At 65.5% G+C, this 113,421-nt stretch carries 107 protein-coding genes and 1 pseudogene; 85 read left to right on the top strand and 23 right to left on the bottom strand.

Translation table 11 applies throughout. The annotated features are described in order from the left end of the window. Positions 1–348: 348 nt before the first annotated feature. Both AUL38_RS17865 and nhaA read left to right on the top strand, forming a co-directional pair. Complete coding sequence (locus AUL38_RS17865) at positions 349–480, top strand: hypothetical protein (protein WP_255355597.1); 132 nt, start codon at positions 349–351, stop codon at positions 478–480. A gap of 106 nt (positions 481–586) precedes the next feature. Beyond that, complete coding sequence (nhaA, locus tag AUL38_RS05085; protein ID WP_059059695.1) at positions 587–1,918, top strand: Na+/H+ antiporter NhaA; 1,332 nt, start codon at positions 587–589, stop codon at positions 1,916–1,918. Positions 1,919–1,955: 37 nt separating this feature from the next. Here the strand turns inward: nhaA and AUL38_RS05080 are convergent, their stop codons facing one another. Together AUL38_RS05080 and AUL38_RS05075 are read right to left on the bottom strand one after the other, a co-directional pair. Next, positions 1,956–2,204: a helix-turn-helix transcriptional regulator gene (locus AUL38_RS05080; RefSeq protein WP_059059769.1), complete on the bottom strand. Its 249-nt coding sequence runs from the start codon at positions 2,202–2,204 to the stop codon at positions 1,956–1,958. Between the two features lie 50 nt (positions 2,205–2,254). Further along, on the bottom strand, positions 2,255–2,860 hold the full coding sequence (locus AUL38_RS05075) for an N-acetyltransferase (RefSeq protein WP_059059693.1): 606 nt from the start codon (positions 2,858–2,860) through the stop codon (positions 2,255–2,257). A 123-nt stretch (positions 2,861–2,983) separates the two neighbouring features. Here AUL38_RS05075 and AUL38_RS05070 point away from each other — a divergent pair, with 123 nt between their 5' ends. From AUL38_RS05070 to AUL38_RS05040, 7 genes are all read left to right on the top strand, one after another. Beyond that, complete coding sequence (locus AUL38_RS05070; RefSeq protein WP_059059768.1) at positions 2,984–3,886, top strand: SMP-30/gluconolactonase/LRE family protein; 903 nt, start codon at positions 2,984–2,986, stop codon at positions 3,884–3,886. A gap of 181 nt (positions 3,887–4,067) precedes the next feature. Continuing rightward, positions 4,068–5,444, top strand: coding sequence for an aldehyde dehydrogenase family protein (locus AUL38_RS05065; RefSeq protein ID WP_059059690.1), 1,377 nt, complete (start codon positions 4,068–4,070; stop codon positions 5,442–5,444). A 158-nt stretch (positions 5,445–5,602) separates the two neighbouring features. Beyond that, complete coding sequence (locus tag AUL38_RS17350) at positions 5,603–6,106, top strand: PH domain-containing protein (RefSeq protein ID WP_059059688.1); 504 nt, start codon at positions 5,603–5,605, stop codon at positions 6,104–6,106. Next, on the top strand, positions 6,103–7,611 hold the full coding sequence (locus tag AUL38_RS05055) for a PH domain-containing protein (RefSeq protein WP_059059687.1): 1,509 nt from the start codon (positions 6,103–6,105) through the stop codon (positions 7,609–7,611). The genes AUL38_RS17350 and AUL38_RS05055 overlap by 4 nt, the downstream gene beginning before the upstream one ends. 71 nt (positions 7,612–7,682) lie before the next feature. Beyond that, entirely contained in the window at positions 7,683–7,886 is a 204-nt protein-coding gene (locus AUL38_RS17530) for an MFS transporter (protein WP_059059685.1), read from the top strand. A gap of 31 nt (positions 7,887–7,917) precedes the next feature. Beyond that, complete coding sequence (locus tag AUL38_RS05045) at positions 7,918–8,526, top strand: hypothetical protein (RefSeq protein ID WP_059059683.1); 609 nt, start codon at positions 7,918–7,920, stop codon at positions 8,524–8,526. Beyond that, positions 8,490–9,314: a hypothetical protein gene (locus AUL38_RS05040; protein WP_161937407.1), complete on the top strand. Its 825-nt coding sequence runs from the start codon at positions 8,490–8,492 to the stop codon at positions 9,312–9,314. The genes AUL38_RS05045 and AUL38_RS05040 overlap by 37 nt, the downstream gene beginning before the upstream one ends. An 18-nt stretch (positions 9,315–9,332) precedes the next feature. Here AUL38_RS05040 and AUL38_RS05035 read toward each other — a convergent pair whose 3' ends face one another. Continuing rightward, on the bottom strand, positions 9,333–10,265 hold the full coding sequence (locus tag AUL38_RS05035; protein WP_059059680.1) for a hypothetical protein: 933 nt from the start codon (positions 10,263–10,265) through the stop codon (positions 9,333–9,335). A gap of 87 nt (positions 10,266–10,352) precedes the next feature. Between AUL38_RS05035 and AUL38_RS05030 the strand changes: the two genes are divergently transcribed. Continuing rightward, a complete protein-coding gene (locus AUL38_RS05030; RefSeq protein ID WP_083506608.1) occupies positions 10,353–11,759 on the top strand; it encodes an MFS transporter in 1,407 nt (468 codons plus the stop codon). A gap of 82 nt (positions 11,760–11,841) precedes the next feature. On the opposite strand, the gene AUL38_RS05025 is transcribed toward AUL38_RS05030, so the two are convergent. Next, positions 11,842–12,144, bottom strand: coding sequence for a hypothetical protein (locus AUL38_RS05025; RefSeq protein ID WP_059059678.1), 303 nt, complete (start codon positions 12,142–12,144; stop codon positions 11,842–11,844). A gap of 230 nt (positions 12,145–12,374) precedes the next feature. Between AUL38_RS05025 and AUL38_RS05020 the strand changes: the two genes are divergently transcribed. The 4 genes from AUL38_RS05020 to AUL38_RS05005 are packed head-to-tail and all read left to right on the top strand — an operon-like array spanning position 12,375 to position 16,745. Then, entirely contained in the window at positions 12,375–13,142 is a 768-nt protein-coding gene (locus tag AUL38_RS05020) for an ABC transporter ATP-binding protein (protein WP_083506607.1), read from the top strand. A 2-nt stretch (positions 13,143–13,144) separates the two neighbouring features. After that, on the top strand, positions 13,145–14,557 hold the full coding sequence (locus AUL38_RS05015) for an ABC transporter permease (RefSeq protein ID WP_059059675.1): 1,413 nt from the start codon (positions 13,145–13,147) through the stop codon (positions 14,555–14,557). 59 nt (positions 14,558–14,616) lie between these two features. Continuing rightward, complete coding sequence (locus AUL38_RS05010) at positions 14,617–15,969, top strand: sensor histidine kinase (protein WP_083506606.1); 1,353 nt, start codon at positions 14,617–14,619, stop codon at positions 15,967–15,969. Next, on the top strand, positions 15,966–16,745 hold the full coding sequence (locus AUL38_RS05005; protein ID WP_083506605.1) for a response regulator transcription factor: 780 nt from the start codon (positions 15,966–15,968) through the stop codon (positions 16,743–16,745). Before AUL38_RS05010 ends, AUL38_RS05005 begins: the two co-directional genes overlap by 4 nt. On the opposite strand, the gene AUL38_RS05000 is transcribed toward AUL38_RS05005, so the two are convergent. Continuing rightward, a complete protein-coding gene (locus AUL38_RS05000) occupies positions 16,669–17,577 on the bottom strand; it encodes a nucleotidyl transferase AbiEii/AbiGii toxin family protein (protein WP_059059670.1) in 909 nt (302 codons plus the stop codon). The two genes, AUL38_RS05005 and AUL38_RS05000, sit on opposite strands and share 77 nt — an antisense overlap. Further along, the gene (locus AUL38_RS17695) at positions 17,574–17,951 is read right to left on the bottom strand and encodes a hypothetical protein (RefSeq protein WP_235590612.1); all 378 of its coding nucleotides are present in this window, start codon (positions 17,949–17,951) and stop codon (positions 17,574–17,576) included. The genes AUL38_RS05000 and AUL38_RS17695 overlap by 4 nt, the downstream gene beginning before the upstream one ends. A gap of 435 nt (positions 17,952–18,386) precedes the next feature. Here AUL38_RS17695 and AUL38_RS04985 point away from each other — a divergent pair, with 435 nt between their 5' ends. The 8 genes from AUL38_RS04985 to AUL38_RS04945 all read left to right on the top strand — a co-directional run bounded on the left by AUL38_RS04985 (position 18,387) and on the right by AUL38_RS04945 (position 30,461). Then, positions 18,387–19,889: a DUF3375 domain-containing protein gene (locus tag AUL38_RS04985; protein ID WP_059059663.1), complete on the top strand. Its 1,503-nt coding sequence runs from the start codon at positions 18,387–18,389 to the stop codon at positions 19,887–19,889. Next, positions 19,882–20,709 (top strand): DUF4194 domain-containing protein, encoded by an 828-nt coding sequence (locus tag AUL38_RS04980; protein ID WP_083506604.1) that lies wholly within the window; start codon positions 19,882–19,884, stop codon positions 20,707–20,709. The genes AUL38_RS04985 and AUL38_RS04980 overlap by 8 nt, the downstream gene beginning before the upstream one ends. Further along, a complete protein-coding gene (locus tag AUL38_RS04975; protein WP_059059661.1) occupies positions 20,706–24,065 on the top strand; it encodes an ATP-binding protein in 3,360 nt (1,119 codons plus the stop codon). Before AUL38_RS04980 ends, AUL38_RS04975 begins: the two co-directional genes overlap by 4 nt. Positions 24,066–24,561: 496 nt before the next feature. Continuing rightward, complete coding sequence (locus AUL38_RS04970; protein WP_059059659.1) at positions 24,562–25,173, top strand: M23 family metallopeptidase; 612 nt, start codon at positions 24,562–24,564, stop codon at positions 25,171–25,173. Positions 25,174–25,276: 103 nt separating this feature from the next. Beyond that, a complete protein-coding gene (locus AUL38_RS04965) occupies positions 25,277–26,209 on the top strand; it encodes a hypothetical protein (RefSeq protein ID WP_059059657.1) in 933 nt (310 codons plus the stop codon). Further along, a complete protein-coding gene (locus tag AUL38_RS04960; protein ID WP_059059654.1) occupies positions 26,202–26,570 on the top strand; it encodes a GntR family transcriptional regulator in 369 nt (122 codons plus the stop codon). Before AUL38_RS04965 ends, AUL38_RS04960 begins: the two co-directional genes overlap by 8 nt. Before the next feature lie 286 nt (positions 26,571–26,856). Beyond that, the gene (locus AUL38_RS04950; protein WP_153006472.1) at positions 26,857–28,575 is read left to right on the top strand and encodes a hypothetical protein; all 1,719 of its coding nucleotides are present in this window, start codon (positions 26,857–26,859) and stop codon (positions 28,573–28,575) included. Positions 28,576–28,748: 173 nt separating this feature from the next. Continuing rightward, positions 28,749–30,461, top strand: coding sequence for a Fic family protein (locus AUL38_RS04945; protein WP_153006471.1), 1,713 nt, complete (start codon positions 28,749–28,751; stop codon positions 30,459–30,461). Between the two features lie 173 nt (positions 30,462–30,634). Here the strand turns inward: AUL38_RS04945 and AUL38_RS04940 are convergent, their stop codons facing one another. Continuing rightward, complete coding sequence (locus tag AUL38_RS04940; RefSeq protein ID WP_201023683.1) at positions 30,635–31,336, bottom strand: TetR/AcrR family transcriptional regulator; 702 nt, start codon at positions 31,334–31,336, stop codon at positions 30,635–30,637. 176 nt (positions 31,337–31,512) lie between these two features. Between AUL38_RS04940 and AUL38_RS04935 the strand changes: the two genes are divergently transcribed. Both AUL38_RS04935 and fabG read left to right on the top strand, forming a co-directional pair. Further along, complete coding sequence (locus tag AUL38_RS04935) at positions 31,513–33,300, top strand: acyl-CoA dehydrogenase (protein WP_059059648.1); 1,788 nt, start codon at positions 31,513–31,515, stop codon at positions 33,298–33,300. A 57-nt stretch (positions 33,301–33,357) separates the two neighbouring features. Further along, a complete protein-coding gene (gene fabG / locus AUL38_RS04930; protein ID WP_059059646.1) occupies positions 33,358–34,095 on the top strand; it encodes a 3-oxoacyl-ACP reductase FabG in 738 nt (245 codons plus the stop codon). Between the two features lie 9 nt (positions 34,096–34,104). On the opposite strand, the gene AUL38_RS04925 is transcribed toward fabG, so the two are convergent. After that, positions 34,105–35,397: an MFS transporter gene (locus tag AUL38_RS04925; protein ID WP_059059644.1), complete on the bottom strand. Its 1,293-nt coding sequence runs from the start codon at positions 35,395–35,397 to the stop codon at positions 34,105–34,107. Between the two features lie 128 nt (positions 35,398–35,525). Between AUL38_RS04925 and AUL38_RS04920 the strand changes: the two genes are divergently transcribed. From AUL38_RS04920 to AUL38_RS04905, 4 genes are all read left to right on the top strand, one after another. Beyond that, positions 35,526–36,863 (top strand): LCP family protein, encoded by a 1,338-nt coding sequence (locus tag AUL38_RS04920; RefSeq protein WP_059059643.1) that lies wholly within the window; start codon positions 35,526–35,528, stop codon positions 36,861–36,863. Positions 36,864–36,876: 13 nt separating this feature from the next. After that, complete coding sequence (locus AUL38_RS04915; RefSeq protein ID WP_059059640.1) at positions 36,877–38,085, top strand: FtsW/RodA/SpoVE family cell cycle protein; 1,209 nt, start codon at positions 36,877–36,879, stop codon at positions 38,083–38,085. An 82-nt stretch (positions 38,086–38,167) separates the two neighbouring features. Further along, complete coding sequence (locus AUL38_RS04910) at positions 38,168–39,178, top strand: sensor histidine kinase KdpD (protein WP_059059639.1); 1,011 nt, start codon at positions 38,168–38,170, stop codon at positions 39,176–39,178. Continuing rightward, entirely contained in the window at positions 39,178–39,834 is a 657-nt protein-coding gene (locus AUL38_RS04905; protein WP_059059637.1) for a response regulator transcription factor, read from the top strand. Before AUL38_RS04910 ends, AUL38_RS04905 begins: the two co-directional genes overlap by 1 nt. A 40-nt stretch (positions 39,835–39,874) precedes the next feature. On the opposite strand, the gene AUL38_RS04900 is transcribed toward AUL38_RS04905, so the two are convergent. Both AUL38_RS04900 and AUL38_RS04895 read right to left on the bottom strand, forming a co-directional pair. Further along, positions 39,875–40,840 (bottom strand): carbon-nitrogen hydrolase family protein, encoded by a 966-nt coding sequence (locus tag AUL38_RS04900; protein WP_201023682.1) that lies wholly within the window; start codon positions 40,838–40,840, stop codon positions 39,875–39,877. Between the two features lie 77 nt (positions 40,841–40,917). Beyond that, positions 40,918–42,342 carry a cytosine permease gene (locus tag AUL38_RS04895; protein WP_059059633.1) on the bottom strand — a complete coding sequence of 475 codons (1,425 nt, stop codon included), beginning with the start codon at positions 42,340–42,342 and terminating at the stop codon, positions 40,918–40,920. A gap of 93 nt (positions 42,343–42,435) precedes the next feature. Between AUL38_RS04895 and AUL38_RS04890 the strand changes: the two genes are divergently transcribed. The 22 genes and pseudogenes from AUL38_RS04890 to AUL38_RS04790 all read left to right on the top strand — a co-directional run bounded on the left by AUL38_RS04890 (position 42,436) and on the right by AUL38_RS04790 (position 59,207). Then, entirely contained in the window at positions 42,436–43,014 is a 579-nt protein-coding gene (locus tag AUL38_RS04890) for a TetR/AcrR family transcriptional regulator (RefSeq protein ID WP_059059630.1), read from the top strand. A gap of 90 nt (positions 43,015–43,104) precedes the next feature. Beyond that, on the top strand, positions 43,105–44,055 hold the full coding sequence (locus AUL38_RS04885) for an alpha/beta hydrolase (RefSeq protein ID WP_083506601.1): 951 nt from the start codon (positions 43,105–43,107) through the stop codon (positions 44,053–44,055). A 124-nt stretch (positions 44,056–44,179) separates the two neighbouring features. Then, the gene (locus AUL38_RS04880) at positions 44,180–44,698 is read left to right on the top strand and encodes a hypothetical protein (protein ID WP_059059628.1); all 519 of its coding nucleotides are present in this window, start codon (positions 44,180–44,182) and stop codon (positions 44,696–44,698) included. A gap of 45 nt (positions 44,699–44,743) precedes the next feature. Beyond that, positions 44,744–45,700: a pseudouridine synthase gene (locus AUL38_RS04875; protein WP_059059626.1), complete on the top strand. Its 957-nt coding sequence runs from the start codon at positions 44,744–44,746 to the stop codon at positions 45,698–45,700. A 226-nt stretch (positions 45,701–45,926) separates the two neighbouring features. Further along, positions 45,927–46,442: an Asp23/Gls24 family envelope stress response protein gene (locus tag AUL38_RS04870; protein ID WP_083506600.1), complete on the top strand. Its 516-nt coding sequence runs from the start codon at positions 45,927–45,929 to the stop codon at positions 46,440–46,442. Next, a complete protein-coding gene (locus AUL38_RS04865) occupies positions 46,439–46,630 on the top strand; it encodes a DUF2273 domain-containing protein (RefSeq protein WP_059059625.1) in 192 nt (63 codons plus the stop codon). The genes AUL38_RS04870 and AUL38_RS04865 overlap by 4 nt, the downstream gene beginning before the upstream one ends. Beyond that, positions 46,627–46,776: a hypothetical protein gene (locus AUL38_RS17690; RefSeq protein ID WP_235590611.1), complete on the top strand. Its 150-nt coding sequence runs from the start codon at positions 46,627–46,629 to the stop codon at positions 46,774–46,776. Before AUL38_RS04865 ends, AUL38_RS17690 begins: the two co-directional genes overlap by 4 nt. After that, positions 46,773–47,012: a hypothetical protein gene (locus tag AUL38_RS17685; protein ID WP_059059623.1), complete on the top strand. Its 240-nt coding sequence runs from the start codon at positions 46,773–46,775 to the stop codon at positions 47,010–47,012. Before AUL38_RS17690 ends, AUL38_RS17685 begins: the two co-directional genes overlap by 4 nt. Further along, complete coding sequence (locus AUL38_RS04855; RefSeq protein ID WP_059059620.1) at positions 47,013–47,597, top strand: DUF6286 domain-containing protein; 585 nt, start codon at positions 47,013–47,015, stop codon at positions 47,595–47,597. Continuing rightward, positions 47,594–48,211: a hypothetical protein gene (locus AUL38_RS04850; RefSeq protein ID WP_059059618.1), complete on the top strand. Its 618-nt coding sequence runs from the start codon at positions 47,594–47,596 to the stop codon at positions 48,209–48,211. Before AUL38_RS04855 ends, AUL38_RS04850 begins: the two co-directional genes overlap by 4 nt. Before the next feature lie 38 nt (positions 48,212–48,249). Then, complete coding sequence (locus AUL38_RS04845) at positions 48,250–48,465, top strand: hypothetical protein (protein ID WP_059059615.1); 216 nt, start codon at positions 48,250–48,252, stop codon at positions 48,463–48,465. A gap of 64 nt (positions 48,466–48,529) precedes the next feature. Then, positions 48,530–48,703 carry a CsbD family protein gene (locus tag AUL38_RS04840; protein WP_059059613.1) on the top strand — a complete coding sequence of 58 codons (174 nt, stop codon included), beginning with the start codon at positions 48,530–48,532 and terminating at the stop codon, positions 48,701–48,703. Positions 48,704–48,774: 71 nt separating this feature from the next. Then, entirely contained in the window at positions 48,775–49,041 is a 267-nt protein-coding gene (locus AUL38_RS04835) for a GlsB/YeaQ/YmgE family stress response membrane protein (RefSeq protein ID WP_059059611.1), read from the top strand. A 119-nt stretch (positions 49,042–49,160) separates the two neighbouring features. After that, positions 49,161–49,727, top strand: coding sequence for an RNA polymerase sigma factor (locus AUL38_RS04830; RefSeq protein WP_059059608.1), 567 nt, complete (start codon positions 49,161–49,163; stop codon positions 49,725–49,727). Further along, complete coding sequence (locus AUL38_RS04825; protein ID WP_059059759.1) at positions 49,724–50,338, top strand: Asp23/Gls24 family envelope stress response protein; 615 nt, start codon at positions 49,724–49,726, stop codon at positions 50,336–50,338. Before AUL38_RS04830 ends, AUL38_RS04825 begins: the two co-directional genes overlap by 4 nt. Next, positions 50,335–50,676, top strand: a complete 342-nt coding sequence (locus AUL38_RS04820) for a hypothetical protein (protein WP_059059606.1) — start codon at positions 50,335–50,337, stop codon at positions 50,674–50,676. The genes AUL38_RS04825 and AUL38_RS04820 overlap by 4 nt, the downstream gene beginning before the upstream one ends. 160 nt (positions 50,677–50,836) lie before the next feature. Continuing rightward, positions 50,837–51,859 (top strand): LLM class flavin-dependent oxidoreductase, encoded by a 1,023-nt coding sequence (locus AUL38_RS04815; protein WP_059059603.1) that lies wholly within the window; start codon positions 50,837–50,839, stop codon positions 51,857–51,859. Between the two features lie 36 nt (positions 51,860–51,895). Continuing rightward, a pseudogene (locus tag AUL38_RS04810) lies at positions 51,896–53,438 on the top strand (SDR family NAD(P)-dependent oxidoreductase). Between the two features lie 141 nt (positions 53,439–53,579). Next, entirely contained in the window at positions 53,580–54,377 is a 798-nt protein-coding gene (locus tag AUL38_RS04805) for a class I adenylate-forming enzyme family protein (RefSeq protein ID WP_059059601.1), read from the top strand. A gap of 131 nt (positions 54,378–54,508) precedes the next feature. Next, on the top strand, positions 54,509–56,500 hold the full coding sequence (locus tag AUL38_RS04800) for a DUF3556 domain-containing protein (RefSeq protein WP_083506598.1): 1,992 nt from the start codon (positions 54,509–54,511) through the stop codon (positions 56,498–56,500). Continuing rightward, positions 56,497–57,945, top strand: coding sequence for an NAD(P)/FAD-dependent oxidoreductase (locus AUL38_RS04795; RefSeq protein ID WP_059059600.1), 1,449 nt, complete (start codon positions 56,497–56,499; stop codon positions 57,943–57,945). Before AUL38_RS04800 ends, AUL38_RS04795 begins: the two co-directional genes overlap by 4 nt. Then, positions 57,942–59,207, top strand: a complete 1,266-nt coding sequence (locus AUL38_RS04790) for a CdaR family transcriptional regulator (protein ID WP_059059598.1) — start codon at positions 57,942–57,944, stop codon at positions 59,205–59,207. The genes AUL38_RS04795 and AUL38_RS04790 overlap by 4 nt, the downstream gene beginning before the upstream one ends. Positions 59,208–59,261: 54 nt before the next feature. On the opposite strand, the gene AUL38_RS04785 is transcribed toward AUL38_RS04790, so the two are convergent. From AUL38_RS04785 to AUL38_RS04765, 5 genes are all read right to left on the bottom strand, one after another. After that, positions 59,262–60,194, bottom strand: a complete 933-nt coding sequence (locus AUL38_RS04785; RefSeq protein ID WP_059059597.1) for a 3-keto-5-aminohexanoate cleavage protein — start codon at positions 60,192–60,194, stop codon at positions 59,262–59,264. Positions 60,195–60,247: 53 nt separating this feature from the next. After that, a complete protein-coding gene (locus AUL38_RS04780) occupies positions 60,248–61,027 on the bottom strand; it encodes an SDR family oxidoreductase (protein WP_059059595.1) in 780 nt (259 codons plus the stop codon). Positions 61,028–61,074: 47 nt separating this feature from the next. After that, positions 61,075–62,397, bottom strand: a complete 1,323-nt coding sequence (locus AUL38_RS04775) for an MFS transporter (protein ID WP_235590609.1) — start codon at positions 62,395–62,397, stop codon at positions 61,075–61,077. 65 nt (positions 62,398–62,462) lie between these two features. Next, positions 62,463–63,521, bottom strand: coding sequence for a LacI family DNA-binding transcriptional regulator (locus AUL38_RS04770; RefSeq protein ID WP_235590608.1), 1,059 nt, complete (start codon positions 63,519–63,521; stop codon positions 62,463–62,465). Between the two features lie 288 nt (positions 63,522–63,809). Continuing rightward, positions 63,810–64,286, bottom strand: a complete 477-nt coding sequence (locus tag AUL38_RS04765) for a hypothetical protein (protein WP_059059593.1) — start codon at positions 64,284–64,286, stop codon at positions 63,810–63,812. 215 nt (positions 64,287–64,501) lie between these two features. Here AUL38_RS04765 and AUL38_RS04760 point away from each other — a divergent pair, with 215 nt between their 5' ends. From AUL38_RS04760 to AUL38_RS04750, 3 genes are all read left to right on the top strand, one after another. Next, positions 64,502–65,737, top strand: a complete 1,236-nt coding sequence (locus AUL38_RS04760; RefSeq protein WP_161937406.1) for a sensor histidine kinase — start codon at positions 64,502–64,504, stop codon at positions 65,735–65,737. Between the two features lie 23 nt (positions 65,738–65,760). Beyond that, a complete protein-coding gene (locus tag AUL38_RS04755) occupies positions 65,761–66,381 on the top strand; it encodes a DNA-binding response regulator (protein WP_059059753.1) in 621 nt (206 codons plus the stop codon). Positions 66,382–66,484: 103 nt separating this feature from the next. Continuing rightward, positions 66,485–66,931, top strand: coding sequence for an Lrp/AsnC family transcriptional regulator (locus AUL38_RS04750; RefSeq protein WP_235590615.1), 447 nt, complete (start codon positions 66,485–66,487; stop codon positions 66,929–66,931). Between the two features lie 6 nt (positions 66,932–66,937). On the opposite strand, the gene AUL38_RS04745 is transcribed toward AUL38_RS04750, so the two are convergent. After that, positions 66,938–67,417 (bottom strand): Lrp/AsnC family transcriptional regulator, encoded by a 480-nt coding sequence (locus AUL38_RS04745; RefSeq protein ID WP_059059588.1) that lies wholly within the window; start codon positions 67,415–67,417, stop codon positions 66,938–66,940. 88 nt (positions 67,418–67,505) lie between these two features. Next, complete coding sequence (locus tag AUL38_RS17680) at positions 67,506–69,044, bottom strand: nitrilase-related carbon-nitrogen hydrolase (RefSeq protein ID WP_235590607.1); 1,539 nt, start codon at positions 69,042–69,044, stop codon at positions 67,506–67,508. A 375-nt stretch (positions 69,045–69,419) separates the two neighbouring features. On the opposite strand from AUL38_RS17680, the gene AUL38_RS04730 reads away from it, so the two are divergent. Genes AUL38_RS04730 through AUL38_RS04690 form a run of 9 tightly spaced genes read left to right on the top strand, consistent with a single transcriptional unit; the run spans position 69,420 to position 78,296 of the window. Then, complete coding sequence (locus tag AUL38_RS04730; RefSeq protein ID WP_059059587.1) at positions 69,420–71,078, top strand: peptide ABC transporter substrate-binding protein; 1,659 nt, start codon at positions 69,420–69,422, stop codon at positions 71,076–71,078. Between the two features lie 5 nt (positions 71,079–71,083). Further along, on the top strand, positions 71,084–72,052 hold the full coding sequence (locus AUL38_RS04725; protein WP_083506595.1) for an ABC transporter permease: 969 nt from the start codon (positions 71,084–71,086) through the stop codon (positions 72,050–72,052). Next, a complete protein-coding gene (locus tag AUL38_RS04720; protein ID WP_059059583.1) occupies positions 72,045–72,941 on the top strand; it encodes an ABC transporter permease in 897 nt (298 codons plus the stop codon). The genes AUL38_RS04725 and AUL38_RS04720 overlap by 8 nt, the downstream gene beginning before the upstream one ends. Further along, positions 72,938–73,756: an ABC transporter ATP-binding protein gene (locus tag AUL38_RS04715; protein WP_059059581.1), complete on the top strand. Its 819-nt coding sequence runs from the start codon at positions 72,938–72,940 to the stop codon at positions 73,754–73,756. Before AUL38_RS04720 ends, AUL38_RS04715 begins: the two co-directional genes overlap by 4 nt. After that, positions 73,753–74,601 (top strand): ABC transporter ATP-binding protein, encoded by an 849-nt coding sequence (locus AUL38_RS04710; RefSeq protein ID WP_059059579.1) that lies wholly within the window; start codon positions 73,753–73,755, stop codon positions 74,599–74,601. Before AUL38_RS04715 ends, AUL38_RS04710 begins: the two co-directional genes overlap by 4 nt. A 41-nt stretch (positions 74,602–74,642) precedes the next feature. Beyond that, the gene (locus AUL38_RS04705) at positions 74,643–75,776 is read left to right on the top strand and encodes a C45 family peptidase (RefSeq protein WP_059059577.1); all 1,134 of its coding nucleotides are present in this window, start codon (positions 74,643–74,645) and stop codon (positions 75,774–75,776) included. Further along, positions 75,773–76,645, top strand: a complete 873-nt coding sequence (locus AUL38_RS04700; RefSeq protein ID WP_201023681.1) for a hypothetical protein — start codon at positions 75,773–75,775, stop codon at positions 76,643–76,645. Before AUL38_RS04705 ends, AUL38_RS04700 begins: the two co-directional genes overlap by 4 nt. Then, positions 76,642–77,619 (top strand): MurR/RpiR family transcriptional regulator, encoded by a 978-nt coding sequence (locus AUL38_RS04695; protein ID WP_059059575.1) that lies wholly within the window; start codon positions 76,642–76,644, stop codon positions 77,617–77,619. Before AUL38_RS04700 ends, AUL38_RS04695 begins: the two co-directional genes overlap by 4 nt. After that, positions 77,616–78,296 (top strand): RraA family protein, encoded by a 681-nt coding sequence (locus tag AUL38_RS04690; RefSeq protein ID WP_059059573.1) that lies wholly within the window; start codon positions 77,616–77,618, stop codon positions 78,294–78,296. The genes AUL38_RS04695 and AUL38_RS04690 overlap by 4 nt, the downstream gene beginning before the upstream one ends. A gap of 54 nt (positions 78,297–78,350) precedes the next feature. Here the strand turns inward: AUL38_RS04690 and AUL38_RS04685 are convergent, their stop codons facing one another. Beyond that, on the bottom strand, positions 78,351–79,460 hold the full coding sequence (locus AUL38_RS04685; RefSeq protein ID WP_059059571.1) for a diaminopropionate ammonia-lyase: 1,110 nt from the start codon (positions 79,458–79,460) through the stop codon (positions 78,351–78,353). Positions 79,461–79,540: 80 nt separating this feature from the next. Here AUL38_RS04685 and AUL38_RS04680 point away from each other — a divergent pair, with 80 nt between their 5' ends. Continuing rightward, entirely contained in the window at positions 79,541–80,422 is an 882-nt protein-coding gene (locus AUL38_RS04680) for a LysR family transcriptional regulator (protein ID WP_059059570.1), read from the top strand. 69 nt (positions 80,423–80,491) lie between these two features. Here AUL38_RS04680 and AUL38_RS04675 read toward each other — a convergent pair whose 3' ends face one another. Then, complete coding sequence (locus AUL38_RS04675) at positions 80,492–80,839, bottom strand: hypothetical protein (RefSeq protein ID WP_059059569.1); 348 nt, start codon at positions 80,837–80,839, stop codon at positions 80,492–80,494. Between the two features lie 210 nt (positions 80,840–81,049). Between AUL38_RS04675 and AUL38_RS04670 the strand changes: the two genes are divergently transcribed. Continuing rightward, positions 81,050–81,529, top strand: a complete 480-nt coding sequence (locus AUL38_RS04670; protein WP_059059568.1) for a peroxiredoxin — start codon at positions 81,050–81,052, stop codon at positions 81,527–81,529. Here the strand turns inward: AUL38_RS04670 and AUL38_RS04665 are convergent. Next, on the bottom strand, positions 81,526–82,299 hold the full coding sequence (locus AUL38_RS04665; RefSeq protein WP_059059565.1) for an SDR family oxidoreductase: 774 nt from the start codon (positions 82,297–82,299) through the stop codon (positions 81,526–81,528). The genes AUL38_RS04670 and AUL38_RS04665 overlap by 4 nt on opposite strands. 125 nt (positions 82,300–82,424) lie before the next feature. On the opposite strand from AUL38_RS04665, the gene uraD reads away from it, so the two are divergent. The 5 genes from uraD to aceE all read left to right on the top strand — a co-directional run bounded on the left by uraD (position 82,425) and on the right by aceE (position 88,650). Further along, positions 82,425–82,919 carry a 2-oxo-4-hydroxy-4-carboxy-5-ureidoimidazoline decarboxylase gene (gene uraD, locus AUL38_RS04660; protein ID WP_059059563.1) on the top strand — a complete coding sequence of 165 codons (495 nt, stop codon included), beginning with the start codon at positions 82,425–82,427 and terminating at the stop codon, positions 82,917–82,919. Beyond that, entirely contained in the window at positions 82,916–83,242 is a 327-nt protein-coding gene (gene uraH / locus AUL38_RS04655; protein ID WP_059059561.1) for a hydroxyisourate hydrolase, read from the top strand. Before uraD ends, uraH begins: the two co-directional genes overlap by 4 nt. Before the next feature lie 6 nt (positions 83,243–83,248). Next, positions 83,249–84,154 (top strand): factor-independent urate hydroxylase, encoded by a 906-nt coding sequence (gene pucL / locus AUL38_RS04650; protein WP_059059559.1) that lies wholly within the window; start codon positions 83,249–83,251, stop codon positions 84,152–84,154. A gap of 88 nt (positions 84,155–84,242) precedes the next feature. Beyond that, a complete protein-coding gene (locus AUL38_RS04645) occupies positions 84,243–85,811 on the top strand; it encodes a nucleobase:cation symporter-2 family protein (protein ID WP_083506593.1) in 1,569 nt (522 codons plus the stop codon). Positions 85,812–85,926: 115 nt separating this feature from the next. Then, positions 85,927–88,650: a pyruvate dehydrogenase (acetyl-transferring), homodimeric type gene (gene aceE / locus AUL38_RS04640; RefSeq protein WP_059059748.1), complete on the top strand. Its 2,724-nt coding sequence runs from the start codon at positions 85,927–85,929 to the stop codon at positions 88,648–88,650. A gap of 48 nt (positions 88,651–88,698) precedes the next feature. Here the strand turns inward: aceE and AUL38_RS04635 are convergent, their stop codons facing one another. After that, complete coding sequence (locus AUL38_RS04635) at positions 88,699–89,451, bottom strand: IclR family transcriptional regulator (protein ID WP_059059557.1); 753 nt, start codon at positions 89,449–89,451, stop codon at positions 88,699–88,701. Between the two features lie 240 nt (positions 89,452–89,691). On the opposite strand from AUL38_RS04635, the gene AUL38_RS04630 reads away from it, so the two are divergent. The 7 genes from AUL38_RS04630 (at position 89,692) to allB (ending at position 98,664) form a co-directional block, all read left to right on the top strand. After that, positions 89,692–91,098 (top strand): NAD-dependent malic enzyme, encoded by a 1,407-nt coding sequence (locus AUL38_RS04630; protein ID WP_059059556.1) that lies wholly within the window; start codon positions 89,692–89,694, stop codon positions 91,096–91,098. A gap of 115 nt (positions 91,099–91,213) precedes the next feature. Next, entirely contained in the window at positions 91,214–92,533 is a 1,320-nt protein-coding gene (locus AUL38_RS04625; protein ID WP_369795294.1) for an aldolase/citrate lyase family protein, read from the top strand. Further along, on the top strand, positions 92,530–93,345 hold the full coding sequence (locus AUL38_RS04620) for a bifunctional allantoicase/(S)-ureidoglycine aminohydrolase (protein ID WP_059059554.1): 816 nt from the start codon (positions 92,530–92,532) through the stop codon (positions 93,343–93,345). Before AUL38_RS04625 ends, AUL38_RS04620 begins: the two co-directional genes overlap by 4 nt. A gap of 235 nt (positions 93,346–93,580) precedes the next feature. After that, positions 93,581–94,360, top strand: coding sequence for a hydroxypyruvate isomerase family protein (locus AUL38_RS04615; protein WP_059059552.1), 780 nt, complete (start codon positions 93,581–93,583; stop codon positions 94,358–94,360). Positions 94,361–94,395: 35 nt separating this feature from the next. Continuing rightward, the gene (locus AUL38_RS04610) at positions 94,396–95,283 is read left to right on the top strand and encodes a 2-hydroxy-3-oxopropionate reductase (RefSeq protein ID WP_059059550.1); all 888 of its coding nucleotides are present in this window, start codon (positions 94,396–94,398) and stop codon (positions 95,281–95,283) included. A 140-nt stretch (positions 95,284–95,423) separates the two neighbouring features. Then, complete coding sequence (gene gcl, locus AUL38_RS04605) at positions 95,424–97,229, top strand: glyoxylate carboligase (protein ID WP_059059548.1); 1,806 nt, start codon at positions 95,424–95,426, stop codon at positions 97,227–97,229. Positions 97,230–97,290: 61 nt separating this feature from the next. Further along, positions 97,291–98,664: an allantoinase AllB gene (allB, locus tag AUL38_RS04600; RefSeq protein ID WP_059059743.1), complete on the top strand. Its 1,374-nt coding sequence runs from the start codon at positions 97,291–97,293 to the stop codon at positions 98,662–98,664. Between the two features lie 9 nt (positions 98,665–98,673). On the opposite strand, the gene AUL38_RS04595 is transcribed toward allB, so the two are convergent. Further along, complete coding sequence (locus tag AUL38_RS04595; protein WP_235590606.1) at positions 98,674–99,447, bottom strand: ankyrin repeat domain-containing protein; 774 nt, start codon at positions 99,445–99,447, stop codon at positions 98,674–98,676. Between the two features lie 211 nt (positions 99,448–99,658). Between AUL38_RS04595 and AUL38_RS04590 the strand changes: the two genes are divergently transcribed. The 5 genes from AUL38_RS04590 to AUL38_RS04565 all read left to right on the top strand — a co-directional run bounded on the left by AUL38_RS04590 (position 99,659) and on the right by AUL38_RS04565 (position 106,817). Then, positions 99,659–101,155, top strand: a complete 1,497-nt coding sequence (locus AUL38_RS04590) for a class I adenylate-forming enzyme family protein (protein WP_059059546.1) — start codon at positions 99,659–99,661, stop codon at positions 101,153–101,155. A 125-nt stretch (positions 101,156–101,280) separates the two neighbouring features. Further along, positions 101,281–103,248, top strand: a complete 1,968-nt coding sequence (locus AUL38_RS04585) for a DUF3556 domain-containing protein (RefSeq protein ID WP_083506590.1) — start codon at positions 101,281–101,283, stop codon at positions 103,246–103,248. Then, positions 103,245–104,693, top strand: coding sequence for an NAD(P)/FAD-dependent oxidoreductase (locus tag AUL38_RS04580; RefSeq protein WP_059059544.1), 1,449 nt, complete (start codon positions 103,245–103,247; stop codon positions 104,691–104,693). Before AUL38_RS04585 ends, AUL38_RS04580 begins: the two co-directional genes overlap by 4 nt. After that, positions 104,690–105,967 carry a CdaR family transcriptional regulator gene (locus AUL38_RS04575; RefSeq protein ID WP_059059542.1) on the top strand — a complete coding sequence of 426 codons (1,278 nt, stop codon included), beginning with the start codon at positions 104,690–104,692 and terminating at the stop codon, positions 105,965–105,967. The genes AUL38_RS04580 and AUL38_RS04575 overlap by 4 nt, the downstream gene beginning before the upstream one ends. 409 nt (positions 105,968–106,376) lie before the next feature. Continuing rightward, a complete protein-coding gene (locus AUL38_RS04565) occupies positions 106,377–106,817 on the top strand; it encodes a type II toxin-antitoxin system VapC family toxin (RefSeq protein WP_059059538.1) in 441 nt (146 codons plus the stop codon). On the opposite strand, the gene AUL38_RS04560 is transcribed toward AUL38_RS04565, so the two are convergent. After that, a complete protein-coding gene (locus AUL38_RS04560) occupies positions 106,798–108,510 on the bottom strand; it encodes a CdaR family transcriptional regulator (protein ID WP_059059535.1) in 1,713 nt (570 codons plus the stop codon). The genes AUL38_RS04565 and AUL38_RS04560 overlap by 20 nt on opposite strands. A 187-nt stretch (positions 108,511–108,697) precedes the next feature. Here AUL38_RS04560 and brnQ point away from each other — a divergent pair, with 187 nt between their 5' ends. From brnQ to AUL38_RS04540, 4 genes are all read left to right on the top strand, one after another. Beyond that, positions 108,698–110,107: a branched-chain amino acid transport system II carrier protein gene (gene brnQ / locus AUL38_RS04555; RefSeq protein ID WP_059059532.1), complete on the top strand. Its 1,410-nt coding sequence runs from the start codon at positions 108,698–108,700 to the stop codon at positions 110,105–110,107. Next, positions 110,104–111,345 (top strand): FAD-binding oxidoreductase, encoded by a 1,242-nt coding sequence (locus AUL38_RS04550; protein WP_059059530.1) that lies wholly within the window; start codon positions 110,104–110,106, stop codon positions 111,343–111,345. Before brnQ ends, AUL38_RS04550 begins: the two co-directional genes overlap by 4 nt. A gap of 16 nt (positions 111,346–111,361) precedes the next feature. Further along, positions 111,362–112,291, top strand: coding sequence for an ornithine cyclodeaminase family protein (locus tag AUL38_RS04545; RefSeq protein WP_059059528.1), 930 nt, complete (start codon positions 111,362–111,364; stop codon positions 112,289–112,291). 16 nt (positions 112,292–112,307) lie between these two features. After that, positions 112,308–113,421, top strand: a 1,114-nt coding sequence (locus AUL38_RS04540) for a glycosyltransferase (RefSeq protein ID WP_059059526.1), incomplete at its 3' end; no start/stop codon positions are given.

The following is a 113,421-nucleotide window of genomic DNA, read 5'->3' as shown; positions in this document are numbered from 1 at the left end:
GTTGCCGGGCTGGCCGGTGTGTGCTCTCGACTGGGAGAGATGAGGGTCGGGGCTCAGTATTGCGGGCCAAGGGTCGCGTCGCTCATCCTCGGGGATGTCAGGCACACGCCTGAGTTCGCGAACGTCAATAACGACTTTCCCGGAGGCGAAGCGGGCGTTGCCGCTTCAGGCAAGAGAGTGACCTCGCTGACCCCGTTCACCTGAAGACCGCGTTCGGCGTTAGTGAAGATCTGCTTAGAGTGAACAGGGAGATGGTCGCGCGACTGCGGGGAACTGTTACCCGCCGAGCCGCCTCGCCAGCAGCACCCTGGCCACCGGCCGTTCACCAAGAAATGATAGGTTGGCGGAATGATGAATCGGGCCAGTGGGGCGGTGTTCGCCCCGAAAACGTGGGGAACGCTCCACACCGGCACGAACGGCTACGTCTCGACGTGGGGCGCAATGCTCTCCGGCACCATGCCTTCTCCGGCTGCCGCCTAGCCCCGGCCACCTGCTGAGATCCACCGCGCGACGCTGAACGCGCGCCATAATACCTCCTGCCCTGGCCGGGTGATGCCCCTCGCACGCATGCCATCTGGAGACCCCTGTGACCTCATCGACCCCTCGCCCCACCTTTCCCCGCTACGGGGGCTTCCCCGAAGCCCGCCGCATCACCGCCCTGCTGCGGAAGGAAACCGTCGGCGGCATCCTGCTCGTGATCGCCGCGCTCGCCGCAGTGGTCTGGGCGAACTCGCCCGCTGCTGCCAGCTACTTCGCGCTTCGCGACTTCACCGTCGGCTACGAGCCCTGGCACCTCAAACTCTCGCTGGGAGCATGGGCGGCTGACGGGCTGCTCGCGATCTTCTTCTTCCTCGTCGGTCTCGAACTCAAACGCGAGTTCATCGCCGGCGACCTGAAGCGCTTCCGTACCGCGATCGTGCCGATCGCAGCCGCGCTCGGCGGCGTCGCGGTCCCGGCGCTCGTCTACTTCTTCATTGCGGCCCAGGACGACGCGTTGCGTGACGGCTGGGCGATCCCGACTGCCACCGACATCGCCTTCGCCGTCGCCGTGCTCGCGATCATCGGCTCCCATCTGCCGCCGGCCCTCCGCATCTTCCTGCTGACACTTGCCGTCGTTGACGACCTGCTCGCGATCAGCATCATCGCCGTGTTCTACACCGACCGCATCGAGGTGCTGCCGCTCGTCCTGTCGCTCGCGGTCATCGCCCTCTACGGACTCATCGCGCAGCGCTACCGGGTATTCTTCGGCAGTCGCGCGTTCGCGGCCTGGCTGGTGCTGCTTCCCATCGGCGTCGTCGCGTGGGCGCTCATGCACGCGTCGGGCGTGCACGCGACGATTGCGGGAGTGCTGCTCGGCTTCACGATTCCGGTGCTGCATCGCCGCGCGGATCGCGACGCCCGGTCCGACCGGCCGGGCCTCGCCGAGGAATTCGAGCACCGCTTCCGTCCGCTCTCGGCGGGCTTCGCCGTGCCCGTGTTCGCGTTCTTCGCAGCTGGGGTGTCCGTCGGCGGCGTGGAGGGGATCCGCACCGCGATAACCCACCCGCTCACCCTCGCGATCGTCGCCGCACTCGTGCTCGGCAAGCCGATCGGTATCCTCGCGACGACGTGGCTCACCACGAAGCTCCTGCGCACCAAGCTCGACCCCGAGCTGCGGTGGATCGACATGATTGGCGTCGGCCTCCTCGCCGGCATCGGGTTCACCGTCTCCCTGCTCATCGCGGAGCTGAGCTTCGCGCCAGGGTCAGCCGAGGCGGACACCGCCAAGGTTGCGATCCTCACCGGCTCAGTGATCGCCGCACTCCTCGCCGCAGCCCTCCTCGCGATGCGCAACCGGCAGTACCGACGGATCGCGCTCCGCGATGCCGTCGATGAGAATGCGGATGGCATTCCCGATGTCTACCAGCGAGGGGAGTAGCGCGGAGCGGGCGCGGTCGGCCGTGAGCAGGATCCGTTCATGACGGGCCAAACAGTGAATCGATGAGCTTCGAGGCCTCTGCGTGCTCCAGATGGAATTCGTAGCCGAAGGCAGCGGACACACGGAATGCAGCCTCAAGGGAGGGAACCAGTTTTCCGGCCTCAAAGTCCTGCACCCACCGGCGGCTCATGCCAATGCGGGAAGCGAGCTCCTGTTGCGTGAGTCCGCCCCGTACCCGTTCAGACCGAGCAAAATCAGCAAAGGCCTCCGGTGATGGGACGAACATCGCGACCTCCCTGGCGAGCGCAGTAAAGTGTGCACCCGATGATGCGCGCACTATCGTGTGCATGCAAGGGCTAGCGCAGGATAGTGTGCGGGTGCTTGGTCGGATCGCCGTGAGTGTTCCCTCTCACGAAGCTGCTTCTCAGCTGAAAGCGCCCGCTCCCAGACCATGGTTGAACTCGTCACGCTGCCAGAACGGTACTCGGCAGTGGCCCCGGTGGGGCGGTAGCCGAGCGCCCGCCAGAACGGGGCAGCAGCGGTGGCATTCGACTCGACAATGTTCAGGCGAAGCCGCTCGACCCCGCCCCATTCACTGGAGCGGTGCACGACCGCATCGTGCACCGCTCGCCCGATCCCGAGCCCGCGCGAGTCACTGTGCACCAGGAGCAGGCCGATGTGCGCGGTCTGAGCCTCGGGCCAGCCGAGCAGCACATCCGCGAAGCCGAGGAGCTGGCGGCCGTCGTCGCTCCACACACCGATGCCGAGCTTGTGCTCGCGTGGAAGGCCCTCGGGCCGTGCGGTCAAGGCATCGCGCCCGGCGGACCCGGTCGGTGCGACACCTGATACCCGCAGCGAGTAGTCGGGTGCTGACTCGAGCAGTTGCTGTAGCGCTGCAACGTCGCCGCTGCGTTCGGGGTTGAGGTCTCGGACGGTGGTCATGGTGCCTGATTCTATGCTGGCGATTCGGGCTCCCAAGAACGTGTCCCGACTATCGGCGCTCCAGAAGCAGCACGTCTTGTAGCCCCTTGACGCGCACTGGGGATGCGGGGCTATGGTCGTCTCATGAGCATCAATGGCGAGTTCACTACGGTAGTTTCTGACATGTCGTTCACGGAGGGGCCGCGCTGGCGCGATGGTCGGCTCTGGTTCGCTGACTTCTATACGCACGCGATTTACTCGGTGGCTGAAGACGGTTCCGGCCTGCGCACGGAGGTCGAGGTACCGACCCAACCGTCTGGTCTGGGCTGGCTGCCCGACGGGAGGCTGCTGTACGTCTCGGCGCTCGACAACCTCGTGATGCGGCAGGAGTCAGACGGGACCACCGTCGTGCACGCGGATCTCACCGAACACTCACCCGCGCAGCTCAACGACATGATCGTCGATGCGCGAGGACGGTGCTGGATCGGGCAGTTTGGCTTCGATCTGATGAATGGCGGGGACGTCGAGTTAGCGACGTTGCTGCGTGTCGATCCTGATGGCACGGTCGTTGTTGTCGCCGAGGACCTGTGGTTCCCGAACGGCATGGTTGTGACCGGTGACGGTTCTACGCTGCTCGTCAATGAGACGTTTGGTAACCGGGTGAGCGCGTTCGACATCAACGCAGATGGCGAGCTGGGGCCTCGCCGCGACTGGGCAGTGTTCGGGCCGCTCCCGACAAGTCGAAGTGTTGGCGAGATCATGGCGCAGGGGCCAGTCGCACCGGACGGGTGCGGGCTCGATGCCGATGGCAACCTGTGGATTGCTGACGCTCTTGGCGGTCGCGCGATCCGGGTGGCCGAGGGCGGAGAGATCCTCGACACGGTCCTGCCGGGCACAGGTGTGTTCGCGTGCATGCTCGGCGGGGCGGATGGTCGCACGCTCTTTCTCAACTGTGCCCCCGACTTCGACAAGCATGCGCGGAGCGTCGTTCGCGAGGCGCAGATCCTCTCGGTCCGGGTCGATACGCCGCACGGCGGCCAGCCCTAAGCGCTCCTGCCGAGCGGAACCCAGACAGGCCTGCTCTCGGGTTGCCAGCGATAGAGTAGAACCGCTTGACCGCCGGAGTAGCCGGGCAACGGCGCCGGTTGGTGAGCAATCACACATGAGAACGGCATTTCCATTGGGTGCCGCGCAATTGCACACAGGTGCAGACAGGAAACTGATATCCATGGCGAAGTATCGAGTACAAAACCCCGCAACGGGTGAGATCATCGAGAGCTTCGAATCCGCGACCGACGCTCAGGTTGAGGAACACCTCGCCAGCTCGGACGCCGTCTTCCGCGAATGGCGAGAGCGCAGCGTGCAGGAGCGCGCGGCTGTCGTGAAGCGGGTCGCCGAGATCTTTGCGGAGCGCCGTGAGGAACTCGCAGAGATCATCGCCGTCGAGATGGGCAAGTCCATTGCCGAGAGCCTCGACGAGGTCGATTTCGCGACTGACATCATCGAGTACTACGCGGTGTACGGCCCCGGCCTCATCACGGACTATGAGATCCCGAGCACGATCCCGGGTAAGGCCATCATCGAGCAGCTGCCCGTCGGCGTGCTGCTCGGCGTCATGCCGTGGAACTTCCCGTACTACCAGGTCGCACGCTTCGCGGCGCCGAACCTGGTGCTCGGCAACACGATCCTGCTCAAGCACGCCGACATCTGTGCGAAGTCGAACCTCGTGATCCAGGAGATCATGGAGCAGGCTGGCGTGCCGGTCGGCGGCTACCAGGCTGTCTTCACCTCGCACGACCAGATCGCCACCATGATCGCGGACCCCCGCGTGCAGGGTGTCTCGCTCACCGGGTCCGAGCGCGCAGGCGCGATCATCGGCGCCCAGGCAGGCACGCACCTCAAGAAGGCCGTGCTCGAGCTCGGCGGCATCGACCCGATGGTCGTGCTCGACAGTGACAACGTCGCCGAGATCGCGAAGACCGCGTGGGAGTTCCGCACGTACAACGGCGGCCAGGTCTGCAACTCGAACAAGCGGATGATCGTCATGGCCGACATCTACGACGAGTTCGTCGCCGAGCTGAAGAAGCTCGCCACAGGCCTCACCCCGGGCGACCAGCTCAACCTCGGCGAGGGCGAGTTCGCTCCGCTCTCGACGCGTGCAGCTGCCGAGACCGTCAACGCGCAGGTGCAGCGCGCGGTCGAAGAGGGCGCGACCCTCGAGATCGGTGGAGTGCTCTCCGACGGCCCCGGCGCGCACTACTCACCAGCAGTGCTCACGGGCGTGCCCCGCGACTCGGCGTCGTACCAGGAGGAGATCTTCGGCCCCGTCGCAACCGTGTACAAGGTGCACAGCGACGAGGAGGCGCTCGAGCTCGCGAACGACTGCGCACTCGGCCTCGGCGGATCGGTGTTCTCAACCGACGAAGCACGCGCGGCGCGCGTCGCCTCCAAGCTCGAGGTCGGCATGGCGCACGTGAACATCATCGCGGCTGAGGCCGCGGAGATCCCGTTCGGCGGCGTGAAGCGCTCGGGCTTCGGCCGCGAAATGGGCCCGGTTGGCATCGGAGAGTTCGCGAATAAGCGACTCTACTTCGTGTCTGCTTAACCTCTCGGCGAGATGCTCCAGTGGGGGCGCGGGCTTCGGCCCGCGCCCCCACTGTGGCTTCTCAGCGCCAGCACCGCATACAATTCAACACAGGGCAACTGGTGTTGTGCTGCGTTGGGGTGCTGTGTACCCCAGAATGAAAAGACCGGGGTGGAACCATGGAGTCAGAACAATCGCCCCGGGACACCGCCATCGCGATTTCGGGGGAGCGCCTCCCTCGCAGAGCCCTGACGTACGCCAATGTTCAGTCGGTCGCGGCCTGTGTTGTGGTGGGCGGGGCGATTGCCCTCGTGGGGGCTCTCGTGCCCGTGGACTGGGTCGCGTTCGTAGCGTTTGCGATCCTCATCCCGCTGATCCTGGTGATGACCGCCGTCGATCTGGGCTTTCTCAACCGACTCCAGCACCGTTCCTATCGCTACACAGTGACCGCCGCCGCGGTCGAGACGAGCCGCGGAGTGCTCCTCCGGGCGCGATCGACGGTCTCGCCGATCCAAATCCTCAGCATCGACACACTCCAGGGGCCGATCCTGCGATCCTGCGGCCTCGCCGTGCTGGTGTTGCAGACCGTCGGCGGTCCGGTGAAACTCGGGCCACTGCTGCCGGAGGCGGCCGCAACGGTTCGGAACCAGGTGCTCGCGATCGCGGAAGAGACCGCGGCGTGAACGCCGACGGGTCGTGGCTGCGGGGATCCCCACGAATCCTCGTGGTCGACGCGATTCGCTTTCTCACCTCTTTCGCGGTGCTGCTCGCCGCGCTCGCGTTCTGGAATGCGCGAGGCGGGCAGTTCGCCGCGACGCTGCTCGGCCTCGCAGTGTTCGTGTATCTCCCGCTCAGGCTCGCTTGGATCGTCAGCCGCTGGCTGACGGAACGGTACCTGCTCGGGGCGGAACACATTCACGTCAGAACCGGGGTCGTGCGCAGAAACACCAGGCAGCTCGGCTGGGGATCGATCGTCACGGTCGACGAAAGCGCCGGACTGCTGCTGCGCCTCTTCCGGCTGCGGCAGCTGAGCCTGCTCCAATCAGACACCCTCGGGGGCAGCGTGCGATTCCGGGCGCTCACGCGAAGCGCGGCCGAGGCCGTTCGTGCGCGCATGCCGGGCGACGAGGGTGCCGCTGCGAAACCCGACGAAGCGCCCGCCAGCGCGCCCGTGTACCGCGCCACCTGGCGCGAGCTCTGGCTCATGAGCGTCGTAAACGGCCGGTTCGCGCTGCTGGCCGCTCCGGTGCTGCTCGGGGTGTGGAACCTCGTCGAGCGGTTCGGGATCGACACCTGGCTTGTGGCGTTCGTCGGCCAGTTTCCGCTGTGGATCGTGTCAGTCGTCGCGGTCTTGGGATTTCTGCTTGCGGGCGCACTCGCGACAGTCTCGAAGTACCAGGATTTCAGTGTCGCGTACGCGGGGCCGCGGCAGCTGGTGCTGAGCTACGGCCTGCTCGAGAAGAAGGAGCGCAAGATTGCGGTGGCGTCGATCGCGGGCGTCACGATCCGCCGCTCGCTCATCGAGCAGGTGCTGGGGCGTGCGCGGCTCGGGATCCTCACGCTGAAAGGCACGGACGAGCTCAGCGCCGGCGTAGTGCTCCCATCGCTCCCCGACCGCGTTGTTGAGGAGATCACGCGCAGCCACTTTGGTGAGTTCGCGGTGGAGCGCCCGAGAACCGCTCCCCGGATCCTTCGGGTATCGGGGCGACTCCTCGCGGCGGCCGCCGTCTTCGCGGGGCCAACCGTGCTCGCCGTCTGGCTGCTCGCGCGGGGCTTCGGGCCGCTGCTGACGGCCGCGCTCGCGCTCCTGCTGCTGTTCCTCGTGACCGCGCTGGGGCGGCTGCTCGTGTCCAGGATCGACCTCGGCCTGACGGGCGTCGTGGCCCTCCGCCACACGCTCGTGAGCGAGTTCGACACTCGCGTTCGGGCCGCCGCGATCCACTGGATCGAGAGCTCGCACCTTCGCGCATCGCCGCGGCCGTTCCACCTGACCTGTGCCTATTACGCCGGAGGACCCGGCACCTTCACCACGCTGCGCTGCGGTGCGAGTACGCTCGGCGGGATTCGCGAACGGATGGCGTTGGTGACGGAGTCGGTGGCGATGCGGCAGCGGGGCGGGATAGGGGTTGGGCGAGGCCTGGCAGGGCCTGGTGAAGAAAGGAACGGTGATCACCTTCGCACAAATTGATTAGCCCCGCTAATTGCTCGATGCTCAGGTCGTCATTGTTCCCGGCGACCAGGCACGGTGTCATAGAGGGTATGACTGCTCCTGTTGATATTCGTGCTGTCGGCGGCCGTTCGGTGCTGCCTGCGGCAGCCGTGGCGCTCGCCACCTTCCTAGTCGTGACCTCTGAGATGATGCCGGTCGGAGTGCTCACTCCGTTGGCCCGCGATCTGTCGGTGTCGACCGGGCTTGCGGGCACATCGCTCACCATCACCGGGTGTGAAGCAACGACACGTTGACAGATCTCTTCGCCACGACGATGATATTTGTATGCTCACGAGTACTTTAGAAGCCGCAACGATTCTTGGCACCAGCCGCCGCCAAGTGCAGTACGCGGTCCAGAATGGGTTGCTGGGTGCGCAGCGCATCGGGAACACACTCGCCGTGTATGAACGGGAAGTCTTCGCGCTCCGACGAATGAAGCTGACCGGGCGACGATGGAATGACGCGACGCTCGTTGCCGTGCTCGACCTGCTCTCCGGCATCCCTGTTGCAGCGGTTCAGGGCTCGCAGCTGAGCCGCCTCAAAGCTCGAGTCCGTGTGATTTCCGACGCTGAACTCGCTGGAGCAGCGCTCGCCGGTAATGTCACCCTTTATCGCGCGAGCTCAGAGCAACTGCGAACCATGCAGTCCACTCTCAGCGGTCAGACCGCCCTCGCAGGAGACGGTACTGCCGTGCTCGTCGGGAGAGACTTGGCGGCAACCGCACGCAGGCTGAGGTTGGTGGGGGACCCAGAGGGCAACGTAATCGCAGTCAACGGCAACGCAAGACATACTGCGGTACTTGAAGCCTTGTCATACACCGTCTATGGCTCCGCGCGGGAGCGATCTGCTGGTCGCGCGTGGCTCGAAGCGCAACGGACGGCATTGCTGGGCTGACGATGAGCGAGCGCACCGCACAGGACCTTCCCGAGCCGTATTCGGGGGCGTGGCTGCGGGCGCCGTGGCCGCTCCTCAGAGAAGTATCGGCAACGCTCCCACCCGCCTCGTGGACACTCGTTGGCGGATTGATGGTGCAAACTCACGCACACCTCAGCGGTCTCGCAGCAACACGTATCACCCACGACGTCGATACTGTGCTGCACCTTGAAACGGGGGCGACGAGTTTCTCTGAAGTGCACCGTTTGCTGGTTGCGCGCGGCTTCATGCTCGAGACCGAGCATCGCCACGCCTATCGTTTTGCCCGTGGCCGCGATGTCGTCGACGTGATGGCCGCGGACCGGTTCGTGGCGAGCCGTGCGCCGGTGTATCGCAGACGGCCTTTGCTGGGGATTCCGGGCAGCACCAGGGCCCTCTCGCGCACTCTGAACATCACGCTTCGAGATGCGAATGATGCCGGAGTTGGCACCTTCTCGCTGCCCTCACTTCAGGGTGCGTTCGTGCTCAAGGGGGCGGCATGCTTGGTAGATCATCGCGACTCAGCGCGCCACGTTGAAGACGGCATCACACTTCTGGCTTGCGTCACTGACGCGCGAGAGATTCGCGCCGGGCTCACGAGGCGCAGTCGTCGCCGAGTACGGGCGCTCCTGCGGGCGGTAGCGCTGGATCGGGAGCCCTGGCTCACCCAAAGCCGCGACACTCAGGATCGGGCCCGCATCAACCTCGGCGTAATGGAGGCCGCTTTCGATGTGAACGGAAATGACAATTCTTGGGTGCGGGGCAGCTAGGGTGTGGGACCGCCCGACTCACCCGACGGTGTCGACGACGAGCGGCGCGGTGAACACCTCGCCCGCGACCTGGAAATCAAGGAATAGCAGGTAGCGCCCCGGTGTAGGGGCGGTGATTTCGAAGGTGATGTGCGGTCCCGAGGTTGCGCCGGGCTGCGGGGCGTCGCCGTGCGGGTGTACGTGCAGGTAGGCGAGGTCGCCGTCGCGCAGCGCGACGAGGTGCCCGAACGCCCCCAGGTACGGTTCGAGCGCCGTGACCGGTTCGCCGTCGCGGCTCACCGTGAACTGGAGTTCGCTGCCATGGTTCGGGGTGATGGAGCCGCTCACAGTGACGTCGTAGCCGCCGACGCTGGTTTCGGTGCGCGGGGTTGCCGGGTGGAGCGCGAGTTCGCCGGGGGTCTCCGCGGCGACCTCGACCGTGGACGAGAGGGTGAGGCCTGCGCCGGTGGCGGTCGGGATGAAGTCCGCGAACGCCCGGTAGCTGCCTGGTGCGTCCCACTGCCACGGCACGGACCACGTACCTCCCGCGTCCATCGTGGGGTGCACGTGATGGAAGTGGGCACCGTCGCTGCGCGCGACGATGAGGTGCAGCTTCTTCTCGTGCTCCTCGGTGAAGTCAGTGACGGCGTCGCCGTCGGGGCCGCTGATTGTGAAGGAGAGGGTGCCGGGTTCGTTCGCGCTGCCTGGGGCGCTGACCTCGCCGATCCGGTAGCCGTCCTCTGTCTGCGCGAGGCCGAAGGTTGCCGACATGTCGTGGCCAGCGTGTGGATCGTGGCCGGCATGCGGATCGTGGCCGGCGTGCCGATCCTGAGCCGTGTGGTCCGTGTGGTCCGTGTGGTCCGTGTGGCCCGTGTGGCCCGTGTGCTCAGCGTGCGGATCGTGTGCTGCGGTTCCCGTGGTGTGCTCCTTAGATTGCGAATTGCGGTGCGGGAAGCTGGGGAGTCGCCGCACGTAACATTCATTGCAGCATACCCCGTGGGGGTATATGTTTGTTGTGAGCGACACAAGAAGAGTCGCAGCAATCGAAAGGTGATGTCAATGGGGCTGCTGGCAATCCGCGACTTCCGGCGGCTGTTCGCGGCCCAGATCGTTGCGCTCTTCGGCACCGGCCTCGCCACCGTCGCGCTCGGCCTCCTCGCCTACGAGCTCGCGGGCCCGAGCGCCGGCGCCGTCCTCGGCACCGCACTCACCATCAAGATGGTGATGTACGTCGTGATCGCGCCGCTTGCCGCGGCCTACGTCGACCGGCTGCCGCGCCGCATGTTCCTCGTGCTGCTCGACGTCGTGCGCGCCGGCGTCGTGCTCATGCTGCCGTCCGTCACCGAGATCTGGCAGATCTACGTGCTCATTGCGCTACTGCAGTCCGCCTCGGCGGCATTCACTCCGACGTTCCAGGCGGTGATCCCCGACATCGTCACCGATGAGGAGAACTACACGAAGGCGCTCGCCGCCTCGCAGGTCGCCACCACAATGGAGAGCCTGCTGAGCCCCGTGCTCGCCGCGGTCGCGCTGACCTTCATGACGTTCAACGTGCTGTTCGTCGGCACTGCGGTCGGTTTCGCGCTCTCGGCGGTCTTGGTGCTCTCGACGCGGATCCCGAACGCGCGACCCAGTGCGCACTCCGGGGCGTGGGATCGAGTGGCCTCCGGCGTGCGCACCTTCTTCCGTACGCCCAGACTGCGCGGCGTCATGGCGCTCAACCTCGTGGTCGCCGCGGCGGGATCCATCGTTGTTGTGAACACCGTGAACTTCGTGCGTGACGCGCTCGGCGGCGGACAGTCTGACGTCGCCTGGATGCAGGCCGCTTCGGGCGGCGGCACCCTCATCGTCGCGCTCATCGTGCCGCGGCTGCTCGGCAAAGTGGCCGACCGCAGGGTGATGCTCACCGGCGCGTCGGTGTTGCTCGTCGCGGTTGTCGGGGCCGTCGCGCTCGCCCTCGCGGAGCTCGTGAGCTGGCCGCTCACCGCGGTCGTGTGGGCTGTCATTGGTGGCGGCATGGCGATGATCATTACCCCTACGGGCAGGGTGCTGCGTGGGTCGGTCGAACCGAACGCGATCCCGGAGGTGTTCGCGGCGCAGTTCTCGCTCTCGCACCTTGCCTGGCTCGTCACCTACCCGATCGCGGGCTGGGTGGCGACGAGCGCCGGCTTCCTCACCGCGTGGTGGATCCTCGCCGGCCTCGCCATCATCGGCGCAGTCGCGGCGGTCGCGCTTTGGCGGCCGGAGCCGGGGCTTGAGGTTGTCGCGCCGGTGGACGATGCGGCGGCGGGGCAGGGTGCGGTCGACGCGGCTCCCGAGCGCGCCGACGCTGCGCCGCACCGGCATGCTGGCCCGCGCGCTCACGCCCGTGCCTTCGACGAGGATCCGCAGCACGAACACCACGAAGTTGCGACCGCCGAGGGCACGCTCGTTGCTCTGCAGTGTTCCTGCGTGCGCCCGGTCTAGCTGGGGGCGGGTGTAGCAGGGCCCCGATTTAGTGCGGCATGCGGCGCGCCGACGGTAGGGGTCGGCGCGCCGCGGCCCGGCGCTAGGCCGCCGCGGGGACCCCGTAGGTGAGCTTCATCGTCTCTGGCGAGGCCACGAGGGCCATCAGTGAACCGAACGCCGCGCTCTCGCTGACTGCCCCCATGGAGCGTTGCGCGGTCTCGAGGGAGGCCCAGCGGTAGTCGAGTAGCCAGGCGTTCTCGGCACCGTCTACGCGGAACAGCTCGCGAGACTCGAGCCCGCCGAGGCTCGCGAGCTCGTCGTCGAGTGCTAGGAGCGCGGTTTCGAGGCTCTCGGTCGTGGTGCCTGGGTGGGTGGTGAACTCAACCATTTCGATGACAGACATCGGATTCCTTTCTGGGGTGCGGGTCGACCCGCAATGCATTTACTTAAGGACCATACTATAAACCACCTTACTAAAGTCGTGGGTTTGGGAATGTGGCCCAACTGCGCCGCGCGCGTGGAAAACTGTCCGCCTCAGATGACAATTTCGCTCTCACCTCAGCGGCGCGAGGGCCTCTCAGTGTCTCCTGGTCTGAGTGCAGCGACCCCTGCACCGAGACCAAGAAGGTGCACATGAACGCAACGCAAGATTCCGCCGGATGGGTGCAAGCGGCTGGCGTGAGCCGGTATACGGGCACCGCCGCGGCACCCGGAACGCGCGTGCTCGAAGACTGTTCGGTCAGCCTTCCGCCCGGCCAGCTCACCGCGATCGTCGGTCCGAGTGGGGCCGGCAAATCCTCGCTCATGTACTGTCTGAGCGGGCTCGATAAGCCAAATGCGGGGAACGTGTGGGTGAGCGGTATTGACGTATACGCGCTCTCGAGGCAGCAGCGAGCGGTGGCGCTGCGCGAGCGCGTGGGATTCGTGTTTCAGCAGTACAACCTCGTCTCCTACCTGACGGTCGAAGAGAACGTTGCACTGCCGGTCTCACTCGCTGGCAGCAAGACTGACCGGCCGCACATGGAATCCTTGCTTGCTACGTTTAGTCTGCGACAGCAGCGCCGTGTCCTGGCGGCCACGTTATCGGGCGGTGAGCAGCAACGGGTCGCGCTGTGCCGGGCAATGCTGTTGCGGCCTGAGGTGATCTATGCTGACGAACCGACCGGGGCGCTGGACACGGGCAACACGCTCCTGGTGCTTGACGTCCTCCGTGATCTCGCGACTGGTGGCACCAACGTAGTCATGGTCACGCACGACGTCGACGCAGCGGCACGCGCAGACCGGGTCGTCTTTATGCGAGACGGGCGGGTGGCTGAGGTCAGCGGAAGACTCTCAGCGACCGATGTTCTCGCCGGGATGCGAGGCCCTGTGGCCGCCGCGGGTGAAATCGGGGAGGCCTAACGATGTTCGGGCATGTGGCGCGGATCTTTCGCAGCGACTTTTCGAGTTGGCTCCCGATCATCGTGGTCGTTGGCGTGCTCTCGACGCTGATTGGGGCCTGTGCGAACCAGTTTGTCTGGACAACGAGCGGCGGGTTCGCTGCGGCGGCGGCCCGCGCAGGCCTGGACCCGGCGGAGTTCGGGGCGGTGTCGCTCACCATCTACGTGTTCGTCGCTCTGCTTACCCTGTTTTCGCTCACGATTGTGGGGGCAGCGACCGTGGAGCGCACGCGCGGCACCTTCGCGCAGTGGCGCCTACTTGGCGCGAGCCCGCGCCAAGTCAGGGGCAGCCTCTGGGCGCTGGTTGGCATCGCGAGCCTGCTCGGCGCGCTCCCCGGTTCGCTCCTCTCGATCGGACTGAGCTACGTAGCGGTGCCCCTGTTCAACCAGATGGCCGCGCTCAGCTTCCCCGCTGGCACGGCTCCGTTCGAACCGCCACCGTTTACGCCGTCGCCGCTTGCTTGGGTTGCGGCATTGGTCATCGCCGTGGGAACCTGCCTGCTCGGCGCTGCCGGGCCGTCGCGGCGGGCCGCCCGAGTGGAACCGCTTGAGGCTGTGCGGGAATCGACGCTTTCGCGTCGCGGTCCTGGGTGGCCGCGTTGGCTTGCCGGGGTCGGCCTCTTCGCAGTAGCCGGGATCCTCGTGGTTGGCGTGGTCACCGGACCCGAAACGACAGGCTTTGGCAGCGCAGCCGGGGCAGCAGTAAACACGGCAATGCTCGTGGGCCTCTTAGCAGCACTCGCGAGCTATGCAATCGGGCCTGCGGCGACCGCGATCCTCATCGACGGCGGTCGCTTGGCGCTCGGCGCGAGCCCGATCGGGCGGTTCGCTGCGAGATCTGCACGCGCCAGGAACACCGGCAACGCACACATCATTGCACCGCTCGCCGCCGCGATCGGAACGGCGGGGATGCTGTTGACGGTATTACGCACCTACGAAGTTCTCGTCGCAGCGGCGGGCTTCGAACTGGGCACACCCAACTACGTTGATACCGCGGTAATGATCGGCCTCTTTGCCGTCGTCGCCCTGCTCACGAGTGTCGCGGTGATCACGCTCTCTGGGCGCAACGCGGGCCGTGACCAAGGAGTGCTCCGCGCCGCGGGTGCGGCCCCGTCGCAGGTGACCGCGATGATCCACTGGCAGAGTGTGCTGCTCGCCATCTGCACCGGAGCCCTGGCGTGCATCCCCGTCGCGGGAGCCGGCCTGGTCATGGCACTCGGCTCGGCTCGGCTGCTTGGCTCGCCGGTGCTGGTGGTTCCCTGGGCAGAAATCGGGGCAGCGGTGCTGGTGTGCTGGGCGGTACTGTTCGTGGTGCAGCGGTGGCGGATCGGGCCGTGGCTGGCCCGCGACGTAGCCTTCGCACTGCGAGCGGCGTAGGGTTGCCGTACGAATTCGTGACGGATAGACCGGCAGTACCGACCCCAGGAACCCCGCGCATGCCCCCGCCCGCAACTCAGCAATGTGCAGCGCCGGTGCTCGGCGCTCGCTTCGCTGTGCGGGAGTGGCTCTCATATACGAGCCGCGCTCCCGAGCGCCCCAGCACGGGAGCGATGGTCGCCGTGCTCGTGTGCAGTGTCTACCAGTCGCTGCTGGTCGCGATGCTGCTCTTCAGGCCCGGCGGGAACACCGCCGAGATCACTCAGACAATCACAGGATCGGTGATCGTCGGGGCGGGCGGGATCGCTGCAGCGGTTGTGCTGGCCTGGGCACCGCGGTTCCCCATGAGCGTGCTGATCCTCGAGTGTGCGGCACTCGTCGCAGCAGCACTGGTCTCACTGCAGGACGCGGTGCTTTTCCCCGTGCTGTTTGCGGTGTTCGCGGCGACCTCCCGGCTTCGAGCTGCAAAACTCGCGCTGGCGGGAGCCGCGGTGCTGCTCGCGACAACGGTGAGCGCCGCCCTGTTCAGCTCGCCGGGCACGTTCCTCGCGGAGTACCTCGGGCTGTTGAGCGTCGTGCTCGCTGCCGCGGCCGTCGGGATCGCGGCACGGTCGCATCGGGGGTGGCAGCGCTCGCAGCGGCAAGCCCTCATCGGCACGCAGCACGCCGAGAGCCTGACCCGGCAGCGCGACCTCGCAGAAACTCGGTCGCAGATCGCTGCGGAACTCCACGACAGTGTCGGGCACAAACTCACGAGCATCATCGCCCTGAGCGAGGGGCTGATCGGGATAACGGCAGACGCCGAAACGGAGGAGGCGCTTCAGGGGATCAATGCCGTTGCGCGGGAGAGCCTTGCTGAGACGCGGCAAGCGGTGCGGGCTCTGGCGGAGAGCGCTGACCGTGCCGGGACGCCGTGGCAGGGGGACCCGTTGCCTGGTAGTGGGGATCTCGATGCTTGGGAGCAGGCAGCAGCGCTCGTTGAGCAGTCGCGTTCGCTCGGGCTCTTGGTGCTGTTTGTGGAAGCTGGGGAGCGGGCGGCCGATCCTGGGCTGGCCCACCTGTGCTTCACGATCACTCGAGAGGCACTCACGAATGCCATGCGGCATAGCGATGCTCCCCGCGAAGTAGCGGTGACCTGGAAGCACCTCCCCGAGGAGCTCGTTGTCGTGGTGCGAAACACGAGCACGGGTTCGTCGAACGCTGACCAACCCGGTGCCGCCCCCGGAACCGGGCTGCTGCTGCTGCGCTCCCGAGTGGAAGCCAGCGGGGGAACACTCACATATGGGTGGGCCGAGTCTGCAACCTGGGAGGTGCGCGCGAGCGTGCCCGCCATGCACCGGACAGCATCGCGGACTGACGAAGTGGCTGCTCGCAGGGCGGCGGTTCGGCCAGGTAGTCGGGCCCGGCCATGACCGGGGCGCACACAGACTTGCGTGTGATGCTCGTCGACGACCAGCCGTATGCGCGCCGCGGCTTTCAGCTCATGCTGCGGCGCGATCCCGCAATTCAGGTCGTCGCGGAGGCCCGTGACGGCGTCGAAGCACTCGCGATCCTCACCGACCGAATCCAGCAGAGACTGCCGCAGCCAGACATCGTGCTGATGGACGTGCGCATGCCCAACCTTGACGGCATCGAGACGACCAGGCAGCTGATCCATGCCCACCCGGCCACGAAAGTCATCGTGCTCACGACCTACGACGAAGACGCCTACGCCTTTGGGGCGCTCGCCGCAGGTGCCTCGGGATTCCTCCTCAAGGATGTTCGCAGTCAAGAACTCGTTCGTGCCGTTCGTGCCGTTGCAGCCGGTGACGCGATCCTCACCCCACGAATCACGCGGCAGGTCATTGAGCGGGGAACCCCGTTGACGCCATCGCCAGCGAGTCAGCAGCGAGCGGTTGCCCTCTTCACCGGTCTCACGCCGCGCGAGCGCGAGCTCGTGAGACTGATCGCGGATGGCCTCTCGAACGCGGAGATCGCGGAACGCATGGTGGTCGAACCGACATCGGTGCGGCGCTACGTGAGCCGCGTGCTCGTGAAGCTAGGGCTCCGTGACCGGCTCCAGATCGCGGTTGAGTGGTACCGGGCGGGTGGAGGGCGAGGGCGCGAGTCGTTCACTCGAGCTCCCACTGTCGCACCGGGGGATTCCATTCTGCCGCTCCATCGAGCCCGTCCATCGCGGGATCAATGAACGCCGCAATGTCGGAAATCGTCTCGACGAACTGCGAGGGGAGAGTTTGAGCTGCCGTACCCAGGCCGTTGCGATACGCGGCATATGTCTTTGCTCGGAGCGCTCCGAGCCCCACGGTTGCTTGCGAGAAGGGCGTCAGCGCGACGCCCCGAAAGGCGGCGGTCGCCTCGATGGCCGCACGAACTGAGCCGCAGCGCACGCGCTGCGTACCAGTGAGAATATGAATGTCGACGAAGTCTCGCACGCGTGTATTGGCACGCCTCAGGTCTATCGCGGTGACTAACTTCTCCGCCAATACGGTTTCGATTGGGTAGCCAAGTATGTGGATAGGTTTGGTATCGGGCCGGAGCGCCGGCAGCTGGACCAAGCGAGGTGCCGGTGTCACTGGATCCCCAAAGTTGATGTCCAGCTGCAGCTTCAGCCTGGCGGTTGCTAGCTGCGCCCACATGGTCACCCGGACACCGGAATAGAGTGCGTCGTCACGAATCACTGTGGTCGCGACGGTGTCCGGCAAAAACTCGATGCCGTCGTCTGCGCTTTCGAGCGCAGCGATCTCTGCGACACGGCCTGCAACGGTGGTCTCGTCAGCGGCCATGTTTCTCGCCAGCGCGTCCGCATCGACGGTCGGACGACGGGCACCGAATGACGCCAACAGCATGCCGCCCTTGAGTACGAAATCGTCCACGTAAGGAGAATGGGCCAGTCGGGCCAGCCACCGTTCAACAACGTACATCGTCAGGAGCTCTTGCGTGCCGCGGTTCTCTCGCCGGGCGCGATTCTGGAGGTCCAGGTACGCGCGGCCCGCAGCGCTGTCTCGGGTTGGCCGAGTCATCGGGCGCTCGCGACGTCTAGGGCAGCACGTACCGGCCCGAATACGCTGAGCGCTTCCGCAAAGTCCAGGAGTAGCGCGGGCTGCGCTCCGGCAGAATCCAGGTATCGATTCAGGGCCGTGTGCGCGAGTGGTTCACCGAATCGGTGACGGAAGCGCATCAGGTCGACGACGGTGCGTGTTGCGTCGTAGATCCGCACCGCCTCGCCCGGGCCTGCTTCAAACGACGAGAGGCCAAGCTCAAATGTTGCCTCGTCGAATCGGAACACTGTGACCGGGGGGTAGGTGATCACGGGGGTGTGGGAACGCTTGGGCACTGCGATCTGCACCGAAGCTGGCATCTCGTCAGTGAGTCCATGGAGAGCGGCAGCCGACACGCAGCACATAATTGCGCGCGGTGCGCGGTACGCGACTGCCAGCTCATCTGGGTGTGACGCAGGCGGTGCATCGGAGCGACGGAATACACCGCGAGAGAGCTCCACCACTTCGCCCTCATCTCGCCAGCAATACAGCACGCGCGGATGCACGCCGTGTTGTCGCGCCGTCTCGGTAGTGAATGTGGATGGCAAGCTTTCGGTGATCGCCCTCATGGATAGAATGCTTGCACACTAAGGGGTAATGAGTAAGGGTTTTATCCAGATTGGGAGCTGTTTCATAGTTTTGCGCCAAACCATGCTGAACGATCTGCTCTCGGAGGGTTTAGTCCGAGGCTCCTTCCTCGTTCAACGGCGCGTGGGCTGCTCCGCGATGTTCGGCGGACAGGCCCGTCCGCCGCGCCCGACGAGCACCCCGCAGCCCGCTATCCTTGATCGGTGACAAGTTCGAGAGCAGAGACCGCGTATCAGCGTGCGGTGGCAGCGTTCAAGAACCCGACGCTTGACCTGCTGCACGGTAGGTATGCACCCTTCGTGGTGTCGGTGCTCTCGGTGATGTTCTCCGCCGAGCGGCCGAGCGTACCGATCGCCGACGCGCACGTCGAGGTGGGCACCTTCGTCGAGGAGCTGCGGGCCGCGGGCTACGACCTCGGCGACAGGACACTGCCGAACGGTTCGGGCCGCGACATCTGCCGCTACTGGGCGCGCGTCGGCTGGCTCGTGCCGCAGATCCACGACGGCGTTGAGCTGTACAAGCTGTCGGCGCAGGCTGTCGGGGCGCTCGAGGTCGCCGGCCGTGCTGGCGGCGGCCGCGCGAAGGTGTCGCGGTCGCGCGTGCGGACGCTCCTCGAATCGGTCGAGCAGCTCACGCAGAGCGCCGAGACCGACCCGCAGATCAGGCTCGCGAGGCTCCGCGAGGAACGGGCGGCGCTCGACGCCGAGATCGCGATGATCGAGCGGATCGAGGCCGAAGACGGCGAGCTCGACCCCATTGACGACGATCAGCTGCTTGAAGACACCGAGAACGTGCTGCACCTGTCGCGCGAGCTGCCGGCCGACTTCGTGCGCGTCGCCGAGTCGATCAACGCGATGCAGCGCGACGTCCTGGCCCAGCTGCGCCGCGACGAGCGCCCCGCGGGCGAGGTGCTCCGCGAGTACCTGCACCGCGGCGAGCACGTCATGGAGGCGACGCCGGAGGGGCGCGCCTTCGCGGGCGCGCTCGAACTCATCGGCGATCCCGAACACATCGACAACCTCACCGAGCAGCTGCAGAACCTCCTCGGGAAGCCCTTCACACGCCACATGAGCGCGGAGCAGCGGAACGACCTGCGCGCGATCGCGAAGCGCGTCGAACAGGGTGTCGAGGAGGTGCTCGGTGCGCAGCGCCGCGCCTCACACGTCATCACGACGCAGGTGCGCACGCACGATCCGATCCGCGACCGCGAGGTCGATCACCTGCTGCGCAGCGTCATGGCTGGCCTGCAGGCGTGGGTGCCGGAGTCGAAGGCGGGGGATCGCATCGATCCACTGCGGAGCCTCCCGACCGCAGGCATCGGCCACCTCAGGCAGACCGTGAGCGATCCGCGCCCGCCGAACACTCCCGTGCCGCTGAGTGCCGCCCGCGAGGCTGCCGAGCGCGCAGAGTTCGTCGATGCCGATACGCGCGCGTGGGGCGGCCCGAACTACTCCGAGCTTGAGGACTACGTCGCGGGCATCGCTGGCGACCACTTTGATCTCGCCGAGGCCTTCTCTGGGATCGACAGCGACGAGAACCGCCGCCCGGCCGACCTGCTCGGCCTCCTCGAAATTGCACACCGCAACGGCCTCACCGAAAGCGGCGAGGTCTCCGTCGTCGAGGCCCTGCGTCCCGACGGGACCACCCGCCAGTTCGCCTTCGGCGCGGTGACCGCGCGCACACTGAAAGATGACACGCATGACTGACCAGACCGCAGCTGAAGTGCGCGACACCGAAGCGCCCGATACCGAGGCACCCGACGCCGACGCACCCGGCACCGCCGGGGCTCCCTTCGTCGCGCCCGTCGCGATGGAGAACGACCCCGAGGAATACTTCGCGGGGGATCGCGGCGTGCTCGAACCGGCCGTGCGCCGCGTGCTCGTGCGGCTGCTGCAGCGCCGCGTTATCTTCGCAGAAAAGCACAGCGACGAGTGGGCGGTGCTGCTCGAGAATCAGCAGGTCATCGAATCGCGGCTGCACGACCTGTTCGTGCGGCTCATCGTCGACCCCGAGCGCGGTGTCGCCTACAAGCAGCAGGTGCGCTCGGAGGAGCTCGAGGTGCCCGTGCTGCTGCGCGACGAGTCCTACAACCGGGCAGAGACGCTCGTGCTCGTTTACCTCCGCACCGTGTACCAGCGCGAGTCAACGGCGGGGGAGCTCGCCGTGCGGATCGACGTCGAAGAGATCGAGCAGACCGTGCTCAGCTACTTCAACGAGCAGGAGGGCAGCCCTGCGGCCAGGCAGAAGACCGTGCGCAGCGCGCTCGGCCGGCTCCGCCAGGAGGGCATCGTTGAGGAAGAGACCGAGGGACGCTTCACGATTACCCCGCTCGTCGAGGTCGTGCTGAGCGCGGACCGGCTGCGCGAACTGCAGGGCTGGCTGCGCGAGCAGACCGCTCCGGCTGCTTCGGCGCAGGCGGCGGCTCCGGCGCAGACGGTAGCGGATCCAGATCCCACCGACACCGCCGAGCAAGACACCGCCGAGCAAGACACCACTGAACAGGATCACGAGGGCGCATCAGCATGACCATGCTCGACACACTGTTTGGACTGATCCCTGCCGCCTCCCGCGGGCAGCAGTGGGTCGCCGACGAGCTGCAGCTCGTGAACTGGGGCGGCTACGACGGCGCGCACCGCGTGAAGTTCTCGCCGAACGCGACGCTGTTCTGTGGCGGATCGGGCTCCGGCAAGTCAACCCTGATGGACGCGTACATCGCGCTCATGATGCCGCACACGACCCCCTTCAACGGTGCCTCGAACGGCGGCGTCTCGGGGCGCTCGCGCGGCGAGGAGCAGCGCAACATTCTCTCGTACGGCCGCGGCAAGCTCGACGAGTCCCGCACTGACGAGGGCACGCACGTGCGCGTGCTGCGCGGTGACGGGGAGGACACCTGGACCGCGATCGCGATGACCTGGACCGACCACGACGGTTCGCAGTTCACGGCCGTGCGGGCCTGGTACATTCCGGCGACCGCGCGCATCATCGAGGACACGGTGCGCGTGCGCGCGACCTGCGACGGGCCGCTCGATCTCGCGGCGCTCGAAGCCGCTGCCGGTCAGCGCCTGAGCGACTCCGCAGTGAAGGCCGCGGGGCTCGAAACCTTCTCCACCGACCGGGAGTTCTCGGCGAAGATGCACGCCGTGCTCGGCATCGGGGCATCCGGTGCCGGATCGAAGGCGATGAGCCTGCTCGCGCGCATTCAGGCGGGCCAGCAGATCACCACGGTCGACGAACTCTACAAGCGGATGGTGCTTGAGGAGCCAGACACCCTCGGCACCGCCGACGCCGTCGTCGCGCACTTCGACGAGCTCGAAGAGACGCGCCTGCGCATGGTCACCGCGCAGCGGCAGGTGCGCGCGCTGAGCCCGATCCGCGACATGCGTGGCAGGATCACCGCCGCAGCCGATCAGCTCCGACTCATCGACGAGATCGGCCGTTTTGCAGACCCCACGTCGCTCTCGGCGCTCTGGCGGAACACCCGCAGGCTCTCGCTGCTGCGTGACGTCGAGGCGGAACTCCAGCAGGAGAAGGCGAACGCCGACCAGGAGGTGCGTACGCAGCAGGCGCTCGCGTCGGCCGTGGAGGCTGAGCGCGACGGGCTCATCGAGGTGCTCCGCAACTCGGGTGGTGACCGCATCGAGCGCGCCGAGCGCGACCTGTCGATCGTCGAGAAGCGGCTGGCGATCGTCCGCGAGGCCAGGCGTCGATTCGACGAAGCCGCTGCGGAGCTCGGCGAGGAAGTGACGACCGAGAAGGCGTTCCGCGCCCTCGTGGCCCGCGCGCAAAAAGCCCTCGCGGATCCGAAATCGAAGGCGAGCGTGCGCGACGGCTACGCCGATGCCCGCGGCGCGACCAATGCGCTCCGAGCTCAGGTCGCTGAGCTCACCGCAGAGCGCGGCCGAGCTGCCGGCCTGCGCGGCAACATTCCGAGCCACCTGCACGAGGCGCGCGAGGTGCTCGCGCGCGCAGCCGGGCTTACCCCCGAGGAGCTGCCGTTCGTCGGCGAGCTCGTCGAGGTGCGCACCGAGTTCGAGCCCTGGCGGGAGGCGTTCAACCTCGCCCTCGGCGGCTTCGCGACGACGCTGCTCATCGACGACGGGCTGCTGCCCGTGTTCCGGGCCGCGATCAACGAACTCCGCATGCCGACCCGCCTACGCTACGAGGGCGTGCCGACCGGGCTGCGCAGGACGGCCCGCCTCGATCCCGCTGGCCTTCCCGGCCGGCTCGACGTGCGCGACACCCCGTTCACAGGGTGGCTCGAAGGGCGCCTCGCTGACCGCTTCGGCTTCGCCTGCATCGACGACGCGGCCACGCTGTCGAAGCACGCGATGGCGATCACGATCTCCGGGCAGATGTCGCAGGGCGCGCGCGGTGCGCACGGCGGTCACGGCAAGCAGAACGTGCTCGGATTCTCCAACCAGCTCAGGCTCGCGGATCTCACCGAGCAGCTCACGAACCTTGAGGCGCAGATCCTCGCCGCCGAGCGGGCCGAACGCGAGGCCGCATCGGGCCTCGACGCGCTCGACGCGAAGCACGCCGCCTACCTGAAGGTGAGCGAGCTCAGCTGGGAGCAGATTGACGTTGCGAGCCTCGAAGCGGAGCTGGCCAACTGGGAGCGGATCGTCAGTGAGCTCGTCACCGGCAGCCCCGAAATCGAGTCGCTGAACGAACAGATTGCGGGCCTCAAGCTCAAGCACGAGGGGCTGCAGAAGCTCGTCGGCCGCGCAGAGGAGCAGCAGGAGCGGATCGCCGCACGCTGGGCCGACGTCACCGATGAGGTCGACACCGCCCAGCAGGCCATCGACGACGCGGAAGACGCCGAGCGCGAGCTCACCGAGGCGCAAGCCGCCTACCTCGATGAGCGCTTCAGCGCGCCAGAGACCGCCCGCGAGCGGAGCAAGAGCGAGACCCTCGCGAGCTTCGACGCGGCGTTCCTCAGCGCCTCCAAGCTGCTCGCCGACGACCAGGCGACCGCGCAGGACACCCTCGAAGAGCAGCGCGATCACCTGAAGCGCGCGCTCGAAAGCTTCCTCGAGAGCTGGCCGAACCCGAACCTCCGCGCCGACCCGGACTCGTCGCTGAAGGACTTCGAGCGGATCCTCGAAGAGCTCGAGACGAGCGGACTGCACGAGCTCGAAACCGAGTGGAAGCACAGCCTGCTCAAGCTCTCGGGCAACGACCTCACCAACCTCGACTCGACGCTCAGCCGGTCGCTGCGCGAAATCAAGGAGCGCATCGAGCCGATCAACGCGATCATGCGTGATCTGCCGTTCTACGACGACGAACACCGGCTGCAGATCACCCCGCGCGAGAACCAGTCCGAAGCCCGTCGGCGATTCCGGGCCGAGCTGCGCGAGGTGCGCTCACTCATCGCCTCGGCAGAGAACGATGCGGATCGCGAGCAGGCATACGAACGGATGAAGAAGTTCATCGGGCGGATCCGCCGCTCAGCGCCCGACTTCGCCGAGCTCGTCGACGTGCGCAACCACGTGCGCGTGAGCGCCGAGAAGGTGCATGCCGAGACAGGGCAGCACGCGGCGCTCTTCGACCACATCGGCGAGAAGTCCGGTGGCGAATCCCAGGAGCTCATCGCGTTTATCGTCGGTGCGGCGCTGCGCTACCAGCTCGGTGATGCAGGCTCTGAGCGGCCGCGCTACGCCCCCGTCTTCCTCGATGAGGCCCTCATCAAGGCCGACGCGCACTTCACGAAGCGCGCGATCGGTGCGTGGCGGGGCCTCGGGTTCCAGCTCATCATCGGCGCACCGAACGACAAGTACAGCGCGATCGAGCCGCACGTCGACGTCGAGTACGACATCTTGAAGGACACCAGCGGCAGGTCGTGGGCGAAGCCGAAGGTGGGGCTGGGCGGCACGGCTCGCTAGGCGGCTGTGAGGCTCGGGGGAGCCGGCCCTCGAATCCTCTCCGACCCTATTTATTCAGACCGACTATTGCGAGGGTGGAACACGGGTCGGAAAGGATAAAACGGGGGTTGCAGGATGCAAGCGCGGCGGCATTCCGGGCGACTGGGCTCGTCACTGGCTCTTATTGGGCGCTCATGTCTTCACCTCAATTGTGAAGAGCCGTAGATCGGCCAAGCAGAGTGGCGCTTCAGGCACGTTTTCACTATTCGTAGTGGCGTGGGGTGTGTGTGCGTCGTCAAGGCGAATTTGTCAGGAATCTTTACGGGTTGGGCCTCCGCCATGGCGTACTCGTTGCAGGTGTTGCGCAAGGCGAGCGGCTGTAGAGCTTTCGCCCGAACCGTGACACGGTGGAACTCGGGACTCAGTGAACCGCTTGCTCGGTGGGCAGGCGGTCAGGTCTCTCGGGCGCACGGGGAGGCATCATGAGCGACCAGACTGCGATGCAGGAGGTGTTGTCGTGCGCAATGTCTTAAGCCTCGCGTACCCGTTCTCCGGGACCTGGCTCGTGCAGAACAGCCCGGCCAACCGGGTGCCGAGTCACGGTACGAGCTCGTTCGCGACCTCGCACGCCATTGACTTCGTGCCCCTCTCAGAGACGGGCCGCTCGGCGCCGATCACCCTACGTTCGCTCGTGCGGCCTGAGCCGCCGGAGAGCTTCCCCGGTTTTGGGCGGGAGATCCTTTCCCCGCGAGAGGGGACTATCGTTGCCATGCGCGATGACGAACCCGACCACTCCGCCTACCGAGGTCTCCCCTCCGTCGGCTATGCGCTTGCCCAGGGTCGCCGCGCAGCTGGCGGTTGGCCGGCGCTCGCTGGGAATTACATTCTCATGGATGTGGGTGGCGTCATCGTAGCCCTGTGCCATCTTCGGCAGCACAGTGTCCGTGCCCGCCCGGGACAGGCCGTCCGATCCGGAGAGGTGCTCGCTGCCTGCGGAAACTCGGGCAATAGCACCGAGCCGCACCTGCATCTGCAAGCGATGGATGGCCCTGACGCATTGCGTGCCGCCGCGGTGCCCATCGTATTTGACGGGGCACTGCCCGCAAATGGTGAGATCGTGTCGGCCTGAGGTGAGCGACAGCTTGACAGTTCTGTTTGTATCAATGCAGAATGAACAAACGAGTTCTTGACGACCAAGGGCTGCAAACGAAGCTACCGAGGGAGTTCTGCCAATGGAGATGCTCTACCTGCCCGTGCTGGTGCTGACCCTCCTGGCTTCCCGGCCGTTTCTCTGGGGGAGCGGCTCCGCGAGGACTCAGACTGCGTTGACGAGGCTTACCGCAGACGGGCCGTCGGCAACCGGCGAAGAACGCTCCGAGTTGTTGCGGTCTTTGGTCGTTCGCGATCGCCTGGTGGTTGTAGCGGTGGTCATCGCCGTTGCCGTCATCGAGATCTGGATCGCCTCCCGCGGCGGCATCCCTCCCGAGATGGTGGTCATGAACGTCTCGGCAACGCACCTCCTGCTGGCACTGGTGGTCGCTCAAATTGTGATGGCTGTCGTGGTCTCGCTCCACGCGGGCGTTCGCTCGGCGGCGCTCACTGCCCGGCCCGCGCAGGTGGCGGTGGTGAGGATGAGGCGTCCCGGCGTCGCCGAGTATGCATCTCGCTCTGCTCTCGTCGCCCCGGCCGTGTTCTTGACACTCACGCTCGTCGCGAACGTGGTCGTAGTGATTGCCCTACTGCGCGGCGCAGTGCCCAGAACCCTTGCTGTGTTGAGCTTCACTGCGGTGGCCGTCGGCGTGCTCATCTATCTCGTCGCGATTGCGCTGTCCGTGACTCTCGCGCGGCGCAGCGTTCGCGCCGTGAGTGGCTTCGGAATTTTCTCTGCTGACCTCTCCAGGGCCGAAGCGGTTCGAGCGCTCTTGGGGCTGGCGGGAACGAGCGCTGCGGCCGCGCTGTATATCTCGCTGTATCCCCTCTCGGCGTTCTTCTTCGCGGGCGGCGGAGGCTACGACGACACCGGGGCCAGCCTGTTCGCGTTTCTCGCAGTGGTCGTGTTCGTCATCGTCTGCATCACCATGTTCGGCAACGCCTTTCGGGTAGGCGGCACCCGCGAGGTGACGCAGCGACTGTGGGCGGGGCGCCGGGAGCACCAAGATGCTTGAGGTGAACTCGGCAAGTCCGATGCCGGTGTACGAACAACTGATTGTGGGGATCCTCCGCGAGATCGAAACCGGGGAGCTGGCTCCTGGCGACCGCCTGCCCACCGTGCGCCTGCTCGCCGCCGATCTCGGCGCGGCGCCCGGAACGGTCGCTCGCGCGTACAGCCACCTCGAGATGAAAGGTGTGCTCGCGACCCGGGGCAGACGAGGGACCTTTGTCGTGGGGCCGCCACCCCCGCGTGACGTGCTGGCCGACGAGGCCGCGGAGGCGTACCTCGCCGTACTTGTGGATGAACTCGGGTACTCCCTGAGTGAGTCGATCAAGCTCCTCACACAGACCGCGGAGCTGCGGAAATCTCGGTAGCTGCCTGAACGCAGATAGCCGAGTCGCGGGGCGTTGGTTCCCGCTCGGCAGCGGCCCCTTCCCGAGGCTCCGGGACATGCGAATACACGAGAGAGTGATCCCCTGGCGCTCTCGCGGCGACAGATTGCACGCGCGAGCGGGCGGTGCGCCGCGTCGAGCGTTCCCCACAGAGCGCGGGGTTCCTCGGTCACCCGGTGTGGAGCGGTGCGCCGCATCGACGCGTATCACACACTTGTCGCAAATGTGATGGTCGGGTATTCAGGAAGGCCGCAAATACTTCCAGATTATGAATGCTCTAGATGCCGCTTTCGAAGGCCCAGATGTCCGCCGCCTCGCCCGCTTCACCCCTGTCGGGAGGGACCGCGAGCGGGTATTCGCGGCGCTCCTGGAGTTCACCGAACAGCTTGCGATTCCCGATCGCGAGTACGGCCTCCAGGCGCAACGTGTCCTCGACTCGATTGTCGGCGAGCCGATCGCTGATCGCCCATCCGATGCTCATGTGATCGGCGAGTGCCTGGGGCTCGTCGACGCCTGGCTCGAAGCTGGCCACTACGCCCGAGCGCTATCTGGGTTGCCGCTCGTGCCCTTCGCGAGCGAGGCGCGTGAGGTCGCGGCTGAGCTCCAGCCAATGGCGGCTTCTGGGCGGGCGTTCGCGTTGCTGCGCCCGATGCTCGACAGATACGGGATCGAGCTGCTGCGTGACGGTGTCATGCTGCTCGCTGCGAGTTTGATTCTCACGCTCGCAAGGCTCGAACATGTTGACCACGCCTTGGCGTTTGCCCGTTTGTCGGGGACAGCGCCTCCTGGCCCTGCAGCGGACGGGCTGGTTCCACCGACGGGCACTGGCAGCGACGAGCTCCTGGACTTTGAGCTGTCGCTCGTGCGGCTCGGGGATCCACACGCGGCCGAACTCGCGGAGCGACTGGCAGCCCTCGCCGCCTCGCCCGAGGCCGAGGGGCTGCGGCTGCAGGTGCCGACGGACTACGCGGCGCTCCTCGCCGTTATTGCCGCAATGCCTAACGAGATTGACTCGGCGAGTTGCCACTACGCGCTGCACAGCTACGTGCACTATCGACTTCGTGAGGTGGATCCACATTCCGCCGATTGGGCGGCTGCACACGCGTTGTTCCCCGACGGCTTGGGGGTCGATTCTTCCGAACTGTCCCAGGTGTTCGACGCAATCGACGAAGCGCAGGCGATCCCCGTCGAGGACCTGCGGAACGCCCTCGTGGGGCTGCGGCCGGTGGTCGCTGTGCGCGCACTGTTGCGGTGGATCGGCCCCTCCAGACACACGACAGCCGCGCGTGCTGTCCGGCAGGGCGATATCGCGGAGGTGGCAGCCATGCTTGGGATCGAGGCGAAGGGAGTGGTGCGAGTGTCGTCAGGACCCCGCGGCGGGGAGGCCGCAGGGCTCGCAGCTCACGATCCAGTTCCCGGCGCCCAGCCGCCGCCGCGCATCTATGCCCGCAGTATGTGGGGCGTGCCCGCCCTCGGACACTGGTGGATCGCGCTGCAAGTTGCCGGGGTCATCGAGGTGACGGCGACTCGGGTGCGGCCGGGCCCGGCGATGTCCCAGGAACGTGGCGAGTGGCTAGGCGATGAGACCGTCACGCGCCTGTGCGCCGCTCTCGTTGCCGAGATGCTCACCGATGGGCTGCATGCCGAGGACGGCTGGGCCTCCGACGGCACGATGCACGTGCTGGAGGAGGTGCTGCAGCGGGCGCCAGAACTGCTGCAGCCCAGCGGGTACCGGGAACGCCCGAACGCCCCGGTCGAAGCCGGGGCGTTCGGAGCCCACATCGCCTTCAACGGCGGCAGGCCGCAGCCTGCCCAGGTACGCCAAGGTGCCACTCGCCGTATACGACTCCTCCTGGAATACGGCTTCGCGGAGGAGCGTGACGGCGGGATCGTTGTGCCACCGCTGCTGCGCGGAATCGTGGCGCAGGGGATCCTTCGGGCCCTCGATCTCTTCGCGCGCGAAATCGACGACGAACCAGCCGGGTGAGATCGCACCGCAAGGTTGGGTTGCGTTGGAGCGCTGCTGATGCAGGACGGACTGCCGCTCCTCGGGCGGAGCCGAGCCCGTAGCGTCCGTAAGCCGGAATAACGGTGCCGCTATTCCGACTTATCCGCTTAAGCTGGAATAGGACGAGAGGTATTCCAGTTAGGAGCGGCCCGATGAACGTCGATGAGTCTCGCGTGGCAGCGGGCGATGAGAGCGCCCCGTATCGGGTTGACGTTGATCCGCACGGAGAACGAGTCGTTCCGTGGCAGCAATCGCAGAAGGGTGGCTCACGCGAGGATCGCATGAAGCGAGAAGTGACCGTCAGTCTCCCGCCGAAAATCAGCGACTATGAACCGCGGGTGCCGTCCGTGCTCTCCGCGCAGGCGGACGACGCAATTGCGGCTATTGCGCGGCTCGACTCGTCGCACGGGGAGAGCCTCACCGCGCTGTCGCTGCTGCTGTTGCGAGCGGAGTCTGTCGCTTCCTCGAAAATCGAGAACGTTGAAGCATCGTTAGAAGACTATGCGCGTGCTGCTCACGGGTATCGAGCCAACGAATCGGCGAACTCGATGGTTGCCTCTGCAAAGGCCCTCGAATCGCTCATCTCATCGGCCGGGGCAGGGGGCTTGCTCACACTCGAGAACGTACTGATTGCCCACCGAACCCTCATGGCTGATGATCCTGCGGAGGCAATATACGCGGGACGATTGCGCGATATGCAGAACTGGATCGAGGGCTCCGACTACTCGCCGCGCGACGCGACGTATGTGCCGCCTCCCCCTAAGACAGTTGAGGGTTACCTGGCAGATCTGTTTGAGTTTGCGAACCGAGACGATGTCCCCGTTCTCGTCCAAGCGGCGGTGGCTCACGCGCAATTCGAATCAATCCATCCATTTACGGATGGGAACGGGCGCATTAGCAGAGCGCTAGTAAACACGATTCTGAGAAGACGGGGGATTACCTCTCGCGTGGTGGTGCCACTCGCGTCTGTCCTTGTTGCGAAACGAGAGACGTACTTCAACGTGCTCTCGGCGTACAGGGAGGGCGACGCTGGCCCCATTATTCGTGCCTTCGTCGTTGCCGCCCGAACTGCCGCACGGGAGTCTGAAAGGTCTGCGCGGAGATTAGCCGAGCTGCCCGACGAATGGACCGCTGAATACTTGGCACATACGGGACGAACGCCACGAACAGGGAGCGCTGCTCGGAGGATTATCGAAGAGCTTCCCAACCAGCCGTTTTTCACGGCCGAGCACATTGAAGAGGCTGTCGGGGGGTCAACTTCAGCCGTCTACAGTGCCATAGAGAGCCTTGTTGCAGCAGCAATCTTGCGCCCGCTCACGAACCGGAAACGGGACCAAATCTGGTGCGCGAGCGCGATTATTGATGAGCTTGAGGATCTTGGGCGGAGGGTCGCTCGACGCGCAACGGGAAACCACGTGTGGGAAGACATATCTAGCCAAGCCATATCGAGCATGCTCCTCCAGAACCGGGCCACGATGGAACGTCTGAGCGAAGCATTTGCTCATGCAGGAGCCGCCACGGAAATGTTGCGCGTTCTGACTGCGTCTCAGGGCTCTGAGGAGTCTCGGAGAAGGCTTCTCTCAGCGGCTAGAGTTCCGGAGATCGTCATGGCGAACCTAGGGGATCTTGGCGTATCTCCGGCAATGAGGTCCGCGATCGAGATGGCTCGTCAGGTGCCTCGGAACTGGAAGCCCGTGGGAACTGACGTGGCCCTTTCTCCCCAGCTTCAGCGATCCCTCAAAGAGTGGGAGGCATTCACCCGAAGTCTCGCACGAACAACACGACTGCCAGAAGCTGTGCTGCAATCAATGGATGCCATCGGAGACGAGCAGGACGTTGGCGATGAGCCGACCCCGGCTACCTGAGATGGCTGTGGCTGCATCGCGACGTCGGTGCCGTGCCGCTCGTCGAAGCGGTGCTCTTGCGGCCACCGATCGCTGAGCAATCCACCGTATCTCAGCAAGTTTTGTCGGATCGGACCGGCTTCGAAATTCGTTGGCCACGACCCTAGAACCGAAGCATTTACACCCGCCTGCTGCTACCGAGGAACAACAACTGCTGACATCGACCCACCGGCCGAGATTCCCGACAGCCAGATGGTTGCGAGCGTTCGACTCGCCTCTTCGAGTGGCTGCGAGGCGATCGCGGTGTCGCGGAGTACGAAGCGCTGAAACGCGTAGAACTCGGTCATGCTGCCGAGCATCTCGGCGGCGAGGCTGAGGTTGACGTCCGCGCGGATGTGTTCTGCGATCGTTGCGCGTGAGAGCGACCCGGTGATGCGGGAGTAGAAGGCCCGCCGCGAGGTTGTCCAAATCTCGGCAACCTCGGTGTCGGACTGTGAGAGTTCGACGAGCACCCCGAAGAGTGCTCGGTGGCGCTCGTAGAACTCGAAGTATTTCTGCGTGGATTCTGTCACCGAGTCGACGAGGTTGTCGGCGTCGAGCGGTACCCGGATGAACTCGAAGATCTCGACAGTGAGGTCGCGGAGTAGTTCGAGAGTGAGTTCGTGCTTGTCAGTGAAGTAGCGGTAGAAGGCCCCGGTGGTGAGGCCCGCTGCCGCAGTGATGTCGGCGACGCGTACGTTCGCGTACCCGCGTTCTGCGAACAGGGATTCGGCGGAGGCCATGATCCGGGCCCGAGTGTCGCGCCCCTTGGCGGTTGCTGGCAGTGGCGAAGGCGGCGAGGGCGTCGATGATCCCGGTTCGGTACCCGGTCGGCCCTCACGGAGTGGCTGCGTCACTGCTGACTCATTTCGTCGATAGATCCCCGCGCCCGTCCCCGCGGGCACACGAGCCAGCGTAGCCAAGCGTCCTCGAAGCGTGGCCGCGGCGCAGCGGGAAACATAAAAGTGACGTCATGTTTACTTTTGTGTAGGGTGAGTGTGGTGACACAGGGGTTACACGACAGGAGCTGAGTGTGGAGCACAAGAGATCTCTCATTTTGGACGCGGCCGAGCAAGATTTTTGCCTGTATGACTGGCTCGACGTCGAATCGCTGAGCCGCTACGAGCGCTTCGCGGATCACAACCGCGACACGTTCGAGGGCCTCACGGATCTCGCACGCGAGCTCGCCGAAGAGTACTTCGAGCCGCATAGCCGAAAGGGTGACCTCAACGAACCCAAGCTCGTCGACGGCAAGGTCGAGCTCATCCCCGAGGTCTCTGTCGCGCTCGACGCGTTTGCGGAGGCCGGGTTTCTTGGCGCGACGATGGATGCGGATCACGGTGGTTTCCAGGTGCCGAGCGTCGTTTACCGCGCCGCATTCATGTGGTTCCAGGCTGCAAACGTCGGCACGGTCTCCTACCCGCTGCTCACGACCGCGGCGGCGAATCTCATCCGGCAGCACGCCTCTGCGGAGCTCGCGGCGAAGTTCCTTCCGCCCATGCTCGACGGGAGCTGGTTTGGCACGATGAACCTCTCCGAGCCCGGCGTCGGATCCTCGCTCGGTGATCTCACGACGAGCGCGACCGAGTCGGCGGACGGCACCTACCGGATCCGCGGTGACAAGATGTGGATCTCGGGAGGTGACCATGAACTCTCCGAGAACATCGTGCACCTCGTACTCGCTCGGACTGGCGGGCCGGGCGTGAAGGGCCTGTCGCTCTTTATCGTGCCGAAGTGGCTCGGCGATCCTGGAGCGGTCACCGAGCGCAACGACGTTGCTCTGGTCGGCATCAACCACAAGATGGGCTACCGCGGAACGGTGAACACCGCGCTCTCGTACGGTTCAGGGCACTTCCCGGTCGGCGAGGAAGCTGGCGCGGTCGGGTATCTCATTGGCGAGGCCGGGCGCGGGCTGCACTACATGTTCCTCATGATGAACGAGGCGCGGATCGGTGTTGGCGCGTCTGCGGTTGCTCTGGGCATGACCGGCTTCCTCCACGCACGCGACTACGCGCGCGGCAGAGTGCAGGGCCGGGAGCTCGGGTCGAAGGATCCCTCCAACCCGCCGGTGCCGATCATCCGGCACCCCGACGTGCGACGCATGCTCATGCTTGCGAAGGCATATGCGCAGGGTGGCACAGCGCTCATCCTCTACGCGGGCAAGCTCCTCGACGAGAGCGAGGCCGAGACGGACCAGGCGAAGAGCGCCGCACTGAAGCTCCTGCTTGAGGTGCTCACGCCGATTGCGAAGAGCTGGTCGTCGCAGTGGGGCCTCGCCGCGAACGATCTCGCGATCCAGGTGCTGGGTGGCAGCGGCTACGTGCGCGACTTCCCGCTTGAGCAGTTCTACCGCGACAACAGGCTCAACCCGATCCACGAGGGCACCCATGGCATTCAGGCGCTTGACCTGCTCGGCAGAAAGGTGCTGCTCGAGGACGGCGCGGGCTTCGCGGATCTCCTCGGCCGGATGCGTGCAACCTGCGCAGAGACGGCCCCGATCGAGCCGGAACTCACGGGGCTGGTGGCCGATCGGATCGACAGGCTCGAGCGCGTCACCCAGCAGCTCTGGGCCGACGGGGACGCCCCGACCGCGCTCGCGAACGCCGCACACTACCTCGAAGCCGCCGGCGACATCGTCGTCGCGTGGCTGTTCCTCGACCAGCTTACGGCTCTCGGGATCACTTCGGCAGCGTTCGCTGCCGAGAAGCGGGCGACCGTGCGATTCTTCATTACGCACGTGCTGCCGCGCGTCGACGCCGACTTCGAGCTACTCGCATCGCAGGATCGCCAGCTCGTCGACCTCGACGACACCCTCATCTAACCCGACCGCAGCCACCTTGCCGAACCACCCGTTCGGCGCAGCACCAGGAGTCACCACATGTCAACACTCACGTTTAACTACACCGGCCGCACCGTCGTCATCACGGGCGCCGCCCGCGGCATCGGCCTCGAGGTCGCGCGCGCCTTCACCGGTTGGGGAGCCGACACGTTCATCGTCGACTTCGACCCTGAAGCGCTGGCCGCGGCAGCCGCCGATACCGGCGCGCGCACAATCCAGGCCGACGTGACGAACAGTGAGCAGGTGAACGCTGCCATTGCGGAGGTCGTTGAGGCGACGGGTCGCGTCGATGTGCTCGTGAACAACGCCGGGATCCTCCGTGACCGGATGCTGTGGAAGGCGGAGGACGAGGATTGGGAGGCCGTGCTCGCGACCCACACCGGCGGCACGTTCCGGTTCTCGCGCGCGGTCGTCCCACACATGCGCGCGCAGGGCAGCGGGCGGATCATCAACGTCACCTCCTACGCCGGGTTGCACGGTAACCCCGGACAGACGAACTATTCGACCGCGAAGGCGGGCATCATCGGGTTCACGAAGACCGCGGCGCGCGAGCTCGCGCGTTTTGGGATCACCGTGAATGCGATCTCGCCGAACGCGGCGACCCGCATGGTCGCGTCGATTCCCGCTGAACGCTACGCCGAGCTCGAAGCCCAGATCCCGCTCGGACGTTTCGCGGAGCCGGCGGAGATTGCGCCCGCGATTGGGTTCCTCGCGTCTGACGAGGCTGGCTACATCACGGGCGACGTGCTCACCGTCGACGGCGGGCTGTCGATCTAGGGGCGCGGCCTACGCTTCGCCTGCCGCCTTCGATCTCCGCTCGCCGCGCAGAATGAAGAAGCCGAGCACGACGGCGCCGACGGTGAGCACGATGCCCCCGAACAGCACGGAACCACGGAGGCCGAAGAGCGAGCCGAGTACGGCAACGGTGAGCCCGCTGAACGTCATCATGCCCGGTCCGAACATCGTGTAGGCGCCGATCACCCTGCCGCGCTGGTCGTCGGGAGCCCGGAGTTGCACGATGCTCATCTCGGTCGCGTCGGCGGTGATGCGGGCGACGCCGCCGATGAGTAGTGCAACCACGGCGATCGGGTAGACGGAACTCGTCGCGAACACGATCGTCGTGATGCCGAGGATCGTTGCCGCGATGACCGCGGTGCGGGCGGTGGTCGGCACCCTGCCGGTCGCTTCGAGCAAGAACCCGCCGATCACGCCGCCCGCGCCGTTTGCAAACAGCAGCACGCCGTATGCGAGCCCGGCTGAGCCTGCGCCGAGGCCCTCGGCGAACTCCGGCATCGCATTCTGGATCACCGCGCCGATGGTTGCCGCGCTCAGCGCCGAGAGCAGGATCATGCCGAGGAGCTGGCGGTCGTTGCGGATCGTGCGGAGCACACCGAACGCTGAGAAGAAGGTCATCCGCTTCTCGGATGCACGCGGAGCCGCCGTTCCGTCCTGCTGCTTTTCGGTGTCATGGCGGTCGAGCTTCACGAACCACAAGAACACGGTCAGCGGGAGATAGAACAGGATGTTCACGAACATTCCCGCGGCCGGGCCGATGCTGAGCAGCAGCGCGGAGCCGACAACGGGGCCGGCGAGGAACGCGAGGGAGCGGAAGGTGGCGTTCATGCGGATCGCACCCGGCAGCTCCTTGGGGCCGGCGAACTTGTAGAGGAGCAGCTGCTCTGCGGGCATCCACAGGCACCCCGCGATGCCGTGCAGCACGAGGAGCACGCAGGCGTGCCAGAGTTCGAGGGAGCCGGTGAGGAACAGGATGCCCCAGGTTGCGGACACCGCCATGAAGAGTGCCTGCCCGACCTGAATGACGCGCCGCGGGTCGAAGCGTTCGGCAAGCGCGCCGGCAGCCACCGAGAACAGCAGGTACGGCAGCCAGTGGCTCACAATCTGAAACCCCACCAGCCACGGGGAGTGGAAGGTCTGCCAGAGCACCCAGTAGGCGAGGACGTGCTCGACGTTGTCCGCCATCATCGACAGCGCGCCGCCCGCGATGTACGGTCCGGTGCGGCGGTCGCGGAGCGCTCCGAACTTTCTCGGCTGATCCTCGGGCATCTCAACGCTATTCATCAGACCTCACTGTACATCGCGTCGTGAGGCGCGACGCGCGCCCGCCGATTCCTTGGAGCTTCCTTGGTGCGACCGCGAGAACCTAGAACGATCGTGTCCGTCACCGCAGCAACGAATGGAAGACCGCTATGCGCAACACCCCGATCCCCGAGAACCCGGCACCGACGGGCCGGCCTCGCATGAGTCGGCGCCGTCGCAAACGCCTGACGCTCGTTATCGCGAGCACGGTTGTGGTGGTGCTGGGCCTGAGCGCGGCCGCTCTGGCGTTTGCGTTCCACACGGTGAACGACGGTATCGTCCGCTCGGACTTTGTGCTGCCGCAGGTCGAGCACATCGTGGCCGCGGACCCCGGGGAACAGAACATCTTGATTATGGGGATGGATAGCCGCGTCGATCAGAACGGAAACCCACTGCCAGACGGGGTGTATGAGGCGCTCCATGCCGGTGGTGCGGACGACGGAGGGTACAACGCGAATGTGCTCATGCTGCTGCACATTCCCGAGGACCGCTCGAAGACCGTCGGCATCTCGATTCCGCGCGACGACTACGTCGAGATCCCAGGGGCACCACTCGGCGTGGGGTATTCGAAGATCAAAGAGGCGTATGGCCTGGCGATGCAGGAACAGCTCAATGAACTTGTGTGGCAGAACGAGGGCGAGCTGACAGACCAGGAGATCTACCAGCAGGCTCGCGCTGCGGGCAGGCAGGCCCAGATCGAGACCGTCTCCCATTTTCTCGGCGACGTGCGCATCGACCACTTCGTGGAGATGACGATGGGTGGGTTTTATCACGTCACTCAGGCCGTCGCACCGGTCACGGTGTGCCTGAACCAGGCGACTCAGGACACCTATTCGGGTGCGGATTTTGATGCCGGCGTGCAGGAGATTGACGCTCAGCAGGCGATGAGCTTCGTGCGGCAGCGGCGCGACACCGGCTTCGACGGGCCGTTCCTCACCGACCTCGACCGGTCGAGGCGCCAGCAGGCGTTCCTGGGTTCGCTTGCCGACAAGCTTCGGCAGAAGAGCACCCTGATGAACCCGAAAACGGTGTGGTCCCTCGTCGACGTGACGCAGAAGCACGTCGCTCTCGACGCCGACTTTGACGTGCTCGGGTTCATGCGGATCGCCCACGAGGTGTCGCAGACCGGCGCGCACTTCATCACCCTGCCCATCATCGACTTCGAAACGGTTGACGGTGCGGAGGTGAACATCGTCGATGTCGAGGAGATCCAGGGCATCGTCGCGTCGGTGCTCGACGGCAGCTACTTCGATGCCCCCGAGGAGGACGGTGCCGGTGCCGAGGCAACGGGCGACGAGGCCGCGGGCGAGTGGAACGAAGCGGACGCCGATGCCGCAGCACCCGAGGCAGTCGACGAGACCGACGAGAGCGCGCAGCTGCCTGGCACCGCACGCTATGACTCCTGGGAGGAACCCATTCAGGCGGGATCCATCCCCTGCGTGAATTGAGCGTGACGACGCAGTGCGACAGCAGACGGTGTTCCTCGGAGCGGAGTCGGGGAAGCGGGCTCCGGTAGTCCCGACGCAGCCCGGGCGGCTCCGGCGGCTCACGATTGTGCTGCTCAGTGTCGTGCTGCTGCTCGTCGCGGTGGGCGTGCTCATGGTGCAGTCCGCGAGCCAGGTCGTCGCGATTTCGGCTGGGCGGCACCCGCTCGAGGGCGTGCTGCGGCAGGGAGGCTACGCGATGCTCGGGATCGGCCTGATGTTTGGGGTGAGTCGGGTGCCGACGGCGCTGCTGCGGCGCTACTCCTGGCTGCTGCTGCTCATCGGGTTTGTGCTGCAGGTACTCGTTTACTCGCCGCTCGGATACGAAGCGGGAGGCAACCGCAACTGGTTGCGTCTCGGGCCGATTTCGATGCAGCCAGCCGAGTTCATGAAGTGTGTGCTGCTCGTCTGGGTGTCGTCGGTGATCGCGACCAAGTGGCGGCTGCTCGACAACTGGATGCACGTTGTCGTGCCAATTCTTCCGGTGGTTGCGGCGTCGATGTTCATTAACATCCTCGGCGGCGATCTCGGCACGCTCGTCATCCTTGCGCTGCTCGTGTTCGGGTGCCTCTACTTCTCGCAGGTGCGGTTGCGGATCCTCGCAGGCATCGCCGGCGTTGCAGCGATCGGGATCGCCACGATGACGCTCATGAAGCCCAACCGGGTGGTGCGCATCATGCACTTCTTTGAGGTTGACTGTCTTGCCGATGCGGAGCACGCATACGCCGGATGCTGGCAGACGCTCAACGGATTCTGGGCGCTCGCGAACGGGGGCCTGTTGGGGGTGGGTGTCGGCAACTCGACGGCGAAGTGGCACTGGCTCCCCGAAGCGGAGAACGATTTCGTGTTCGCGATCCTCGGGGAAGAGCTCGGGTTCATCGGTGCGATGACCGTGATTCTCGCATTCGTCGTGCTTGCTGTCGTGCTGATGGGACTCATGGCGTACTGCCAGACCCCGTTCGCGCGCTCGGTGCTCGGCGGCATGACCGTCTGGATTACCGGCCAGATGATCGCGAACATCGCGGTCGTGCTCGGGTTTATCCCGGTGCTCGGGGTGCCGCTGCCGTTCATTTCCGCGGGCGGCACGTCCCTGCTGTCGCTGCTCATCGCGATGGGTGTTGTACTCGCGTGCGTTCGGGAGGCAGCAACGGCGGAACTCGCGGAAGGTCGTGTCGCGGTTGCGTAGCCGGGGCGGTGGAATCGTGCGACAGTGGAGACAACACTGGTACGCGGGGTCGTTGGACGGGCTCGGAACAAGGAGGCTTGAGATGGCACAATCTCGCGGACGTTCCCACCCGTTGCCCGACGAGCTGGCCTATCGCCGGTCGGCTTCGAAGATCGGGTGGCAGGTCATGGCCGTCTGCGCGGCGCTCGTGGTGATCGGCGGGGCGGTGATCCTCGCGTTCGTACTGTGGCAGACCACCCCGGGCGAAGCAAACAAGCAGCCGCAGCCACGTGAAATCGAAGTGCGGCTCGACCCCGGCGAGCTCATTCTCGCGACGGCACTGCTCGCCACGGGCGCCGTCATCTGCGCGGGCCTCGCGGCCAGGCTCATCGCCAGGCGTGCGGTGTACCCGCTCGATGAGGCGTTCCGGCTACAGCGTCGCTTTGTCGCGGACGTGAGCCACGAACTGCGCACGCCGCTCGCGGTGATTGACGCCCGCGCCCAGCAACTCGCGGCGCTCACGCCTGCGGGAGACTCGCGCCAGCGGGTGCTCGCAGAGCTGCGACAGGACGCGCGGATCATGGCCGAGGTGATCGACGCGATGCTCACGTCGGCCTCCGGGGGCGCGCCTCGCGAGGGGACCGCGGCGCTCGCGGACACGGTGGCCGGTGTCGCGCAGGATCTCGGTGGTGTTGCCCGACAGTTCGGGGTGACCGTCACCCACGAGAGCGAGGCCGTGTCGGTCGCGGTCCCCGCGAGCGTGTTGCGGCGCTGCCTCGTTGCGCTCGTCGATAACGCAATTGACCACTCACCCGAGGGAAGCGCCGTCTCGATCGTTGGGTCCACCCGAGACGGAGCAGCGCTGGTGACCGTGCGCGACCAGGGGAGCGGGATCCAAGGGATCACCCCCGAGCGCATCTTCGACCGCTTCGCGCAGGGCACGCCACCGCAGACGCAGCGAGGCGCGTCGCGCACGAGCCGCGGGATCGGTCTCGCCCTCGTGCGCGAACTCTGCGCTGCGCACGGCGGGGAGGTGCGCGTCGTCAGCTCCGCACCCGACGGCACCGAGTTTGAACTCGTGCTGCCCGTCGCAGACGCCGGGGAGGCGCGCTGATGCTGCGACTCCTCATCGTCGAAGACGATCCGCGTCTCGGCCCGATCATGCGCGACGTGCTCTCGGCCGAGTGGGAGGTCGAACTCGTGCCCAGCGCCGAGGTAGCCGCCGAGGCGATCGCTGCGCGGCACGTGGACGTCATGATCGTCGACCGAGGGCTGCCGGGCGTGAGCGGCGAGACGTGGATCCGCGAGCTGCGGAGCCGGCGGATCGAGACACCGATCCTCGTCCTCACCGCGCTCGGCGAACTGCACGACAAAGTCGAAGGCCTCGACGCCGGCGCGAACGACTACCTGGTGAAGCCCTTCGAATTTGAGGAGCTCAATGCCAGGCTTCGCGCCCTCACCCGGCGCTACGACGGCGGTGGGCCGCGCTACGACATTGGCGGCTGGGAATTCTCGCCCGAAGACCAACGCATCCAATCGCCCTACGCGGGCAGCGTGCTCCTCACCGGCACCGAGACCGCCCTGCTCGCGGCGCTCGCCGCAGAGCCGGGGCGCACGTTCTCCCGTGAGGAACTCCTCGCGCGCGTGTTCGCCCAGGGGGAGAGCGAGACGACCGTCGAGACCTACGTGCACTACCTCCGGCGGAAGACCGACAAGGATCTCATCGAGACCGTGCGCGGCCGCGGCTACCGGCTCGGCGCGCTCGGATAGCGTTCCGCAGTCCAGCCGATCGCGCGGGCGGGGCAGAGCGCTAGTCCTCGCGCAGAATCACGCCCTCGCGCCGGCGGGCGTCGACCCGAAGCTCGAACACGTCGTTTCGCGCAGAGTGACCGACGACATCCAAATCGTGGTGTGCGCGATCCACGGCGCTCAGGTCGATACGTGCGAGGACGATGCCCGGCGTACCCCGGACAGGCTCTACGACCCAGTTCCCGTCGGGGCCGATGACTGAGGAGCCTCCGTCGAAGAGCAGCCCGGTGGCGGGCGCGTTCGGGCCGACGCCGATACGGAACGCTTCGCGAAGCGCTTCGGGGATGTCTTCGACGGCGAGGAATAGTCCGGCTGACAGCACGAAGCATCGGCCTTCGAATGCGTAGCTCCGCGCCGCGATGAGGTGGATCTCGCTGGTCTCTGGCCATGCCGCGACGTGGATTTGCTCGCCGCTTGCGTGCAGCGTCTGCCGGGCGAGCGGCATCCAATGCTCCCAGCACACGAGCCCGCCAAGCCGACCGACGGGGGTATCGACAGCACGAAGTCCTGCCGCGTCACCTGCTCCCCAAATGATTCGCTCGGAGTGGGTGGGGACCAGCTTCCGGTGGACGTTGAGCGTTGAGCCGTCCGGGCCGATCGTCACAAGGCTGTTGTAGAGCGTGCCCCCTCGCGGGGCACGCTCGTTCAGGCCCATCACCACTGTCACCTGTCGGTTGGCTGCAACAGCACGGAGAGCACCGAGCGCATCTTCGGCGTCTGTAGGGGCGCCAAGCACGGGGCTCTCCGCAAGGAGGCGCGCGTGCCAGTGGCGAGCTGTGGCGTCATCCCACCCGGCCATGCCAAAGGCCCAGGCCGGGTAGCACGTCAACCATGTTTCGGGAAACACGATGAGCTTCGCACCGGCGTCGGCCGCCTCGGTCACGTGATCGACGGCACGCGAGAGCGAGGCCGCGAGGTCGAGGACCGCAGGCGGGTACTGAATGATTGCAACGGTGTGAAGCGTCACCGGGTCTCCTTGCATGGGGTGGTTGGTTGAAGGCCAGTTGGGCGGGTGGATCTGGGACGGTGTGGTACGTGACGGGGCTAGTGACCGCCCTCGAGTGTGCGTTCGCTGCGCACGATCGCTGCTTCCTCGCCCGAGCGGTCTTGGCTCCGTGTGAGGACGTAGTACAGGCCGCCGGAAACGATGATCGCCGGAACGAATGAGAGATCTGCCCCGCCGAGCGCCTGAGCGACAGGGCCGGTGTACACGGGCAGCGAGAAGAATGGGATAGCGACGATGAATCCTGCCGCGTACGACACGAGCCCGCGCCATGCCCAGCGGCCGTACACACCATTCGGGTTGAAGATCTCGGTGATCGCGTAGCGGCCATGCCGAACGAGATAGAAGTCGACAAGGTTCACTGCGGTCCAAGGCACGAGGAAGTACAGCATGAGGGTGACGAAGGAATTGAAGCTGTCGAGGTAGTCGTCGGGAATCGACAGCGCGACGATGAGGGTGAGGAGACCGACAATCGTGAGGCTCACGACGCGCAGGGTGACGGTCGGACGCATCCGCTTGAAGCCATCGACAGCGCTGATGCCCGTGAGCATGGCGCCGTAGGCGTTGACTCCCATGATCGTGATGAGCGCGACTGAGCCGACAAGCACAACAACGGTGCCAAAACCTGGAAACAGCAGATCGCCGGTCTGCTGGAGCGCTGGGATACCGTCGACGTTGGGAATCTTGCTGCTGAGGACTGCCCCGAGCGACATGAGCCAGATCGCTGAGCCAGCTGCGCCGGCGTAGGTCCAGCCGATGAGTTTGCCGGCGGGCGCATTCTCGGGCAGGTAGCGGGAGTAATCGGATACGTAGACGGAGTAGCTGAGGTTGAAGCCTGCCGCGAGCGAGAGCTGCACGAAGAATCCGGCGGTGTCCCACCCCGCGCTGAGACCCGGAGCTCCCGCGGCCGTCGGGAGCACGAAGATTGCGAGCACGGTGACGATTCCGAACACCACGATGAGAACATAGGTGAGCCACCGCTGCACGATGTGGAGCAGGTCATGCCCGACGATCGCGATCACGATTGAGACGATGATGAGTACCGGATACCAGAAGAATTCGCCGCCGGGAGCGACGGTCTGGATCCCTTGAGTGCCGATGATGGTGTCGAACACCATGAAACCGACGTAGACAAACACGGTTGCGATGAAGGGGATGATCGCGCCGCGTGATCCGAACTGGGCGCGTGACTGGATCATTTGCGGCAGGCCCATGCGCGGGCCCTGATTGGCGTGGAACGCCATAAAGAATGTGCCCGATCCTGCGCCGAGAACGATGGCGAGGACGGTCCAGGGGACGCTGAGGCCCATGCTCGGGCCGGTGAAGCCAACGAGCATGGTGAGGATGACGAAGTTGCCGGTGAACCAGAACGGGCCTTGATGCCAGACTTTGCCGCGGCGTTCGGCTCGCGGGACGTAGTCGATCGACCTCGTCTCGATTGTTGGTGGTGTTGCTGGTGTTGACATCGTTGTCCTCTCGGCCGGTGTGGGACACCCCACTTGAATAGTCGCACACTTGTGCGAATTGAGATAGTAGCACAGCTGTGCGAGAATAAAGCCATGGCGAGACAGCTCGATCACGAGGCCCGAGACCGAGCGGTCGTTGAGGCTTCCTGGCGGGTGATTGCCCGCGAAGGGATGACGGCGCTCACCGTGCGCAGTGTGGCGAAAGAGGCCGATCTGGCGCCCAGCTCGCTGCGTTATTCGTTCCCCACGCAGAGCAGTGTTAGGGAGCGCGCGATTTCGGCGGTGCTCGAACGTCTGCAGGAGCGCGTTGTCGCGCTCCCCGAGGATGCGCACTGGGGCGAGAACGCCCTGCTCGAACTCATGCCAGTGGACGGCGAAAAACACACGGAAGCGATCGTCTGGCTTGCCCTCGAAATGGCAGCGGTTGCGGACGTTGATCTCCAGCCCGTACGGGCGCGTGCGAACGCGTATATTCGCACAGTGTGTCACGACGTGGCGGCCTGGCTAGGTTCGTCGTCGGAGGATCTTGTGGACCAGCTGCACGCCTTTGTAGACGGGCTGACGCTCCACGTTGTGGTGCGCGATGAGTGCACGCCACAGTGGGCGGAACGGGCGCTGCGGATCTATCTCGACGAGGTGCGCGAGCGCATCGCTGCGGGTGTGCAGAACTAGGGGTGGAGCTGCGGGCCGTTGCGCTCACCGGCGCCCCAGTGAAGAATGGGAGTGCTCGAAGGTGTTGCCTGACCGTCGCTGGAGGCGCTCATGACGGAGGTCGATCTCGACCCGCAGGAGAGCGCCGCCGCGCCTCAACGGGTTTCGGCGATTCCGATCCACCCCGAGCTCGCCGCCGCAGCGCGGTGGTTGCCTCGCCACCTGACCAACCGTTGGACCCTCCGCCCGCAGCGTGTCATCACGCGGGCACTGCGTGGCTTCTCGCGGCGCGGTCCGACGCCGGTGCGCGTCTCGCCGACGGCAAGCCTCACCCTGTTTTGGCCGAGCGTACCCCGCACGGAGTTGCAGCCGGCGGTGTTCTGGATTCACGGCGGCGGCTACGTTGCCGGCGACGTGCAGCAGGACCGTGAGCGCTGCACCGAGATGGCGGAGGCGACGGGCGCGGTGGTGGCAGCGGTCTCGTACCGTAAGGCCCCTGAATATCCCTACCCCGCGGCACTCGACGACTGTCTCGCGGGGGTGCGTGCGCTGCGTGCGCTCCCCGGGATCGACCCGGGACGGGTCGCGATCGGTGGGGCGAGCGCGGGCGGCGGGCTCGCTGCGGCGCTCGCGTTGCGGATGCGTGACGAGGGCGATCCGGATCTTGCCGCGCAGCTCCTGCTGTATCCGATGCTCGACGACCGGACCGAGCGGCCCCGGAACGAGCACAACTTTCGACTGTGGGAGCACCGCAGCAATGACTTCGCGTGGGCGGCGTATCTCGGTGGCGCGGACGCGGACCTGGCAGTGCCGGCCCGCGCGACCTCCCTTGCAGGGGTGGCGCCGACATGGATCGGCGTCGGGACCAACGACCTCTTCCTCGGCGAGAGCCGGGACTACGCGAGGCGACTTCGTGCGGCTGGCGTGACCTGCGAACTCGTAGAAGTTCCGGGGGCGTGGCATGCGTTTGACGGGTTCGTGCCGCAGGCTTCCGTGTCGCGGGGGTTCTTCGCGGGGCAGTACGCCTTCCTGCGCACCCGGTTACACACGGACGGTGACTGATGACGCTCCCGGCGGCTTCGCGCATTCGGTGGCGGGGCTGGCGTGGGGAACCCTGCGCGCCCAAGTACGGGATACTGGTGGGTGGCACGTTTTGGGCCCGCACACACCTGGGAGGGCACACACTATGGATCTGTTGGCATCGAACGATTCTCCGCTGAACCGATACGGATCGCTGGATGAGGCCCTCGTGCACCGTCGCGCGCCGGTCGAGAACCGGGTGTTCCTGCGCACACTGCTCAACCGGATGCCGATTGAGCGGCTCCTGCGTGCAGACGGCGGTATCACTGTCGTGCGGTCGGACGAGGCCCCAGACATCTGTGTGCGCAAGGGATACACCGTCGGTTTCCAGACGGAGGAAGAGATCATCGCGGTCGTCGGCACCGAGGCGGAGCGCTGGGAGAGTAAGCGCAAGCCCGGCACCTGGGCAGTGGACCACCCGGTTGGCGGGCGCGGGCCGATTATCGAGGCGGAGGAACTTGCAGCCGAGCGTGGCCCCGTGAAGCCTGTCCGCGGGAAGCGTGTCGCGAAGCCGAAGGCCGAACCGAAGGTGAAGAGGCCCGTCGTGCAGGAGCGCGTGCAGCCGGTGTGCCCGAACTGCTTCATGCTCATGGCGCTGTCTGGTGTCTGCGGCAACTGCTCGTAGCTGACGCTTGGGAAGCGGGGGATACGCGGTCGGTAGAATGATCTGATGCCTCCGCGTTCTCCGTTGCCCCAGCGCCTCGGCCTCGATGCCGCATGGCTGAGTTCGGCGGCGCGAGAGGGCGAGCCGCGCATCGACTGGCCGCTCATGCGTGACTGGCTGCACCACCGCGTCGGGAAGCACGTCGACGTTGATGCATTCATTGCCGAGGGCCGCTTCGTCACGGAGTCGGGGGCGCCCGTGCTCGCGGCGGATCCGTTCCGCCCGAACGTGTTCGTCTGGTTCTACCGTGACCTCCCCGAGGAGGCGCCGGTGCCGGGTCGCGTTCGGGTGCTGTTCCGCGATGACCGCATTGTTGTCGTCGACAAGCCGGCGTTCCTGTCAACCATTCCGCGTGGCATGCACGTCCGCGAGAGTGTCGTCGTGCGGATGCGGCACGAGCTTGGCCTGCCCGAACTCACCCCGATGCACCGGCTTGACCGGGTGACCTCTGGCCTGCTGCTGCTGTCGACCGAACGCCGCTGGCGGGGTGCCTACCAGTCCCTGTTCCAGGACGGCGAGGTGACGAAGACGTATCGCGCGGTCGCGCCGATCCGCGACGGGCTTGAGCTGCCGATGACGGTGCGGAACCATATCTTCAAGCAGCGGGGCATCATGCAGGCCGAGGTCATTGCCGACGCTGCACCGAATTCGGAGTCGCTCGTCGAGTTCGAGCGCGAGCTCAGCGCTGCCGAGCAGGCACACTTTGGTGACCGCGAGCCGCGCGGGGTCTACCGACTCACGCCGAGAACAGGGAAGACGCATCAGCTGCGGATCCACCTGAGTGGTCTGGGCATCCCCATCGAGGGTGATCCGCTGTATCCCGTGAATCAGGATGTCGCGATCGATGATTTCAGTACTCCGCTTCAGCTCTTGGCCAGCGAACTTCGGTTCGTTGACCCGGTCGACTCGAGCGAGCGGTACTTCACGAGCGAGCTGCAGATACCGCTCGCTTCGGAGGCCTAGGGACTGCCCACGGATCAAGGCAATGTGCCACGTGCGCAGTTCACTCAGGTTTCACAGGGTTCTCGGACCGACTACACAAGCGTGAAACTCAGGTGTCTCCCAGGCTTTGGCAAAGAGTTTGTGACGAATCTGGAGCTGGGAACGACCCACTTATAGAGCGACGTTCTTCGCTCGTTACGACGGCACGGCCGTACTGGCCGTGCCACCACAAGTGGAGGTACTTCTGATGGCTACCGAAGAGAAGAACACAACTGCTGCAGCTGCTGAGACTGGCTCGCCAGCGCAACGCGTGGCACAGGCCACCGCGCCCTCATCGCGCGTAGATCGCGTGAGGTCTGCATCCACATCGACTGACGATTCGGCATCGGCTGGCCGCACCACGGTCGCCGAGGGCGTTGTCGCGAAGATCGCCGGCATCGCAGCCCGCGAGGTCTCCGGTGTCTACGCCCTCGGCGGCGGCGGCGCACGTGCGCTCGGCGCGCTGCGCGACGCAGTCAACGCGACCGACCTCACGCAGGGCGTGAAGGTTGAGGTCGGGGAGACCCAGGCCGCGGCCGACATCACCATCGTCGTGGACTACCCCGCACCCATTCAGGATGTCGCCGAGAACGTGCGCAGCGCGGTCGCAGGTGCCATCAGCCGCATGGTCGGGCTCGAGGTTGTCGAGGTCAACGTCGATGTGAACGACGTGCACCTGCCGAGCGACGATTCCGACGACGACGCCGAGTCGCGCGTCTCATGAGCGCCACAGTGACCGGGGCGCTGGCCGGCGCAGTGCTGGCCTTCGCCGGGCTCATCTTCGGTTTCTGGGGCTTCCTGCTCGTCGCACTCCTCATGGGGATCGGCGCGATCGTCGGGCGCATGCTGTCCGGTGAGCTCGACGTGCGTGCACTCGCGGGGGTCTTCACCGGCAGGCGAACCTCGTCATGAGTGCCGCGACCGTTGGAGCACCCAGCCACGCGACGGTCGACCCCACGCCCGCGGTACGGGGCGCCGTGCGCGTCCGCCCGAAAGCGCTCGAGAAAGCAGTCAGGGAGGCCTCCGCTGACCTGGCGGGGGCCCGCGAGGTGACGTGAACGTCGACATCGCCGAGTGGGGTGGCGGTCTCAACGTCCGCATCGCGACCAAGCTGCCGATCCCCGGGCTGGAACAGAGCGAGGCGATTCGTGCCGAGACGCCGATCCTCGAGCGCGTGCGAACGATGCAGGTCGCCCTCGCGCACGAGCTGGCCCGGCTGACCGGGCGCGACATTCGACGCGTGTCGGTCACCGTGACCGGCGCGATCATTCCGGAGCGAAAGCGGGTGAGATAGATGACCAACGCAGTACTCACACGAGTTGTGCGCAGGGAAATGCACTCGCCGCGCACCGCTCTGGCCGTCATCGTGCTCGTGCTGGCGGCGGCCGTTGCGGTGTACGCCTTTATCGAGATCGTGCTGCAGCTCTTGGGAGCACAGCCGCTACTCGTCGCCCCCGGTGACGCGTTCGCATGGCTCGTCGACCTGCCGACGAACGAGTCAGCGGCAGGGATCGGCGCGGGCGCCGCGATCGTCGCGGTGATCGGGTTGATCCTCATCGCGCTCGCGATTGCACCCGGGCTGCGCTCCAAGCACCAGCTGGGTGATGCGGATCACGCGGTCGTCGTCGATAACGGCGTGATCGCCTCTGCGGTCGCCGAGCGGGTCAGGCGAGAGCTTGACCTGTCGAAGGACGGTGCGACCGTTGGGATCGGACACCGCAGCGCGGATGTGACGGTGCGCCCTGAGCCCGGTCAAGAGATCGACAGTGCCCAGGTTCGCGCCATCGCCGAGGCGGAACTCGCGGGCTACGGGCTCCGTCCCGCGGTCCGGGTACGTGCTCGGATCCAGCGCACGGCCGAGCAGGGAGGTGCGAGGTGAATGCCACCAATCGTGGAGTGAACCGCGCGGTGCTGTTCGTCGTCGGAGCCGTGTTGCTCGCAGCCGGAGGGGCCGTGTTTGCCGCAATCGTCTGGCCGTCTGCCGCAGATCTCTGGCAGACGGGGATGACGAATGCGCAGGCCTGGCTCCGAGACACCGAAACGAGCACCCGCCTGCACGAGTCGACGACGGTGAGCTGGCTCGCCGTTGCAGCGCTCGCGGTGCTGCTCGCACTCGTGGTGATCGCGGTCGTGATCATCGCACGGCTCGGCGGTGGTCGAAGCACCACCGTCACGCGTGCCGAGGCGGAAGGCGGGACTGTGGGCGCCGTGACCATCAGCCACAGCTTTGCAGCGGATGCGCTCACCGACTCACTTGCCAGGCACGACGAGATTCTCGCCTCGCGCGTGAGCGCGGGTCGGGTGCAGGGCGAGGACGTGCTGCACGTGAGCGTGACCCCGCGGCAGAACACTTCGCCTGTCGAGGTCGCCACGCTCGTCACTACGCTCATCGACAATCTCGCGCTGTTGACCGGCCGCGAAAGCCCGGCCTTCGTCTCGATTCGCTCGGGTGTTCGGTCGAGACTTGCCGCCGACAAGTCGCGGGTGCAGTAGTTCATTCGGACACGACTGACGGAAAGGGGGGAAGCACGATGTGGAAGAACCTGTTCATCGTTGCGATCATTGCGACCGCAACCTACTGGGTAGGCGTTGAATCGGCGAAGTCTCGCGGGAAAAACTACGAGGACCTTCGCCACCAGATTGAGCGTCTGTGGACGAGCCCGGAAGCGAAGAAGGCCAGGCGGAAGCGGGCCAAGAATGCTCAACGTTCCGTTAAGAAGGCCCGGAAGCAGCTACTCAGCAACTAGCCTTCGACACACGCTACACACAACTCAGTTCCCGAACCTCGGGGACCAAACAAAGGGGAAGCACATGAGCGCAGAAGACAAGATCAAGGCCGCAGCCGACAAAGTCTCCGGACAGGTGAAGGAGACCGTCGGCAAGCTGACCGACAACGACAAGCTCGTTGCCGAGGGCAAGGCCGACAAGGTCAAGGGCGAGGCCAAGGGCGCCGTCGAAGACGTCAAGGACGCCTTTAAGAAGTAGCCGGGGCACGTGGGGCGGAGCGATCTCCGCCCCACCCTCCCGACACACATCATCGACAGAAAGACATACCAATGGGATTTTTCAGCTTTCTCCTCCTCGGACTCATCGCCGGGGCCATCGCAAAACTCATCCTCCCCGGGAAGCACGGCGGATCCTGGTTCGTCACACTGTTGCTCGGCGTCATCGGCGCGATGCTCGGCGGATGGCTCGGCGGGCTGATCTTCAACGTCAGCCTGCAGGGGTTCTTCAACCTCTCCACGTGGGCGCTCGCGATTGGCGGCTCGATCATCGTGCTGCTCATCTATGGAATGGTTACCGGCCGGAAAACAGAGAACTAACGACTGGTGAAAAGGCTCGCGGGTTGTGGCCTGCGGAACGAGGATGAAGGCTGGGGGCGGCATCGCAGCTGTCCCCAGCCCCTCCAACCGGAGGGACCCTTCGAGCAAGGGAGCGACGGATGAATGACGACCACGGTAGAAACACCCTCGAATCTGCAGATGACCGGATTCTTGTGGGTCGAGCCACAGACGGAGACACCGCGGCCTTCGCGGTGCTGGTGCGCAGGTACACGCCCATGATGCGTGCCTACGCTCGCCGAATTCTTCCTGGGACAGCGGAGCTCGATGATGTCGTCCAAGACGCCTTTATTACCGCCTGGGAGCAACTAGCAACGCTTGAAGAGCCTGACCGGGTGAAGAGCTGGCTGATGCGGATCACCAGCCGCAAAGCGATCGATCGCATCCGCGCGACGCGGCCACACGCTGACGTCGAAGAGCTCGACGTCTCAGCCCCAGACCGCACCGATCCTCCGCGCCAGGCCGAAGCCAGCGCGGGAGTTGCAGCACTGGGAGAAGCGCTCAAAGAGTTACCCGTGGGCCAGCGCCAGTGCTGGGTGCTGCGGGAGATCGGAGAGTATAGCTACGAGGAGATTGCTGAGGAACTCGGCATTTCCGTTTCCACCGTGCGCGGGCAGCTCGCACGCGCACGCAAAGACATTATTGTTCGAATGGAGGAGTGGCGGTGAACGCACATGAACATCGCAGGCTCCTCGGGTTAGGTCCCGAAGATCTTGATGGACACACCATCGAGGAGCTCTCCGAATACCTCGAGGCGGGCCGCTTGCCGGCAGACCCGTTAATTGACGAGTCGGCCGGCTGCCAGATCGCACTCGACGCGCTCGAGCGGCTCAGAGGCCTGACGCCTCAGCTCTTAGCCGCGGATACCGCCGCGGAGCCGGAGGCAGACGAGCTCTGGGTACAGCGCATTCTCACCGACATTACGCTCGACGCCCGAGCCGGTCGACGCATTCCCATCGCATCGGCGGCTCCCAACGCCGACGCCGGCATCACCGAGGGAGCCGTGCGCGGTCTCATCCGCAGTGCAGAGCGAGCGGTGCCCGGGGCGCTGCTCGGCAAATGCACCCTTGAGGGCGACGTCACGCAGGTGGGGGAGCCTGTCCGGGTACGCGCGGAAATGAGCGTCCCGTTCGGCGCTTCGATTGCTGAACTCGCAGAGCAGGTTCGAACTCAGATCCGAGCACACCTCACAGCTCACACCACACTGAACGTCACTGCGGTAGACGTCGTCATTCAGGATATTCAATACACACCCAGACAGACAGAGAATGGACAATGACCGAGGCACCTGAACACCAGCTCGCGACCGAGATCGAAGGCTCGATCCGCGCGGTTCCGGGCGTCACCGCGCTCTTTCGGACCGGGTCGACCGTGGCGAAGCTGGTCGGCGCGGGTGCGGATCTCGTGCGCGGATCCCGTGGTGCGGATCCGCTCGTGCGGCTCGAACTCACTCCTGAGGGCCCGCGCGTCACGGCGGCGCTCGGCGTGCGCGCGGCCGTGAGTAGCGTCGAGACGCTCGAGCGAGTCCACCTCGCGATTGAAACGCTCCTCGCCGCGCACGGGCTTTCCGCAGCAGAGATCCATCTCACCGTCGTGCACGTCAACGGGACCCAGTAGACGAACAATTATCAGAAGGTCTCCCCATCGCGCAATGGGGTATTCGCTCGACAGTCACACAGTTTGCAGTTTGCGGATGTAGCGTTATTCGCGTGTGCGTGATGAAAACTGGGAATCGACCTGCCCAGTGTTCTCACGCCCGACGCGACGAGGGAACACGATGAGGCTGTCAGTGGTTGACCTGGGGGTTGTCGCCCCCGATACGAGCGAGACGCAGGCGCTCGCCGACTCGGTGGCATTCGCCCAGCACGTTGAGCGCTTGGGGTATCACCGGATCTGGTTTGCCGAGCACCACGCGAGCACGATGGGCGCTTCTCACCACCCGGAGCTCCTCATCGCCGCGGTCGGCGCACAGACCACATCCATTCGTGTCGGCTCCGGGGCGGTCCTCATGAATCACTACAGTCCGTTCAAAGTCGCCGAGATGTTCAAACAGCTCGAAGCGATGTACCCGGGGCGCGTCGACCTCGGAATGGGGCGGGCAACCGCGGGCCCCGTCCTTGACCTTGCGCTGCAGCAGAATCGGCAGGCGCCGGCCCAGCCCGACCACCCGCAGCAGGTCGCAGAGACCGTCGCCTGGCTCACCGGCGGCTTCCCACCTGAGCACCCCTTCGCGAGCACCACGCTGCTCCCGTCGGTGCCGGAGGTCCCACACACCTGGCTGCTCGGATCCAGCCCGACCGGATCGAATCTCGCGGCCGGGCTCGGCATCGGCTACACCTTCGCTGGCTTCATCAACCCAGCCGGAGCAGCGCCTGCGCTTCGCCACTATCGTGAACAGTTCCAGCCGGGGGCGACAGAGCTCGCGGCGCCACGTGCGATTCTCGCGGTGAATGTCACCGTCGGGGAGACCCCAGCCGAGGCCGCACGACTCGTGAGCTCGCCGAAGGCGTACTACGCGCGCATCAGCCGCGGCGACTTTGCGACGAAGGTGCCAGCGGCCGGCATCGCGCACGCCGAGCTCACGCAGGCCGAGCGCGATCAGCCCACGAGCATCGTCGGTGGGGAGTGGCCGAGGCTTGTCGCGGGAAGCCCTGCGCAGGTGCGCGAGACCCTTGAACAGATGGTCGAGGAGAGCGGCGCAGACGAGGTGATGGTGCAGAACATGATCCCCGACCCGACAGATCGCAACCGTTCCCACGAGCTGCTCGCGGAGGCCCTCGGGGTGGCGCCGCTCACCTGATCGGCGGTCGCAGCCGACTAGCGTAAAATTGGCGCAATGACCGATGCGCCCTCCGGGACCCAGCCTGTGCCAAGCCCGATTGACCCCGCTGATCTTGCGACCGCGCTGCGCGTCATCGGCCGGGTGCACGAGCTGCCGTCGGAGCACCCCGACGTGATTGCGGTGCGGCAGGCGACCTCGGCGATGTACAAGTCGGCGAAGCGCGAGCGCCGCAGGCACAAGCGCAACGACATCGCCGATGCGAACCGCGCGGTCATTGAGGCGACCGCGACGGGAGCACCCGACCGGATCGACGACGAGACCCGCGGCCTGGATCTCGCCGCGACCTCCGAGGCGCGGTTCGTCGGCGAGCTGCGCAAGCCGCAGGCCTGCTACGTCTGCAAGGAACCGTACACGCAGGTTGAGGCGTTCTATCATCAGCTCTGCCCGAGCTGCGCCGAGTTCAACCACAGCAAGCGCGACGCCCGCACCGACCTCACCGGCAAGCGGGCCTTGCTCACTGGCCGGGCGCGCGAAGATCGGCATGCACATCGCGCTCAGGCTGCTCCGTGACGGTGCGCACACGACCATCACGACACGGTTCCCGCGCGACGCCGCACGCAGGTTCGCGTCGCTCCCGGATTCGGCTGACTGGATCGACAGGCTCCGCATCGTCGGCATCGACCTGCGCGATCCCTCGCAGGTCATCGCGCTCGCCGACTCGGTCGCGGCCCGCGGGCCGCTCGACATCCTCATCAACAATGCGGCACAGACCGTGCGCCGGTCGCCTGGCTCGTACTCCCTGCTCGCCGACGCCGAGTCGCAGCCGCTGCCCGCCGGGGTGTTCCCCGAAACGGAAACGCTCGGGCATCCGGCCGAGCTGCACCCGCGCGCGCTGCAATCCTCGGTCGGCGCCGGAGGCGCGGTGGCGCTCGACGCGGTATCTGCGGCGGCACTCGACGGAACGATCGCGGCTGGGACCGCTGCCGGCTTCGCGCAGAGTCTCACCGCGAGCGACCTGACGGCGCTTGCGATGGCGCCCGGATCCTCGTCGCTCGAGAAACACGCTGACGGCTCCGCGATCGACGCTGGTGGTCTCGTACCTGACGAGACGCACGTGAACAGCTGGGTGCAGCACGTGCAAGAGGTGGACCCGATCGAAATGCTCGAGGTGCAGCTGTGCAATTCGACCGCGCCCTTCATTCTCATCAGTCGGCTGCGGGCAGCGATGCAGGCTTCGCCAGCGCGGCGAACCTACATCGTCAACGTTTCCGCGATGGAGGGGGTGTTCTCGCGGCGATACAAGGGCCCCGGACACCCGCACACAAACATGGCGAAGGCCGCGCTCAACATGCTCACGCGCACGAGCGCCGAGGAGATGTTTGAGACCGACGGCATCCTCATGACCGCGGTCGATACCGGGTGGATCACCGACGAGCGCCCCCACTTCACGAAGGTGCGCATGGCCGAGGAAGGGTTCCATGCCCCGCTCGACCTCGTCGACGGCGCAGCGCGCGTCTACGATCCCGTCGTGCGCGGTGAGGCTGGCGAGGACCTGTACGGCTGCTTCCTGAAGGACTACGCGCCCAGCGACTGGTGAGAAACGCGAGACCGATCCAAACTTGTACATCTGAGGAAATGAGCTGGGCCAACAACGGCCATCCTTTGCTCGCAGACTGCTCGTAGCATTGCCTCTATTACGGAGGCACGGTCACCGATGACCGTCTCGGAAAGGACAGCAATGACGCTGCAGCACCTGCTTTGGGAATCTCCCGCCGCTGGCACCGCCCGTGACTGTCTCGGGGACGAGACCCGGATGCTGAGCTACGATGCCGTCGAAACGCTGTCGCAGGCATTTGCCGAACAGTTGACGGAGCGTGGCATCATCGCCGGCGATGTCGTCGGCGTGCTGCTCGATAGCGGCATTGAATTCGTGATCGGGGTTCTCGCGAGCTGGCTGGTCGGGGCCGTCGCGGCTCCACTCGATCCTGCGACGAGCGAGCACGAGCTGTACTTCCAGATCGGTGATGCCGAAGCGAAGATCCTGCTCACCGATGACGCTGCGCGGGCAGCGGTGCTCGGCTCGGGGCTGCCCGTCGTGCTGACCAGGGAGATGCGGCAGCGCGCGCTCGGGGCGCCACGCCACCCGCAGACTCCGGCCGCCCAGTTCGCCCTGCGTAGCTACGCCAGCGCGGGAGAAATGATGGACTTCACCCGCACTCGCCGCTTGCCTGAGGGCATCCTGCTCGATCACGCGCACCTGAACGCGCTGGCTGCCACGACGGCCGAGCGCGCTGGTCTGGAACAGGGATCACGCGAGGTTGTGGATCGCCCCTGGACCGGAATTCCGGAGTTGTGCGCCGCCTGGCTGGCTCCGCTCACCGTCGGCGGGAGCACCGTGTTTGCGCGGCGGTCCCCGATACACCCCGACCTCGCCGATGTACTCCGGCCGTACCCAGCCGGTGGCATGTCCCCGCCCGAGGAGCGGCTGCGACGCGCGCCGCTCGCCCGTGCGTCTCGTCAGGTGGTCGGCGTCTAGCGACGCAGCTCACCCTCCGTCTTGTGGGGCCCGCGGCCGTGTGCTGCGTGACACCCCTGACGTGTGGTGCCCGAACGCGCCACACGCCCAGTCTTCGTCTGCCAAAAATACCTGTCACCAAGGGAGTTGTCATGGGTTATAGCCAGCCACGGATGCCGAATACGGATCCGGAAGCATTCATTCGCAGTCCGCTGCAAAACCGGTTGAAATTTGTCTCGAAGGAGTGGGGCGAGTGGGGCTTCGGCGCCGCGCGCAAGGTCTCCGTGATGTATCTCGTGAAGCTGTTTGGCGGGTTCCTGCTCGGCGGAGCTGTGCTCATCACCCTCACCTCACACCTCAATCCGCTCGAGGTCACCTCATGGTGGACGAACCCGATCGTGTACCAAAAGTTTGTGGTGCTCGCGATGCTGCTCGACTCCATCGGCGTGGGTGGATCGTGGGGTCCGCTCGCCGGGAAGTTCGGTCCATACACGGGAGGAATCCTGTTCTGGTCGAGGCCCGGCACGATCAAGATGAGCCCGTACAAGTGGATCCCGTTCACCGGTGGCAACCGCCGCACGCTCGTCGACATCTTCCTGTACTGGGGCTTCCTGTTCTCGCTGGCGACCGCGCTGCTGTCGCCCGGCCAGACCGCGGCGTCCCTGCCAGCGCTCGCCAGGTTCCAGGCGTTCCTCGCCGACCCCGCGAACGGCATGCCGAGCTGGCTCGCGCAGAACGCCGACAGCTTCCTGCTCATCCAGACGACCCCGCTGATCCTCGCCCTGTCCTTCCTGCTGCTCATCGGGTTGCGCGACAAGATCATCTTCCTCGCCGCGCGTTCGGAGCAGTACGCGTTGCCGATCGTATTCTTCATCGTTGCCCCGAATTTCTTCGAGGTGAGTGACATGATCATCGCAATCAAGATCTTCCTCATCGCGGTGTGGGTGGGCGCGGGCTTCTCGAAGCTCAACCGACACTTCAGCCCCGTGATCCCGCCGATGATGGGCAACACCCCGTTCTGGCCGCCGCGCTGGCTGAAGAAGGCAACCTTCAAGGACTTTGACAACGACAACCTGCTGCCGAGCGGCTTCGCGCACCTCCTCGCGCACGGCCTCGGCACCATCGTCGAGATAGGGGCGCCGCTCGTCATGCTCTTCGTCGCCGGCAACGCCTTCGGCGGGCAGCTCACGGTGACCCTCGCCACGCTCCTCATGGTCGGGTTCTGCTTCTTCATCATCTCGACCTTCCCGGTCGCGGTTCCCCTCGAGTGGAACCTGGTGTTCGCGATCTGCGCGGTCGTGTTCTTCATCGGCTACCCGAACTCGGCCGGCTTCAGCGTGTTCGACATGTCGCAGCCGTGGATGCCGTTCGCCGTCATCGCCGTGCCGCTGTTCTTCGTGATCTTCGGATCGATCCGCCCCGACAAGGTGTCGTTCCTCGCAGCGCTCCGCCAGTACGGTGGCAACTGGGCGACAGGCGTCTGGGCGATCCACCCCGACGCCGAGAAGAAGCTGCACCGCGTCTTCCGCCCGACGAAGGATCAGATCGACCAGTTCCAGGCGATGGGCATGCCGTATATCCAGGCGGAGGCATTCTTCGAAATGTCGCTCGCGTGGCGTGCGCTGCACACCCAGGGCCGCGGGCTGTTCTCGATCCTGCTGAAGAACGTGCCAGACGTCGACCACCGCCGGGTGCGCGAGGGCGAGTTCGCCTGCAACGCGATGATCGGCTTCAACTTCGGCGAGGGTCACTTCCACAACGAGGAGCTCATCGCCGCGATCCAAGAGCAGGCGCAGTTCGAACCGGGCGAGTTTATCGTCGCCTGGGCCGAGTCGGAGGCGCTGTGGCGCGGCTTCCAGAACTACAAGATGATCGACGCGGCGCTCGGGGTCGTCGAGACCGGTCGCTGGCAGGTGAAGGACGCCGCCGAGGCGCAGCCGTGGCTGCCGGAGGGGCCGATCCCGCTCACCGTCACCTGGCGCTCACCCGAGTTCGAGAAGCTGCAGTTCACCGCGACCGACATTGTCGGCCCGGACGCGCTGCCCGAACCCGAGGACGACGCGGTCACGCTCGGCGTGAACACGCAGGCGCTGAACCAGTTCGTCGCCGAGTCGGAGACGCTCGTGGAGGTCGTCAAGCGATGACGACCGCGGTCATCGTCGGCAGCGGGCCGAACGGGCTCGCTGCCGCGACCGTGCTCGCCCGCGCCGGCGTTGACGTCACCGTCGTCGAAGCCGCGAACCAGCTCGGAGGGGGAGCTCGCTCGGTCGAGTCCCCCCTCGCGGGGCTCGTACAGGATCACTGCGCGGCCGTGCACCCGATGGCTCCGGCGTCCCCCTTCTTCCAGACGCTCGACCTCAAAGCGATGGGGGTGAGGTGGGCGTACGCCCCGATCGACGCCGCGCACCCGCTGGAGCGCGGTGAGCCCGGGCTGCTGCGTACGTCGGTGCGGGACACCGCGGCCGGGCTCGGGCGCGACGGCGCGCGTTGGGAAGCAGCCTTCGGACCGCTCGCTCGCGAGTTCGGCCGACTGTCTCCGGTGATCATGTCGCCGATGCTCCGGGTCCCGAGGCACCCGCTGTTGCTCGCCAGGATGGGGCTCGTTGCCGGGCCCCCGCCGGCACTCGTCGGCAAGTTCTTCCGTGAGGAGCGTGCACGCGCCCTGTTCATGGGGGTCGCTGCGCACGCGCTGCAGCCACTGACGTTGCCGCTCGTGACCGGCATCGGGGCCGGCATCATCATTGCCGGGCACGCCGTGGGCTGGCCCGTCGTTGAGGGCGGCACCGGGCGATTCACGGACGCACACATCCGGCTGCTGCACGGCCTCGGCGTGAAATTCGAGACCGGGGTGCGGGTCAACCGGCTCTACGAGCTGCCGCCGCGCGACATCACGATCCTCGACGTGCACCCGCGGGCCGCAGCGAGCATCCTCGCCGAGCAGCAGCCGCAGGGCGCGCGCCGCGCGTACCGTTCGTTCAAGCCTGGCCCTGCCGCGTTCAAGGTCGATTTCGCCGTCGACGGCGGGATCCCGTGGCGCGACCCCGAGATCGCGCAGGCCGGCACCGTGCACCTCGGCGGCACCGCCGAGGAAATTATCGCGGTCGAGGGCCAGGTCGCTGCCGGGCAGATGCCCGAGCGGCCCTTCGTACTCGTCGGTCAACAGGCGGCGGCCGATCCGTCGCGGGCAAACGGCTCCATCCACCCGATCTACGCCTACGCACACGTGCCAACCGGGTACCCGGGCGACGCGACCGAGGCGATCATCGCGCAGATCGAGCGCTTTGCGCCCGGCTTCAGGGAGCGGATCGTTGCCCTGAGCACGCGCACGCCAGCCGAGAGCGCCGCCGAGAACGAGAACTTCATTGGCGGCGACATTCTCACGGGTGCAAAATCGCCGCTGCAGTTTCTCCTCGGCCCCCGGCTCAACGCGCAGCCCTACGACACCGGCATTCCCGGCGTCTACCTGTGCTCGGCCGCCACGCCTCCCGGCCCGGGCATCCACGGCATGGGAGGATTTAACTCCGCGCAGCGTGCGCTCAGGTACCTGGCGCAGGGAAGCGCTCCGAAGATCGAGGTGTATGCCCCATGAGTCCAGTCGGAACCGACGTGCAGATGCGCGAACTCGTCGCGCAGGCCGGGCGGAAGCTGCAGGCGATGGCTCCCCAGATTGTTGAGGACATGACGGAGCTGCTTGCCGAGCGCGTCGCGGGCCTCGCGCAAGACGCGCAACTCATCGAGATCCTGCACGCGAGCATCGACGGCAACGTGTGGACCCTCGGGCACGTGCTCACCAACGACATCGGAGTCGACTCGATGCAGCCGAACACGGGCGCGGTCGAGTACGCGATCCGCCTGGCGCAGCGCGACATTCCGCTCGGCTCGCTCACCCACGCCTACTATCTCGGCCAGGCCATGTGCGTGCGGCGCGGAATCGACGCGGTGGATCAGCTCGAGCTCGAGGACAAAGAGCTCCAGATGAATCTCGTGCGGCTCGTCACCGAGGTGACGCACGACTACTTCGATTGGATCCTGCAGTACGTGACGAAGGTGCACGTCGCCGAGCAGTCGCGCTGGTGGACGGCGCGCGCGGTGACGAACGCGGCCGCGGTGATGAAGGTGCTGCGCGGCGAGGCGATCTCGGTCGCGGGCTTCGAGTCGCGCACGAAATACCAGCTCGAGCAGCAGCACATCGCGTTCATCGCCTGGCTCGAACTCGAAACCAACGACACCGAGGACCAGCAGCGCGTCGACCAGCTGCTGCGCCGCATGGCCTCGCTCGTGCGGTCAACGCGGCCCCCGCTCATCACCGCCTCCGACCCCTCGACCGCCTGGGCGTGGGCGACGATCCCGTCGGGCGAACTCGATGCCGCGACGCTCGCGCGCATTGACACCCTCGCCGCCTCGGAGGACGCGCGGAACATTCGCGTCGCCGTCGGCTCTCCCGGCCACGGCATCGCGGGGTTCCGGCAGAGCCACGAACAAGCCGCGAAGGCGAGACTCGTCGCCCTCGGCACGCAGCGGTATCGAGAAGAACGACTCGTCGCATTCAGCGACCCCGACGTCGGCATTCTGTCGCTCATCATGCACGACTCCCGCGGTGCGGCGACCTGGACGAGGAATGTGCTCGGCCCGGTTGCGGCCAGCGGCGAGGGGAACGCCGCGATGCGTGAGACGCTCGCCACCTACTACGCGACGGGCGGGAACATTTCGCGCACTGCTGAGGAGCTGGGTCTGCACCGCAACACCGTGCGCCAGCGGGTCGGGAGGTTCGAGCTGGAGCGCGGGTCACGGCCGCAGAACAGCCTCGAGATCTCGCTCGCGCTCAGGCTGTGCGAGCTGCTCGGGGAGTAGCGGGGCCGCTGCGGCTTCGCCGGTGGCGTGAGCTTCTGGGAGGCGCCCCTGGGGCTAGAAGCCGACCTTGTCTCTGCCCTTGAGCTGCAGCATCTCGCGCGCCTCGTCGGGCGTCGCGACCTCGAAGTTCAGCGCCTCGAGGATGGTGCGGATGCGGGAGACCTGCTCGGCGTTCGACACGGCAAGCTGGCCAGGCCCGATCCAGAGCGAATCCTCGAGCCCGACGCGCACGTGCGATCCCATGGCGGAGCCGATGGTGGCGAGCGGCAGCTGGTTGCGCCCCGCACCCAGGATCGACCACTCGTAGGCCTCACCGAAGAGCCGGTCGGCGGTGCGGCGCATGTGCATGAGGTCTTCGGGGTGCCCGCCGATACCGCCGAGCAAACCGAACACCGATTGCACGAACAACGGACCCCTGGCGAGCCCTCGCGCGTGGAAGTGCGCGAGGTTGTTCAGGTGCGAGATGTCATAGCACTCGAACTCGAATCGGGTATCGTTCGCGTTGCCGATCTCGAGGATGCGTTCGATGTCGGCGAAGGTGTTCTTGAACACTAGGTCGCGCGAGTTCTCGAGGCCCTGCCGCTCCCACTCGTGGGTGAACTCGGAGAAGCGGTCGAGCATCGGGTACAGCCCGAAGTTCATGGAGCCCATGTTCAGTGAGGCGAGTTCGGGGGAGAACGCCATGACGGGGCGCATCCGCTCCTCGACAGTCATGTGCGGGGAGCCGCCGGTGGTGATGTTGATGACGGCGTCGGTGTTCGCCTTGAGCCTGGCGAGGATCGGTTCGAAGTGCGCGGGATCCTGTGAGGGCCGACCATCTTCCGGGTGCCGCGCGTGCATGTGGACGATCGCCGCGCCAGCCTCGGCGGCCCCAATAGCGGCGTCAGCGATCTCGTCGGCCGTGACCGGGAGATGCGGTGACATCGAGGGCGTGTGGATCGCGCCGGTGACGGCGGAGGTGATGATGACTTTGCGAGCGGTTGCCATGAATCGGGTTCCTTTACGGGGAGTGGTTGGCGGATCTCAGGTGCGGGACCGGGTCAGTACAGCTTTTCGGTGTTGCCGTCGATGGCCATGGCCTGGCCGTTGATCATGCGTGCGAGGGGGCTCGCGAGGAACACGGCCATGTCGGCGATGTCCTGTGCTTCGACGAGCCGGTTCAGCGACGACTGCCCGTGGTACAGCGCGGACACCTCTTCGACGGACTGTCCGAGCATGTCAGCCTTCGCCTCGATCACTGACTGGATGCGGGGCCCATTCACCGCGCCAGGGCAGATCGCGTTCACGCGGATCCCCTCCGACCCGAGCTCGATCGCGAGCGTCTTGGTGAGTCCGACCACCGCCCACTTCGACGCCGAGTATGGGCTCCGGCCGGCCATGCCGAGCCGTCCGGCGGCGGACGCGAGGTTGATGATGCTCGCATCGGCCGATTCCCGCAGCAGCGGCAGCAGGTGCTTGATGCAGTAGAACTGTCCGTGGACGTTGACGTCGAAGGTGGCACGCCAGGCCGCCGAATCGAGGCTCTCGATGGGGCCGGTTGGCCCGGCGATCCCGGCGTTATTTACCAGCACGTCGAGCCCGCCGAGCTCCGCCGTGACCTGCTCGGCCAGGGCAACCACCTGGGGCTCGTCGGAGACGTCACTCACGGCGGCAGCGAAGCCAGCGGCCTGCGCCGCGTGCACTGCGTCGCTGTTGATATCGGTCACGAGGACGCGTGCGCCGAGCGCGCGGAACTCGGTGGCGATCGCGAGGCCGATGCCGGCCGCCCCCGCAGTGACGAGAACGCGGGTTCCGGTGAGGTCGAGTCTGTTGGTGGTCATGCGAGGGGTCACTTTCTACTGAACTGCGTGGATGACGGAGGTGGCCGCTAGTGCGGCGCGACGGCTGACGCTGCGGGGTTCTCGGCGCCACGCTTGAGGAAGCGCGTGAGTACGGCACCGATGACACACATCGCGACCACAAACCAGAGGCCGGCGACCTTGCTGCCGGTGAGGCCCTCCATGAAGCCCATGATGTACGGGCCGAGGAAGCCGCCGAGCAGGCCGATCGTGTTCACGAAGGCGATGCCGCCGGCGAGTGCGGCGCCGGAGAGCCGCGTCGCCGGGTAGGTGAACAGGATCGGCTGCAGCGCGAAGAAGTTGAACGCCGCGAGGCAGAAACCGAGCATGCCGAGGAGCGGGCCGCCGAGCGCGCCCAGTGTGAAGCCGGCCACGATGCCGACCATGGTCGTCGTCGCGATCATCCGGGAACGGGTTGCGGTGGTCGCGAGGCGCGGTAGCAGGAGCGCGCCGACGGCGGAGAAGATCCACGGCACCGAGGTGAGTAGTCCGATCTGGATCGTGCTCAGCGTCCCGTAGCTGCCGATGATCGAGGGCAGGAAGAAGCTCAGCGCATAGACGGCGATCTGGTGGGTGAAGTAGATGGCGACGACGAGCAGGATCTGCTTGTCCTTGAGGACATGCCGCAGCTTCGAGTTGCCGGAGGCTTGGGCTCCTGCGAGCTCCTCCGCGAGGATGCGTGCCTCGAGATCCTCAGCCTCTTCCTTCGTGAGGAACTTGGCCTCGGTGGGTTTGTTCGGCAGGAACTTCCAGATGAAGATCGCGAGGAAGCACGAGGGCAGGCCCTCCAAGAGGAACATCCACTGCCAGCCGTGCAGACCGGCAACACCGTCGAGGTTGAGAAGCACGCCTGCGAGCGGGGCGCCGATGATGTTGGCGACTGAGACGCCGAGCAGGAACATGCCGTTCGCCTTCGCACGATCCTTCACCATGAACCACTGCGTGATGAAGTAGATCACGCCAGGGAAGAGGCCGGCCTCAGCGACGCCGAGCAGCATGCGCAGAATATAGAAGCTCCACTCGCCCTGCACGAACATCATGGCGGCGGAGAGGAGCCCCCAGGTGACCATGATGCGCACGATCCAGAACCTCGCTCCGACCTTGTGCATGATGAGGTTCGACGGGATCTCTGAGAGTGCGTAGGTGAGGAAGAACAGGCCGGCGCCGATGCCGTACGACGCGGCTGAGATGCCGACGTCGATCTCGAGCCGGTCTTTGGCCATCCCGATGTTCGTGCGGTCAATGAAGGCCATCACGTATGCGGCGATCAGCAGGGGCATGATGCGCCGGAAAATGACCCGGTTGATCTGCTCTGGTGACCGCATCTTGGGGGCGGAAACGGTGCTGGACATGGGGCTGCTTTCTGATCGGGGCACGGCAAGACCGGGCTTGGCGCCCTGGACTAAGAAACCGGCGGTTAGACGGCTGTGTCTGGTTGGCAGCCGCAGGTGCGGCCGAGGTGGAGTCGGTGTTCGCACACCGAGTGAGTAAACGTTGTTCTCGGGTGGGTGATCTGGTCGAGGAGGAGCGCGAAGGATCGCTCGGCCATCTCCTTGACCGGCTGCACGATCGTCGTCAGCCCGATGAGCCTCGACCGACTGTGCGGAGTGCCGTCGCTGCCGACAACTGCGATGTCTTCGGGGATGCGCAGCCCGAGGGAGAGCGCGTGCTCCATCACCCCGATCGCGATCTCGTCGGAGCCGCAGACGATGGCGCGCGGCGGGTGATCCGAACCGAGCAGTTGCTCCGCGGCGATCCGCCCGCCGTCGGCGTTCAAGCGGGTGCTCACCTTCCACGCACCGGTCACGGTCACTCCGGCGGCCTGGGCGGTTCGCACGAAGGCCTGTTCGCGCGCGAGGGAAGCGGTGGAGAACCTCGGCCCGATGACTGTCGCGATGTCACGGTACCCATGGTCGAGTACGTGGCGCATAAGCTCGGTCGCCGCGGCATCGTCGTCGATGCCAACGAAGTCGCCTGGCAGGTGATCGGAGCGCCGGGACAGACAGACGTAGGGGATCCGGTTGTGACGGAGCGTGCGCAGGGCGCGCGAATCCTCGCGGAGCGCGGCGGCGATGATGACGCCGTCGACGTTGCGGGCGGCAAGGGTTCCGGCGACCTGGGCCAGCGCCTCAGGATCGTCCTGGGTCGTGGCCACGAAGACCTCGAAGCCCTTGGCCGCGGTGGCGCTAATAATGTGCTGCGCCCACCCGGTGTACATCTGGTTCACGATGTTCGGGAGGATGAGTCCGACCACGCGGGTGAGCAGCGGATCGCGGCCCGCGTTCTTCCCGGAGGGACGGAAACCGAGCTCGTTGGCGACCTGCACAACGTGGCGGCGGGTTTCGTCGGAGACGCCGGGCCTGCCGTTCATGACGTAACTCACGGACGCGGGGGACACTCCTGAGGCGCGCGCCACTGCGGCGGCGGAGACCCGAGCGGGTCGTCCCTCCGCTTCGTGGATGCTGCCTGGCATCATTGCCCCCTTCGCGGCGAGTTTTCTCGCCGGTCACCGCTGACGTGTTCTCAGCCCATTACACGGGACACCGAAAGGGTTAAGCAACGTTCAGTGCCGTTTCCGAGGATATCGCCTCTCGTGCGGTGGAACGCAGGCCCGAGCGTGAGGCGTGCTCGCGAGTTCGCCGCAGCACCGTGGACCTGGGGGCGCTGACCGTACTGAAGAGTACTGAACGTTCAGCGTGGCGGGGCGCAGACGGCAGGGCCCGGGGCGAGCGCACGCTCACCCCGGGCCCTGCGAGCTCCCCGATTAGCGCTGGAGCGCCGAGAGTCCGAGCGATGCCAGCACGCCGAAGATGATGCCCCACATGATGATCGAGATGATCTGCCAGAGGATCACCTGGTTCTTTGGTGCGCCGAACGATACCATTGCGGCCGAGGTGATCTGGCTCGGGAGGAACAGCTGCCCGAGCAGGCTCACACCGGGCACGCCGTAGCGGTCGAAGCGCGCCTTGAGCTTTGCACGGCTCGGGCTGAGCTCTTTCGGCGCCCTGCCCTGGGTCGCCTTCGAGCGGATTCCGTGCGCCGACAGCACGAAGACGAGCATCGAGATGATGTTGCCGATGATCGCCGCACCCACTGCGATCGCAGGGTTGACGCCGATGATCACGCCGACGGCTGAGCCGAAGTACGATTCGACGAACGGTATCGCCGCGATGATCATCACCCCGAGCCACTGCAGAAACTCGGGGAACGAAGCGGTGAAATCCTGGAGCGTGTCGATCATGACTGCCTTTCGTGGGACGTGGATCACGGTGTGTGGGCAACACCGGAATGCTGCGATAGTCCAATGATTTCGTGAGCGCGCTCGCCGCAGTAGTGCCGCCACGTCATGCATCGCGGTGAGGATCTGCACCGGTCACCCGTGACATTTGTCACAGGTCTCGCGGACGCTCCCCGCTGGGGCGTTCTGCGCCCGAATCTGCCCGTATGCTGACACTCATGTCTGCCCATTCGAACGCGCCCGCACCCTTTGCCGGGGTGAATGCGACGTGGAACTACACGCTGGGCTCGATCGTGGCCTTGTATGTGCTGCTCGACCTGCTCATCATCAGCGACTTGCTGTCGCGCTTTGCAGACACTCGCTCGAAGACGATGCTCGTGCTCGTGCTGCTGAGTGTCGCGGCAGCCGCGACGAGGATCCGCTACTGCTGGTTCTTGCGCTCCGATTCGGGCAGCGGGCTTCCTCACATTGGATGGACGATCGCGCTGTTCGCGCCGGCGGTCATTTCTTGGGCGACGGCGTTCGTCGTGAGCGAGGGTGCGTTCTTCGCGGCCGTTCAGCTGTGGTTCTCAGGCGTACTGTTCGCGTTGGTCGCGAGCAAGCGGCTGCGCTGGTGGATCATTTTCGCGTCGCTCGCGCTCATGCTGGTGCCGCTTGTGCTGTCCGGCTGGTTTGGGGAAGCGCGGGGAGAAACGGAGCGGAGCGCGGCCACGGTGCTCATCGCGGTGTACAGCGCAGCGCTGCCCCTCATGCTCATCTCGAGCCTGTGGTTCTGGCGCGTGGTCGCGCGGCTCGACGAGGCCCGACACCTCGCAGCGGAGCTCGCGGTCACCCAGGAGCGGCTGCGGTTTGCCGCCGATCTGCACGACATCCAGGGGCATCACCTGCAGGTGATCGCGCTCAAAGCAGAGCTCGTCGAGCGCACGCTCGCCATGAAGCCGGAGTACGCCGCAGGTCAGGCCGGCGAGATCCGCCTCATCGCGAAGGAAGCGATGGAGGAGACCCGCACGCTCGTCTCCGGGCTGCGCGACGTCGAACTGCGGAACGAACTCGAGAACGCGAGTGAAGTACTCACGCTGTCGGGAGCTGCCTGCACGCTTGAGATCGCGGCGATGCCCTCGAGCCTCGAAGCGCGGCGCACGCTTGCGTTCGTGGTGCGGGAAGCGACCACGAACATTCTGCGGCACAGTGAGGCGACTCGGGCATCGATCGTGCTGGCGGCCGTTCGCGGCGGGGTGACACTGACCGTGACCAATAACGGGGTCGGCGAAGCAGCCGCGCTGCACGCCCGCCCCGCTGGGAGCGGAGTCGCTGGGCTTCGCGCGCGCCTGGCTGAGGTCGGCGGCACGCTCGCCACGGAGCTTGGCGAGCAAGACGAGGCCGGGGCGGCGACATTCACCCTCACCGTGTGGGTGCCGGAGTCCGTGGGGGATGGAGAAGGGGGAGCACAGTGAGCTTTGGAACACCGCAGGGAGAGATGCCGCGGCAGGCGCCGATCCGTCTGCTCATCGCCGACGACGAGCAGCTCATTCGAGGAGCGCTCGAAGCGCTGCTGGGGCTCGAGCCCGACATCGAGATCGTTGCCGGAGCCGATGACGGGGTGATGGCGGCGGAGCTCACGCTCGGACTGCTGCCCGATGTGTGCCTGCTCGACCTCGAAATGCCCCGCGCCGACGGCATCGAGGCCGCCGAAAAGATCATCGCCGAAGCTCCCGAGGTTCGGGTGATCATCGTGACCAGGCATGCGCGGCCCGGGGTGCTCCGCAGGGCGCTGGCTGCCCGCATATCTGGCTTCGTGCCGAAGTCAATGCCCGCCGGCGAACTCGCTGACGTGATCCGCGATGTCGCAGCTGGCAAGCGTTACATTGACCCGGAGATTGCTGCCGCTGCACTCACCGCTGAACGCTGTCCGCTCACGGAACGCGAGCTCGACGTGCTGCGGGTGACCCGCACCTCGTCGAGCGTGCAGGACATTGCCGAGGCGCTGTTTCTGTCGACGGGCACGGTGCGCAACTACCTCTCAGCGGCGATGACCAAGCTCGGAGCTGCAAACCGGCGGGATGCGGCCGAGCAGGCGTGGCAGCAGGGGTGGATTTAGCGCATACGAGCATTGTCCTGTTAGCGAAACACGATTAACTGGTGTCACGAGCTGATGTGTTAGGTCAGCATGATCGAAGCATGGAGGAGGGCACCGAGTGGAAATGCAGGTCGCGGACGGCATCGATCGCAAGATCATCGATTTGTTGCGGGAGAACGGGCGGCGGCCGTTCCGCCAGATCGCTGCGGAGCTCGAGGTGAGCGAGTCAACGGTACGCTCCCGGTTTGCCAGGCTGTCTGAGCTGGGCATTTTGCAGGTCGTCGGTCTCGCAGACCTCCACTCGGTTGGAACCGTGGAAGGACACATTGCAGTGCAGGTCGTTGGCGGGGCCACAGCCTCGCTTGCGAGTCAGCTCGCGGCGTTGCCAGAGGTGCGACTCGTAGCCGAATCGGTTGGTGCCGCAGACCTGTTCCTTGACGTTGTATTTCAGAACCTCAGCGCATTCCAGCGCTTCGTGAAGATCGAGTTGCCCGCTTACGAAGGGGTGCGGCGCATCGAGTCGATGCGCACCGGTGAGATCGTGAAAGACTCCTACGTCTGGGGAGACTGACGCGCCTCATCCTCTCCCGGGAACAGACCGTTGCCCACTGCCCCCGCGGAGCCCGCGCCACGAATGATCCTTTTCAAAGCGGGTGAGGATCGAGGTTTGCATCTCTGCGACCCCGTCGATGCAGCGCACCGTGTCGAGCACCCGCTGCGCTTCGGCAAGCGTGGAGCAAGTGAGCTCGACGTAGACCTCTTTTGAGCCGGTGCCCGATGAGACGCGATTGGTGTGTGCGAGCTGCGCGAGTTCGAGACATACAGTTTCGACGCGGGCTGGGTGATCGACAGTGATGAAGAGCCGCAACGCCTGCATTCCAAGGGAGAGCGGGTTACAGAGTGCGACGATGACGAGCAGGCCGCTCTGCAACAAACGGTGCACCCGGTTACGGACAGTGCCCTCGCTGAGGTCGAGCTGCGCCGCGATCGCGGTATAGGGGGTGCGGCCGTCGCGGCCAAGTATTGCGAGGATTGATGCATCGTGCTGATCGATCACCGCTCCCCCTCCTCGCGACTCTGCTTGGGACAGTGTATTCCAAGGGTTGGCCCCGCCCGGCTCAGAGACTGGGCGGGGACCCACGTCGCTACCGTGTTGAGAAGATCTCCTCGTAGATCCGCAGCGCCTCGTCGACCTGCTGCGCGTTAGTTGCGAGCTTTCCGTCCTCGTTAGTGATCACGTCCTCGATGCCGACGCGCACCTCGGCACCGTCTTCAATCGCGGCGCGTACCACCGGCCAAGTCGTACCCTCAAGCCCGTGGTACAGGAGGGGCGCAGTCACGCCGCCGGCCCGCAGCGCCGAGGCCATCGCCCGACAGTCTCTGATGGCCTCTGCGGGGTCCTCGGCAAGCGGCTCGATGAGCACACGCACGTTGTCGTGGAGTGTTGGCGAAGCGAGCAACGCTGGCACATCATCGAGAGACCACACCGCGCTCTCGAGGGTCATGCCGCGGTCGACGACTGCTTGAGCCGCCTCGGCTGCACCCTCTTCGCAGAAGGCGACCGATGCGAAATCGGGGAGCCATTCTTCAGGCCACGAACGGATCTGCGCCATCCGGTCGGCGTGGCCCTCGCAGGTCCAGAGCCCCGTTGTGGTGCCGACGATGATGCGCGGGTCGTGCTCGCGCACGGCCCGGACCATGGCTGCAATGTGCTCTGGAGCGATCGTCTGGCCGCCGTCTGGTGTACGTGCGTGTGCGTGGACAACATCAGCGCCCTGTCGGACCGCAGCCACAGCTTCGGCAGCGATACCCTCCGGCGTGAGAGCTACGTGCGGAGTCTCGCTGAGTTCGCGCCCTCCATTCACCGCTGCCTTCATGAAGAGTTTCGGGGTGACTGCGCAGTGCAGGGCGATGCGCCGGTTGGCGAGGGCCGGCAGCACCGAGCGCACCTGCGCGACGCGACCTGCGGTTGCCTGCGCAGCGCACCACCCGGTATCAGTTTCGCCTGCGTCGGCAACGACGATTCCCAACGGATCAATGACTTTGCTGCCCGCAACGCATTCCGGAGCAGCACTGCTGCTTGCGGCGACCCACACTGTGTTTTCGATGGCGCGTGCCCGGAGCAGCGTCTCCCAATGGTCTTCTTTGCCTCGACCCGTCATCCACGCAGCAGCCACGGCAATGATCTCAGCACCGGCGTCGATGAGTGAACGGGTGAGCTCCGGGAACCTGATGTCGTAGCAGTTCACGAGCCCGACAGCGCGGCCCGCCAGGCTCACCACTGGCGGCAACTCGTTACCGGGCATGATCCGTGCGGACTCCTGGTAAGCGAACGCATCGTAGAGATGCAGTTTCCGGTAGCGGCCGGCGACCTCGCCGGTGGAATCGACAGCGAGCATCGTGTTGTAGGGGCGGTCGTAACCACTCGGTTCGAGGCCCGACGCGACGAGGGCGATGCTGTGCGCGGCCGCGATGCGTGTGAGACCGTCGCTGAACGTTGACCAGTGCTCGTTTGCGACGGGGGCGAGCGAACCATCAATGAGGCCTGTTGAGGCCATCGCTTCCTCCGGAAGCACCAGGAGCGCCACTGCGGCTGCTGCAGCCTCGCTGGCGAGCGCCTCAATGGTGGCGAGGTTGGACTGGACGTTCGATGTTGGCGCGAACTGGCCGGCGGCGATTTTCAAGGTGACTCCGATCGTGAAGTGCGTGGCCCGGGGCGAAAAAGACCCGCGGGAGCGGCAATCATTCTGGCTGCGGAGGGCAGAAGAAAACCGCTCAGATTTCGATATCCGTGGTTTCTGAGGCGGAAATAGTGCTACTTCGTAAATCTCACAACATTGATACTTCCGCGTCTTTCTTGGTACTGCTGCCGGACCATAAGATGATGACCTCCACATAAGCATCAATGTGGAGACGCACAACATCACAATGTTCAGCTTCCCCGAGGGTTGCTCGGGGGTCTACCGGCCTCGGCCGGTAGACGAAGCAGGAAAGGTAATGGAGCCTTGAAACACACGAACGGCTCTCCCCGAAAGGCGAGAGCGATACAAGCAGCGGCGGTGGGGTTCGCCGCGGCGCTCGTGCTGGCGGGATGTTCTTCGCCAGCGGCAGACGCCCCAGCGACGCAAACCGGCGGAATTGCAGTCGTCGCACTCACGCAGGAACCCGGCATGCTGAGCCCCTTGTTCAGCACTCAGAGCGGAGCGAACCTGACGTACGCGTTCGCCGTGGAGTCGCTGTTCACAACGCTTGATACCGGAGAGCGGGTGCCGAACCTTGCTGCAGAGCTCCCGACGAAGGAGAACGGCCTGATCAGCGAGGACGGGCTGACTGTCACCTACCCGCTCCACGAGGGCATCACATGGTCAGACGGTGAACCTTTCACGTCAGCGGACCTCGCCTTCACCATCGATGTCACGAAGCAGCCTGACACGCTCGCCATTCTCGACACCGAGTACAGCTCGATTGCCTCATACGAGGTCGTCGATCCGCACACCATCGCGGTGACATTCATGCAGACGCAGCCGAACTACCTCAACCTGTTCAAACAGGTGCTCCCGAAGCATCGCTTTGATGGCCCGAACATCGCAGCAGACGACCCTGAGCTACGTGAGCCAACGGGAACAGGCCCATTCAAGATCTCGGAATGGATCTCGGGCGATGAGATCACCTTCGTGCGCAACGAACATTACTGGCGTGCCGACCAGCAGCCGAAGCTCGACGGCGTGACCGTGAAGATCAATCCCGACCTCACTACGGCGGTCAACGGGTTCACCCGCGGAGACTTCGACCTCGTGTTTGGGATGACCGCAGGCGATCTCGATGAGGTGGCTGAGGCCGTCGACGCGGGCGCCCCGATCGTGCTCAACGAGAAGCCAACGAGCACTGGACACGTCGAGTGGCTCTGGCTGAACAACTCCGAAAAGGGCCAGCTGGGAACGCCGCATCCCGTGCTCGGTGATGCCGCGGTTCGCGAGGCCATTGACTTGGCCATCGACCGTGAAGGCGTGCTCAACGACGTGCTCGGCGGGTTCGGCACGCTCAGCAATTCGCTCGTGTACGCGGGCGTCGGCGGTGAACTCACGAAGACCGCGCCCTACGACCCGAAGCAAGCCCAGAAGGTGCTCGAGAGTGCAGGCTGGGAGCTCGGCAACGACGGGGTGCGCGCTAAAGACGGCGTACGCGCGTCAGTCAAGTTCCAGACCATCAGCGGTGACGAAGTGCGTGCCCTCTACCAGCAGGTCATCCAACAGAACCTGAAGGAGGTTGGCATCGAGACCATCATCGAGAACGTGCCATCGAACCTCATGTTCGGTGACGCGAAAGACGGCGGCCTGCTGTCAACCGGCAGCTACGACATTATGATGTCGCGAGCAGGCAAGTTGCCGGACCCCACCGAGTGGATGGTGGAGTTTGAGACGCAGAGCATCCCGAGTGGGCCCGAATCAGCGGGGTACTCGTACGCATGGTGGAGCAACCCGGAGTACGACGCGCTTGTCGCGACTGTCGCCTCCGAGATGGACCCCAAGGCGCGCGCCGAAGCAGTGCACTCAGCGAACGCGCTCTTTGCTGCAGAGCGCCCAGCGATCCCGATCTACGCTGCCCCCACCGCATGGGCGTGGTCATCGAATCTCAGTGGTGTCACTGACGATGCCTGGAATGGGCCGTGGGACACCACGAGCTCCGTCAACTGGGCATTCGCGGGAACGGACAAGTAACCCCGATGGCTTCGTACCTACTGCGTCGACTTCTGCAGTCGATTCCACTACTGCTTGGCATAAGTGTGCTGGTGTTTCTGCTTATGCAGATGACACCCGGCGGCCCGATGTCGATGGGGGAGGGCGGAGCCTCCACCGCAACGGCCGCGCAACTCGAACGGTTGCGCGGCCGGTACGGCCTAGACGATCCGATCGTGCTGCAATACTTCACCTGGCTCAAGGGTGTCGTTACAGGCGATTGGGGGAGTTCGTACCTCACCGGGCGACCCGTGCTCAGTGTGATTGGGGAGCGCGTACCGACCACCCTGCTCCTCACGTTGACCGCGTTTGCGTTCTCGCTGTTGTTCGCATTGCTCATCGGAGTGAACTCGGGTATTCGCAAGGACGGCTGGTTCGACCATCTCGCGACGGGACTCACTTACGCGGGTCTCGCAGTACCAGGATTCTGGCTTGCACTGATGCTCATCTTCATCTTCTCTTACAGCCTCGGTTGGCTGCCAAGTTCCGGGCTTCGTGACCTTCGCGCGTCCCACGACGGGGTCGGAGCGGCACTTGATCTGGCGAAGCATCTCGTGCTCCCGGTGCTCTCCCTCGTACTCGTGTCGATCGCCGGGCTCGCCCGCCACGTCCGCTCTTCGGTCATCGAAGTTCTCGACAAGGATTTCGTGCGGTCGGCCCGTGCCAGCGGCCTGCCAGAGTCCACAGTCATTCGTAGCCATGTGCTGAAGAATGCTTCCCTCCCCGTCGTCACAATTGCGGTGCTCATGCTCCCTGAGCTTTTCCTCGGCGCGGTGGTGACCGAGACGATCTTTGGATTGCCCGGGATGGGGCGCCTATTTGTTGAATCCGCCGACATGCGTGACTACCCGGTGCTCCTCGGAATTCTCATGATTGCCGCCCTGCTAGTGCTGCTCGCCAACCTCTTCGCGGATGTCGTGTACAGCCGCCTCGACCCAAGGATCAGCTATGAATAGGATCACCGCTCCCAAAACTCAGGTCGTGCGCGTTGCGCGGCCCGCCGCGTCGGGATTCACGGCACTGTTCTGGCGGAGCATCCCCGCAAGAATCGGCCTAATCACGTTCGTCGCCCTGCTGCTGTTCGTATTTGTCGGGCCGCTCGTCGTGTCGTTCACCCCCGAACAGATCGATCTTTCAGCGAAGGGCCAGGCGCCCTCGCTCGTGCACCTCATGGGCACTGACGAACTCGGACGAGACGTACTTGCGCGTGTGCTCGACGGCGGCCGGCTCACGATTACTGTCGCACTCATTGCGGTCGGCGTCGCCATCACGCTCGGCATCGTTGTTGGCGCTATCGCCGGCTATTTCGGCGGGTGGGTTGACAATCTCCTCATGCGGATCGCCGATGTGTTCTACTCGATGCCTGCGCTTTTCGTTGTGATTTTGCTCGTCGCGCTCATCGGCCCAGGCTTCACTTCGATCATTCTCGCGATCTCGGCGTTTAGCTGGATGACGACTGCGCGCCTCTTGCGCGCGAGCATTCTGAGCCTGAAGAAGGCTGATTTCGTGCAGGCAGCTCGGGGGCTCGGTGCGACCGATCTGCGGCTCATCGCAGCCCACATCTTGCCGAACGCGCTCGCGCCGATCTTTGTCGCGGCAACGCTCGGGATCGCCTCTGCTGTGCTCACCGAGTCTGCGCTCTCGTTCCTTGGGCTTGGCTTTCAAGCGCCGCAAGCGACATGGGGCGGGCTGCTCGAGGAGGCCCAGCGTGCTGTCATTAGCGGCGGGCAGTGGTGGCGCGGGTTCTTCCCCGGCGTCATGATCTTCCTGGTCATCCTCTCAGTGAACTTCATAGGGGAGGGCCTCAACAAGGCCATTCAGGGACGAAAGGAGCACGCAGCATGAGCACCCCCATGCTTGAAATAGCAAATCTCACCATCGGGTTTGAATCGACAGGCAAGGTGCTGGTTGACGGCGTATCGATCGCCGTTGACGAGGGCAGTGCGACCGCACTCGTCGGTGAGAGCGGTTCCGGAAAAACCCTGAGCATGCTCGCCGTCATGGGCCTCCTCCCTCCCGGCATCAGCGTGCTCGGTGGCGATGTTCGGCTCGAAGGACAGAGCCTCCTGAACCTGGACGCGAAGGCGCGACGGCGACTGAACGGGAGCGAGATCGCGCTCGTGCCGCAAGACGCAATGGCGGCGCTCAACCCCACTCTCAACCTGCAACAACAGTTCGAGCTCGTGTTGCGCGCCCATCGCAAGCTCAGCACCGCACAAGCGAAGCAGCGCACGGTCGAGTTGCTCGAACAGGTGGGTATCCCCGACGCGGCTGCGCGGCTCCGAAGCTACCCGCACGAGTTTTCTGGCGGCCAGCGACAGCGCGTCATGATTGCGCTTGCACTCAGCTGTGGACCGAAAGTGCTCATCGCTGATGAGCCAACGACCGCGCTCGACGTCACCATCCAGCAGCAGATCCTCGACCTCATTGCAACGCTCCGTCGGGAGCTTGACATGACGGTGATGTGGATCACCCACGACCTCGGTGTCGTGGCCGGCCTCGCTGACCGCGTCGCGGTGCTGCGCAACGGCAGACTTGTTGAATCCGGTACCGCCGACGAGATCTTCTTTCATCCTGAGCACGACTACACCCAGCAGCTGTTGGCGGCGACGCCGACGCTGTTCGACGCAGACACTGAGACGGAAGGAAATACGCGATGAACGCCACAGATCCACTCGTCACGGTCGACCACCTGAGTTACGCCTATCCGCGACGCCGCGCACTGTTTTCCCGCGCGATCGAGCCACAGCTCGCCGTGCACGATGTGAGCTTCACGATCGGGCGGGGCGAGATCATCGCCCTCGTCGGTGAGAGCGGTTCAGGTAAATCGACGATCGGCCGTCTCCTGCTCGGCATGCTCAAGCCCGCCGCAGGCCAGGTGCGCTTCGAGGGGCAGGATATACACGCTCTGAAGGGCAGCGAGAGTCGCGCGCACCGGCACAACTATCAAATGGTTTTCCAAGACCCGTACTCGTCGCTCAACCCGCGAATGCGTATTGGGGATGCCGTCGCGGAAGCGCTGAAGATCACGGGCGACCTGCCCGCGGCTGAACGCCACGATGTTGCCCGTTCACTGCTCAGCAGGGTGCGCCTTGGCGGCGACATGTATGACCGGCTGCCTGCCGAACTCTCGGGTGGGCAACGACAGCGCGTTGGCATTGCCCGAGCGCTTGCCGCCAGGCCCAAACTGCTCGTCGCAGACGAGGCGCTTGCCTCACTCGACGTCTCGATCCAGGCCCAGGTGGCGCAGGTGCTCCAAGAACTCAACGAAGACGAGGGCCTCTCAATGCTCTTCATTACGCACGACCTCGCGACGGCGCGCAAGCTCGCGTCCCGCATCATCGTCCTCAACAAGGGTCGGATCGTTGAAGCCGGAGGCACGGCAGCAGTGATCAGTAACCCCCAGGACAGCTACACCAGGGCACTCATCGATGCCGTGCCGATCGCGAACCCGACGATCGCGCGCGCGAAGCAGCGGGATCGGCTTGCCCGGCTCGCTCGGTGAACACCAGCACACTCTTTCTACCGTTCCGAAAGGACTCATCTGTGACCGACAACTTCCCTTTCCACCACTTCTCTGGCACGCATTTCGAGGTCGGCAAACAACACGGCGATGCGCTGCAGCCCAAGATTCTGCTGCACCTCGAACGACTGCAGCGCCGATTTGATCGCCAAGGCATCTCTATCGTGCAGGCCGAAGCTGCTGCACTCGGCTACCGGGAGGGTATTCGCGCGGTCTCGGCCGGGCTTGACGAAGAGATTCGCGGGCTCGCCGAGGGGGCTGGGATCTCGCTCGGCGCGGCGTTCCTCCTGCAGCTCCGGGCCGAGGTGTTTGTTCAGCTCGTTGGTCGGCATGGCGCCGAGCAGGAGTGCACGACCTTTGCGATTCAGCCCGAGCGCGGGGCTGAGGGGCGGGGCTTTGTCGGACAGAATGCTGACCTTCCCGCCATGTACCACGACCTGATGACGGTCGTCCGGCTGAGTGTCGAGGACGAACCGGAACTCCTCATGGTTATTCCCGCCGGTCAAATCTCGTACATCGGCATCAATAACGCGGGGCTCGGAGTCTTTGGCAACTACCTGCACTGTGCCAGCTGGCGTGACGGCTTTCCCCGGTACCTCTACACCCGCGTCGCGCTTCGCAACTCCACTGTTCACGAGGCCGAGGCAGCGCTGCGCGAGTTGCACCGCGCGTCGTCGCGCAACGTCATCATGCTCGATGCAGCAGGGAACGCTGTTGACCTCGAGAATACCTCTGATGAGATGGTAGCGATTGCTGCCGAACACGGATTCTTGACTCACGCGAACCACTATCTCAATGAACATCTCTCGCAGCACGAGGCGAATCCGTTCCTGGAGAACTCGCAGATTCGCTACCGGCGGCTTACCGGGTCGATCATGGCGAGCGAGAGCGGGCTTGATCCTACGGGGATCGCGGAGCTGTTGCGCGACCGCAGTGATGTTGGAAATGAGCTCTCGATTTACCCTGAGGACGATGCGCGCGAGATCGACGAGGAGGATCGAAATATGACGGTAACCTCGGTGATCGCTGAACCCGCTCGCGGCCAGATCTGGGTTGCGAGCGGCCCTCCGTCCAGGCACGAGTACCACCTGTTCGGGTTTGCGGACGATACGCCCACTGGGTCACCGATGACAGCAGCAACGAAGGAGACAGCATGAGGCCTACTACTAACGGAAAGCGGCTCTCGTTCTACCAGTTTGGGGCGACAACTGTGTTCGCGAGTCGGCTGGACCAGCGATTTTCGTACTGCCTATACGTCCCGGAAAGCTACGACGAGGCGGAACCGAAGGACTACCCCCTCATTGTCGCCATTCATGGGACGGGCCGCGACGCGACGCGGCTTCGCAACGAGTTCATCGAATTCGCTGAGGCCGAGCAGTGTTTCGTGCTTGTGCCGCTCTTCCCGGCTGGGATCGGAGAGCAGGGAGACCTTGACGCCTACAAGTACCTTGTCTCCGAAGATGCACGTTACGACCTCGTATTGCTCGACATGGTGCGCGAACTCGAGGAAGCCTACCGGCAGGACTTCGCCACGTTCTTCCTCACAGGGTTCTCGGGCGGTGGTCACTTCACACACCGCTTCCTATACGCCTACCCCGAGCGGCTCTTCGGAGTTTCCATCGTCTCGCCGGGCGTCGTTACCCTGTGCGATCAGACGCTGCCCTGGCCAGCAGGCGTGGCGGCACTCGAGCAGACGTTTGGTCGCCCGTTCGATCCGGTAGCTGTCGCTCGGGTGCCTGCGAACCTCATCGTTGGCGACGAAGACACCGCGACGTGGGAGATCTCGGTGCAGCCGGGGCATCGTGTGTACATTCCCGGGGTTAACGCTGCCGGGGTGACACGTATTGTGAGGCTGGAAGCGCTCGCTGAGTCGCTGCGGCGCAACGGTAACGAGGTGACTGTCGATCTCGTTCCGGGCGTCGCCCACGAAGGCTATCACCTGCTGAAACCGACGTTCAGGGTGCTACGGAACCTGCTGCGGCGTGCTCGGGCGGCTGACAATGCGTCTGCACCGGTGCAATCGTGAGTGGGGAGGAACAGGAACCGCAGCTCGACAACCCCGGTGACGTGCTTGCGCGAATCCAAGAACGGCTCCCGCAGCTGACGGCCGGCGAGACGAAGGTGGCGAAGTACATTGCTGAGCAGCCAGCACAGGCCCTGCTGATGAGCGCCGTCCAAGTCGGGGAGACGCTCGGCGCGAGCGACATGACCGTCGTACGCACCGCACGTTCGCTTGGCTACAACGGCTGGCCTGAGCTGCGCCGTGCGCTCGGGTCGCAGCGCGCGCTGACGGTGCACCCGACCAATCGGCTTTCGACGAAGCTCACGGTGACGAAACGTGAGTCACACAGCAGCCTCCTCGACATCGTGTTCGAGGAGGCCAGAGAACGGCTGGCGACCTCGCGAAGCTATCTGGAAACTGAAGCGTTCTCGCGTGCGGCGCGCATGGTGAGCGCCGCAACCACCGTGCATGCGTACGGCGTTGGGGTCTCGTCGGTTTCCGCCGAGTACCTCACAACGAAGCTGCTGCGGCAGGGCGTCTTGGCGCGTACCGCACAGGGTATGGGGTTTGCGTTTGCGGACGCGCTGCTGAGCCTACGAGAAGGAGACCTGCTGGTGGCCTTCGCGCCAGGTCGTGAGTTCAGCGAACTCGACGTGGCCTTTGCTGAGGCGCGCCGACGGGGCGTCACGACCCTGTTATTCACCGATAAGTATCGTGACGCCTATGTCGATCGAGTTGACTGTGTGCTGCGCACTGCGAGCTCTGCAGGTGGGCTTACCGGTGAGAATCTCCCCTCAATGGTTGCGATTGATGCGCTCGTGTTGGCTCTGGGCCATGTCAACCCAGAGGCAGCGCTCGTGACGTCGCGCAGGCTCACGAAAATGCGTCGGGCGCTTCGGCGACAGCCCGGATCACCAAAGACGAAGAACGGTTACGCGCCAGAGCAGGGGCCGCCGACGGCCACAGATAACGACAAAGAAGAAGGACTGATGCAATGAGGGTGACAGTACGAGGGGTCCCACCCACGCTGCCCGCCGAAACGGTCGAGAGCATCGCAGCGCTGAGTTTTCCCACGCTCGGTCACTACCTCGAGGAGGGCTTCGTGGACCCCGAGATTCGGTGTCTCGTGTCTTCGGGGCGGTCAATCGTCGGGCCGGCCGTGACCGTGCGAACGACGGCCACAGACTCGACTGCGCTCCATCATGCTGCGGGAATGATTCTGCCCGGTCAGGTGATGGTCATCGACACCGGAGGCGATCGGCTCCATGCGCCGCTCGGTGAAGTTGTTGCGACTCAGCTCAAAGTGCGCGGCGCGGCCGGCGTCATCGTCGACGGGGTCGTGACCGACATTGACGAACTCACACGCATCGGTGTGCCCGTCTACGCCCGCGGTACGAGCGTACTGACGACGAAGCTACTCGGGGCTGGTGGTGGTGGCATCGGAGTGCCGATCGTGTGCGGTGGGGTGAGTGTTGAGTCAGGGTATCTTGTTCTCGCCGACGCGAACGGGGTGCTTGCGCTGAGCCGCGAATCACTCGACGCTGTGTGGGATACCGCGCTCGTCGACGATGCCCAGGAGCCGGAGCTGCTGCGTGCGATCGTTGCGGGCGGGCTGCTTGGTGATCTGAGCGGGGCGACGGAGCTCATTGCTGATCTGAATATTTCGGTCAGCTAACTGCCAGTCCAGGGGCTGATCCCGGACGGTGCCCGGGATCAGCCTCTACGCGAGTCATAGTGGGTTTGCGCTCAGACTTTCGGTATTGAACAGCACGACCGTGCTCCGTTCGTTGAGCTGTAGCTCCTCGCGCGCCCCAGCTATGACGCGCCAAAGACCGGCGAGGGTGGAGGCGCCGCACGGGCCCGCGTCGACCCCTGAACGGTGCAGAGTTTCGACGGCGTCGCGCGCATCCTCGTCCTCAACGAGTACGGACACATCAGTCCCTGCGCGCAGCACGGGCCAAGCGAGATCCGATGGGGTCCCGCAATTGAGACCAAGCATGACTGTTGTTCCGGTTTCGATGGGCTCAGGCTTACCGACGGTGAGGGCGTGGAAGATCGTGGGCGCGGCGACGGGTTCGACGACCGCTACGGCCGGCGGCGTACTATCGCCGGTCCGGAAATGGGCGACGATCGCCTGCGCGAGCGAGCCGACGCCGGCCGGCGCGAGGACAAGATCAACCGCGTCAGCGCCAGTCGCCGCCAGTTGAACGTCGAGTTCCATGAGCATTGTGCTGTATCCGTCGACGATCCAACCCGGGATTTCACGGTAGCCGTCCCAAGCGGTGTCCTGGATGATGAGCGCCTCAGGACCGAACGCCTCGGCAGCGGCCCGCATCGCGGCCACGACATCGTCGTAGGGGAGCGGGAGCCCCTGGGTCGCCGGGCCTTCCGAGGCAATTGCTGCCATCGCAGAGTCAGTGAGCGAGTCGGGATAGAATACCTGGCAGGGGATGCCGATCAATCTCGCAGTGTGTGCGACCGCGCGGCCATGGTTCCCGTCTGTCGCGGCGAACAGCGTGACCGGGGGGTGAGCAGACGTCGCAGCCTGCAGCTCTGCGAGCGACATCGTTCGGTCGCTGCCCCAGCGTTCGGAGAGAGCGCGCGCGATTGCGTATGATGCGCCGAGCACTTTGAACGCGGGCAGACCAAGACGCGACGATTCGTCCTTGATGAGAACGCGGCCGAGGTGAAGTTCACTGGCGATGTCGGGGAGATCAACGAGCGGGGTCGGTGCATATCCGGGCAGGCCACGGTGGAAGGCCTGGATATCACTGGCTGGACGGGCGAGCCGGGCATGCCGGGCATTGGGGTTCAGGAAGATTGATGCTGAGGTGTACATGCTTGCAGTCTGGCAACGAAGTCCATCCGATAAAAGCGGATAATATGGGATGATTATGCCCGCAAATTTGGGAGAGTAGAGTGTCGGACTTTCGGAGGCTGCAGACGTTTCTTGATTTTGCGCGCCTGGGTACGATCGCGGCTGTCGCCCAGACCTCGCAGTACAGCACGTCGGCGGTGTCGCAGCAGCTCGAACGGCTCGCGGATGAGCTCGGCACGCCGCTGCTCGAGCCGCACGGACGGCTGTTGCGTCTGACTGCGGCGGGAGAGTTGCTCGTGCAGCGCGGCCCACAACTGCTCGAAAACTGGGAAGAGATCCGCTCGGCGCTCGCGGCCACGCGGGACGAGGTGCGAGGAACGGTGTCGGTCGCCTCGTTCCAGACCGGTTGCCTCGCGTACTTCCCGAAGCTGTTGGCGCAGCTGGGGGAGCAGACGCCGCATTTACGCGTGCAGTGTCTGCAGGCCGAACCCGAGCACTCACTCCCGGCGCTGCGATCGCGCGAGATCGACGTAGCGGTTGTCGAGCGCTATCCCGGGCAGACTACCGGACCGCACCCGGAGCTGCAGGAGACAGCGCTCGGCAGGGACCCCATGCTGCTCGGTGTGCCCATGGGTTGGGGATACAGCGGCGATCCGCGCTGGCTTGCTGATCGGCCGTGGGTGTTCGAAGCTAAGGGGAGCCCCGCCCGTGCCTGGGCCGAATCGTTCTGCCATCTGCTCGGGTTCGAACCCCTCGTGGCGCACGAGACCTCTGACGTCGTAGTGCAGTGCTCGTTCGTTGCGTCGGGTGCTGCGGCCGCGTTCATTCCGGCGTTGACGCCCGAGCTGCTGCGTGGATCCGGAACCTATGTTGCGCTGCCGCCTGAGCAGTCGCGGAGCTTGCTCGCGGTGGTACGGCGAAGCGCTGAGCAGGACGTTGGCGTGCGGGCTGTCATCACTGCGTTATCGAGGCTGACAGGGTGACGTTGTGCACAACAGGGTTCGGCGTATGGTCGGCACAGGGCGGTCTCATGCAGGTGAGCGGTGGCGGATCTAGCGCTGGTTTCTGCGGTCCTCGCTGCGTAGCACGGCGTCGTAGTCGCGCTGTAGCTTCCGGAGTTCTGAGCGCCGCCGCGATCTCGTGAACCAAGCCGATAGCGCGAAGAATAGGAGCACCCCGGCGCCCGCGCTAACGGTGATGCCAAGTTCGATCGGAACTTCGCTCCACTCCAGTTGGTAGGCAACGCCAAACCCGAACAACGTGAGCGCGATAAGCCCGAGTAGATTACATAGCAGGCTACCGATACGCGCGAGCGTCGCCAGCGGTTTTGTGAACAGCCCGATGACGATCCGGAGCACGTAGACCACGAGCAGAACTGCGAGAATGGCGATTACTGGCATGGCATCCCTTCGCGTTGAATCACAGGCGCGAGTCTACCGCTGGCACACAGGCTTCGGGTTCGCGGCAGTGGACATCCCAGATAGCAGCGTTTCGGGTCTTGAGCCGGTGCTGGCTAGCTGATACCGTGAAGCACACTTTGGAATACTTTTTCCGCTTGGTGGAAACTGGGTAATTGACTGCGCCGCGAGTCGGTGCGTGAAAGGTGGACAATGATGACCGCTACACAGGCCCGGCTGCAGCCGGGGGACGTTCCAGCGAACGTCGAATTCGTCGGGCTCGATGGGGCACCCGTCTCCCTCGAGAGCTTTCGGGGAACCGCAACAGTGCTGTACTTCTACCCAGCCGCCTTTACTCCGGGGTGCACCACGGAGGCATGCGATTTCCGAGACAACCTGGGCAGTCTCGCGGCGGCCGGCTACCAGGTCGTTGGGGTCTCAGGCGACGACATCGAAACGCTGGCGCGCTTCTCGGCGGAGGAATCCCTCGGTTTTGCGCTGCTGAGTGACCCGGACCATGCTGCAGCGAAGGCGCTCGGCGCCTGGGGCGAAAAGGTGGTGGGCGGTACCGCCATGGTCGGCGCGATCCGATCCACGTTTGTGCTCGACGCGGAGGGCCGCATCCTCTCCGCTGAATACAACGTCGACCCCCAGGGGCACGTGGGGCGTCTCAGGGAGTCACTCGGGGCTTAACCCCGACCGTCGTACGGCATGCCCGCCGCCGTGATCACGAGCTCGGGCACTGCGGTCCTCGGGTCGAGGGCCGCAATTCCCGCAACCATGCGGGCAACGTGCTCGGGTGGAAACGAGGGCTCCCTGAGTCGGCTCCCGTCGGGCTGTAGTGAGCCTGCATCGCTGCCGAAGCCAGTCAGGAGCTCGGTTGCGGCGTTGCCGATGTCGAGCTGGGTGCAGGTGATGCCGAGTGCGCGGCCGTCTAACGCGATCGACTTGCTGAGCCCGGCAATGCCGTGCTTGGCGACTGCGTACGCGGCGGCGTGCGGCCTCGGAGTGCGCGCTGCGATTGAGCCATTGTTGATGATGCGACCTCCCTGTGGAACCTGTGTACTCATGGCGGAGAACGCTGCTGCAGCGCACAGAAAGGTTCCCGTGAGATTGACCCGCAGGGTGTCCTCCCAGTCAGCAACGGTGATCTCGTCGATCCTGCCTGTTGGTCCGGGAATGCCGGCGTTGTTGAAGAGGAGGTCGATCCTCCCGAAGCGGTCGAGCACCGCCGCGAACGCCGCGGTGACCTCGTCCGCTTGGGTGATGTCGGCAGGGCTCGTGAGGGCGAGGTCGGGGGCGTGCAGACTGTTCCGCGTCGCCTCGAGAGTGGCGTGGTTGCGGCCGATGAGGGCGAGCTGCCAGCCGTTGCGTGAGAGTTCCCGGGCCACCGCGGCGCCGATACCGGTGCCCGCACCGGTGATGACGGCGGTGGGAGCGTTGTTGGTTTGCTGCTGTGGCATGGAGATCCGGCCCCGCTCTCTGTGAAAGTACGAAATTGAGCTTGTCGGCAGCTAGCTTGGTGTGCTTAGCTACCAATATCAAAGCACGGAATTAAATTTCCACAATACGAAATTAAAGGTAGGCAATGTCGCTTGCATCGTTTAATGCCCTTGATCCGGGAGCGGCTGCTGGGCTCGTTCGGCCCTGCGTTGACAATGATGAATGGGTGAAAGCCGTCGTCGACGGGAGGCCGTACGCCTCCGTCGAGGACGCTCTCGCCAGGGCGGCCGATGCCGCGGCGGGCTGGACCGCAGCAGATCTCGAGCATGCGCTCGCCCACCACCCCCGCATCGGCGACCAGGCCGCAGGGACCACCTCGGAAGCGACGATGTCGCGCAACGAGCAGGCCGGAGTCGGGCTGAACAGCGTCTCCGGCTCACAGATGCTCGCTGGGAACCGAGCGTACGAGCAGCGGTTCGGCCGAGTGTTCCTCATCCGTGCAGCAGGCCGAGGGGCGAACGAGATCCTGACCGAACTCAACCGCCGACTCAACAATTCTGATGATCAAGAAACTGAGGAGGCGATCGAACAGCTCAGGCAGATCGCGCTTCTTCGACTGAGAGGAGTGCTTGAAGGATGAGTCTCATCACCACCCACGTTCTCGATGCCGCGCTCGGCAGCCCCGCCGCAGGGATTGACGTGAAGCTGTTTGACGCCGCTGGGCGAGAACTCGCGACCGGCGTGACTGACGCCGACGGGCGCATCGGCGAACTCGGCCCGGAATCACTCGCGCCCGGTGCGTACAGCCTCCACTTCGCGGTGGCGCCCTACTTCGAGCGCATCAATACGCCGACGTTCTATCCGGTCGTCACGATCCACTTCACGGTGCGTCACGGGGAACCGCACTACCACGTCCCTGTTCTTCTCAGCCCGTTCGCATATTCAACCTACCGAGGGAGTTAAGTAGATATGTCACATTCCAACATTGTGCTTGGCGAAAATCAGTTCGGCAAAGCCGAAAACCACCTGGTGCGCGTCACCAAGGACGGCGACCGTCACACCATCGAAGACCTCACGGTCGTCTCGCAGCTGCACGGCGACTTTGCCTCCGCGTACTACGAGGGCAACAACGAGCACGTCGTGCCGACAGACACCCAGAAGAACACGGTGTTTGCGTTTGCGAAGGCCGGCGTCGGGTCCCCCGAGGACTTCCTGCTTCGGCTCGGTCAGCACTTCGTCGACGACTTCGAGTGGGTCTCGGGCGGCCGCTGGGGCGCACGGCAGGTGAGCTGGGACCGGATCGAGGTCGATGGCAAGGGCCACGACCACTCGTTCTACCGCGGTGGATCGGGCGGTGAAACTCGCACGGCCGTCGTGAAGATTGATGGCGATTCGAAGTACGTCATCTCCGGTCTCCAGGACCTGTCGGTGCTGAAGACGACGCAGTCGGGCTTCGTCGGGTTCCCGGTCGACCAGTACACGACGCTGGCCGAGACCACTGACCGCATCCTTGCGACGAGCGTCACTGCGCGCTGGCTCTACAACACTGTCGATGTCGACTTCAACGCGACGTTTGATTCGGTCAAGAAGATCCTGCTCGAGACGTTCACGAACCACTACTCACGAGCGCTCCAGGAGACGCAGTACCTCATGGGTAAGGCAGTCATGGAAGCGCATCCCGAGATCGATGAGATCAAATTCTCGATGCCGAATCTCCACCACTTCGTCGTCGATTTCACGCCATACGAGATGGAGAACGACAACGAGGTCTTCTGGGCTGCGCACAGCCCGTATGGCCTGATCGAGGGAACGCTCCGCCGCGAGTCCCTCGGCGACACGGACAAGATCTGGAAGGGCGTTCCCGCCTTTATCTAGCGCGTCGTGGCGGGGCGGCTTGTAGGGTGGCCGCCCCGCTTCAGGCACACGATTCCTACACGCCATCATGCCGACGAGGAGGTCAGCAATGAGGAAAACACGTACGGGGGAGTTCCCCGGCACCATCAATGTTGAGGGTGAACCAGAAAACGAGCGCCTGCCGCTGGGGCGCACGATCGCCTACGGGCTGCAACACGTACTCACGATGTACGGCGGGATCATCGCGCCACCGCTCATCATCGGAAGCGCCATCGGCGCGACGCCGGATCAAATCGGCATGCTCATCGCCTGCTGTCTGTTTATCGGCGGTCTCGCCACGATTCTGCAGAGCGTCGGGATCCCCTTCTTTGGCTCGAAACTGCCACTGGTGCAGGGCGTCTCGTTCGCATCCGTGTCGACGATGTCGGCGATTGTCGCCGGCGGCGGAACCATCAACGAGATCTTTGGCGCAGTGCTGCTCGCCTCGATACTCGGTTTCATCATCACGCCGTTCTTCGCACAGATCATCCGCTTTTTCCCGCCAGTGGTCACCGGTGTGGTCATCACCTCCATCGGGCTGACACTCATGCCCGTCGCCGGAAACTGGATTATGGGCGGCAATGCATCGGCCGATGACTACGGTTCGATGAAGGGGATCGGGCTCGCAGCGCTCACCCTCCTCATCGTGATCGTCTGCAGCAAACTCGGCCAGGGCATGCTCGCCCGGCTGGCGGTGCTCGTCGGTCTTGTCGTCGGCACGATCGTCGCGATTCCGATGGGGATCGCGGACTTCTCGGGGGTCCTCGAGGGCGAGATCTTCGCGCTTCCCACACCGTTTGCTTTCGGGTGGCCGGAGTTCCACGTTGCCTCAACGGTGTCGATGTTCATCGTGGTGCTCGTGATCCTCACGGAGACGGCGGCTGACATCCTCGCGGTCGGTGAGATCACCGGGTCGAAGGTGAACTCGAAGCGCATCGCGAACGGGCTGCGCGCTGACATGATCGCGAGCATCGTGTCGCCGATCTTCAACTCGTTCACGCAGTCTGCCTTCGCGCAGAACGTTGGGCTGGTTGCGATCACCGGCGTCCGGAGCAGGTTCGTCGTCACCGCCGGTGGCGGGATCCTCGTCATCCTCGGCCTGCTGCCGATCATGGGACGCGTCGCGGGAGCGATCCCGATGGAGGTGCTCGGTGGGGCCGGTATCGTGCTCTTCGGCTCGGTCGCTGCCTCAGGGATTCGAACGCTGTCGAAGGTCTCGTACAGGGACAACATGAACCTCATCATCGTTGCCACGAGCCTCGCGTTTGGCATGCTCCCCATCGTGAAGCCTGACATCTACAGCCAGTTCCCCAACTGGTTCGAGGTCATCTTCCACTCCGGGATTTCTTCGGCCGCGATCATGGCGATCATTCTGAACATCATTTTCAATGAGATTCAGTTTGGGAAATCGCGAAACAAAAATGCGTTCGCCGCAAGCCCGCCGCGCATGGTGCGCGAGGACGAGATCCGCGCGCTCGAGGACGGCGATACCTTCGTCGGCGGCAAGCTCTACTCGAAGGACGGCGTTGAGGTGCCGGTGGAGCGAATCGACGAGACCGGCGACGTCACATCGTCGTTGCACATTCCCACGGTCGACCGTGTCCGGCCTGACACGGGAAACGTGAACACCCAGAAGTAGCTGCACGCGAGGCGGAGGGCGGGGCGTCCCCGCCCTCCGCCTCGCGTCTTGAATGAAATGAGTAGTCGTGTATACCTCCTCCGACACACCACCGCAGCGGTTCCGTCTCCGCACCATGGAGCGGGACGCGCAACAGCCGGCTGCAGCAGACCACGTTGATCTCGACGCTGAGGAAACAGCGGAGTGGATTGAATCGATTGATGGTCTTGTCGCTGCGCGCGGCACCGAACGTGCTACCGCGCTCCTCAGTGAAATGAGGGAGCGTGTTGGCGATCCGGGACTACCCGACGCCGGCTCCATCACCACGGACTACGTGAACACTATCCCTGCTTCGGCCGACGCCGACTACCCTGGCGATGAGGCCGCTGAACGCCGCTACCGCGCCTGGATTCGGTGGAACGCAGCCGTCATGGTGCACCGCGCCCAACGCCCTGAGATCGGCGTCGGCGGTCACATCGCGACCTACGCGGGTGCGGCGACGATTTACGAGACCGGATTCAACCATTTCTTCCGCGGGAAGGATCATCCCTCGGGCGGAGACCAGGTGTTCTTCCAGGGGCACGCGTCCCCGGGAATGTATGCCAGGTCATTCGTAGAGGGCCGGCTCACTGAGGCCCACATGGACGGGTTCCGGCAGGAGCGATCCCGGGCGGGACACGGGCTCCCGAGCTACCCGCACCCGCGACTCCTCCCTGACTACTGGGAGTACCCGACGGTGTCCATGGGGCTGGGGCCCATGAACGCGATCTACCAGGCCCAGTCGAACCGCTACCTCGCGGCCCGCGGCATCAAGGACACCTCCGAGCAGCAGGTGTGGGCGTTTCTCGGCGACGGCGAGATGGACGAGCCGGAGTCGCGCGGCATGCTGCAGCTCGCGGCGAACGACGGTCTCGACAACCTGAACTTTGTCATCAACTGCAATCTGCAGCGGCTTGATGGGCCAGTGCGAGGCAACGGGAAGATCGTGCAGGAGCTCGAGGGCTTCTTCCGGGGCGCTGGCTGGAACGTCATCAAGGTGCTGTGGGGGCGCGAATGGGACGACCTGCTTGCGGTCGATCATGACCGTGCGCTCGTTGACCTCATGAACGCGACGCCAGACGGCGACTTTCAGACATACAAGGCTGAGTCCGGGGCCTTCGTCCGTGACCACTTTTTCGGCCGGGACCCCCGTACCGCGAAACTCGTCGCCGACTATAGCGACGAGCAGGTGTGGAACCTGCGACGCGGTGGCCACGACTACCGCAAGCTGTATTCGGCGTTTAAGGCCGCGAGCGAGCATCGCGGACAGCCGACAGTGCTCCTGGTGAAAACCGTGAAGGGGTACAAGCTCGGCCCGAGCTTCGAGGGCCGCATGGCGTCGCACCAGATGAAGAAACTCACCTCGAAGGACCTCATGGACTTTCGGGATCTGCTGCGGATCCCCATCACCGATGCAGCGCTCGAGCAGGATGTCTACGCGCCGCCGTACTTCCGCCCCGAGCCGGGTTCTCCCGAGCTCGAGTACATGCTCGAACGGCGCAGGGCACTCGGCGGTCCGGTGCCTGAGCGGCGGTCGAAGTACACGCAGATTCCCGTGCCTGATGAGAGCGCCTACGCGCTTGCCCGCAAGGGGTCGGGGAAGCAGCAGGCTGCAACGACGATGGCCTTCGCGCGCATCCTGCGTGAGCTGCTGCGCGATACGGGAATGGGGCATCGTGTCGTGCCGATCATCCCTGATGAGGCGCGCACGTTTGGTATGGACGCGTACTTCCCGACGGCCAAGATCTATAACCCGCAGGGGCACACGTACATGTCCGTTGACCGCGAGCTGCTGCTTGCATACAAGGAGTCGACCTCCGGCCAGATCCTGCACGTCGGGATCAACGAGGCCGGCGCGGTTGCGGCGTTCACTGCGGCAGGCAGCGCCTACGCCACGCACGGCGAACCGCTGATCCCGGTGTATGTCTTCTACTCGATGTTCGGGTTCCAACGCACGGGCGACTCGTTCTGGGCGGCGGGCGACCAGATGGCGCGCGGGTTCGTCATCGGCGCAACCGCAGGGCGCACCACCCTGCAGGGCGAAGGATTGCAGCACGGTGACGGGCACTCGCCGCTGCTGGCTGCGACGAACCCCGCGGTCATCAGCTATGACGCCGCCTACGGGTACGAACTCGCACACATCGTGCGCGATGGGTTCGCGCGGATGTATGGCGGCGAGCACCCCGACCCGAACGTCATGTACTACCTGACGGTGTACAACGAGCCCATCGTGCAACCGGCAGAGCCAGCTGATGTCGACGCAGCCGGGATCCTCCGCGGGATGCATCGCGTCGCGAAAGCGGACGCGGGTGTCCATCCCGCGCAGATCCTTGCTTCTGGAGTGGCGGTGCCGTGGGCGATCGAGGCGCAGCGGCTCCTTGCAGCCGACTGGGGCGTTGCTGCTGATGTCTGGTCCGTCACCTCGTGGACGGAACTCAGGCGTGACGCGATGCTCGCAGACGAGGCAGTGCTCTCGGGCGAGGCGGCGCGTGAGCCATACGTCACGCAACGGTTGCGTGAGGGCAGCGGAGGCCCCGTTATCGCCGTGAGCGACTACATGCGTCAGGTGCAAGACCAGATTGCGCAATACAGTCCGGGCCGGTTCCTCTCGCTGGGGACTGATGGCTTCGGGTTCTCGGACACGCGGGCCGCGGCCCGGAGATACTTCCGCGTCGATGTTGAGTCAATCGTGGTGCGCACACTCGAGGGGCTCGAACTCGACAGCGTGCTGCCGGGCGGCACCGCGCGTGACGCCGCAGAGCGGTATCGCTTGGCGGACGTGACCGCGGGCACGACCGGGAGCGCGGGCGGCGACGCCTGAATGTGGTGCCGTGGGGCTGGCACGCCTACGCGTGCGCGGCCTCGCGGATCACTGCGTGAACGACTCCGAGATCGTGCGTGCGGCGCGCTGCAGCAGCGGCACCGCGCGCAGCCCGAACGCCTCGTCGACTCGAGACGTCGGCCCGGAGACCGAGATTGCCATCGGGGTGGGAGCGTTCGGGACGGCGACGGCGAAGCAGCGCACCCCAATTTCCTGCTCGTTGTCGTCGATGGCGTAGCCGCGCTCGCGAATGCGCTCCAGCTCGGGCAGCAGCACCTCGATCGAGCCGATGCTCTTCTCTGTTGCGCGAGGCATGCCAGCCTGCGTCACGATGCTCCGCACGGTGCGCTCGTCGAGCTGCGACAGGATGGCCTTGCCAACACCAGTGTTGTGCATGGGTGCGCGTTTGCCGACCTCGGTGAACATGCGCATCGTGTGTGGCGACGGGACCTGCGCAATATAGAGGACCTGGTCGGCCTCACGAACGGCCATATTTGCGGACTCCTCAAGCTCGGAGACCAGGGCGGCCAGCTGCGGCCGCGCAAAGACCCCGAGCTGTGTGCTTGCGCCGTCACCGAACCGCATCAGCCGGGTACCGAGGGCATAGCGCCGGTCGCCCAGCTGACGAATGTATCCGCGACCGGTGAGGGTCTTTGCCAGGCGGTGGATCGTTGGCAGCGGCAGTGCGCAGCGGTCTGCGAGGTCGCTCAGCGAGAGCGCACCGCCGGCGTCAGTCAGCACCTCGAGGAGGTCAAACGCGCGTTCCACGGACTGTACGCCGCCCTGAGTCTGAGATGCCATGGGGTATTCCTTCGTGTTTGCTGTTGCGTTCACAGTACCCGGCGGGGGTGCTTTGTGCACGGGGACGTCATACCGGGCATCAGGGGCACGGTGCAGTGCGGGGTCCGTCAGCGAATAGTGCTTGCCAGGGGCGTCACCGAGTCGTACTATTATTCCACACAACAGAAATATATATCCACATCGTGGAAGTTGTGGTTCGGGCACTCGCCCACAAACGTTTGCAGATCGAGGAGGATCATCATGGCAACTCCCAGTCCCGGCTATTCCGTGACCATCAGGCTCAAGACCCCGTCTGGCTACACGGTCACCAGCGAAATCGTCGCAGCCGCAGGCGCGGCCGGCGCGCAGATCACCGGAGTGGACGTCGTGGAATCGCATCCCGAATCCATGGTGATCGATATGACCGCGAACACCTCGTCACCAGCCCACGTTGACGAAGTGACTGCGGCGCTGAACGCGGTGTCCGGCGTCGAGGTCGAGCATGTGAGCGACCGCACCTTCCTCATTCACTTGGGAGGCAAGCTCGAGGTCGTCCCGAAGCTCGAGCTGCGCAACCGTGACGATCTCTCACGTGCCTACACCCCAGGTGTTGCGCGGGTCTCGAAGGCTATCGCCGAAGACCGCTCGCTCGCACGAAACCTCACGGTGAAGCGCAACACGATCGCCGTCGTCACCGACGGCACGGCGGTGCTTGGGCTCGGAGACATTGGCCCCGAGGCCGCGCTGCCGGTGATGGAGGGCAAGGCAGCGTTGTTCAAGCAGTTCGCAGACGTCGACGCCTGGCCCGTGTGCCTGGATACGAAGGACGTCGAAGAGATCGTCATGATCGTCAAAGCGATCGCGCCCGTCTACGGCGGCGTGAACCTTGAGGACATCTCGGCACCGCGCTGCTTCGAAATCGAGGCGCGGCTCCGCGAGGAACTCGACATTCCCGTGTTCCACGATGACCAGCACGGAACCGCGATCGTCGTGCTCGCTGCCCTGAACAACGCGCTGCGCGTGGTCGGCAAGCGGATCGAAGACATCCGCGTGGCCGTCTCGGGTGTTGGCGCCGCAGGCAACGCGATCATCCAGCTGCTCCAGGCCTCCGGTGTGACGCACATCGTCGCGGCTGGCCGCGCGGGCATCGTCGCGCGCGACCACGAGCACAGCGATCCGCACCGCAAGTGGATCGCCGAGCACACGAACCCCGAGAACGTGACCGGCACGCTGTCTGACGCGGTCCGCGGCGCCGACGTGTTCATTGGCGTGTCTGCGCCGGATGTGCTCACCGCAGCGGACGTGCAGAGCATGGCGTCTGACGCGATCGTGTTTGCGCTCGCGAACCCCGACCCTGAAATCGATCCTGCCGTTGCGGGTCAGCACGCGGCCGTCGTTGCGACGGGCCGCAGCGACTACCCGAACCAGATCAATAACGTGCTTGCCTTCCCCGGTGTCTTCCGTGGGCTGCTCGACGCAGGCGTCTCGGATATTACGGATGAGATGCTCGTCGCCGCAGCACGGGCCATCAGCCAGAACGTCTCGGACGAGGAGCTCAACCCGAGCTTCATCATTCCGAGTGTGTTTGATCGCAAGGTAACCCGAGACGTCGCGGCGGCAATCGTCGAGACTGCGCGCGCCTCAGCCGCAGCGCCGGCCGGCAACTAGCGCGGGTCCGAGACGATGGCGGAGATCGCAATGCGCGAGAATGGAAGCGTTCTCATCGAAGAGTACGCGTCGTTTCATACGCTCCCGGCATGCCGCGAGCGAGTTGGAGGTAACAGTGGCTGAACCGTTTCGGACGACGTTCACGGAGCGTGATTTCGAGGTTGCAACTGAATGGCTGACTCCCACGGATCAGCTGCTCGAAACCGCCTACCCGGGTGATGATGGCGCACGCCAACCGATCCACACTGTGTATATCCCGGCGCAGCACTACCGCGTCGGGATCGCGCAGGAGTGGGGGCGACGGGCGGAGGAGTACGTCGCGACAGCCGGTGGGTACGCGGCGCTCGCCGATGCGCTCGAGCTGCCCACGGGTGAGCGTGACGCGGTTATTGACCGTGTGCGCGAGAAGCTCGCGACTGAACCCATCGAGGATCTGCGGATCGACTTTGAAGATGGATTCGGTGACCGCGGCGACGAAGCCGAGGATGAGGCGGCGGTCACAGCTGCTCGGACGCTCGCTGCGGATCTCGCGGCCGGGAGCGCGCCACCGTACGTGGGGATCCGATTTAAGTGTTTCGAAGCAGATACGCGAACGCGCGGCATGCGCACCCTCGACCTGTTCTTGACGGCGCTCGTCGAGGAGATCGGTGCTGGTGAACAGCCCGCGGGGTTCATCCTGACGCTGCCGAAGGTGTCAACGGTCGAGCAGGTGCACGTCATGGTGATGCTCGTTGAGCGGCTGGAACAGGACCTCGGGCTCGCCCCAGGGCAGTTGCGATTTGAGGTGCAGATTGAGACGCCGCAGGTGATTATCGCGGCTGACGGAACATTGCCGATCGCTCGCTTTCTGCGCCGCGGCGCTGGCAGGATCTCCGGGCTGCACTACGGCACCTATGACTATTCCGCTTCGCTGGGTGTTGCAGCGGCGCAGCAGTCGCTCGAACACCCCGCGGCTGACTTCGCCAAGGAGGTCATGCAGGTCGCGGTGGCTGGTACGGGTGTGCGCCTGTCTGACGGCTCGACCAACGTGATCCCTGCGGGAGACAGTGCGAGCCCGGTGCCGACGTGGCAGCTGCACGGGCGGCTCGTGCGGCGATCGCTTGAGCGTGCCTACTATCAGGGCTGGGATCTGCACCCCGCGCATCTCCCGAGCCGGTTTGCCGCGAGCTATGCCTTTTTCAGGCATGGCGTCACCGAGGTGTCGACGCGCCTGCGAAACTACGTCGAGCAAAACACCGAAGGCTTCCTCGACGAACCAGCGACCGCGAGGCCGCTCGCAGCGTTCCTCGCGAGAGGCCTGCAATCAGGGGCAGTCTCGCAGGCTGAGCTTGCCGACACTGTCGGTATCAGCCCGCAGGCACTGTTGGAAATTGCCTACCCGAGGCGCGGCCAGAGCGGCGTCGCCACCACGAACGAAGGAAATGAGGAACGATGAATTCGCCTAGCTACGCAACGGTCGATGCAACGATGCCGCCGCAGACCGACTCCCTGGGCTCTGCAGCGATCGTCAAGAATGCGTACACCGTCATTCCCGGCTCGGTCATGCGAGACATCGTCACGAGCTTCTACCCCGGCTGGGAAAAGACGCGGTCGTGGATTCTCAATCGACCGGTCGCGGGAGGTGCAACGACGTTTGCCCAAGCGATTCTTGAGGTTGAGCCCGGCGGCGGATCGGATGCGCCCGAGCCGCAGGCCGAGGTCGAGGGCTTCATCTTTGTGCTGTCGGGCGAGTTCACGCTCTGGGTTGACGGTGAGGACCACTCGCTGAGCCCCGGTGGCTACGGGTTTCTTCCCGCGGGCACCCCCTGGAAGCTACGCAATACGGGCGAGGTCGCCGGACAGTTTCACTGGTTCCGAAAGCGATATGAGCCTGTTGCTGGGCTGACGCCTCGCACGCTCATCGGGAACGAGGGCGACATCACACCGGGCGCTATGGAGGGGACTGACGGTCGGTGGTCGACTACGCGATTCTTCGATCCCGACGACCTTGCGTACGACATGCACGTGACCGTCGTGACATTTGAGCCCGGGGCGAAGATCCCATTCCTGGAAACTCACGTCATGGAGCACGGCATCTACGTGCTCGAGGGGAATGCGGTCTACCGCCTCAACGACGACTGGGTGGAGCTGCAGGCCGGCGATTACTTCTCGCTGCGAGCCTTCTGTCCGCAGGCTTGCTATGCGGGCGGCCCGGGGAAGTTCCGCTACCTGCTGTACAAGGATGTGAACCGCCAGATCGAACTCTGAGTTCGCTGCATCACTGCGCCGGGCCGACTCCGTAGTTCAGGGGTCGGCCCGGCGCTGTTGTGTCGTGAGGAAACTGCGCGTTCGCCATTGACATCGCCGGATCGGCGAACTACGATAATTCCATAACATAGAAGTTTTCTTCCACATCGTGAAAGTTCTAATCGAGAGCAGAAGCGAAACGGAAGTCGCGATCGGCGAAGCGATTCGCCCTGCACAAGGAAGTCAGGTTGATCACATGTTGTACACCGTCAACGCATCCATCCTCCTCACGGAGCTGCCACTGCTTGAGCGCCCGGCTGCGGTCAAAGCGGCTGGGTTTGATGCGGTGGAGTTTTGGTGGCCGTTCGCGGAGGCCGTTCCGGCTGACGCCGAGGTCGATGCCTTCGTGCGTGCGATTGAAGACGCGGGCGTGCAGCTCACGGGGCTGAACTTCTTTGCGGGTGACATGCCCGCGGGCGACCGCGGTCTCGTCTCCTGGAAGGGGCGGTGCGGCGAATTCAAGGACAACATCGACGTTGTCGTTGGTATCGGCGAGCGCCTCGGCACCCGCGCATTCAACGCGCTGTATGGGCTGCGGCAGGCCGAGCACGCCGCCGAGGCGCAAGACGAACTGGCGCTGAAGAACCTCACGGCGGCGGCCGAGGGCGTCGCGCGCATCGGCGGAGTCGTGCTGCTCGAGCCCGTCTCGGGGGCCCCCGGCTACCCCATCACCACCGCTGCGCAGGCCCTCGAAGTCATTGCCAAGCTCGACGTCGACAACGTCAAGCTGCTCGCAGATTTCTATCACCTTGCGGTCAACGGTGACGATGTTGCCGCTGTCATCGAACAGCACGCAGCAGACTTCGGACACATTCAGATTGCTGACGCACCAGGGCGCGGTGAGCCGGGCACCGGCGACCTGCCGCTCGCGCGCTGGATCGCGAGAAGCCGTGAACTCGGCTATGCCGGCCATATCGGCCTCGAGTACAAGCAGGCCACGGATGATCCGTTCGCCTGGACCAAGAACTTCGGATAGACCCCGCGTCTCCCACACACTGAGAAAGGCAGAACATGTCGAATATCGCCTTCATTGGCCTCGGAATCATGGGCCTCCCCATGGCAAAGAACCTTCTGGCTGCTGGCTACTCCGTCACCGGATACAACCGCAGTCAGCCAAAGATTGATGCGCTCGTTGCGGCTGGTGGCAACGGGGCCGCCTCGGTCGCGGAGGCAGTCGCTGCGGCGGACGTCATCCTGACGATGGTGCCGGACTCCCCAGACGTTGAAGCTGTCGTGAGTGGCCCAGACGGCATCTTCGCGAACGCCAAGGCGGGCTCCGTCTGGGTCGACTTCTCATCGATCCGGCCGGATGTCTCCGCGCGGCTCGCGGCCGACGCCGCAGCGAGTGGTATTCGCGCCGTCGACGCGCCCGTTTCCGGCGGCGAAGCGGGAGCGGTCGAAGGCGTGCTCTCGATCATGGTCGGCGGCGATGCCGCCGACGTCGCCGAGCTCCGCCCGATTCTTGAGGCGGTCGGCACCACCATCGTGCACGTCGGCCCCGCCGGCTCAGGTCAGACCGTGAAAGCTGCGAACCAGCTCATCGTCGCCGGCACCATTCAACTTGTCGCCGAGTCGCTCGTGTTCCTCGAAGCACACGGCGTCGACACCGAGGCAGCATTTGCGGTCCTCGCCGGCGGACTCGCCGGAAACACAATCTTTGAGCGCAAGGGGGCCTCAATGCGAGCTCGCGAATTTGATCCGGGATTCCGGATCGACCTGCACCACAAGGATCTCGGCATCGTGACGAGCGCCGCGCGCGAGGCGGGCGTGCATATTCCGCTCGGCGCAGCGACCGCTCAGATTATGGCGGCGGCCCGCGCGAAGGGCTACGGCTCACTCGACCACTCGGCGCTGCTCCTCCTCGTCGAAGAACTCTCGGGCCGCTCGACGCGCGCCTGACACTAGACCCCGGAGCCGGTGCGAACCCTACCGTTAGAACTCACACTTCTGTCGCACCGGCCCCGGCATAACCCAGGGGCAACGAAGCCCCGCCTCGACGGCACACTCGTTGTGTCCCAGTCTCACAAAGGATTCACCTCATGGCACAGATGCGCGCTGTTGATGCAGCGGTCCTCATCCTCGAAAAGGAAGGCGCGACGCAGGCTTTTGGCCTCCCGGGCGCCGCTATTAACCCGTTCTATTCCGCGATGCGTGCGCACGGCGGCATCAAACACGTGCTCGCCAGGCACGTCGAGGGTGCCTCGCACATGGCTGAGGGGTACACCCGAGCACAGCCGGGGAACATTGGGATCTGCGTCGGTACGTCTGGCCCCGCCGGCACCGACATGATCACCGGCATGTATTCGGCAGCCGCCGATTCGATCCCGATCTTGTGCATCACGGGCCAGGCGCCGGTGGCCAAGCTCGACAAGGAAGATTTCCAGGCCGTCGACATCGCCTCAATCGCGAAACCAGTGACGAAGATGGCGAAGACTGTGCTCGAGGCTGGGCAGGTTCCCGGAACGTTCCAGCAGGCCTTCTACCTCATGCGGTCGGGTCGACCGGGCCCCGTACTCATTGACCTGCCCATCGACGTGCAGCAGACCATGATCGAGTTCGATATCGATCTCTATGAGCCGCTGCCGATCGCCCGACCTGCCGCGAGCAAGGCCCAGATCGACACCGTGCTTGCCATGCTTGACGCAGCAGAACGACCGGTGATCGTTGCCGGCGGGGGCATTATCAACGCGAACGCCTCGGACGCGTTCGTTGAGCTCGCCGAAGCGCTTGACATCCCGGTCATCCCCACCCTGATGGGCTGGGGCACCATTCCCGACGATCACCGACTGATGGCTGGCATGGTCGGGCTGCAGACCCAGCACCGCTACGGGAATGAGAACCTCCTCGCGAGCGACCTCGTGATCGGGCTCGGCAACCGGTGGGCGAACCGCCACACGGGCGACCTCGACGTCTACACGGCCGGGCGCAAGTTCGTGCACATCGACATCGAGCCCACGCAGATCGGGCGGGTGTTCTCGCCGGATCTCGGCATCGTGTCCGATGCCGGGGCGGCGATCGACGGCCTCTTAGCGGCCGCACTCGAGCGCAGGGCCGCAGGCACGCTGCCCGATCGCAGCGCGTGGGTCACCGAGACGCAGGACCGCAAGGGAACGCTGCAACGCAAGACGAACTTCGACAACGTGCCCATCAAACCGCAGCGCGTGTACCAGGAGATGAACAAGGCCTTCGGGCGCGACACCAGGTACGTCACCACCATCGGGCTGTCGCAGATTGCCGGTGCCCAGATGCTCCACGTCTACAAGCCGCGGCACTGGATCAACTGCGGGCAGGCCGGGCCGCTCGGGTGGACGCTGCCGGCCGCCCTCGGGGTGGTCGTCGCCGACCCGCACACGCCGGTTGTCGCGCTGTCAGGGGACTACGACTTCCAGTTCATGATCGAAGAGCTTGCGGTCGGCGCCCAGTTCAAACTGCCGTACATTCATGTCGTCGTCAACAACTCGTATCTCGGTCTCATTCGCCAGGCGCAGCGCGGCTTCGAAATGGATTACCACGTCTCGCTTGCGTTCGACAACGTCAACAGCCCGGAAACGGAGGGGTACGGCGTCGACCACATCAAGGTCGCCGAGGGGCTCGGCTGTAAGGCGATTCGTGTGCGCGAGGTCGAGGATCTGGGAGCGGCGTTGATCCGCGCGAAGGATCTCATGAGTGAGTTCCAAGTTCCCGTGGTCGTCGAGGTCATCCTCGAACGGATCACGAACATCTCGATGAGTGGCACGTCGATCGACGCGATCAACGAGTTCGAAGAGCTGGCTGAATGCCCAGAGGATGCCCCCACCGCGACGATCCTGCTCAAGCAGCCAGCCGACGCGATCAACACGCCATAATAAGGGGGTGCTCACCGTGTTTCCGGATGAGACGCACCGCAGAATCGACGATGGAGTCCCCGTGACCAACGCCACTGATACCCAGCCCCAGCATGATGCCTTCGACCTCGTCATTCGGGGTGAGCGCGTCGTCACAACGTCGGGGATCCGGCCGCGTGAGGTCGGAGTGCGCAACGGCCGGATCATTGCGCTCGAACCATTGGGCAACGGCCTGGTGGGCAAGGAAACGATCGACCTCGGCGATGATGAGACACTCATCCCCGGGCTCGTTGACACGCACGTGCACGTGAACGAGCCGGGCCGTACTGAGTGGGAGGGCTTCGACTCGGCGACGCGTGCGGCTGCTGCTGGCGGGGTGACGACCATCGTTGACATGCCGCTGAACAGCATCCCCCCGACCGTGAACGTCGCGGGGCTGCAAGCGAAGCGAGAGGTGGCTGCGCCGCAGTCTCACGTCGACGTCGGATTCTGGGGTGGCGCGATTCCCGGCAGCATTGGCGACCTGCGTGGGCTCCACGACGCCGGTGTGTTCGGATTCAAGTGCTTCTTGCTGCACTCGGGTGTCGACGAATTTCCACCTCTCGACGCTGACGAGATGGAAGCAGTCATGCGTGAACTGCTCACCTACGACGCGATGCTCATTGTGCACGCTGAGGACTCGCGCGCGATTGACCGCGCCCCGTCACCCGAGGGGGACGTGTACGACCGCTTCCTCCACTCCCGGCCGCGCGGAGCCGAGAACCTTGCGATCTCGGAGGTGATCGAGCGTGCACGCTGGACGGGGGCACGGGCGCACATTCTGCACCTGTCGTCATCCGACGCCCTGCCGATGATTCGCTCAGCGAAACGTGACGGTGTGCGGCTGACCGTCGAGACGTGCCCCCACTACCTCGCATTGACCGCAGAGGAGATCCCCGCGGGCGGAACCGCCTACAAATGCTGCCCGCCAATCCGGGAGGCGCACAACCGTGAGCTGCTGTGGGAGGGGCTGCTCGATGGAACGATCGACTACATTGCCTCTGACCACTCGCCGTCCACCCCCGAACTCAAGGACCCCGAGAACGGTGACTTCGCGGTGGCGTGGGGCGGGGTGTCCTCGCTGCAGCTCGAGCTCCCGGTGATTTGGACCGAGGCCCGTCACCGCGGTGTGTCGCTCGAACAGGTCATCTCGTGGATGTCGACCAAGCCTGCCGCGAACGTCGGTCTCACCGGCAAAGGGATGATCGCGCCGGGGAATGATGCCGACTTCGTCATCTTTGCTGCTGACGACGCGTTCGTTGTTGACCCCGCCAAGCTCCATCACAAGAACCCGATCACGCCGTACGCCGGCAGAGCGCTGTCGGGTGTGGTGCGCAGCACCTATCTTCGTGGGCGGCTCGTCACGGGGAATGACCCGCACGGCGAACTCATTCGACGCGGCATGCTCGGGAGCTGACGTCGCCCCCTAGTACCCGCCGCCCGCACCGCGAATGAGCTCCGCCAGCGCCCACGAGCCACGCGCCTCGGCATTTGCGAGCGGGGTGTTGCCCTCGCCGTCGCGAAGATCAGGGTCTGCACCGCCTGCGAGCAGCAGCCGCACGGTCTCCTGATGCTCCGGCCCGTCGGTTCCGAGGAGCACCGCTTCTTGGAGCGCGGTCCAGCCGAGGTCGTTGACGTGGTCGGGATCGATGCCTGCCTCGAGCAGCAGCTTCGTCACACCAACATGGCCGTGCTCGCCGGCAGGAATGAGCGCGGTGCCGCCAAACCGGTTCGTGCTCGCGAGGTCAGCTCCGTGCGTGAGCGTGAGCGCGAGGATCTCTGCATAGCCTTCGGCCCCAGCGTACAGGTAGGCGCTGTCCTGGATGTCGTCTTGCGTGTTCACGTTGGCGCCGGCCTCGATGAGCGCCGTGGCCGCTGCGACGGCGCCTGCTTTGGTCGCCGCGATGAGTGGGGTCATTCCGCCCTCGCCGCGCAACTCGATGTCGGCTCCGCGCTCGATCGCTGACAGTGTCGCGGGCCCGTCGTTCGCGGCGATCGCCGCGGCGAGATCCGCGTTCGCCTGCGGGTCTGGCGTTGCCGGCGCGCTCGGCTCGGACGAGGGCGTCGGGGGTGCCGGTGTGGGGGTGGGAGCGGGAGGCTCAGCGGCGCACCCTGCGAGCAATGTGAGGGTTGCAGCGACCGCGAGGGGGAGGATCGCCCTGCGGGCGCTCGGGGTGCGGAAGAAGGGCGTGTGGGACACGGTGCAAACTCTCCTCGGGGTGTGACGGTGAGCGTAATCGTAGTCGCCCCAAAAGTGCCGCACATCTGACTGCTCGCGCGCGCATATGCAAACTGCACACTGTGCGCGCAGAGCTGGGCCAACAACGGCAAGGACGGCCCAGAATCTGCCTCGTAGCATTGCGAGTGCACCCCGGAAACCGGTCATTGAGGACCACTGGGAAAGGATGGCAATGAGGCTGAAACACCTACTCTGGGAATCTCCCGCAGCTGGCACACGCCACGAATGCCTCGGCGACGAGCGCGGCATGCTGACCTATCAAGAGGTCGACGCTCGTGCCCGCGCTACCGCGGAGCAGTTCGCGGAGGCCGGCATCGGCGAGGGCGACGTCGTCGGGATCATGCTGGAGAACAGCGTCGAACTGCTGCTCGGCATCCTCGGGGCGTGGCTGCTCGGTGCCGTAGCCACACCCATCAACACCACTTTCACGGGCCGCGAACTGCAGTACCAGCTCGCCGACTCGACGACGAAGCTGCTGCTCACCTCCGCCGAGGTGCTCCCCGCGGACACGCCTCTGGATGTGACTCGCCTCGATGTCTCCGCGATGCGGACGAGCGCCAGCGGCACGGTCCCGACACCGGTCACCCCGCCCTCGCAGCTCGCGTTGCTCATCTACACGAGCGGCTCCACAGGACAACCGAAGGGCGTTATGCTCGACCACGCCAACCTCCACGCCATGACGAGCGGGCTGGCGGAGCACCTCGAGCTCACCGCGGTGGATCGTGCGCTGGTGGTGCTACCGATGTTCCACGTGAACGCGATCTGCGTGAGCTGGCTCGCACCGATACTCGTCGGCGGGTCCACCGTGGTGATGCAGCGGTTCACTCCCGCGGTATTGGTTGACGCAGTCGCCAGGTTCCAACCCACGTACTTCTCGGTGGTTCCGGCGATCCTCGCGCGACTCGTCGAACTCCCCGCCGAGCAGCAGCCCGACTTCGGTTCGGTGCGCTTTGTGATCTGCGGCGCGGCCCCCGTGTCGGCAGAGCTGCTGCAACTCAGCGGCGACCGCTTCGGATTGCACATCATTGAGGGCTACGGCCTCACCGAATCGACCTGCGCATCGGCATGCATTCCGCTGCGCGGCCCGCACAAGCTCGGCACTGTCGGCCCGGCCATCGCCGGCCAACAGATCAAGCTCGTGGATTCGCTCGGAGCGGCAGTGCCGACGGGGGAGCGCGGCGAGGTCTGGATCAGCGGCCCAACCGTTATGCGCGGCTATTTCGGCAGGCCCGACGCGACCGCAGAGACCATCGTTGACGGCTGGCTTCGCACCGGTGACGTCGGTGTGCTCGACGGGGATGGCTACCTCAAGATTGTGGATCGCATCAAGGACATGATCATTCGCGGGGGCGAAAACCTGTACCCGAAGGAGATCGAGGCCCACCTCGCCCAGCACCCAGCCGTGCTCGAGTCTGCCGTCGTCGGTGCCGTCCACGCGTCCCTCGGCGAGGTGCCGGTCGCGTACGTCTTGCCGCAGCCCGGGGCGAGCGTCAGCAGCGAGGAACTGCTCGCGCACTGCGCTGCTGGGCTCATGAAGATTAAGGTGCCTGCTCGCCTGGAGATCGTTGCGGACCTGCCACGTAATCCGGTCGGCAAGATCGACAAACCCGAACTGCGGCGGCGCACCGCGCCGGTCGCCGCAGTTCAGCCCGTGGCGGTGAGCGTCTAGCGGCGCCCCGCCACTCACACAGGGGTCCCCGGCGAACGCCCGGGTGACGCCCTTCCTTGCGGCACCCAAAACACGCCGCACACCACCCGTAGTTCGCCAGAAAACCTGTCACCAAAGGAGTTGTCATGGGTTTTACAGATAATCGGTTCCCCAATGTGGAACCGGAAACGTTCATCCAGCGCCCGCTGCAGGAGCGCCTGAAAGTCCTCACTGCCCAGTGGGCAGAGTGGGGTTTCGGCGCGGCCAAAAACATCTCGGTGCTGTACCTCGCGAAGGTATTCGGCGCCTGGCTCATCGGCGGCCTGCTGCTCGTCACGCTGACCTCGCAGCTCAATCCGCTCGACCCGGGCTCGTGGTGGATGAACCCCATCGTGTACCAGAAGCTGCTCGTCATGACGATGCTGCTCGACGCAATCGGCGTCGCGGGCTCCTGGGGGCCGCTCGCCGGAAAGTTCGGCCCACTCACCGGGGGGATCCTGTTCTGGGCGCGTCCCGGAACCATCAAGATGCGCCCGTACAAGTGGATCCCGTTCACGGGCGGCAACCGCCGTACCGTCTTCGACGTGTTCTTGTACTTCGGATTCCTGTTCGCGATGGGCATCGCACTCTTCTCGCCGGGACAGACGGCAGCATCCCTGCCCGCTCTCGGCCGGTTCCAGGTGTTCCTCACCGACCCCGCGAACGGCGTACCGACCTGGCTCTCCCAGCACGCCGAGAGCTTCCAGCTCATCCAGACGACGCCGCTCGTGTTTGCCGTGGTGTTGTTGCTGCTCATCGGTCTGCGTGACAAGACGATCTTCCTCGCGGCCCGCGCGGAGCAGTACCTGCTGCCGATCGTGTTCTTCATCGTGTTCCCTGGCTTCTTCGAGGTGACAGACATGATCATCGCGCTGAAGATCTTCCTCGTCACGGTTTGGGTCGGTGCAGGCTTCTCGAAGCTCAACCGGCACTTCAGCCTCGTCATCCCGCCGATGCTCAGCAACACCCCGTTCTGGCCGCCGCGCTGGCTGAAGAAGTCGATGTACAAGGACTTCGACGGGGCAGACCTCCGGCCGAGCCGCCCCGCACACCTCATCGCGCACGTGCTCGGCACGATCGTCGAGATCGGGGCTCCCCTCGTGATGCTGTTCGTCGTCGGCTCGTCGTTTGGCGGCCAGCTCACGGTGACGCTCGCGACGCTGCTCATGGTGGGCTTCTGCCTGTTCATCATCTCGACGTTCCCGCTCGCGGTTCCGCTCGAGTGGAACATGCTGTTCGCCATCTGCGCCCTCATCTTCTTCATCGGCTACCCGAACTCGGCCGGCTTCAGCGTGTTCGACATGTCGCAGCCGTGGCTGCCGTTCGCGGTGATCGCGATCCCGCTGTTCTTCGTGATCTTCGGCTCGATCCGCCCCGATAAGGTGTCGTTCCTTGCATCGCTGCGCCAGTACGGCGGCAACTGGGCGTCGGCGCTCTGGGCGATCCACCCGGACGCCGAGCAGAAGCTGCGCCGGGTGTACCGCCCGACAACGGACCAGATCGAGCAGCTGCAGACCATGGGGCTGCCGTACCCGCTCGCGGAGACGTTCCTCCAGATGACGATTGGCTGGCGGTCGCTGCACAGCCAGGGGCGCGGGCTGTTCTCCGTGCTGCTGGATCGGGTGCCAGACATCAATCACCGCCGCGTGCGCGAGGCCGAGTTCGGCTGCAACGCGATGCTCGGCTTCAACTTCGGTGAGGGGCACCTGCACGACGAGGGGCTCATCGAAGCGATCCAGGAGCAGGCGCAGTTCGAGCCGGGCGAGTTCATCGTTGCCTGGGTGGAGTCCGAGGCGCTGTGGCGCGGGCACCAGAACTACAAGATCATCGACGCAGCGCTCGGCGTCGTCGAGACTGGGCGTTGGCAGGTGAAGGATGCCGTCTCCGAGCAGCCGTGGCTGCCGAACGGCCCGATCCCGCTGACGGTCACCTGGCGGTCGCCCGAGTTCGAGCAGCTGCGCTTCACCGCAACCGATATTGTTGGGCCAGACGCAGCGGTGCTCGGGGTTGATACCGCGGCGCTGAATCAGTTCGTGGCGGAATCAGAGGTGCTTGTGGAGGTACGGGAGCGATGACCACAGCGGTCGTAGTTGGTAGCGGGCCGAACGGGCTCGCTGCCGCGACCGTGCTCGCCCGCGCGGGCGTCGACGTCACCGTCGTTGAGGCCGCGGATCAGCTCGGAGGGGGCGCTCGCTCGGTCGAGTCCCCCCTCGCGGGGCTCGTGCAGGATCACTGCGCGGCCGTGCACCCGATGGCTCCCGGATCGGCGTTCTTTCACACCCTCGACCTGCAGGCGATGGGCGTGCGGTGGGCCTACGCGCCGATCGATGCCGGGCACCCGCTCGACCGGGGCGAGCCCGGGATCCTGCGCACCTCCGTTGCCGAGACCGCGGCGGGCCTCGGCCGCGACGGTGCGCGCTGGGAAGCGGCGTTCGGGCCATCGTCCCGCGCCTTCGACAGGCTCTCCGGCGTCATCATGTCGCCGATGCTCCGGGTGCCGAGGCACCCGCTGCTGCTCGCCAGGATGGGGCTCGTTGCCGGGCCCCCGCCGGCCCTCGTCGGGAAGCTCTTCCGTGAGGAGCGCGCACGCGCCCTGTTTATGGGGGTCGCTGCCCATGCGTTGCAGCCGCTCACCCTCCCGCTCGTGACCGGCATCGGCGCGGGCATCATCATCGCGGGGCACGCCGTGGGCTGGCCCGTCGTCGAGGGCGGCACCGGCCGCTTCACCGACGCGCTCGTCGCCATGCTCCGCGGCATGGGGGTGAAGTTTGAGACCGGAACGCTCGTGACCAGACTGCACGAACTGCCGCCGCGGGACATTACGATCCTCGACGTGCACCCGCGGGCCGCAGCGAGCATCCTCGCCGAGCAGCAGCCGCAGGGCGCGCGCCGCGCGTACCGCTCATTCAAGCCGGGCCCTGCCGCGTTCAAGGTCGATTTCGCCGTCGACGGCGGGATCCCGTGGCGCGACCCCGAGCTCGCGCATGCGGGCACCGTGCACGCTGGCGGCACGGCAGAAGAGATCATCGCCACCGAGAAACAGGTGGCTGCCGGGCAGATGCCCGAGCGGCCCTTCGTGCTCGTCGGGCAGCAGGCGGCGGCCGATCCGTCGCGCGCAAATGGCTCCATCCACCCGATCTACGCCTACGCACACGTGCCCAACGGCTACACGGGCGACGCAACCGAGGCGATCATCGCGCAGATCGAGCGCTTTGCGCCCGGCTTCCGCGAGCGGATCGTCGCGCTGAGCGCGCGCACGCCGGCCGAGAGTGAAACCGAAAATCCGAACTTCATCGGTGGCGACATCCTCACGGGTGCAAAATCGCCGCTGCAGTTCCTCCTCGGGCCCCGACTCAGCGCGCAGCCCTATGACACCGGGGTCTCCGGCGTCTACCTGTGCTCTGCGGCGACGCCTCCCGGCCCGGGGATCCACGGCATGGGCGGCTTCAATGCGGCGAACCGCGCGCTCAGCGTGCTTGCGCGAGGCAGCCGCACTCCGCTCGAGACGGTGACCGCATGAGCAGGCCGGAGAGCGCCGAGCACGACCGCGAGATGCGCGAGCTCATCGTGCGGGTCGGGCACATCATCCAAGAGATGACCCCGCAGATTGTCGAGGAGATGACCGACCTGCTGTCGGAGCGGGTGTCGGGGCTCGACAAGGATGCGCAGATGATCCAGATGTTGCGCGCCAGCGTCGACGGAAACGTGTGGACCATCGGCCACATCCTGACGAACGACATAGCGATCGAATCGGTGCAGCCGAGCACGGCCGCCGTCGAGTACGCGATGCGCCTCGCGCAGCAAGACGTGCAGCTCGGCTCGCTCACGCGGGCCTACTACCTCGGACAATCGCTTGTCGTCCGGCGCGGGATCGACGTCGTCGACGGCCTCGGGCTCGAAGACAAAGACCAGCAGATGAACCTCGTGCGGTGGATCACGGACGTCATCCACAACTACATCGACTGGATGCTCCAGTACGTCACCGACGTGTATGTCGCCGAGCAGGCGAAGTGGTGGACGGCGCGAGCGGTCACGAACGCCGCCGCCGTGCTCAAGACGCTGCGCGGTGAGCCGATCTCTGCGGCGGGCTTCGAATCCCGCACGAAGTACTCCCTCGAGCAGCACCACGTCGCCCTCATCGCGTGGCTCGAGTTCGACACCTCCGATACCGACGAGCAGCGCCAGATCGACCAGCTGCTTCGCCGAATCGCCGCGATTCTCGGCTCCCCGAAGCCCCCGCTCATCACCGCGGCCGACCGGATGACGGCGTGGGCGTGGGTCGCGACCCCGACGCTTGACCTCTCCGCCGAGACGCTCGCGCGGGTAGCGAAGCTTGCCGAATCGGAGGAGGCGAACAACATTCGCGTCGCCATTGGTGTGCCGGCGCACGGTGTCGCCGGCTTTCGGCGCAGCCACGAACAGGCAACGAAAGCTCGGCTCGTGGCGCTCGGCGCGCAGCGCTTCCGCGAATCGCAGCTCGTCGCGTTCAGCGACCCCGACGTCGGGTTCCTGTCGCTGCTCATGCACGACCCGAAGAGCGCGATCACCTGGACGCACGAGATCCTCGGCCCCGTTGCGGCCAGCGGCGAGCAGCACGCCGCCCTGCGCGAGACGCTCGCCACGTTCTACGCGACGGGGGAGAACTCCTCGAAGACCGCCGAGGTGCTCGGGCTGCACCGCAACACCGTCAGGCAGCGGGTTGCCCGGTTCGAGCAGGAGCGCGGCGGAGAGCCTGTGAACGGGATGGAGATCTCGCTTGCGCTGAAGCTGTTCGACCTGCTCGGTGACGGCTGAGCTGTGGTGAGCGCTCCTGACGACCGCCTCCCGAGTGTGTAGACGGCCCCACGCGTTCAACCTCTCGATGGTAAAATCGTCAGGACAACATGCCGGAGGTTCGAATGCAACACATGGCGAAACCTGTCTCAGCCCGCGAAGTACACCAACGTTCGGGGCAGATCTTACGTGCGTCACGTGATGGTGTTCTTGTCACGCCAGTGACGTTCGGCAAATCCGGGAGAATCCAGAGTTACATCGTCCCCGCCAACGTCGAAGCCGCGCGTGAGTTGCTCGCACTTCTGCAGGCAGAGGAGGAAGTCGCTGCACAGTCGCGAACGGCCCGCGAGCGGTTCGCAGCCGCACGGAGACCCATGGGCGGGAGGCCCGCCGAGGTGCTGCGTGAGACACGGGAGGCCGAAACCTACTGATGATCTACGTCGACACGTCCGCGCTCGTACGGCTCCTAGATTCGAACCATGACTCAAGCCAGCGGATCAGTGAGTACTTCGACACCCACTCCATGTGGGACCGTATCGTTCTCAGCAATCTCAACGCGCTCGAATGTGAACGCATTGCGGTCCGCGAACACCTCAGCGGCAATAGGCAACTAGCGGCCCAGCTGCGATCCGCGGTCGCAGAGCTCTGGGACGGTGTTCCCCGGGTCGCGACTATCGACGATCGCGTTGTCCGGCGTGCCCAGTTGATTGGGTGCCATGTCAAGTCTCTGGATGCCCTGCACTTAGGGCTGGCTATCGGCATGGCGGCGCACACGATTGTTACCTACGATACACAGATGTCGGCAGCGGCGCGGTGGCTCTCAGCGAGCGTTGCTTGGCCCGATGTCGAGCTCACAGTGGTGGCTCCATAACGGCGGCTCCCCGTGCCCGAACAGATGAGGTCAGGCGGCTGCGCATCGCGAGCTGCAGCGCGACGAGGAGCCGGTCCTCGGACCGTGCGAGGTCGAAGCCGGTGAGTTCCTGCGCTCGGCTCACCCGGTATCTCAGCGTATTCGGGTGCACGTCGAGGAGACGCGCAGCCTCCCGCGCGTTGCAGCCGGCGTCGATGTAGGTGTCGAGCGTCATGAGGAGGTCGGCGTCGAAGCGGCGGTCGTAGTCTGCGAGTGTCGCGATGCGCGGATCGACGAGCTCAGGCCGCTCGCTGAGTAGGTGCACGGCCTCCCGCAGGAGCACGGAGGTCCGCGATGCGCGGAACGACGTCACCCGGGTGTCGCTGTCGCGCGTGGCGTCGAGGACGCGGTCGGCCTCGGCCCGCGCCCCCGCGACCTGCTCGAAGCCCTCGACCGGGGCGACGAGCGCGAGGTGGAGCGGGGTGCCAGCGAGCTTCGGGTGTGGATCGAATCGCGTCACAAGCTGCTCCGCCCACTCCTCGAGGCGGTGCGGGTGTTGGAGCTGGGGGAGGAGGGCGTACGCCCGCGACCCCATGAGTACGAAGCGGGCCTGGGGCGCGAACGCACCGACGTGGAGTCGGAGCATGCGCGCAATCTCGGCCATTGCCTCCTGGCCCGCTCGGTCGTCGGTGCGGGACGGGGTGACGGCGATAACTGCTGCGTCGCCGAAGTCCGGGAGTTCGAGGAACGCGGCCGCGGTGCCCGCGTCGACGCCACCGTGTTCCCCGAAGACGCGCTGCAGCATCATCTCAGCGGCGGAGGGCGCGTCCGCGTCCCTGGTAAGCACGCGCGCGGCAGCGCCCGCGCCACCGCGGACGATCGTCGCCGCGTCGCTACTGAACCCGTGCGCTCCCTCCTGCAGCCAAATCGAGCCGATGAATTTCCCCGAGGGCGAGTGAATCCCGGTGACGAGCCTGGGGCGCATGCCGAGCGCGGCATGCGCTGGCACCGAGACCACCTCGCGCGAGGTCTGGATCGTGCGCATCACGCCCCACTCATTGAGCAACCGCATGGAGTCCGCCGGCGCCTCGCGGCCGAGGATCGCGCGAATGCGGAGGTCGTCGGCGGTGCCGTCAGAGGGGGAATACGCGAGCACGCTCGAGTCTGGCCGCTCGATGGTCACCATGCCGCCTGCGCCCTCGGCGATCACCGATGCGAGCTCCGAGAGGTCGCTAAATGTCGAGCTGGCGCCGGCGCCGATGGTGGCCGCTGCGCGGAGCTGCGCGCGGTCGAGGCGGCGCGACATGGCAGCCAGCAGCACGTCCCAACGTGCGAGCTGATCGACGACGACGAGCGCGATCTGGGCCTTGCCCGCCGCGGCCCTGATGGCCTCGGAATCGGTGTCTTCCCTGAGCATGAGCGCGAGGGGCCGTTCGGGCGAACGGTACTGCGTGTGCGCGGTGAGCCACCGCTCAACGAGGTCAGCGTCGACGCCGACGAAGAGCACGAGGTCTGCGTGCGGTGCGGCCCAGGGTTGCGGGGTGAGGTCTGAGGGTTCGATGAGTGCGACTGTGCCGATACTCGGGTTCGCGCCCGGGCGGGGCAGCACGACCTCGCGTACCGCGGAATCGAGCGCGGCGACGAGCTCCTCGAGCCCCACCGCGGTTCGGGGTTCGGCAGCGAGCGGGCCAATGCGATCGAAGGGTTCGTGCATAGTGATAATGATAGGCGCAAATATTTGCCACCTTGCACGGTGCGCGGGCTGGGCTGAACGTGCTTTGATTAAGCCGACGTGCGGGAGCGCTCGCGCCCCGCACCTATTTTTGCCACCTCAAGGAGGAGACCGTGCAACTCACGACTTTCACGCCGCACATCACGTGCCTGGCGAACGGCTGCCAGCGATGACCGGCGACAAGAAGCTTTCACCGTTCCAGATGCTCGCGCTGGGGCTGCTGCTCTTTGCGATGTTCCTCGGCGCAGGCAATACGATCTTCGCCCCGATGGTCGGACAGGCCGCCGGCAACGAGATGTGGATCCCGATGACGGGATTCCTCGTGACCGGCGTCGGCCTCGTGCTGCTCGCGATCATCGCGCTCACCATGGCGGGCGGCACCGTCGAGCAGCTCGCATCGCGCGTGCACCCCGCGTTCTCGTTCATCTTCTGCCTACTGCTGTTCCTCGCGCTCGGGCCGCTGTACGTGAACCCGCGCACCACCTCAGTGGTCTACGAAATCTCGGTGAAGCCGATCCTCGGCGAGGGGCTGACGCAGGGCCCGTGGGCGCTGCTCATCTTCTCCGTGATCTTCACGCTGCTTGGCGTCTACCTGTCGCTCACCCCGTCGAAGCTTGTCGACCGCGTTGGCAAGGTGATTACCCCGATCTTCTCGGTGCTGCTCATCGTGATCGTCGTGAAGTCGATTGTTACGCCGATGGGTGAGCTGCACGACGCAGTCGACCCGTACCGCGACGGTGCCTTCATCAAGGGCTTCACCGAGGGATACCTCACGATGGATGCGCTCGCAGCCCTCGTGTTCGCCGGCGTCTTCATCCAGTCGATCCGCGGCCAGGGCATTTCGAGCCGCAAGGGCATCTCGATGACGTTCCTCAAGGCCGGCATCATCACGATCATTGGCCTCGCGCTGCTGCACATTTCGCTCGCGTGGATCGGCGGATCGAGCGTCGACTCGATCGGCCGCCCCGACAACGGCGGCACCGTCATTTCGGAAGCCGCGCGCACCCTGCTCGGCTACCCGGGTGTGCTGATGATCGGCCTCGTGATCTTCCTCACCGGCATCACGACGCTCGTCGCCTGCCTCACCGCGGTCGCCGACTTCTTCGCGAAGCGCTTCCCGAAGGTGTCGTATAAGACCTGGGTGTGGATCCACGCGGCTGCCGGCCTCGTGTTCGCGAACTTCGGTCTGCAGGCGGTGCTCTCGGCCGCGCTGCCGATCCTGTTCCTGCTGTATCCGCTGGGCATGACCCTCATCGTGCTCGCACTCTTCGACCGCTTCTTCGGCGGCCGCAGGGCCGTGTACATCGGAGCCACGATCGGTGCTGGCGCGATCGCAATCCTCGACGCGGTCAAGGCCGCGGGCTTCCTCGTCGACGAGCTCAACGCCGCCTTTGCTTGGCTGCCGATGTTCGCCGATAACGGCGGCTGGATCCTGCCGGCAATTCTCGGCGGCGTCATCGGCTACCTCATTGGCCGCGCGAAGGGCGAGCCCGCAATTGACCGCACCGCACACATCTCCGTCATTGACGAAGACTCCGTTTCTGCGCACCCCGTAGCGAAAGGCGTACCCACCGAATGACCCGCGTGATCGTGATCGGGGCCGGCGCTGTCGGCCTCGCCTCCGCCTATTACCTCCGGAAGTCGGGTTGTGAGGTCACCGTCATTGACGAGGCCCCGCTCGCGGCGAAGGCGTCGGGGCACAACGCCGGCTGGCTCATTCCGAGCATGTCGACGCCCGTGCCCGCCCCGGGCATGATGCTGCAGGCGATGAGGTGGATGGTGCAGCCGGACAGCCCGCTGTACGTCACGCCGTCGCTGAAGCCGAGCTTCATCGGCTTCATGCTGCGCATGCTGCGGAGCTGCACGGACGCGAAGTTCCGCGAGGGGTCGGCGGTGCTCGCCGGGCTCAGCGCGACCGCGCTGTCCGACTTTGACGAGCTCGCCGCCGAGGGCGTCGAGTTTGAGCAGCACCAGGAGCCGCTCGCGATGCTCTTCACCGACGCGAGCCACGTCGACGGCCGGGTCCGTGAGCTCGAGCTGCTCGACGGGAAGCTGCCCGGGTTCTCGTGGCGGCACATGACCGAGCAGGATCTGCGCGGGCATCTGCCGGAGCTCTCGGACAACGTTGTCGCCGGCATCGAGTCACGCGGGGATCGCTCGGTCGACCCCGGCTCGTTCGTGCACGGGCTCGCGGACGCCTGCCGCAAGCTCGGCGTCGAGATCCGCCTCGGCACCGCCGCAGCACTCGAGCAGGGCGCGGGTGGCGAGGTCACCGTGCGCGTCGGGGCGGAGACGCTGCGCGCCGACAAGATCGTTGTCGCGGCCGGCGCTTGGAGTAACGAGGTGCTGCGCGGCATCGGCGCACGCATCCCGCTGCAGTCTGGCAAGGGCTACGGCTACGATTTTCCGATCGTGGCTGGCGGGCCGACGAAGCCGATGTATCTCGCGGAGGCGAAGGTCGCGATCACACCGCTCAACGACCGGGTCCGTCTCGCGGGCACCATGGGCTTCGGCGGGCTCGACGAGTCGATCAAACCGCGCCGCGCCGGCGGGATCCTCACTGGCGTGAACTCGTACTTCGAGGGCTGGCCCGACCTGGAACGGGCGCCCGAGCCCTGGACCGGGCTGCGGCCGATGACCCCGGACGGGGTGCCAATTATCGGCCCGCTCTCGAAGCACCCCAACGTGCTCGTCGCGACCGGGCACGTTATGCTCGGGATCAGCCTCGCCCCGACGACGGGCAAGCTCATCGCTGAGCTGGCGACCGGCGTGGCACGCCCGGAGCAGCTCCGCGGCATCTCCGCCGACCGGTTCTAACACGAAGGAAACCCTCATGATTGCCCCGACCGGACTCCCGTTCCTCTCCGCCGCCGAGGTGCGCGCGCAGATCAACCCCGACACCGCGCGCGGGCTCATCGAGCGCGCACTGCTTGAGGGGTTCAACCCTGCCGATGACCCGGCACGACAGTCGGTCGACGCGGGGGCAGGACATCTGCTGCTCATGCCGTCAAGCCTGGGCCAGTCGGTGGGCGTGAAGATTGCATCGGTGTCGCCGGACAACCCGGCACAGGGGCTGCCGCGTATCCAGGCGCTCTACCTGCTCATGGATGCTGCGACACTGACCCCGCAGCTGCTCGTCGACGGATCGGCGCTCACCGTGATCCGCACGCCCGCGACGACCGCGGTCGCTGTTGACAGGCTCGCGGCTCCCGAGGCGACCCGGCTTGTCGTATTCGGCAGCGGCCCGCAGGCCGTCGACCACGTGGTTGCGTTCACCAAGATTCGCGACCTCACCGACATTCGGCTCGTCGGACGCAACCCGGAGCGCACCGCGCCCGCGATTGCGCAGCTCGCGGAGCTCGGCATCACCGCGACCCTGGGCGTACCTGGCGATGTTGCGGACGCAGACATCGTGCTCTGCGCGACGTCTGCGCAGGATCCGGTGTTCGACGGCACACTCATCAAGGACGGCGCGTGCGTCGCGGCAATGGGCTCTCACGAGGCCGACCGGCGCGAGCTGCCAGGCGACCTCATGGGGCGGTCGCTTGTCGTCGTCGAAGACCATGAGACCGCGCTGCGGGAGGCCGGCGACGTCATCATGGCTGCTGCCGAGGGCAATCTCGACATGGATGCGCTGCAGGGCCTCGCCGCGCTCGTGCGCGGCGACATCGCGCGCGACCCGCAGCGCCCGAACGTCTTCAAGGGCACGGGCATGTCCTGGCAGGATCTCGCGGTCGCGTCGGGACTCACCCCGCCGAACTAGGGGATACGCTCGTATGATGGGTGTTATCGGGGAAACGCAGCGACTGCGCATTGGCTTCGTCATGCTCCACACCTCGCCGCTCGACGTGCCGGGTACGAAGGACGCCGGTGGCATGAACGTGGTCGTGCGGGCGCAGGCGCATGCGCTCGCCCGCGCTGGGCACACGGTGCGAATCTTCACACGGCGGGCGGACGAGACGGCCGCCGAGGTTGTTGAGCTCGCACCCGGCCTCACCGTCATCCACCTCGACGCAGGCCCGGCACGGCTGCTCGCGAAGGGCGACCACGAGTCGGTGCTTCCCGCGTTCGAGACCGCGCTCGCCGGGGTGCTCGCGCATGCGCCGGTTGACCTGTTGCACGCAGAGCACTGGTTTTCTGGGATCGCCGCGCTGCCCGTCGCACGGCGGGCCGGGGTGCCGCTCGTACAGAGCTTCCACTCGATCGCGGTCGCCGAGGCTTCGGCACAGCCGGGGGAGCGGCCCGAATCTCCTGGCCGGCTGCCGGGGGAGCGGTGGCTTGCGCGCGAAGCGGATCTGCTGGTGGCGGTGAGCGAGGCCGAGCGACGCGAGATCGTTGCGGATCTCGGCGGCGACCCCGCACGAGTGCTCGTCGTCCCGCTCGGCGTCGACGCGGAGCTCTTCCGGCCGTGCTCGCAGGACGAGTGTCGGGAGCGCGCCGAGTGGCTGCGCGACGGGGGCCTCGCGGAGGTGTTGACGGTTGGCCGGCTGCACCCGCTCAAAGCATTCGACCTCGCTATCGCCGCGGTCGCAGCGATCCCAGCTGCGGAACGTCCGAGCCTGCGCATTATCGGTGCGTCACCACCGGACGGCGACGACTACGCGCGTGGCCTGCACGACCAGGCTGCTCGACTGGGGGTGCTCGGGACGACCGCGTTCGACGGCGCGCTGCCTCGCCCCGAACTCGCGAAGCGGATCCGCCGTGCGAGCCTCGTGCTCGTTCCCTCGCAGACCGAGACGTTTGGCCTCGTTGCTCTCGAAGCGGCGGCCAGCGGTGTCCCCGTGATCGCTCGCGCCGTGGGCGGGCTGCGAGAGGCCGTCATCGACGGCGAGACCGGCGTGCTCGTGTCAGGAGACGACCCCGACACCTGGGCGGCAGCGATCGCGGAGCTAC

Source organism: Leucobacter sp. G161, assembly GCF_001482305.1.
Taxonomy (GTDB): domain Bacteria; phylum Actinomycetota; class Actinomycetes; order Actinomycetales; family Microbacteriaceae; genus Leucobacter.
Note: the sequence above shows the minus strand (reverse complement) of the source record. Positions and strands in the feature narration are given on the sequence as shown.

What these genes read in the sequence shown, in the direction of transcription:
- AUL38_RS17530 (WP_059059685.1), top strand. Translation starts at nt 7,683, where the DNA reads ATGACTGCTCCTGTTGATATTCGTGCTGTCGGCGGCCGTTCGGTGCTG.
- AUL38_RS05010 (WP_083506606.1), top strand. Translation starts at nt 14,617, where the DNA reads ATGCCCCCGCCCGCAACTCAGCAATGTGCAGCGCCGGTGCTCGGCGCT.
- AUL38_RS04615 (WP_059059552.1), top strand. Translation starts at nt 93,581, where the DNA reads ATGTTGTACACCGTCAACGCATCCATCCTCCTCACGGAGCTGCCACTG.
- AUL38_RS04945 (WP_153006471.1), top strand. Translation starts at nt 28,749, where the DNA reads ATGAACGTCGATGAGTCTCGCGTGGCAGCGGGCGATGAGAGCGCCCCG.
- AUL38_RS04690 (WP_059059573.1), top strand. Translation starts at nt 77,616, where the DNA reads ATGAGGGTGACAGTACGAGGGGTCCCACCCACGCTGCCCGCCGAAACG.
- AUL38_RS04855 (WP_059059620.1), top strand. Translation starts at nt 47,013, where the DNA reads ATGACCAACGCAGTACTCACACGAGTTGTGCGCAGGGAAATGCACTCG.
- AUL38_RS04880 (WP_059059628.1), top strand. Translation starts at nt 44,180, where the DNA reads ATGGATCTGTTGGCATCGAACGATTCTCCGCTGAACCGATACGGATCG.
- AUL38_RS04965 (WP_059059657.1), top strand. Translation starts at nt 25,277, where the DNA reads ATGGAGATGCTCTACCTGCCCGTGCTGGTGCTGACCCTCCTGGCTTCC.
- fabG (WP_059059646.1), top strand. Translation starts at nt 33,358, where the DNA reads ATGTCAACACTCACGTTTAACTACACCGGCCGCACCGTCGTCATCACG.
- AUL38_RS04820 (WP_059059606.1), top strand. Translation starts at nt 50,335, where the DNA reads ATGACCGAGGCACCTGAACACCAGCTCGCGACCGAGATCGAAGGCTCG.
- AUL38_RS04565 (WP_059059538.1), top strand. Translation starts at nt 106,377, where the DNA reads ATGATCTACGTCGACACGTCCGCGCTCGTACGGCTCCTAGATTCGAAC.
- aceE (WP_059059748.1), top strand. Translation starts at nt 85,927, where the DNA reads ATGGAGCGGGACGCGCAACAGCCGGCTGCAGCAGACCACGTTGATCTC.
- AUL38_RS05005 (WP_083506605.1), top strand. Translation starts at nt 15,966, where the DNA reads ATGACCGGGGCGCACACAGACTTGCGTGTGATGCTCGTCGACGACCAG.
- AUL38_RS04715 (WP_059059581.1), top strand. Translation starts at nt 72,938, where the DNA reads ATGAGCACCCCCATGCTTGAAATAGCAAATCTCACCATCGGGTTTGAA.
- AUL38_RS04920 (WP_059059643.1), top strand. Translation starts at nt 35,526, where the DNA reads ATGCGCAACACCCCGATCCCCGAGAACCCGGCACCGACGGGCCGGCCT.
- AUL38_RS04765 (WP_059059593.1), bottom strand. Translation starts at nt 64,286, where the DNA reads ATGATCGACACGCTCCAGGATTTCACCGCTTCGTTCCCCGAGTTTCTG.
- AUL38_RS04550 (WP_059059530.1), top strand. Translation starts at nt 110,104, where the DNA reads ATGACCCGCGTGATCGTGATCGGGGCCGGCGCTGTCGGCCTCGCCTCC.
- AUL38_RS04870 (WP_083506600.1), top strand. Translation starts at nt 45,927, where the DNA reads ATGGCTACCGAAGAGAAGAACACAACTGCTGCAGCTGCTGAGACTGGC.
- AUL38_RS04635 (WP_059059557.1), bottom strand. Translation starts at nt 89,451, where the DNA reads ATGGCATCTCAGACTCAGGGCGGCGTACAGTCCGTGGAACGCGCGTTT.
- AUL38_RS04675 (WP_059059569.1), bottom strand. Translation starts at nt 80,839, where the DNA reads ATGCCAGTAATCGCCATTCTCGCAGTTCTGCTCGTGGTCTACGTGCTC.
- AUL38_RS05065 (WP_059059690.1), top strand. Translation starts at nt 4,068, where the DNA reads ATGGCGAAGTATCGAGTACAAAACCCCGCAACGGGTGAGATCATCGAG.
- AUL38_RS04835 (WP_059059611.1), top strand. Translation starts at nt 48,775, where the DNA reads ATGGGATTTTTCAGCTTTCTCCTCCTCGGACTCATCGCCGGGGCCATC.
- AUL38_RS17350 (WP_059059688.1), top strand. Translation starts at nt 5,603, where the DNA reads ATGGAGTCAGAACAATCGCCCCGGGACACCGCCATCGCGATTTCGGGG.
- gcl (WP_059059548.1), top strand. Translation starts at nt 95,424, where the DNA reads ATGGCACAGATGCGCGCTGTTGATGCAGCGGTCCTCATCCTCGAAAAG.
- pucL (WP_059059559.1), top strand. Translation starts at nt 83,249, where the DNA reads ATGTCACATTCCAACATTGTGCTTGGCGAAAATCAGTTCGGCAAAGCC.
- AUL38_RS04805 (WP_059059601.1), top strand. Translation starts at nt 53,580, where the DNA reads ATGACGCTGCAGCACCTGCTTTGGGAATCTCCCGCCGCTGGCACCGCC.
- AUL38_RS04895 (WP_059059633.1), bottom strand. Translation starts at nt 42,342, where the DNA reads ATGTCAACACCAGCAACACCACCAACAATCGAGACGAGGTCGATCGAC.
- AUL38_RS04780 (WP_059059595.1), bottom strand. Translation starts at nt 61,027, where the DNA reads ATGACCACCAACAGACTCGACCTCACCGGAACCCGCGTTCTCGTCACT.
- AUL38_RS04800 (WP_083506598.1), top strand. Translation starts at nt 54,509, where the DNA reads ATGGGTTATAGCCAGCCACGGATGCCGAATACGGATCCGGAAGCATTC.
- AUL38_RS05015 (WP_059059675.1), top strand. Translation starts at nt 13,145, where the DNA reads ATGTTCGGGCATGTGGCGCGGATCTTTCGCAGCGACTTTTCGAGTTGG.
- AUL38_RS04725 (WP_083506595.1), top strand. Translation starts at nt 71,084, where the DNA reads ATGGCTTCGTACCTACTGCGTCGACTTCTGCAGTCGATTCCACTACTG.
- brnQ (WP_059059532.1), top strand. Translation starts at nt 108,698, where the DNA reads ATGACCGGCGACAAGAAGCTTTCACCGTTCCAGATGCTCGCGCTGGGG.
- AUL38_RS04770 (WP_235590608.1), bottom strand. Translation starts at nt 63,521, where the DNA reads ATGATGCCAGGCAGCATCCACGAAGCGGAGGGACGACCCGCTCGGGTC.
- AUL38_RS05020 (WP_083506607.1), top strand. Translation starts at nt 12,375, where the DNA reads ATGAACGCAACGCAAGATTCCGCCGGATGGGTGCAAGCGGCTGGCGTG.
- AUL38_RS04755 (WP_059059753.1), top strand. Translation starts at nt 65,761, where the DNA reads ATGCCGCGGCAGGCGCCGATCCGTCTGCTCATCGCCGACGACGAGCAG.
- AUL38_RS05070 (WP_059059768.1), top strand. Translation starts at nt 2,984, where the DNA reads ATGAGCATCAATGGCGAGTTCACTACGGTAGTTTCTGACATGTCGTTC.
- AUL38_RS04590 (WP_059059546.1), top strand. Translation starts at nt 99,659, where the DNA reads ATGAGGCTGAAACACCTACTCTGGGAATCTCCCGCAGCTGGCACACGC.
- AUL38_RS05000 (WP_059059670.1), bottom strand. Translation starts at nt 17,577, where the DNA reads ATGACTCGGCCAACCCGAGACAGCGCTGCGGGCCGCGCGTACCTGGAC.
- AUL38_RS04975 (WP_059059661.1), top strand. Translation starts at nt 20,706, where the DNA reads ATGACCATGCTCGACACACTGTTTGGACTGATCCCTGCCGCCTCCCGC.
- AUL38_RS05030 (WP_083506608.1), top strand. Translation starts at nt 10,353, where the DNA reads ATGGGGCTGCTGGCAATCCGCGACTTCCGGCGGCTGTTCGCGGCCCAG.
- AUL38_RS04575 (WP_059059542.1), top strand. Translation starts at nt 104,690, where the DNA reads ATGAGCAGGCCGGAGAGCGCCGAGCACGACCGCGAGATGCGCGAGCTC.
- AUL38_RS04560 (WP_059059535.1), bottom strand. Translation starts at nt 108,510, where the DNA reads ATGCACGAACCCTTCGATCGCATTGGCCCGCTCGCTGCCGAACCCCGA.
- AUL38_RS04875 (WP_059059626.1), top strand. Translation starts at nt 44,744, where the DNA reads ATGCCTCCGCGTTCTCCGTTGCCCCAGCGCCTCGGCCTCGATGCCGCA.
- AUL38_RS04720 (WP_059059583.1), top strand. Translation starts at nt 72,045, where the DNA reads ATGAATAGGATCACCGCTCCCAAAACTCAGGTCGTGCGCGTTGCGCGG.
- AUL38_RS04585 (WP_083506590.1), top strand. Translation starts at nt 101,281, where the DNA reads ATGGGTTTTACAGATAATCGGTTCCCCAATGTGGAACCGGAAACGTTC.
- AUL38_RS04910 (WP_059059639.1), top strand. Translation starts at nt 38,168, where the DNA reads ATGGCACAATCTCGCGGACGTTCCCACCCGTTGCCCGACGAGCTGGCC.
- AUL38_RS04950 (WP_153006472.1), top strand. Translation starts at nt 26,857, where the DNA reads ATGAATGCTCTAGATGCCGCTTTCGAAGGCCCAGATGTCCGCCGCCTC.
- AUL38_RS04795 (WP_059059600.1), top strand. Translation starts at nt 56,497, where the DNA reads ATGACGACCGCGGTCATCGTCGGCAGCGGGCCGAACGGGCTCGCTGCC.
- AUL38_RS04545 (WP_059059528.1), top strand. Translation starts at nt 111,362, where the DNA reads ATGATTGCCCCGACCGGACTCCCGTTCCTCTCCGCCGCCGAGGTGCGC.
- AUL38_RS04620 (WP_059059554.1), top strand. Translation starts at nt 92,530, where the DNA reads ATGAATTCGCCTAGCTACGCAACGGTCGATGCAACGATGCCGCCGCAG.
- AUL38_RS04710 (WP_059059579.1), top strand. Translation starts at nt 73,753, where the DNA reads ATGAACGCCACAGATCCACTCGTCACGGTCGACCACCTGAGTTACGCC.
- AUL38_RS04890 (WP_059059630.1), top strand. Translation starts at nt 42,436, where the DNA reads ATGGCGAGACAGCTCGATCACGAGGCCCGAGACCGAGCGGTCGTTGAG.
- AUL38_RS04700 (WP_201023681.1), top strand. Translation starts at nt 75,773, where the DNA reads ATGAGGCCTACTACTAACGGAAAGCGGCTCTCGTTCTACCAGTTTGGG.
- AUL38_RS04960 (WP_059059654.1), top strand. Translation starts at nt 26,202, where the DNA reads ATGCTTGAGGTGAACTCGGCAAGTCCGATGCCGGTGTACGAACAACTG.
- AUL38_RS05045 (WP_059059683.1), top strand. Translation starts at nt 7,918, where the DNA reads ATGCTCACGAGTACTTTAGAAGCCGCAACGATTCTTGGCACCAGCCGC.
- AUL38_RS04580 (WP_059059544.1), top strand. Translation starts at nt 103,245, where the DNA reads ATGACCACAGCGGTCGTAGTTGGTAGCGGGCCGAACGGGCTCGCTGCC.
- AUL38_RS04750 (WP_235590615.1), top strand. Translation starts at nt 66,485, where the DNA reads ATGCAGGTCGCGGACGGCATCGATCGCAAGATCATCGATTTGTTGCGG.
- AUL38_RS05080 (WP_059059769.1), bottom strand. Translation starts at nt 2,204, where the DNA reads ATGTTCGTCCCATCACCGGAGGCCTTTGCTGATTTTGCTCGGTCTGAA.
- uraD (WP_059059563.1), top strand. Translation starts at nt 82,425, where the DNA reads ATGTCGCTTGCATCGTTTAATGCCCTTGATCCGGGAGCGGCTGCTGGG.
- AUL38_RS05025 (WP_059059678.1), bottom strand. Translation starts at nt 12,144, where the DNA reads ATGTCTGTCATCGAAATGGTTGAGTTCACCACCCACCCAGGCACCACG.
- AUL38_RS05075 (WP_059059693.1), bottom strand. Translation starts at nt 2,860, where the DNA reads ATGACCACCGTCCGAGACCTCAACCCCGAACGCAGCGGCGACGTTGCA.
- AUL38_RS04845 (WP_059059615.1), top strand. Translation starts at nt 48,250, where the DNA reads ATGTGGAAGAACCTGTTCATCGTTGCGATCATTGCGACCGCAACCTAC.
- AUL38_RS04775 (WP_235590609.1), bottom strand. Translation starts at nt 62,397, where the DNA reads ATGTCCAGCACCGTTTCCGCCCCCAAGATGCGGTCACCAGAGCAGATC.
- AUL38_RS04685 (WP_059059571.1), bottom strand. Translation starts at nt 79,460, where the DNA reads ATGTACACCTCAGCATCAATCTTCCTGAACCCCAATGCCCGGCATGCC.
- AUL38_RS17690 (WP_235590611.1), top strand. Translation starts at nt 46,627, where the DNA reads ATGAGTGCCGCGACCGTTGGAGCACCCAGCCACGCGACGGTCGACCCC.
- AUL38_RS04760 (WP_161937406.1), top strand. Translation starts at nt 64,502, where the DNA reads ATGTCTGCCCATTCGAACGCGCCCGCACCCTTTGCCGGGGTGAATGCG.
- AUL38_RS17865 (WP_255355597.1), top strand. Translation starts at nt 349, where the DNA reads ATGATGAATCGGGCCAGTGGGGCGGTGTTCGCCCCGAAAACGTGGGGA.
- AUL38_RS04665 (WP_059059565.1), bottom strand. Translation starts at nt 82,299, where the DNA reads ATGCCACAGCAGCAAACCAACAACGCTCCCACCGCCGTCATCACCGGT.
- AUL38_RS04885 (WP_083506601.1), top strand. Translation starts at nt 43,105, where the DNA reads ATGACGGAGGTCGATCTCGACCCGCAGGAGAGCGCCGCCGCGCCTCAA.
- AUL38_RS04905 (WP_059059637.1), top strand. Translation starts at nt 39,178, where the DNA reads ATGCTGCGACTCCTCATCGTCGAAGACGATCCGCGTCTCGGCCCGATC.
- AUL38_RS04610 (WP_059059550.1), top strand. Translation starts at nt 94,396, where the DNA reads ATGTCGAATATCGCCTTCATTGGCCTCGGAATCATGGGCCTCCCCATG.
- AUL38_RS04630 (WP_059059556.1), top strand. Translation starts at nt 89,692, where the DNA reads ATGGCAACTCCCAGTCCCGGCTATTCCGTGACCATCAGGCTCAAGACC.
- AUL38_RS04840 (WP_059059613.1), top strand. Translation starts at nt 48,530, where the DNA reads ATGAGCGCAGAAGACAAGATCAAGGCCGCAGCCGACAAAGTCTCCGGA.
- AUL38_RS04980 (WP_083506604.1), top strand. Translation starts at nt 19,882, where the DNA reads ATGACTGACCAGACCGCAGCTGAAGTGCGCGACACCGAAGCGCCCGAT.
- AUL38_RS04815 (WP_059059603.1), top strand. Translation starts at nt 50,837, where the DNA reads ATGAGGCTGTCAGTGGTTGACCTGGGGGTTGTCGCCCCCGATACGAGC.
- AUL38_RS04670 (WP_059059568.1), top strand. Translation starts at nt 81,050, where the DNA reads ATGATGACCGCTACACAGGCCCGGCTGCAGCCGGGGGACGTTCCAGCG.
- AUL38_RS04830 (WP_059059608.1), top strand. Translation starts at nt 49,161, where the DNA reads ATGAATGACGACCACGGTAGAAACACCCTCGAATCTGCAGATGACCGG.
- uraH (WP_059059561.1), top strand. Translation starts at nt 82,916, where the DNA reads ATGAGTCTCATCACCACCCACGTTCTCGATGCCGCGCTCGGCAGCCCC.
- AUL38_RS04785 (WP_059059597.1), bottom strand. Translation starts at nt 60,194, where the DNA reads ATGGCAACCGCTCGCAAAGTCATCATCACCTCCGCCGTCACCGGCGCG.
- AUL38_RS04925 (WP_059059644.1), bottom strand. Translation starts at nt 35,397, where the DNA reads ATGAATAGCGTTGAGATGCCCGAGGATCAGCCGAGAAAGTTCGGAGCG.
- AUL38_RS04645 (WP_083506593.1), top strand. Translation starts at nt 84,243, where the DNA reads ATGAGGAAAACACGTACGGGGGAGTTCCCCGGCACCATCAATGTTGAG.
- AUL38_RS04790 (WP_059059598.1), top strand. Translation starts at nt 57,942, where the DNA reads ATGAGTCCAGTCGGAACCGACGTGCAGATGCGCGAACTCGTCGCGCAG.
- AUL38_RS04865 (WP_059059625.1), top strand. Translation starts at nt 46,439, where the DNA reads ATGAGCGCCACAGTGACCGGGGCGCTGGCCGGCGCAGTGCTGGCCTTC.